This is a genomic window from Pseudomonas sp. Irchel s3h9 (genome assembly GCF_900187475.1).
Taxonomy (GTDB): Bacteria; Pseudomonadota; Gammaproteobacteria; order Pseudomonadales; family Pseudomonadaceae; genus Aquipseudomonas; species Aquipseudomonas neuropathica.
The window spans coordinates 56,627-170,104 of the sequence record NZ_FYDH01000008.1 but is presented as its reverse complement, the minus strand read 5'-3'; the positions used below and the strand labels follow the sequence as shown (position 1 = coordinate 170,104).

Here is a 113,478-nt window from a genome sequence, read left to right as displayed (position 1 = left end):
GGCGAAGAAGGCAAAGAATGGGAACGCAACACCGAGATCAAATATGTAGTACAAAGCGGCGCCTTGAAGGATGTCGCCGTGCGTTTGCGTAATGCCACTTACCGCTCCAACTACTCGGCTCGCGATGCTGACGAAGTGCGTTTGCTGGTGAGCTACAGCGTTGCCCTTTGGTAAATGCCCGTAAGTGAAAAACACGTCGAATAACAACAATGCCCGTGGAGAATCGAATGAACCTGTCACTGCGTAAAGTTGCACTGGCCGCCAGTTGCATCCTGTTTGCCGGCCAACTGATGGCCGAACCGAAACGTCCGGAATGTATCGCCCCGGCCTCCCCCGGCGGTGGTTTCGACCTGACCTGCAAACTGGTGCAGAGCGCACTGGTCAACCAGAAACTGCTGAGCAAACCGATGCGTGTGACCTACATGCCCGGCGGTGTCGGCGCGGTGGCCTACAACGCCGTGGTCGCGCAACGTCCGGCCGATGCCGGCACGCTGGTCGCGTGGTCGAGCGGTTCGCTGTTGAACCTGGCCCAGGGCAAGTTCGGTCGTTTCGATGAGACCAACGTGCGTTGGCTGGCAGCGGTCGGCACCAGCTACGGTGCCATTGCGGTGAAAAGCGATTCGCCCTACAAGACCCTCGACGATCTCGTTCAGGCTCTGAAGAAAGATCCAAGCTCAGTGGTGATCGGCTCCGGCGGCACCGTCGGCAGCCAGGACTGGATGCAAACTGCACTGATCGCCAAGGCTGCCGGGATCAACCCGCGCGACCTGCGTTACGTCGCGCTTGAAGGTGGCGGCGAAATCGCCACGGCCCTGCTCGGTGGTCACATCCAGGTCGGCAGTACCGACATCTCCGACTCCATGCCGCACATCCAGAGCGGTGACATGCGCCTGCTCGCGGTGTTCGCCGACAAGCGTCTCGACGAGCCGGAAATGAAAGACATTCCGACCGCTCGCGAACAAGGCTACGACATCGTCTGGCCAGTGGTGCGCGGCTTCTACCTAGGGCCAAAAGTCAGCGATGAAGACTACGCCTGGTGGAAAGACTCGTTCGACAAACTGCTGGCCTCCGACGAATTCGCCAAGCTGCGCGACCAGCGTGAACTGTTCCCGTTCGCCATGACCGGCCCGGAACTCGACACCTACGTGAAGAAGCAGGTTGCGGACTACAAAGTGCTGGCCAAAGAGTTCGGCCTGATTCAGTGATCGCCTCTGTCTAGCGGCCATGCCCTCGCGCCTTGAGGTCATGGCCCAGGAGTTCCTCATGCTCGTTCAACGCATTTTTGCGTCGTTACTGTTGCTGGCCTGCGTCAGCCTGATAGCGATGGCCTGGCCTTACCAGGCACCGTTTTCCTACGAACCGATCGGCCCGCGCGCCTTCCCGTTGCTGATGCTCGGGCTGATGGCGATCGGGCTGGTGTACATGATCTACCGCCCCTCCCCGATCAAACACAGCGACGAAGACCCGCCACTGGATCGCGGCACCCTGAAAAAAATCGGTGTCTGCGTGCTGTTGCTACTGGTGTTCGCCGGCCTGTTCGAACCGCTGGGTTTCATCCTCAGCAGCATTCTGATCGGTATCCCGATGGCCCGTTTGTACGGCGGCCGCTGGTTGCCCGGCGCAATAATCATCAGTTTGCTGAGCATCGGTCTGTACCTGCTGTTCGACAAAGTCATGGACGTGCCACTGCCTCTGGGCCTGCTCGACGTTCTGGAGAACTGATATGGATACGCTGGGTTATTTGAGTCACGGTTTCGGGGTCGCGCTGACCCCCTACAACCTCGTCACCGCGTTGAGCGGCACCTTGATCGGCACCATCGTCGGCCTGCTTCCGGGTCTTGGGCCGATCAACGGTGTCGCGTTGCTGATCCCGATTGCATTCGCGCTCGGCCTGCCGCCGGAGTCGGCGCTGATCCTCTTGGCGGCGGTATATCTGGGCTGCGAATACGGCGGACGGATCAGTTCGATTCTGCTGAACATTCCGGGTGAAGCTTCTACCGTCATGACCACCCTCGACGGCTATCCGATGGCCCGTCAGGGTCTGGCCGGTGTCGCGCTGTCGCTGTCGGCATGGAGTTCGTTCATTGGCGCGTTTATCGCGACCTGCGGCATGGTGATTTTTGCGCCGATTCTGGCGAAGTGGGCCATTGCGTTCGGGCCCGCCGAATACTTCGTGCTGATGGTGTTTGCGATTGTCTGTCTCGGCGGCATGGCCGGTGATCGACCGTTGAAAACGTTCATTGCGGCGTTGATCGGTTTGTTTCTGTCGACGGTCGGCATTGATGCCAACAGCGGCGTGTATCGCTTCACCGGCGATAACATCCACCTCACCGACGGTATTCAGTTTGTGGTGTTGGTGTTGGGTCTGTTCTCGATCAGCGAAATTCTTCTGCTGCTGGAAAAAACCCACCGGGGCCAGGAAGCGTTCAAAGCCACCGGGCGCATGATGTTCAATTTCAAGGAAGCGGCGTCAGTGTTCGCGGTGAATTTGCGTTGCGGCGTGCTGGGTTTCATCATGGGTGTGCTGCCAGGCGCCGGCGCGACACTGGCCAGTGCCGTGGCCTACATGACCGAGAAAAAAATCGCCGGCCCCAACGGCAAATTCGGTCAGGGTGACAAACGCGGCCTGGCGGCACCGGAAACCGCCATCGGTGCCGAAGCCTGTGGCGCGCTGGTGCCGATGCTTACCCTCGGCGTACCGGGTTCGGGTACCACGGCGGTGATGATCGGCGCCCTGTCGCTGTACAACATCACCCCCGGACCGCTGCTGTTCCAGCAACAACCGGACATCGTCTGGGGCCTGATCGCTTCGCTGTTCATCGCCAACATTATGCTGGTGATCCTGAACATCCCGATGATCCGTATCTTCACCCGCATCCTCGCCGTGCCGAATTGGGCACTCGTACCGATGATCGCGATCATTACCGCGATCGGCGTGTACGCCGTGCATGCGACCACGTTCGACCTGTTCCTGATGATTGGTATCGGCATCTTCGGCTACATCCTGCGTAAGCTCGACTTCCCGCTATCGCCGGTGCTGCTGGGCTTCATCCTCGGTGGTCTGATGGAGCAGAACCTGCGGCGCGCGCTGTCGATCTCCAACGGTTCGCTGGAGATCCTCTGGTCGAGCGGCATCACCCTCGCCGTCTGGGGCCTGATTGTGATGATGTTGCTGGTGCCGATCCTGCGCATCTGGCGCAAACGCTCGGTCGCGCGTCGCGCCATCGCCGATGTTTGATCGCGCCTCACTGAAATCCTGGTGGGGAACCCCGCTGGTCGGTCTGCTCGGCGGTTACCTCGCCAGTCAGATCGGCTGGCCACTGCCGTGGATGGTCGGCTCGTTGCTGGCGATCATCCTCGTGCGCTGCCTGACCCCGTGGCAACTCACGGAAATCCCTGGCGGCCGCAAGTGCGGCCAGTGGATTGTCGGCATCGGCATCGGCCTGCACTTCACCCCAGTGGTGATGGAGCAGGTGCTCAGTCATTTCGGTTTGATCTTCTTCGGTGCGCTGGTCACCAGTGTCTCGGCGGTGGTCGGCGTGTGGTTGATGCGCCGTACCGGTGAAGATCGCGCCACAGCGTTTTTCTCGAGCATGCCCGGCGGTTCCGGGGAGATGGTCAACCTCGGCGCCCGTAATGGTGCGATGCTCAGCCACGTCGCGGCGGGGCAGAGTTTACGGGTGTTGGTGGTGGTCTTGTGTGTGCCGGCGGCGTTCAAATATCTGCTCGGCGACGGCAATCCGATTTCTCATGCCGGCAGCGTCGATTGGCGCTGGCTGGCGCTTCTGTTTCCGGCGGGTGGTCTGCTCGCCTGGCTCTGGCAGCGTTTGCGCCAACCCAATCCGTGGCTGTTCGGACCGTTGCTGGTGAGTGCGGCGGTGAGCATTGGCTGGGATTTGCACATTGGTTTACCCAATGGCGGCAGTCAGATTGGTCAGTGGCTGATTGGCAGCGGTCTGGGTTGTCACTTCAATCGGCAGTTCTTCCGCCGCGCGCCTTCGTTTATGGGGCGGACATTGATCGGCACGGCGCTGACCATGTTGATCGCGACGTTGGCGGCGTTGGGCTTGAGTGCGCTGACCCATCTGGATTTGCGTTCGCTGACACTGGGCATGATGCCCGGCGGGATTGCCGAGATGAGTCTGACGGCAGAGACGCTGCGATTGTCGGTGCCGTTGGTGACGGCGATGCAGGTGATGCGGTTGTTGTTTGTGCTGTTTCTGGCGGAGCCGTTGTTCAAGTACTGGAATCGTAATCCCGAGTAAGTCTGGAAGCTGACCGTTCCCACGCTCTGCGTGGGAATGCAGCCCGGGACGCTCTGCGTCCCTTTCAGAGCCGAACGCGGAGCGTCCGTTGAGGCATTCCCACGCAGAGCGTGGGAACGAGATTACGCGATGGGCGGCAAACGCCACTCGATCGGTGTTTCGCCATTCTGCTCGAGAAACTTGTTGGTCCGGCTGAAGTGTCCGCAACCCAAGAACCCGCGATATGCCGACAATGGTGACGGATGCACCGACGTCAGCACCAGATGCTTGGTCGCGTCGATCAGCTTCTGCTTGCTCTGAGCGTGCGCGCCCCAGAGCATGAACACCAGATGCGGCTGGCGCTCGCTGACCACCTCAATGATCCGATCAGTGAAGAACTGCCAGCCCTTGTCTTTATGCGCATTGGCGTTGGCGCGCTCGACGGTCATGGTGGTGTTGATCATCAACACGCCCTGATCGGCCCAGCTCTGCAGGTAGCCGTGATTGGGAATATCGATGTTCAGGTCGCGCTTCAACTCTTTATAGATGTTGACCAGCGACGGCGGCGCCGGCACGCCCGGTTGCACCGAAAAGCACAAGCCGTGGGCCTGGCCCGGGCCGTGATACGGGTCCTGGCCGAGGATCACCACCTTCACTTTATCCAGCGGCGTCGAGTTCAGCGCGTTGAAAATCATCGGTCCCGGCGGATAGATTTCCTTGCCGGCAGCCCGCTCCTGCTGCAGAAACTGGCGCAACTCTGCCATGTAAGGCTGGTCGAACTCAGCACGCAGTGCCTCCTTCCAGCTCGGTTCGAGTTTGATACGGTCGTCAGCAGTCATGGTCATACCCGGCAAAAACAATGGGGCGAACCCTAGGAAAGCCGACCACGCTTGTCAATTGATCTGATGCAGATCCGGCACTTTCCCACACAACGATCATACTGATCGTTCAAATTCCCGATCGAGGTCACGATGAATCTGCACTTCGAAGAACTCACCGGCACCGACGGCGCCCGCATCGGTATCGCCAGCCTGGATGCTGAAAAGTCGCTAAATGCGCTGTCCCTGCCGATGATCAATGCCCTCAGCGACAAGTTGAACGCCTGGGCCAAGGATCCACAAATCGTCTGTGTGCTGCTGCGCGGTAACGGCGCCAAGGCCTTCTGCGCCGGCGGCGAGGTGCGCAGCCTGGTCGAGGCCTGTCGCGCCCATCCCGGCGAAGTCCCGCCGCTGGCCGCGCAGTTTTTCGGCGCGGAATACCGCCTGGATTACAGCCTGCACACCTATCCAAAACCGCTGATCTGCTGGGGCCATGGCTACGTGCTCGGCGGCGGTATGGGCCTGTTGCAAGGCGCGAGTACACGGATCGTCACACCGAGCAGCCGTTTGGCCATGCCGGAAATCACCATTGGTCTGTATCCCGACGTCGGCGCCAGTTGGTTTCTCGCGCGGCTGCCGGGCAAACTCGGCTTGTTTCTTGGCCTGACCGGTGCGCACATGAACGGTCGTGATGCGATCGATCTGGACCTGGCCGACCGCTTCCTGCTCGACGAACAGCAGCCGCAACTGATCGAAGGCCTGTTGCAGCTCAATTGGCAGGAACAGACCGACGTGCAACTCAACAGCCTGCTCAAGGCGTTGCAGCAGGAAGCCGTGGCGCAGATGCCCGAAGCGCAGTGGCTGCCACGTCGTCAGCAGATCGACGAACTGCTCGACGTCAGCGACGTTACCTGTGCGTGGAAAGCCATCAGCCTGCAGCGCGACAGCAGCGATCCGTTGATCGCGCGGGCGGCGAAAACCATGAGCGAAGGCTCGCCACTGACCGCGCATCTGGTCTGGAAACAGATCATCCGTGCCCGCCATATGTCGCTGGCCGAGGTCTTTCAGATGGAATACACCCTGAGCCTCAATTGCTGCCGGCATCCGGAGTTCAGCGAAGGGGTTCGCGCGCGGTTGATCGACAAGGATCAGAAGCCGCACTGGCACTGGCCGGATATCAACAATGTGCCGGATGCGGTGGTTGAGGCGCACTTTCACAAGGTCTGGGAGGGCCGACATCCGTTGGCGGATTTGACGCAGTATTGAACTGACGCGATGACGACTGGATTCCGATCGCGAGCTGGCTCAATCGGTCGCCATACGACTCAGACATTCAGCTCGTAAAACAGAATGATCTCCGTCATCGCCCGCTGCGCTTCTTCGTCGCCCTTTATCAGAATGTCTTCGACATCCCTCAATGGCGGAAGAGGGTGCAGACGTTCAGCAATCTGCATCGCGCTGTAGTCTTGAGTCGCTGTTCCTTCGTTGTTTGAGTCGGCGGGCCGCCATCTTCCCCTTGCGAATCACCAGCAGAGATCAATCTCCAGGTTTCATAGGGCGGCGCTCCACCCAACAGGCTGAATCCGACTGTCCCTGACCAGCCGGCGTTATGGCTCACGGCTGTATCCTTCTCTCCGCAAGCCTCACTAAACAGTGCCTTGCCGATCGCACTGGCATCAATCTCTGCAATCTGGCTGATGGATGGAACCGTCCAGGGTGCCAGCCGACCCGCGAGGGATCCGTCGATCAAGGTATTGATGAAATTGGCGGCGACCTGATTCGATGACAGCTGCATCAGGTTTTCACTGAAAATTTTATTCAATCTCAGTTCACCTTGCCGCGAGGTGTAGCCGCGAATCAGGGCGGAGTAGGCACCGTTTCCACCGTTGGCATCAATGGCCACGGCAAGCCAGAGCCTGGCGCTTTTCAGAATTGTTCCCGCTTCATTATCGACAACGATAACCTCAGAAACTCTTCCGCCAATAATATCGAATAGTTTTTGATACAGGGGAGCGCAGCTAGCCCCTGCTATTCCCAGTGCCTCGTACTCAATTTTTTTTGAGAGAAGCCTCATACCTTTGCAAATATTGGCTGCGTTAAAGATCGCTGTTTTTTCAATATCGCTAAAAACATAAGTCATCGTTACTTCCTTGTAATAACTGAGCGTGAAAGATAATCACTGAGAAACTTGAGCATCTCAGGTGTTTCGCGTAATGACGATAGACCTAGGTCTACGCTGCCGTGCCCCCCAGCAAAGTCAAAGCTATCCAGATTGACAGTGCAGAAAAAGTTCAACTTGCCAAAATCCAGATTTTCCAATTCTGATCTGCTGAACCTTGCCAATTTCTCGTCAGTCAGTTGTTCCTCGGAAGCCGGGCGAATCAAACCGTCACAGCCTATCAACCGAGGGGTGCCATCACGCCGCGGCCAGCCAGTAATGACAAACGTTCTGACGGAATCCACATTCTTGAAATGCGGCGGCGGAGCATCCAGCCAAATCTCTAACCCCGGATAATTAGTCAACTTCACAATCAACTCATCGGGCCAGTTGACGTGTCGATAGCCCCGCTCATGGGGCTCGGTAGTCTCTTTTTTTGTATAAAGCCCAGCGTTCAGTTTATAAAGACGCCAACTTTCAGGAGTCGGCTTTACACTCTGATCGTGGTACGACCGTATCTCCGTCCCGGTCCACCAGAAATGCCCCTTGAGCGTATTGGCCAGACACGCTTTCTTATTCGCCAGTTCAGGCATGCCCACATAAAACTCCGGGACCAGAGTCTTATCCACATAGCTACCGCCCAGTATGGGCACCTGCTTCATGCTCGCCAGCTTCTTTTGGCAGGCCTCCTGATCCGCGTAATAGATTGCCATCGCCGCGGCGACTTCTTCTTCACGGATATAAAAATCCACCACGCAATAACAGGCATAAATAAACAAGCCGTACTTCAACAACTTCTTAAACCATTTAATCAATTGCTTATACGACATCCGGAGCATTTCAAACCTCCCTGCCAAACTGAGGAGCAGGCTGTTTCTTGAGATACCCGGATGTCGCGTTCTCAAACACCTCAAAGTATTGTTTCGTGCCGTACTCCACATTAAATCTGCTCGCCGTCAACTTCGCAGCGCTGCGAAGGCGGTCGTACTCACCAGCGGATTCAAGAACCCTGGCAATACGTTTGGCAATAGCGTGATGATCGAAGAAGTCCACCAGCAACCCATTGTGACCATCAACGATCACCTCCCTTACCGGAGCCGTATCCGACGCTACTACCACACACTCAGACGCCATCGCCTCCAGTAACGACCACGACAAAACAAACGGATACGTCAAATAAACATGGACTTTCGAACATTCCAGAACTGCCCGGTAAGTCTGGTAAGGAAGCTTCCCTGTGAAATGCACCCTGGAGTCATCGAAACTTACCTCTGCCTCCATCCTGCTGCGCCAATTTGCAAAGCCAACCGGCTTACACCCGTAACTGACGTCATCACCGCCTACTATGATTATCTGTGCATCGGGACACTCAGCCTGAATATGCGGGATCGCTCGCATAAAACTGTGAAACCCGCGATAAGGCTCAAGATTCCTCGCGACATAAGTAACGATCGGCTGCCCGGTTCTCAGTTCGACGCCATTGGGCAACCTGACGGCCCCCGCTTTCGCCAAGCAAGAACTTTGAATGACGCCCTCGTGAATAACCCGAATGGCCGGCTGATAAGCTGCAGGAAACAGACTGCGCTGCCACCGCGTGGGCGCAATGGCAATGTCACATTGCTCAAGATTCAAAAGATGCAGCGAATTGAGCACTCGCAGCCTTGATGACTCTCTTGTTGCTCGCGGGAATTCAGGGTCGAACCCGGAATCTGCGCCCTGCGCCCGATAGTAATATTCGCAATAGTGAATAAGCGGCGCGTCAGGATAGACATCCTTGACGAAGAGCGTTTCCCCCCATCCGGGATGAGCGAGAATTACGTCCGGCCGATAACCCGAATGTTTCAGCCGGCTCAGAATTTCAAAAACCTTCTGTCCATCAGTCACCGCTTGTTCGTAACGGGTCAGGTAGGGGTGAATACCGCCCGGTGCTCGGCTGGCAGCGCGGTATCGATATATTTTCACCCCTGCGATACCCGGCGCCGTATCCCGACCTATCGCCAAAACCTCATAACGCCTGTCAATCGCCGCCAGCACCACATGACGGAACTGGCCCGGAAAGTTTTGGTGAATCACAAGAAGCTTCATAGCGGCATCGTCCTTTTATTCGCCGCTGTTGAACTGAGTTTTGCTCACCTCGATCGGCACGAACAGACGCTAACAAATGCAAGGAAATGAAACTGTAGGAAGCGTCTGGGAATGCCCTAGGAGATGGCTAACGGGGCGACTTTTTCGACGGGCATAAAAAGCGGCGCAGGGCTCATCTGACCTGTACGCAAAGACTCATACTTGGTTTATGGCGTTTATTCACGGAGTGTTTTTACACTCGTGAACGCTGGAAGCGCCAACCTGCGCGCTTCCAAGGATGACTCTTTGACTATGGACAGTCTCATGATGGCCAACACCCTCGTACTCACACCTTCGCAGACTCGACGGCTCTCCCCTGACGATCAATCCACGCCAGGACCTGATGACATCGACTCCCCGGCTACTCCCCTGGCTAACTTGGGTGGAGCGTTGTCCTGGCCCATTCCCCTGAGTGCGGACGAACAACGCCGCTTGCGTCTGATCACCATGAGCCATGCACACCATTTGGGCGACCAGCCGCTGGTGATGCAGATCAAGGGCGGTGTGCTGGAGTTCTTGCGTTATGACCACCCTATTCCCGAGAACGTGACAGACGACCCTGCAAAGATGCTCGACGCGCTGCTCCGCTCCCCGCAAGGGCAACTGATGGGCAAAACGCTGCAACAGAGAATGCAAGGCATCGACAGCGATAGCAGCGTTATGGATTACCTGCTGGCGGGGATCGCACTGCAGATGGATCCTGAGTCGATCACCGCCCCCCTTCGCAACAAGACAGCTGGCTTCGATCTGGCCAGCAATCGACATTGCGGCCGGCATGCATCTGCAGTCATCGATGACCTCGCCGAACACTTAAGTCGTGAAGGCAGAACCAGCGCTGCCCTGGCGAAAACCGGCGCATACCTTTTGCTAGGCAGGTCGGCACCGCAGTTTCTGATTGCAGACATTCCCCGAAATGTGAAAGTTGGCAGTCTGGCCTGGGCCAACCTGACCATGGCGGCAATGGCCATCGAGGCACAAACACCTGGCAAAGTCCCCGGCCTGACGTTTGCCCAAGTCATGAGCAAGGCTGAAAGTGCTCGCCGGGCTGACCCGGCATCGACTCAACGCATTCAGACAGCCGTATTACGCGATTGGGCTGTCACCAACGAAATCATCCTGAAAAGAAACGATGACGCCTACACCGAAGGACAACTTGAAACGATAAGAGCGACATTTAACCAAGAGCTTGAAGAGCGGCTTGCTGCCGCCAGGATTCTGGACAAAGCATTACCGACACGAAAAGACATTGCCCTGGCCCTGCTGATAGAGCGGTTTAGCGATCTGGGCACGCTTTTCGAAGTCAAGGCTCTCCACACGGATACGTATCGTGGCGAGAGTGGACAGACGGGTTTCAGTGGCACCCATTCGCTTCTGGATTACGCAATGATGGACTTGCCGAATCCGCGTCCACTTGCATCAAGTGATACCCGCCTCCCACTCGAGGCATTGAATAACAACCCGACGTTCGGTGTGCAGGAAGCCTTCGACCGGCAGTTCGCCCGCTCAATTCTGGATAAAAAGGCCGCCGTCAATACAACGATCAGGCACATGATCTCCCTGCTCCCACTAGAAGACAAAAAGAATTTCGAGTTTGGAAAAGTCAGCTTTTTCCAACAAGGTTCATTTGTCTCGGATGGATTTTTCAATCATACCCCTTGCCCCAACGAGCCCGGGCTGCTCATCAGGACGGAGCTGAGCGGCACGTTCCAGGCGTACGAAATCAACATCAATAAAGACACGATTGAACGGACGGCCCTGCACAAGGCAAAGCAACAGGAATCAAGGGAGGCCAACAAATACTTCACGACCAAAGAGCTTGTCCCCCGTGAAGCGGCAAATGAACTGGGTCGCGAGCTCGCTTTAAGCGAATCACTGGTGAGCAGTTTCAGCAGCGCGCGGTCCCGTGCGATTGCCGACACCTTTGTGCAACATCTGGATCTGGATGACCCCGCAATCAAAGAGCTCGCACGCGGGCAAACCCCAATGGACGAATATTACCGGCCCAAACCGCTGGGTGAGTTTTTGTTGAACCTGATCCCCTTCAGATCCGCCATTGTCAATTTTCAGAAGGGCAACTACGGCGAGGCGGTGTTTGATCTCACTGTGGATGTATTCGGTTTTCTCACGGCGGGCGTCGCCACGGCAGGAAAACTGATCAGAATCGGCAGGACTGCTCTGTCCACCGGCGCCAAGGCATTGAAGACCGCCCATGTCATCGGTGTCGCCACCATTGATGTGCTCAACCCGGTGGGTGGCTTGAGTGATCTGGCCAGACTCGTGGGCACCGGTGGCCTTTATCTGCTGTCCAGAGGCGCCAAAGCCGTCAACCGGCTCAGGGGGACCGCCAACAGTTACGATGTCTTGAAAGCGCTCAGCAAACAGTACGACGCGGCGGCAACGGGCACCGTAAAAGTAACCGGCCAGACTGTGGAAGGTGCGGCCGTGCTGAAGAGCGGTCAATGGTATTCATTTGATGCCGACACGATGCGACCTTACGGCAGCCCGCTCGAGGAATTCGCTGTCGCCACCCAGGCGGTCGCCGGAGAAGTGCTCGCTGCACACATCGATGATTGGGACGAACTGAGCCATACCTTGTTCAGCCGCTACAGTGTGCCCGATTCCAGAATCGCCGGGCTCTCTCGCAACAGCCAAGGGGTGTATGTTGCCGCCGACGGACACCTCTCCCACATACGCCATACCGATGGCAGCGGTACCACGGCGGTGTACGAGGTCAGGCAAGTCACTCGCACGGAAGACGGCGTCGTGCGTGCGCGGGTGTATCACGACAACCGGCAAACCAGTCTGCTGGTCCAGCATCTCCAGGGTGATCAGTGGCAACGACTGGGATTGTTTGGTGGGGGGCAGATCACGGCGGATCACTTGCGGGCCTGGGAGGCGTTGCCGCAAGCGGAACAGAAGAGGCTGACCATTCGGGGCTTTGCGCTACAGAACGGAGTGTCGGCCAAAACCTTTGCGTACTACGTAGAACCCGAGGGTCAGTTGAGCGCTGCCGGCTTGCTCATGCGTAACCGACCTGCCAACACCCCTTTCAACAAGGTGACTCATGTACATGTCCGTGACTGGCAAACCATGACACAGCCGGCGCGTGACGCAATGACCATGGAAGGATTTGCCGGCCACCACCACCTTAATCCGATCTCGTTCAAAACTTATGTGCGAGCCGACGGGCTCGGGCCCGCGGGTGAAACGCTGCTGAACAGGGCGGCCGGCAGCTCTTACAACGCGCTTACCGATGACCATTTACGCACGTGGAAAGGATTGTTCGAGAAACCGGACAACTCGGTCACACCGCAAGAGTTCATACGTGAACACGGGCTCAGCCCGAACTCTTGGAGACTTCACGTTAAAGTTGATGGCACCCTGAAAGATGAGACTGTGCAGCGTCTTGATCAAGCTCGGCAGACGTCCGCCGTGCCGCTCGCTGCGACGCCAGCCCGTTTACCGACGCGGGTTCCGGGGGGACCGGAGGAGAAGATCACTGCCGAGCATCTACTGAATTGGGAGGCGGTGTCGCGTAACGAACAGGGGAACACGAGTCGTGCAGACTTTGCCCGGCAACATAACCTGTCCCAGACAACTTTTGAATACTACGTGCAACCTGACGGCCAACTGAGTGCTACGGGCGCCATTGTGCGCAACCGCCCCGCCAATATCCCCTTCGACAAGGTGACCCAAACGCATATCGATCATTGGCAAAACATGACGCAACGAGCGCGTGACGCAATGACCATGGAGGGATTTGCCGGTCATCATCACCTTCATCCGGGGACGTTCAAAAGCTTTGTGCGGCGCAATGGAAGCTTGGGGCCCGCCGGTAAAGCGCTATTGAACAGAGCAACCGGCACCGCCTATAACGCGATTACCGATGATCATCTACGCGAGTGGAGCCGGCAATTCGGGCAACCGGATAATTTGGTCACGGCAGCGGAGTTCGTCAGTCAACACGGATTTAGCCCAACCTCTTGGCATGCGCAAGTAAGAGCTAATGGATCTTTACGAGATGCGACTGCGCAGCGTCTCTATCCAGCAGGGCGCGACGTCGCACTACTCCCCTCCGCGCCCCAAAAAACTGATGCAATTGCGAGCCTGCCGGCTCATGTGCCAGGCCGGCGTAGTGAGTTAATCACTGCTGAGCACTTATTGGCTTGGGAAGCATTACCGCGAGCAGAACAGCTGTCGCTTACCCGCGAGGGTTTTACCCGCCAGAAAGGGCTATCCGGCAAAACCTTTGCGTACTATGTGGAGCCTGACGGACAGTTGAGCGCCGCGGGCATGATCGTGCGTGAACGCCCCGCCGGCACACCCGTCAATCAGGTGACCGGTGCGCATATTCGTGATTGGCAAGCCATGACACAACCGTTGCGTGATGCAATGACCATGGAGGGATTTGCCGGTCTTCATCACCTTCATCCGGGTCTGTTTAAAAGTATTGTCCGGCAAAATGGAAGCCTGGCACCTGCCGGTGAAGCGATGTTGAACAGGGCGGCAGGCGTTGCTTACAACTCGATTAGAGATGAGCATCTAAGCCAGTGGAAAATGCTCTTCGAGAAGTCGGGCAACACAGTCACAGTAGAAGAATTCGTACGCCAGCACGGATTAAGCCCCAACTCTTGGCGACGACTTGTCAGAGCTAATGGACTCTTAAAAGATACCGCTGTGCGGCGTCTCGAACAGGCAGGGAGAAACACCACATTGTCTCCCGCGCCTCAACAAATCGAGACAAGTTCGGGACAAAAGCGGCCTGCACAGGAATCTGTCGACCCGACCCAGCCGAAGAAGTCTGCCGACACACCACAAAACTCAGAACAGGCTCCCGGCCCCTCCTCGGACATCCTGCCTGTCGCAATCAAGGTTGAAACCGGAACGTCCTCGTCATTGCCTCATCAGGTCGACAACACATTGCCAATCCTGCAGGACCCAAAAAACCCCAGGCTCAGTTTGACCCATGCATTAGAGGGGCCGATAGATGACATCCGTATCGCCCACTGGAATGGCTTGCTTGACGGTCTCGATAACGCAAGCAAAAAAAACGTTTCAAGCCAGATCAAGGAATCGATCAAAGACTGGTTGCGTACCGAAGGACAGCATCAATCGCGGTTTGATCAAACTCTGGAAGTGTTCACGGCACTGGATGACGGACCCAATCGCGGCGCGTCAGTGTGGGCACGACGCGATATTGCCAAATTTGAAGTGCTAGGACCGTACGCAGGCAAGTTTCATGAATCAGATGCGTCGTTGTTTCAGGAGATACGCAAACAAGGTTCACGGGCTGTACTGACTTACTTGTTCGGCACACGCTCGGGCAATCGCTCGGTGAGTGGGCTGCACACGGGCAATACCCTGAGCCTGATCAATACCTCACAACTGGGCAATGAGCCGGCATGGAAGTCGAACAACGTCATTTCCATTGCCGCGGGAAAAAACCTGACGTTCTACGTGGCGCTAGAGGACATCAGCAAGGGTGATGAATTACTGATGGATTACGGCCTGCTCTATCAGCCCGTGCCTGATATAGCGGTCAAACAGGACCCTGGTCGCTGACTGCCCGTTGAGGCGTCAAAGCGACGACGGCCATTGATCCTTGGGTGCGCTGTACAGTGGCGCCTTAATCCTGACGATATTCCCGGGCACAAAAAAGCGGCGCTAATTGCGCCGCTTTCATTTGCGTGAATCTACCAGCGGTTGCCACGCCCGTTATGGTCGCCGCGTCCACTGTGTCGGTCGTAGTTACCGCGACCGCGGTGATCGTTATCCCAACCGCCGCGACGATGACCATCCCAATGCCCGCGATCGTTGCCGTGCCAGCGACGGCTTTCGTAATAACGTGGAGCCGGTTGGTAGTAACGCGGCGCCGATTGGTAATAGCGCGGTTGCTGGTAGTACCGCGGGGCTGGCTGGTAGTAGCGTGGCTGCGCGTAATACCTGCTGCCACCGTTGTAATACGTGCCACCCGTGTTGTAGTAGGCCGGTGCAGGTGATGTGTAGACCTCTGAGCTGTAATACGAGTCCGCGTAAGAGTACGGGACGCAACCGGCAACGGAAAACATCATCGCAGCAAGTAGAAGAATTCGTCTATACATGGCGGCCTCCTGGACCGCGGGTTGGCCACACCAGCGACGCTGGCAGGCGACAGTCATTTAATCGGTGACTGTCGAAAAATCAGACAGCGTTTTCGGCATCTGGTGCGTTGCTGCAACAAGTTGAAACAAGTGATCTATGAAACCTTGTTCATCCGCAAAAACGCTGTCATTCAGCCGCTGATTAATGGTGCCCACCGTGATATCCGCCGCCGTGATAACTCCGTCCGTAACCGCCTCGATACCCGTAGCCACCGTAGTAATAACGCGCGCCGCCGTAGTAGCGGGGGCCGTAATAATTGCCGTACGGATAAGGTGAGTAATAGCCGGGATAGTAATAAGTGGCTGGGTAACCGCCGTAGGGTCCGGCGTAGTAGTAACAACCGGACAGACCCAAACCGAGCACCGCTCCCAGCAGCACCCTTCGCAATGTTTTTTGAATAAGCATGGCGGCCTCCTGAAAGACCCGCGACAGCAGTCGGCACAGACCGGCTGACATCTGTTTTGACTGGCAAAGCCATGCCGAGTGCCGACACCCCGAAACCATCGGATCAGCGGCAAACACGCTGCATGACGGTGCAGTCGCGCACCAACTCAAAGCGCCTCAGCAGCCTCGCCACCAACCCTAGGCAACCCGCGCGCCCGTGCCAGAGCGCCTGACGCGACTTGGCACGCGTCTCGCTTTAGCAAACCCGTGCAGGAGTCATCACAGGTTCGCGGCACCACAATTTGCAATGGCTGACTAGGGTTCCGGCTCGCAATCGCGAGTGGCTGGTCCGAGAGTTGGCGACCTCCAGTTGAGGTTACACGGCGGGACAAAAGCCCGGGAGACAAGCCACCGTTCGCGGTGCCGCGTTGCCTTCCTGTCCGCCCTTGATCAACTGGAGAATCCACCATGACTCGACTAAGTTTTCCCGCCCTGCTCGCCGCTGCGTTCGCCGCGCTCATCAGCACGCAATCCCCCGCCGCCCAGAAAGACCACTTCAGCGTGTGCTGGACGATTTACGCTGGCTGGATGCCCTGGGAATACGCCGGCAGCCAAGGCATCGTCGACAAATGGGCGAAGAAGTACGGGATCAAGATCGACGTCGTGCAGCTCAACGACTACGTCGAATCGATCAACCAGTACACCGCCGGCCAGTTCGACGGCTGCACCATGACCAACATGGACGCGCTGACCATTCCGGCCGCCGGCGGCGTCGACAGCACCGCGCTGATCGTCAGCGATTTCTCCAACGGCAACGACGGCATCGTCCTCAAGGGCGAGGGCAAGACAGTCGCCGACCTCAAGGGCATGGACGTCAATCTGGTCGAACTGTCGGTCTCGCACTACCTGCTGGCCCGCGCGCTGGACTCGGTCGACCTGACCGAAAAAGACCTGAAAGTGGTCAACACCTCCGACGCCGACATTTCCGCTGCATTCAACACCGATCAGGTCAACGCCGTGACCACCTGGAACCCGATGCTCTCGGACATTAAGGCCAAGCCGGGCGTGACCGAAGTATTCAACTCCAGCCAGATTCCCGGCGAGATAATGGACATGATGGTGGTCAACAGCGCCACCCTCAAAGACAACCCGGCGCTGGGCAAAGCGCTGACTGGCGCGTGGTTCGAAGTGGTCGAGCTGATGAACGCCAAGAACGCCGCGAGCAAAGCTGCGCTGGAGCACATGGCCAAGGCCTCGGGCACGGATCTGGCCGGATTCCAGGCGCAACTCGACACCACCAGACTGTTCGCCACGCCAAGCGAAGCGCTGAGTTTCGCCACCAGCAAGCAACTGCCGGAAACCATGCGCAAGGTCGCCGAATTCTCCTTCCTGCACGGCTTGCTCGGTGAAGGCGCGAAAGACACCAGCGCGGTCGGCATGGCCTTCGCCAACGGCGTGACCAGTGGCGATACCGGCAACCTCAAGCTGCGTTTCGATCCGACCTACGTGCAGATGGCCGCCGACGCCAAGCTGTAAGCCACGGAGGATTTGGCCATGCGCCTGATCAATCGCCACCCGGATCGCCCCAGTCGCCTGTTGTTGGTGATCCTGCCGTTCGCTCTGCTGCTGTTCGCCTATTTCATGGGCTCGGCCGAGCGCCTGGCGGAAAACCCCAACGACAAACTGCTGCCCAGCGCCGTGCAGATGAGCGACGCGGTAAAACGCCTGGCCTTCAATGCCGACAGCCGCACCGGTGACTACCTGTTGTGGCAGGACACCGCGTCGAGTCTGCGGCGCCTGGCCATCGGCCTCGGCATCGCTGCATTGGCCGGGCTGTGCCTGGGCATCGCCGCCGGCACGCTGCCGTTGTTCGGCGCGCCGTTGTCGCCGCTGCTGACAGTGCTATCGATGGTGCCGCCGCTGGCGATCCTGCCGATTCTGTTCATCGTGTTCGGTCTGGGCGAGTTGTCGAAGGTCATGCTGATCGTGATCGGCATCACCCCGGCGCTCGCTCGCGACCTTGAACAGCGTGCGCGGGAAATCCCCGTCGAACTGCTGATCAAAGCGCAGACCCTCGGTGCCTCGACCTGGACGTTGATGCTGCGCGTAGTGCTGCCGCAACTGTTGCCGCGTTTGTTGATCTCGTTGCGGCTGATGCTCGGTTCGGCATGGCTGTTCCTGATTGCCGCCGAAGCGATCGCCTCCACCGACGGCCTCGGCTACCGGATTTTTCTGGTCCGGCGTTATCTGGCGATGGACGTGATTCTGCCGTATGTGGTGTGGATCACCCTCCTCGCCTGGCTGATGGATTGGGGCCTGAAATACCTGACCCGTCGCGCATTCCCTTGGTATGAGGGGGCGGCCAAATGAGCTTCATCACCGTGAAAAACGTCTGGCAGCAATACGCCGATCAGGTGGTGCTGGAAGGCCTGAACCTAAGCGTCAACGAGGGCGAGTTCTGCACCTTGGTCGGCGCGTCCGGTTGCGGCAAATCGACCTTCCTGCGTCTGCTGCTCGGCCAGGAAACGGCGAGTCGCGGCGAGATCCTGCTCGACGGTCAGCCGCTGGCCAGCGAACCGGATGCCAGCCGTGGCGTGGTGTTCCAGCGCTACTCGGTGTTCCCGCATTTGAGCGTGCTCGACAACGTCGCCCTCGGCCTCGAACTGCCGCGTGCGCCATTGCTCGGTCGGCTGTTCGGCAGCGCCAAACGTGAAGCTCGCGAACAAGCGGCAGCATTGCTGAATAAAGTTGGCCTCGGCCATGCACTGGACAAGTACCCGGCGCAGCTGTCCGGCGGCATGCAGCAACGGCTGGCGATTGCCCAGGCACTGATCATGAAACCGCGCGTGTTGCTGCTCGACGAACCGTTCGGCGCGCTCGATCCGGGCATCCGCAAAGACATGCACGCCTTGCTGCTGGAACTGTGGCGCGAAACCAAACTGACGGTGTTCATGGTCACCCATGACCTGTCCGAAGGCTTCAGCCTCGGCACGCGTCTGCTGGTGTTCGACAAGGTTCGCCTCGACCCGCACGCCCCCGGCGCCTATGGCGCGCGCATCACCTACGACATCCCTTTGAACAGCGACCGCCGCGCCCAACGCGCCGCCGTCGACGCCCTGCCGTTGCCACTGGCAGGCGCCCTTCGCACCGCTTGAGAGGACTTCTTCAATGAATAAGCCGATGACCGATTCGACTCAACTGTTTCCACCGTTTGCCGAAGAAATGCTCCCCGGCGGCGGCCACCGTTCCTTCGTGTTGAAGCGCGGCCAATTGCTGCGCCTGACCGATCTGCGCGGCGGCGCCAACGTCAGCCTGACCTTGCTCAACGCCAATGAAAAAACCGAGCGGCTGAACCTGCCCGACAGCCTCAAATGCCAACACACCGCCAAGCTCACCAGTGGCCATTGCCTGTACTCGGACATGGGCCGCGTGCTGGCTGCAATCACCGCCGACACCTGCGGCTGGAGCGACAGCCTCGGCGGCGTGCTCTGCGCCGAAGAAGTCGCGCAGAAGTACGGTCAGGGCCGCTATCAGGAACTGCGCAACGGCTTCTTCCGCAACGGTACCGACAACCTGCTGGTGGAACTCGGCAAGTGGGGCCTGGGCCTCTCCGACCTGTTGATGACGCTCAATCTGTTCAGTCGCGTCAACGTCGACGAGGCCGGGCGTTTCCACTTCGTCGAAGGCAATTCCAAGGCTGGCGATTACATCGAACTGTACGCACCGATGGACACGCTGGTGGTGCTCACTGCGCTGCAGCACCCGATGGATCCGGCGCCGGAATACGCACCGAAACCGCTAAAGCTGAGCTGGATGAACGCCGACGCCAGCGTCGCCGAACACTGCCGCACCTCGCGCCCGGAAAATGAGCGCGGCTTTATCAACACCGACCGTTTGTTCGCCTGAGGATCGCTGCCATGTCAGTTGCTATCGCCACTTCGCAAAACCAACCCGACACAGCGGTGTACCGCGCCACGATCCCGGCCGGTGAACCCTGGCTGATGGAGGTCAAGGCCGGCCAGACCCTGCGCATCCTCGATCTAGAAGGTAATCAGGCCATCGATACGTTGTTCTACAGCCTCGCCAATCCCAAGGAACGCTACGACGTGCAGCGCACCTTGCGTCGGCAGAACAGCGTCTACCTGAGCACCGGCAGCGTGCTGTATTCCAACCTCGGCCACGCGATGCTGACCATCGTCGCCGACACTTGCGGACGCCACGACACCCTCGGCGGTGCCTGTGCACAAGAGAGCAACACCGTGCGCTACGCCCTGGAAAAACGCTACATGCACAGCTGCCGCGACAACTACCTGCGCGCTTGTGTCCATGATGGGCGACTGGGCAAAAGCGACATCGGGCCGAACATCAATTTCTTCATGAATGTGCCGGTGACGGCGGATGGCGGGCTGACCTTCGAGGACGGGATTTCGGCGCCGGGCAAGTACGTCGATTTGCGCGCGGAGATGGATGTGATCGTGCTGATTTCCAACTGCCCGCAGTTGAACAACCCGTGCAACGCCTATAACCCGACACCTGCGGAGCTGCTGGTATGGAACTGAAAATCAGCCGTTTGCGCCGTTGGCTATTCGCCCTGTGCCAGGCCCGTTCCGGCCAGTGCCTTAAAAAGTGAAACCACCACAAATCCCATTGTAGGAGTGAGCCTGCTCGCGATCGCGGTGTGTCAGGTACATGAGTTTTGACTGATCCGACGCTATCGCGAGCGGGCTCACTCCTACAGGGGCTCGGTGGTGATCTGAAGTGTTTTTTTCATCCGGGACGACCCGGATGTCTGTCGAAAAACGGCGGGACGGCCCGCTTCCCCTTCAGGGGTTATGCCATGTTCGAAAAAATCCTCATCGCCAACCGTGGCGCCATCGCCTGCCGCATCCTGCGCACCCTTGCTTCACTGCAGGTCAAAGGCGTGGCCGTGTATTCCGAAGCCGACGCCGCCAGCCTGCACATTCTGCACGCCGATGAAGCGCACAGCCTCGGTGAAGGCGCCGCTGCCGGTACCTATCTGGCAGTGGATAAAATCCTCGCCATCGCCCGACAAAGCGGCGCCACGGCGATCCATCCCGGCTACGGATTTCTCTCGGAAAACGCCGCGTTCGCCGAAGCCTGCGCAGCGCACAACATCGCTTTCATCGGCCCGACGCCGGAACAACTGCGCGTATTCGGCCTCAAGCACACCGCCCGTGCGCTGGCCAAACAGCACGGCGTGCCCATGCTCGAAGGCACCGAACTGCTCGACAGCCTCGACGCCGCGCTGATTGCCGGCGAACAGGTCGGCTACCCGGTGATGCTGAAAAGCACCGCCGGCGGTGGCGGCATCGGCATGCGCGTGTGCCGCAGCGCCAGCGAATTGAGCGAATCCTTCGAAGCGGTAAAACGTCTCGGCCAGAACAACTTTAGCGACGCTGGCGTGTTCATCGAGAAGTACATTCAGCGCGCCCGCCATCTGGAAGTTCAGGTGTTCGGTGACGGTCGCGGTGAGGTCATCGCCCTCGGCGTGCGCGACTGCTCGGTGCAGCGGCGCAATCAGAAAGTCCTCGAAGAAACCCCGGCGCCGAACCTGCCGCACGGCATGGCCGAAGAGTTGTGCGCAGCGGCGATCAAGCTGGCGAAAGCGGTGAACTATCGCAGCGCCGGCACGGTGGAATTCGTCTTCGACAGCGAGGCGCAGCGCTTCTACTTTCTCGAAGTGAACACACGGTTGCAGGTGGAACACGGCGTCACTGAACAAGTCTGGGGCGTCGATCTGGTGCGCTGGATGGTTGAGCTGGCGGCGGGTGATCTGCCGCCGCTGAGCGAGTTGTATCGCCAGTTGAAACCTGACGGCCATGCGATTCAGGCGCGGCTGTATGCGGAGGATCCGGGCCGCGATTTCCAGCCAAGCCCGGGCTTGCTGACGGCGGTGGAGTTTCCGCCGGCCAACGGCATTCAACTGCGCATCGATACCTGGGTCGAGGCTGGCTGCGAGATTCCGCCGTACTTCGATCCAATGATCGCCAAAGTCATCACCTGGGCGCCGAGCCGCGAACAGGCGCGTGCCGAGTTGCATCAAGCATTGGGCGATAGTTTGTTGTACGGCGTGGAAACCAACCGTGATTATCTGCGGCAGATTCTCCGCGACACTCCATTCGCCAGCGGCGAGCCGTGGACCCGTTGTCTGGAGAATCTGGTCTATCGCGCCAACACCTTCGAAGTGCTCAGCGCCGGCACGCAAACCAGCGTGCAGGACTATCCCGGTCGCCTCGGTTACTGGGCGGTCGGTGTGCCGCCATCGGGGCCGATGGACAGCCGTGCATTGCGTCTGGGCAACCGCTTGCTCGGCAATGCTGACGGGGCAGCGGCGCTGGAAATCACCATGAGCGGGCCGCTGTTGCGCTTCAATTGTGAAGCGGTTATCGCAGTGACCGGCGCGCCGATCGGCGTGACGCTCGAGGGCGAAAGCGTACCGATGAACACCGCCCTGCTGATCCCGGCGGGCGCAACGTTGCATCTGGGCAGCATCAGTGGCGCCGGGGCACGCAGTTATCTGTGCCTGCGCGGTGGCTTGCAGGTGCCGGATTATCTGGGCAGTAAAAGCACCTTCACCCTTGGCCAGTTTGGTGGGCATGGTGGTCGGGCGTTGCGTGCCGGGGACGTGTTGCATATCGCTGCGCTGAAGGATCGCAGTGCTGGTGAGCAACTGGCCGAGCAGCACATCACCGCGTTGCCGGCGGTGCGGCAGATTCGGGTGATTTACGGCCCGCACGGCGCACCGGAATACTTCACGGAAAACTATATCGGCACGTTCTTTGAAACCCAATGGGAAGTGCATTTCAACTCCAGCCGCACCGGTGTTCGTCTGATCGGGCCGAAACCGGAATGGGTGCGGGCCGACGGTGGCGAGGCCGGATTGCATCCGTCGAACATTCACGACAATCCGTATGCCATTGGCGCGGTGGATTTCACCGGGGATATGCCGGTGATCCTCGGCCCGGATGGCCCAAGCCTTGGCGGGTTTGTCTGCCCGGTGACGGTGATCGAGGCGGATCTGTGGCAACTGGGGCAGCTCAAGGCGGGCGATAGAATCCAGTTCATTCCGGTCAATCTAAAAACCGCTCGCGATCTCGCCTGTCAATGGGATAACTGTGGGAGCTGGCTTGCCAGCGATGGGGCCCGGCCAGACACCGCATTAACTTCATCGCTGGCAAGCCAGCTCCCACAGGATCTTGTGTCACCTGTGGTATTGGAGTTGGGTCAGGGGGATGTGCGGCTTGTTGCGCGGGTTTCCGGGGATACGCATTTGTTGTTGGAAATCGGCGAGCCTGAACTCAATCTTGTTCTGCGTTTCCGCGCCCACGCCCTCATGCAAGCGCTGGAACTCAAATCCCTGCACGGCGTGATCGATCTCACCCCCGGCATTCGCTCGCTGCAAATCCACTACCAGCCCGAGCAACTGCCGCTGGCCGATCTGCTCGGCATCGTCGCCGGTGAATGGGACGCGGTGTGCGCCGCCAACGACCTGCAAGTGCCGTCACGTATTGTGCATTTACCGCTGTCGTGGGACGACCCGGCTTGCCAGTTGGCCATCGAGAAATACATGACCACCGTGCGTAAGGACGCGCCGTGGTGCCCGAGCAATCTGGAGTTCATCCGCCGCATCAACGACCTGCCGAATCTCGACGAAGTACAGCGCACGGTGTTCGATGCGAGCTATCTGGTGATGGGCCTTGGCGACGTTTACCTCGGAGCGCCAGTCGCCACGCCGCTGGATCCGCGCCATCGCCTGGTCACGACCAAATACAACCCGGCGCGCACCTGGACCGCCGAAAATTCGGTGGGCATCGGCGGCGCCTACATGTGCGTGTACGGAATGGAAGGCCCCGGCGGTTATCAGTTTGTCGGGCGCACCTTGCAGATGTGGAATCGCTACCGCGAAGTCGCCGCGTTCGATGGCAAACCATGGCTGCTGCGCTTCTTCGATCAGATTCGTTTCTACCCGGTCAGCGCCGAAGAACTGCTGCGCATCCGCCGCGATTTTCCGCTGGGGCGTTTCGATCTCAACATCGAACACAGCCAGCTCAACCTTGCCGATTATCAGGCTTTTCTCAATCGCGAAGCCGAAGGCATCAGTGCCTTTCGTGCCCAGCAACAGGGCGCCTTCAACGCCGAACGCGAACGCTGGATCGCCAGCGGTCAGGCGCATTTCGACAGCGAAGAAGCCGTGCCGGAATCGACCGAGGATGCGCCACTGGCCGACGGTGAACAAAGCGTCGACAGCCACATCGCTGGCAATCTCTGGCAGGTGCAGGTCGAGGCCGGCAGCCGTGTCGCGGCGGGCGATGTGCTGGTGATTCTCGAGTCGATGAAGATGGAGATCCCGGTACTCGCGCCGCTGGCCGGGGTGGTGCGCGAGATTCGCGTGCAACCCGGTTCGGCGGTGCGCGCCGGACAACGGATCGTGGTGCTGGCACTCGACTGAAGCCAATTGGATAAGGATCTACTCATGAATTTGCAACTCGATGTTCTGCGCCAGGCCTATCGCAATGGCGACACCACACCGCGCCAACTGCTGCTGAAATTGCGCGAGAAAGCCGCCGCGCTGAACCCGGATTATCACTTGTTCATTCATCTGCTCAGCGCCGCCGAACTGGAGCCGTATCTCGCCGCCCTCGACGGTCGTGACCTCGACAACCTGCCGCTGTACGGCGTGCCGTTTGCAATCAAGGACAACATTGATCTGGCGGGGATTGCGACCACCGCCGCGTGTCCGGACTTTGCTTCTGTGCCGGAACGCTCTGCGACCATCGTCGAGCAGTTGATCGCCTTGGGAGCGATTCCGCTGGGCAAGACCAATCTTGATCAATTTGCCACGGGCCTCAACGGCAGCCGCTCGCCTTATGGCGCATGCCCGAACAGTGTGCTGACGGAATATCCGTCCGGCGGTTCCAGCGCCGGTTCGTCGCTGGCGGTGGCATTGGGCGTGGCGAGTTTTGCCTTGGGCACCGACACCGCAGGCTCCGGTCGGGTGCCCGCGGCGCTGAACAATCTGGTCGGGTTGAAGGCGAGCAAAGGGCTGATCTCCACGGCCGGCGTGCTGCCGGCTTGTCGCACGCTGGATTGCGTGACCACGTTCACCGCCACAGCGCGTGAGGCCAGTCAGTTGCTGGCGCTGACCGCCAAACTAGATCCGCGTGATGAGTACAGCCGTCGCAATCCATCGTGGAATGACGGCTCGGCGTTTGGAGCACCACGCGCATTTCGTTTCGGTGTGCCGCGCGCGCAGGATCTTGAGTTTTTCGGTTGCGTCGAAGGGCCGCTGTTGTTCGGCGATGCCATCGACCGGCTCAAGGCTTTGGGTGGCGAAGCGGTCGAACTGGACCTGTCGCCCTTCCTTGAAGCCGCGCGCCTGCTTTACGAAGGGCCCTGGGTTGCCGAGCGCTATAGCGTGGCGGGTGAGTTGATGGAGCAGAATCCCGAAGCGGTGTTACCGGTGATTCGAGCCGTGCTGGCGAAAGCCCCGGCGGTGACCGGCGTGCAGACCTTCCGTGCGCAGTATCGGCTGCAAGCCCTGAAAGCCCTGTGCGATCAGGCCCTCGAAGGCCTCGACTGCGTGCTGAGCCCGACCATCGGTCGTGCGGTGACGCTGGCCGAACTGCACGCCGAACCGGTGCTGCGCAACTCCGAACTGGGTTACTACACCAACTTCATGAACCTGCTCGACTACGCCGCCGTCGCCGTGCCGAGCGCGTTCATGGCCAACGGTTTGCCGTGGGGCGTGACGCTGTTTGGCCGGGCGTTCACCGATCAATACCTGTTGAGCGTGGCCGATGCGCTTCAGCGTCAGCTGGATTCCGACCTGCCGACACCGGCGAACGCAGCTCGCCATGATCGCGCACGCATTGTGGTGTGTGGTGCGCATCTGCAGGGGTTGGCGTTGAACTGGCAACTGACCCAGCGGGGTGGGCGCTTGCTGGAGACGACGTTGAGCTCACCTGATTATCAACTGTATGCGTTGGCTGGCGGCCCACCATTGCGGCCGGGAATGGTGCGGGTAAAGGATGGCGGCGTGACGATTGCGGTGGAAGTGTGGGAGTTGCCGAGCAGTGAATTGGGCTCGTTCCTCACCGGGATTCCGGCACCGCTGGGACTGGGCAAGGTGCAACTGGCGGATGGACGTTGGGAGAGCGGGTTTATTTGTGAGCCGTATGGACTGGAGGGTGCGCTGGACATCAGCCATTTGGGGGGCTGGCGGGCGTATCTTGAGACTCGGAACTGATCCAGAAACCAACCCTCACCCTAGCCCTCTCCCGGAGGGAGAGGGGACTGACCGGGGTGTTTGTCAGGTGGTTGTCATTCGGTGATACCGAGCCGAACACAATTTTTGAAATCACCACAATTTAGCTCCCTCTACCTCCGGGAGAGGGGACTGACCGGGGTGTTTGTCAGGTGGTTGTCATTCGGTGATACCGAGCCGAACACAATTTTTGAAATCACCACAATCTAGCTCCCTCTCCCTCCGGGAGAGGGCTGGGGTGAGGGAGCTATCCTTCTGACACACCCTCTACGTCATATCCCCCGCCATTTCAGGCATAAATCCCGCAGTCTTTTCCCGGCCATCCCACTAGAATGCATGCCATCGGGCCACTGCCAACGGAACCGCCATGCCGCTTCGTTCTCCCCTGTACTCGCAACGCTCGCTGGTCCTGACGCTGATCGCCCTGCTCGGCGCCGGGTTCCTCGCCACGTCGTTGCTCAGCTACTACGCCTCCCGCGAGTCGATCCGCGACAACATCGTCAACACCGAGCTGCCGCTGACGTCCGACACGGTCTACTCGGAAATCCAGAAAGACCTGGTCCGGCCGATCCTGATTTCCTCGATGATGTCCCGCGACACCTTCATGCGCGACTGGGTGGTCAACGGCGAACAAAACCCCGAGCAGATGACCCGTTACCTCGACGAGGTCATGACCCATTACGGCGCCTACACGGCGTTCTTCGTCTCCAACAGCACCCACACCTACTACCACGCCAAAGGCGTGCTCAAGCAGGTCAAGGTCGATGAACCGCGCGACGCCTGGTACTTCCGCGTGCGTGACATGAAGGATCCGTACGAGATCAACGTCGACCCGGATCTGGCCAACAAGGACAACCTGACCTTCTTCATCAACTACAAGGTTTACGACTATCACAACCGCTTCATCGGCGCGGCCGGGGTCGGTCTGACCGTGGACGCGGTGATCAAGCTGATCGACAAGTATCAACAGCGCTATCAACGCAGCGTGTACTTCGTCGACACCTTTGGCCGGTTGGTCCTGACCGGCGCCGAAGGCGGACCTGAAGACGCACACATCGGCCAGAGCCTGAGTGAACTCGAGAGCATGAAAAGCCTGGTCAGCCAGTTGCCGAAACCGCACAGCGGCAGCTACGAATACTCCGCCCACGGTCAGGGGCACTTCCTCAACGTGCGGTTTATTCCTGAGCTGAACTGGTACCTGTTTGTCGATAAACGCGAAGACGGCGCCCTGAGTGAAATCCGTCAGTCGCTGTATCTGAATCTACTGATCTGCCTGCTGGTGACGCTGATTGTGCTGGCGCTGCTCAACCGCGTGATCAAGCGCTACCAAAGCAAAATCCAGGCGCAGGCCATACTCGACAGCCTCACCGAACTGCCCAATCGCCGTGGCTTCGACATTCTCGCCGCACAGGCCCTGCACGAAGCCCGACGCGAGACCAAACCGTTAACCGCGCTGCTGCTCGACCTCGATCACTTCAAAGTGTTGAACGACACCTACGGGCACATGGCCGGCGATCAGGTGCTGATCGGTTTTGCCCGCGACCTGCAAAGTTGCCTGCGCCAAGTCGACATTGTTTGCCGCTGGGGTGGTGAGGAATTTATCGTTTTACTGAAGGACACCGACGGCGATACCGGTCAGAAAATTGCCGAAAAGATCCGCCAACACGTCGAACAACACGAATATGCCTACGACGGCCACAGCCTCAATCTGACGGTGAGCATCGGCGCCACCACCCTGCAACGCGATGACACCTTGCACAGCCTGCTGTCGCGGGCCGATCATGCGATGTACCGAGCCAAACAAACCGGCCGCAACCGCACCTGCGTGGAAATGCCTCACTCGACTTATGCCTGATTCCGACGTTAAACCCGATCATTGCCCGGCCTGCGGCGCCCGCAACGACTGCAGCTTGGCCGACCCGCGCACCGCCGACCGCGAATGCTGGTGCTATGGCGTCAGCATCGACCCGGCCGTGCTTGAAGCGCTGCCGCCAGAACTGCGCAACCAATCCTGCCTGTGCCCGCGTTGCGCGCAGGTCGAGGCGCAACTGCAAGCGGCCAAGCGGCCGATCCCGTAAGATGCGCGGCCCTTCATTGATCGAACTCTGAACATGCGTGTCGACCGTTTCCTCAGCAACCTGCCCCGCTACAACCGTCAGCAGGTTCGTCTGTTGCTGGTGGAAAAGCGCGTGCGGGTTGACGGAAAAGTCGTCAGCGATCCGCACAGCGAAGTGCTGGAATTCAGCCGTGTCGAAGTCGATGACGAAGTCCTGCAAAGCGGCAAACCGGCACGCTATTTCATGCTGCACAAACCGCCGGGCTGCGTCAGCGCCACCCGCGATCCGCAACATCCCACCGTGCTCGACCTGATCGATGAGCCGGACAAGGACGACCTGCACATCGCCGGACGCCTGGACTTCAACACCACCGGCCTGATGCTGATCACCAACGACGGCGCGTGGTCGCGCCGCTTGACCCAGCCGCAGACCAAACTGCCAAAGGTCTACTACGTCGAGACCGAGCAGGAGATTGGCGCGCAATATGCGAGCACCTTTGCCGAGGGGATCTACTTCGCCTTCGAAGACCTGACCACGCAGCCGGCGCACCTAGAGCTGCTCGGCCCACGCTCGGCGCGGCTGAGCATCGTCGAGGGCCGCTATCATCAGGTGAAGCGCATGTTTGGTTTCTTCAACAACAAAGTCCTGCGCCTGCACCGCGAATCCATGGGGCTTCTGCACCTCGATAACGCGCTAAAACCGGGCGAGTACCGCGCTTTGCGCACCGAAGAGATCCATTTGTTCTAAGCTCGCGACCGCTCAGCAGAAGTTGTCGAACAATTTACCAACGGCACTTGCGCGATCCCTACTCCCCTGCTTGAATCAGGACGTCGGCCAGATTGTGACCGATGAGTCACAACATACATCCAAGAAACTTTTTGCCGGTAGAGAGCCTTCAAGGCTCCGCCTCAGCCGGCAGACTGCCCGCCAATAACAATACCCGTCGACCGCAGTCATGGATCGACATGGGCCAAGCAAATTCCAGGCGTATGCCTACCTGTCACAAAGCTCGTGCAATCTCTATTTGCGCGCATACCCGCTTGCTTGCCAGGAGTCTTATGACATGAGGCCAGAAATCGCTGTGCTGGATATACAGGGTCAGTATCGGGTTTACACGGAGTTCTATCGCGCAGACGCCGCAGAAAAGACCATCATCCTGGTCAACGGCTCGATGGCCACGACTGCGTCGTTTGCACAGACTGTGAAAAACCTGCACCCGCAATTCAACGTGGTTTGCTACGACCAGCCCTACGCGGGCCGGTCAAAAGCCCACAACCGCCACGAGAAACATCTGACCAAGGACGTCGAAGGGCAGATTCTGCTCGAGCTGATTGACCACTTCGCCGCCGAACACGTGCTGTCGTTCTCCTGGGGCGGCGCCGCGACCCTGGTCGCCCTCGCCCAGCAGCCACGGCGCATCGAACGGGCGGTGATCAGCTCGTTCTCGCCAGTGATCAACGCGCACATGCTCGATTACCTCGAACGCGGCGTCGACTACCTCGGCCAGCGCGACGGCGACCGCGTCGGCCATCTGGTCAACAGCACCATCGGTAAACACCTGCCGTCACTGTTCAAACGCTTCAACTATCGCCACGTCAGCAGCCTCGCCGAGCACGAATACGGGCAGATGCACTTCCACATCAGCGACGTGTTGCACAGCGATCGGCAGTGCTATCTGAACGCAGCGAAAAAGATCAACGTGCCGGTGCTGTTTCTAAACGGCGAATGGGACGAATACACCGCAGCCGAGGACGCACGCCTGTTCGGCAACCACGTGGCGCAGAGCACGTTTACCACGCTACAAGCCACCGGGCACTTCCTCGACATGGAACACAAGGCCGCGTGCCGCGACAGCCAGAACGCCCTGCTCGGCTTTCTGAAACCGGCACAGCAAGCCAGCCGAACGCGTTACTCGTTTGTTCAGGATCAACATGCATTGGCTATTTGAAAGAGTGTCATCGCGCGCGAGGCTGCGGGGCTGGGATTTTGCTTTACGCACCGCAGTGCTCGCCCGTGATTGACCGTTTGCAGTGATTTAAAGCGTTCATGAGTAAAAGAAAAACTTCAAATCCGTGGCCGAGTCTGGTACAAAGTCAGCCGCTCTGAGCGGGTATAGTTTAATGGTAGAACAGTAGCTTCCCAAGCTTCCGACGAGGGTTCGATTCCCTCTACCCGCTCCACTCAACTTTTGTCTCACGTTGTGTTTTTTTGACGGGGGATGCAGGAACAGCAAAAACCGGCCTACAGGGCCGGTTTTTTTGTGTCTGAGATTTGAGGTTGGTCATTTGGGCAGCGCCGAACCATTCAGAAACACACTGCAGGTTGAAGATGCACCCTCCACCTGTACGCTTTTGTTCTCTCTAACGACAATCCTCGAGAAGTATGCGAGGCACGAAATGATGCCCATGGCTGGGATCAATGGCGGAGCAATCCCATGACAATCGGATTCAAACAGGAGTACGCAAGCCCATTCGCAGACTTCATCCGTAATGCGAAATCGCACGAAAAAAAGCGCGTTTACTGTGAAGTGCTGACCGAATCTACCAAGAAGCAAAATGAGGTGATGCTGGCTGCATGTAACAAGCATTCGGTGGTTGGCGCAGTTTCAATGCGCAGGCTGAGCGAAGTGATGACTTCAGGGGATTTCTCCCGTTGTGATCAGATTCAAGAATTGCTCTGAGTTGATGATAAAAGCCCCAGCCTCAAGTGCCTTGGAAACTTTGGTTGGCCCCGCATTTTCGCCATAACAAAGAAACGTCAGCGTCTTGCCTGCCGTACTCATGACCTTCAACCCATATTCCACTGCTTTTTGCTCAAGCTCAGCCCGTTGTGCAGCTGCGAACCCAGTGAAAAGAATTTGATTGATCCTACCCGGTGACATTTTCGGATGAGGCATTTGCGAAGCGGCTTCTGAAGCAACGAGCGCCGGTGGCTTTCGATCGTGCTGAAGCCTCGGAGAAGGAGGAGCGGCCTCGTTTAAGAGCAGCTCAGCCCCAAGCAATACTTCGATGATGCGATCCTTGCGATAGGTTTTAGGAAAGGTATCGCTGGCAGATCGTCCTTGAATGTAAGCCGAATTTTCTGACCATTGAATCAACTCTCGCTGACTTAAATCGCCCTTTGCATCTCTATAGCTGAATTTTAGAGTCGACATCCGTTTCACTCCCTTCTGACGATCACATGGCCAAATTCCATGCATTACTACGCGGCTTTATCGAGAGGTGACTTCCTTTCAACAGGCTCGTTGAATGTCCATGACCTTCGCCCATTAGAGTCAACGTTAGCAGCCCGAGAGTGACGTCAGAAAAAGATGTGTTCCATTATTTTGCAGCGAAAGATCGCCACATGAACATGAGCAAAACCCGGTAACACACCCACCTCACCATCGCGTCTGCCTTACCTAGACTGCGGTAAGCAACCCCGCCCGTCAGCGGAAGACGACCGACCGGTGGTTATAGTGTTGATCATATTAATTCAATGGGTATAGTACCCACCAAGCACACCACAGGGAGGTGTTGTGAATAGCCGTTTTTTAATCGGCCAACTCGTCGCAGACGGTTGGTATCTGGTACGGATCAAAGGAAGTCACCACCACTTCAAGCATCCGACCAAACCAGGACTGGTCACCGTGCCACATCCGAAAAAGGATCTGCTGAAGAAAACGGCCATCAGTATTTTGCAGCAGGCGCTGCTTTGACTCTCTGAGTCAGTTGCGCCATGGAGGACAACGAATATGCTCTACCCGATTGCGATTTCAATTGGCGATGACCATCACGCCTGGGGTGTAGAAGTCCCGGACATTCCTGGATGCTTTTCCGCAGGAGAGGATCTGGACGATGCCGTCGCCATGGCTCGCGAAGCCATCGAAGGTCATTTCGAGATTCTGGCGGACGACGACGCCCCCATTCCAGCGGCAAGCAAACTGAGCCTGCACGTGGCCAACCCGAAATACGCCGGTTGTGCATGGGCCGTGGTGGATATCGATGTGCTCAAGTATTTGGGCAAAGCCCAGAAGCTCAACATCACCCTGCCGGGCCACCTGCTCAATCGCATTGATGAGTATGTGTTGCATCACCCGGAAGAGAAAAGCCGTTCCGGGTTTCTGGCTTCGGCAGCGTTGAAGGTGTTGCAGCAGGGTTAAATCCTGAACTTTGGAAACCGGCCTAACGGCCGGTTTATTTATGTCTGTCAGATATCGACTCTACGCGGCAACTCAGCCGGCACAACCTTATCCAGGGCCTGATTCACCGCCAATTCGCCCAACATGACAACCTGCGCGATGCCGAGTGCAGTCTTGCGGTGCGAGGTGTCGAGCAGCGCGGCGAAGTTGTTGAGCATGGTGGTGGCCGAGCCGAGGGTTTCGCTGGCGTTGGCCAACAGGGATTCGGTGTCGTATTTCGGGTTGGCGAGGTACATCGGTTCGGGTTCGTGGGTGGAACCCATGATTCTGGCCGTGGGGCTGAGATAGTGGTCGAGGGCGCGTTCGGCGGCTTCGTGGAATTTCTTTGAATTGGGTGATTCGTAGGGGGATGCCGGATCGGCTTCCGGCGGATTTGGCGTTACTTTGAACATTTGGTGTATTCCAAAATAGGGCTACGACCATTCCGCTGCTACACGAAAGGGTGGCGGCTGTACGCAAGTTAGCAGACCGGGCGAATCCACCAAAATCCCGGCGCACCCGAGGGTGCCATGCGCACAGCCACCATTAAGCACAGGAGAACCTGGCTAAATGACGCTTGTACGATTTGGTGGAAACGCGTGGCTGCTAAACCCGATCACTGGAAATCAGTGACGCGAACCAAGTTACCGACCGCCTCCCAAGCGCACAAGCCGGCGGATTCTGGCGTAGCGGTAGGCAACGGCGCAAGGATTTGTAGGCTTCAGGACGTAACACCGAACACTTATAAACACTGACCACCGAATGCGTTTACGCAGCCAAAAATCTTGCAGAATTTTCCGATATTACAGATCCATAACACTCCACCGATTCTCACCTTCTTCTCGACCGACTAGCATTTCCCCATCAGCCACCACCCTCCCCCTGCGCGGCCATCGACGAATACGCGCCATCACCTTCGAGGGATTCCAATCGCGGCCACTTTGCCGCTGACGACCGAACTCAAAAGAGCCTTCACCATGACGCAAAACATTTACGACGATCCCGAATTCTTTCAAGGCTACAGCCAGATGAACCGCTCCATCGGCGGCCTCGACGCGGCGCCGGAGTGGCCGGCGCTCAAGGCGCTGTTGCCATCCATGCACGGCCTGAACGTGGTGGATCTGGGCTGCGGTTATGGCTGGTTCAGTCGCTGGGCGATCGAGCATGGCGCGGCCAGTGTCTTGGGCCTTGATGTCTCGGAAAAGATGCTGGAGCGGGCGCGGGAGACCACGACGGCGGCGAACATTCGTTATGAGCGCGCCGATCTGGAACAGCTCGATCTGTCCGGCTGTAGTTTTGATTTGGCCTACAGCTCACTGGCGCTGCATTACATCAAGGATTTGCCGGGGCTGTTTGCGCACCTGTACGCGGCGCTGAAACCGGGTTCGCACTTTGTGTTTTCCATTGAGCATCCGATCTTTATGGCACCGCGTAATCCGGGTTGGCTGGTGGATAATGAAGGCAACAAGCGTTGGCCGCTGGACAGTTATCAGTTGGAGGGTGAGCGGGTGACGAACTGGCTGGCTGAAGGCGTGATCAAGCAGCATCGTACGGTCGGGACATTGCTCAATTCGCTGATCGATGCGGGATTCACGATTCGACATGTCAATGAATGGGGGCCGAGCGAAGCGGAGGTCGCGGAGCAACCGGCGCTGGCGGAAGAGCGGGAGCGGCCGATGATGATGTTGGTGGCGGTGCAGCGTTGAGCGGGTTTGCAGCTTGATAAGCCCTCACCCTAACCCTCTCCCAGAGGGAGAGGGGACTGACCGAGTTGTTCTCTAGGGGTACGCCGACCTGAAATATCGAGCCGAACTCAGGTTTTGGAAGCGACACCAATCGGCTCCCTCTCCCTCGGGAGAGGGCTGGGCGGGCGGCGTTCCGATGAGGGGAGTCCGCAACCGCACCCAAAATCTTAAGCCGAACAATGGTCCAATTTATTTCAGCGAGTCGCGACAATGAATAACCGTGGAAATGGCAACAGCACCGAACCATCCGCCAGCGCCGGATAAGCCTTCTCAACCTCCGCCAGATACTGCTCCAGGTACTGCGCCTTTTCCGCCTCGGTCAGCGGATTCAAAAACGGAATCAACCCGCTCCCCTTGAACCACTCCACCACCCCCGCTGCCCCGCCAGACAGCTGATGGTGATAGGTGGTGCGCCACACATCGACCCGCGCACAGTGCGGCCGCAGCATCGAGAAATAATCGCTGGCACTCGCCATGTCGGTACGTTGCCCCGCTGCGCCCTCGAGTTTGCTGGCCCAAGGGCCATTCGCGGCGACTTCACGCATCAAGCGGTGGGAAGGTTCATTGAGGTTGTCCGGCATCTGGATCGCCAGACTGCCACCGGCCGACAACTTGCTGGCCAACGCCGGCAACAACGTCGCGTGATCCGGCACCCACTGCAACACGGCGTTGGCGAAGATCACATCGAACGGGCCTGCATCGGCCCACTTATCAATCTCGGCCACCTCGAACTGCAACTCTGGCAAGCGCTTGCGTGCGGCATCGATCATGTCCGCCGAGCTGTCCAGCCCGCTGACTTTCGCCCCGGGATAACGCTGTACCAGCAGCTCCGTCGAGTTGCCGGGACCGCAACCGATATCGACCACTGTTCGCGCTTCAGCCGCGGGAATCGCCGCCAGCAGATCGCGGGCCGGGCGGGTGCGTTCATCTTCGAAAGCGACGTATTGTTTGGCGGACCAACTCATTGCGTTCTCCTGTCGGGGCATTTCAGCGGTTCGACACGATACCGCGATCCAGCGCGCCTGCCTCTCCTACCAACGTCCGGTGACGTGGGTGGATTTGTAATTAGAATTTTCCACCAGCCGCCAATGTCTGAATTTCAAGACTCTTCCCAATAAGGAACACGGCTATGAAATTCGCAAAAATCTCCCAGAAGCTCGCGATGGTGGCCGGTAGTCCCAAGACCTTCATGGGCGCATTGATCCTGATCGGGCTGTGGGGACTGAGCGGGCCGATCTTTGATTACAACGACACCTGGCAACTGATCATCAACACCTCGACCACCATCATCACCTTCCTGATGGTGTTCCTGATCCAGAACACGCAGAACCGCGATACCGACATTCTCCATTTGAAGATCGATGAGTTGTTGTTGGTGACCAAAGAAGCGCAAAACGCGATGCTTGGGCTGGAGGCGCTGGATTTGAAGCAACTTGAGGCGTTGCGCAGGCACTACCGCTCGTTGGGCGAAGGGGAAGTGTTCAATCTAGAGGGGCTGGGCGAGAAGAGTAAGTCGAAGCAGGACTTGAATGAGTGCTAAAAAGCAAAAGATCGCAGCCTTCGGCAGCTCCTACGAAGTTTGGTGTAGGAGCTGCCGCAGGCTGCGATCTTTTAACCTTGATTAGCGGCTAGCCTGTAAGGCGCGAGCCTTCTCCAGATGGCTTTGCAGTTTCGGCAATGTCTCGTCGGCAAACGCCTTGATCTCCGGCACGTCGGTGGTCTGCGCTTGCTGCTGAATCTGCTCGATGGCCTCTTCAGTGGCTTTGACCTGACTGGCGGCGTAGGCCTGATCGAAGGAGGCGCCGTCGGTCACTGGCGGCATCAGTTCTTTAGCCTTGTCGGCCAGTTCTTCACGGGGCGCGACGGGCAGGTCGAGCTTCTTGGCGATCTTCGCCAGATGCTGGTTGGCCGTGGTGCGGTCGTTGATGACGACGATGGTGTAGTCCTTGACCTCTTTCGATTCGGCCTTGCTGTGGGCCAGACGACTGGCCTCGATGTCGGCCATGCCTTTGGCCGAGGCATCGTTGATGAAATCGGCGGGCGACTGGGCAAAGGCACTGCTGGCGCACAGACCCAACAGCGATGCAAAACTCACGGTGCGTATACGGGTGGCCATTCGGCTCATGGTCGCGCCCTCCTTACTTGCAAAATTCAAGCGGGAGCTTACGCCCCCGCCTCTCAATCAAAACTACCTTCACCGACTACTTCGATTTCTGAGCGGGCTTGCGGCCCATATCTGGTTTTGGCTCTTTGTCGACGGTCGTTGTGGTGGTTTTCCCACCTTTGCGACCTGCTTCAGAGGCCTTCGTTCGATCGTTGGCGAAGTTTCCCGAGTTCGAGTTTCTTGAATTAGGCATGATTCTCTACCTCTTGGTAATGATCGTGGCGAGCAGGTGCCCGCCTAGATTGAGAATTTTCTGGCCGGCAAAGGTTTAGAAAAATTGCAGTCGCTGCGACGAACGGCGGCCCCGGATCAACTATTCAACGCGTGATGGTTCAAGCGTTTGGCGGCGTACATCGCCTGATCGGCATGGCGAAAAAGTTGCTGTTCCTCACTGCCGTGCTCTGGATAGCGGGCGACGCCAATGCTCGGTTCGATGTGAAGGTTGTGGCCATCGAGGCGCATTGGTTGCACCAGGACCTGGCGGATTTTTTCCGCCACGCCGTCAGCATCTTCCGAAACCTGCACGCTGTGCAGCAGCACGATAAATTCATCGCCGCCAATTCTGGCCACGGTGTCGGTTTCCCGCACGCAGCCTTTTAGGCGGTTGGCCACGGTTTGCAGGAGCATGTCGCCGACCGCGTGACCGAAGGTGTCGTTGACCTGTTTGAAGCGATCCAGGTCGACATACAACAAGGCCATGTGCCCGGATTGCGCGCGCGCGCCGGCCAACGCGGCGTTCAAGCGATCGCGCAGCAATTCACGATTGGGCAGCTGCGTGAGTTGATCGTACTGCGCCATGCGCCGCAGGCGGGCGTGCAATTGCTGACGCTCGATGGCCGTGGCGACCTGAGCGCAAACGTATTGCAGCAATTCCTTGTCTTGCTCGGTGTAGCGCTCGCCGCCGGGCAGGCTTTTGACGATCAAGGCGCCGATGGTGCCGTTTTTCGAATTCAACGGCACGCCGAGCCAGCACGGCGCGTTCTGCCCCGCCACCAACTCGGCGAAATCGGCTGGGGAATCCGGGCTGTCCGGCGTCAGAAGAATCGGCTGGCCGCTACGGATAACTTCCGTGCACAGCCGCCCGGTGACGGTGCCCGGTTGCTCGGGCTGCAATTCGTGATCGTCGACGTGATAGGGGAAATTCAGTTGTGCGCAGTGCTCGTCGTACAGCGCCACGGAAAAATTCATCGCCGGCAGCCATTCGCCGATGATCAGATGAATACGCTTGAACAGCGCCAGCAGATCCTCAGCCGCATGGGCCGCTTCGGATATCGCATAGAGCGCAGCCTGGCGCGACTCGGCCTGCTTGCGCTCGGTGATGTCGCGCGCCACGGCGATGCGCAACTGATCGACTTCCGACCAGCGCGCCGACCAGAGGATATGCACGACGCTGCCGTCCTTGCGCAGGTAACGGTTTTCAAAGTTGAGTTTGGGTTCGCCACCCATGATTTCGTTGGCGGCAGCCAGAGTGCGCTGACGATCCGCCGGGTGCACCAGCTCGATCATTTGCCGGCCGATCAACTCTTCAGGCGAATAACCGAAAACACGCTCACAAGCGGCACTGACAAAAACGAAGCGACCCTGCTTGTCGACCGCGCAAACGGCGTCCAGCAACAGATCAATAAAACTCGCCAACGGCGCGGAATTTCGGCTTTCCATGGTTCAGCGTGGGTGTCCGGACAATGCAGCACTGATCAACCATCCCTGACCTTTTTATTGCGCCTCCCTGCACACATTTTCAAGCCTTGTTCGGCATCAGCCCCGGCAGTGCATGCACCAGCGCGTTGATGGCAAAACCGATAAACATCACGCCGCACAAGCGGGTGATAAGCAACTCATGACGCTGATACAGCGTGCGTACCCGTTGCGCGCCGACCACGCCAATCAGAATAGCGTAGGCCAGCAAGCCACCGAGGAAACTCAGGGCAATCAACGCCGGCAGCATCGACCAGTTGAGCAGTTCGGCGCGGCTCGACAACAGCGCGGTGAAGGTCGCGACCGCCACCGGATAAGCCTTGGGATTGGTCAAGCCGAACAGAATGCCGTGCCAGAACGGATTGCGCGCCGCGCCCTGGGGCTCGTCACCGTTGCGACGCTGGGCGCGCACCGCGCGCCAGCCGAGCCAGAACAGGTACACACCGCTGAGCACACCGAGCACATCAAACGCGGTGCTGCCGATTTCCCGGGCGCCGACAATCGCGATCAGCGCGGTGCTGCACCAGACCACATCGCCGAGCAGATGCCCGCAAAGAAACCCCGCCCCGGCCCGCCGCCCGTGGGCTGCACCGATGCCGAACACCGCCAGCACACCCGGCCCGGGCGTAATGCCGTAAATGAAACCCGAGGCCAGCACGGCCATTAGCAACGATGGAGTCATGGAAAACCTGCAAGCGCCAGAACACGTGGCCGCCAGTCTATAACAGACAAATGAGTCTGATCATGACTCGTCGTAAAAACGCATGCCGGCGTACGGTTTTTGCCGACACGCCGACAGCCGTGAAGCGAGATCGCCGACATGCGCTTCGAGCTTGTGGCCATCGGGATCGAGAAAGTAGAACGACGCACCTTCGCTGCGGTTATCCCGCCACTCTTGCACGTTTGCCGCTTGTAGCTTATGCACAAACGTTGAGAAATCGGCTGCATCGAGGCTGAAAGCGTAATGGGTGTAATCGGCGCACGGTTGACTCGAACGCAGCGGATCAAGCGACAGGCACAACCACAGCCCCGGCAGCGACAGGTAGGCGCCGGCATCCCACGTGGCTTCGACGCGCAACTGCAGCAGATCACGGTAGAAGGCGAGGCTGCGATTCAAATCGCTGACCGCGAGGGTCAGGTGGTTGAGGCCGGTGAGCATCGGGTCAGTAACCTCTGAGGTCTTCGGGGACGATGTATTGTTGGCCGTCGTAGGTCAGGGTGATCTGTTTTTGCTTCAGGCGAGTGGTATTGGAAACGCACTCTTTACCCGATTGAGTATTTTTCATTTTGCTGCCGCTGGTGGTGACGATCAAATCGGCTAGACCATGATGGCTGGAAGGGCCGATCTCGACGGTTCGGCGAATCGTCTTTGTGTAGCCTTCGCAATCATTCATGAACTCACCGTTGCTCTTGGCGACCACCAAGCCCTCCAGCACCGGACGCAACTCATTGCCTTCGCGAACATACAGCGCCAGATCGGTTTTTTCGTAGGGAATGGCGTGGGAACTGTGCACGAACTTTGAACGCAAGCCGAAAGCCCGAACCTCCGGCGCCAGTCGATAACGGGCGGTGTCGATGCGCAGATCCTCAAAGCGCACGGCATCGGAGTTGTAAGCCCCCGGTTTACGGTAAGTGACGATGGGGTTGTAAGTGCTCGCATTGACGATCGACAGATCCAGATCGAACACCCCGGCCTCATCGTCGCCGGCGTCGGCAAGGTAAGTGGATTTAACCGAAATCGCCTGGTTCTGCACGGCCGGCCAGACTTTGCAGCGCGACAGGGATTTGCCGTCGAAGTCTTTGGTCTGGCAGGCGGCCTGGGCTTGAGTTGCGAGGGCCAGAATACTAAGGGCTATAAGGAGTCTGGTGGGCGTGAGCATTGTTCTTCCTTGATAAGAGTCGTGTTAGGCAGGCCGCTTAAAGGCCTTTGAAGCCTTGCGGCAAGACGTAAGACTTTCCGTCATAACGCAATGTTGTGAGAACGGGTGGGTAATGGGTGATTTTATCTTCACAAGTCTCTGCGTCGCCCACGCTGCTTGTGCCGGTTTGCTGAGTCTTGACGATCAGGTCCGCGTAACCATGGGAGCTTGTTTTGGCGACTTCCACCGTTCTGATAGTTTCGCTGCGTTCACCTTCGCAAACATCATTCCATTCGCCGCTGTATTGGGAGACCAGCAACTGGCTCAGGACTGGACGCAACGTTGCGCCCTCTCTCACGTAAAGCGAGAGTTGAACCTCTTCCAAAGGATTAAGACGGGATCCATTGGTGACACGGGCACGCACACCGAAGGCACGGAAATCGGCAGCAACTTTGTAGCGTGCAGTATCGAGTGCCAGTTCCACCAAGGCTACGCCGTCAGTTTCAAAAGCAGCGGCTTGATGATAAGTGGCGACAGGAACTGATCGTCCATCCTGTAATACAGACAAATCAACATCGTAAAAGCCGTGCGAGTTTCCCTCGACATAATCGGAAGCTCGCTCGAACCTGGCGGTGGCGCTGAGGGTCTGCCCGGGATAGGCCGGCCAATCCTTACAAACCGAAAAATCCAGATCCCCCGACACTACCGGCGGCGTGCAATCGGCCAATGCCTGCCCCGCCAGCAACCACCCGCACAATGCCGCACATCCGATCCAGCCAGACTTCATTGTCAATTCCCGCTCCTTGATTACTTTTTCAGCCGCGCACTATCCCTTGCTATATCGGCCCTTTCAACCGAATCATCGGTAGACCAAAGCGCATTTCCCGTTTGGTAGCGAGAAGCAGTTGACGGCGTCGCGGGTGGCGGGGCGATGTTGGTGATCGCGGGGGGTGTTGTTGATTCGGATGCTTGAGAGGAGCGGACTGGCTGTTAGCTGATGTCATGAATCCATGATTTTTCTGCGTCTGGAAGTCAGTCTTCGCGAGCAAGCTCGCTCCCACAGGGGAATGCATTTCAACTGGGAAATGCGATCAACTGTGGGAGCGAGCTTGCTCGCGAAGAGGCCAGCCCCTTCAGCGAAGGCTTGTCAGCCCTCCCCGTCAGTCCGCTACCGTCAACAATCGCACCAGATGAGCGGCTTCATTTCTCTGCCCCAGTACCAACACTGACGACTCCTGCAGACAGGCATCCTGCGCAATCCATTCGATACCGGCGGCGCCTTCGACATCAAATGCAGGATCCACGGCGCCATCGACCAAAAAGCCTCCGGTGAGTAAGCGTCGTTCGCCGTCCGAGGTCTGCCCGACCGTGACGATTCGCGGACCGGGGAAGTCATCCAGCGCAAACCCTGCGCTCCAGCTTTTAAGATCCAGTGGCCGCGTTGCGGCAGTAATGACTGGCGCACCGCCGTTGAATGCTGGATCAAACTCACCGTCGCGGGTGATCCCGCTGATGAAGCCATGCTGACGCTTTTCCCCGGCAGACGACTCGACGGCCGATCCGATCAACAACAGGCGCTGCGCCGATTGCCCAACGATGCGATTCACCGAGCTTTCGAGCGGTGCACCCGCATTTTGCAGTTCCAGCAGCAGCGTACCGTCCTTGCCGAACGACGTGGCAACCTGCCCGGAACGCTCGTAAGCCATGACTAAACCTTGGTTGGTCACTTCAGTCTTGCCATGGACCAGAATCTGCCCATCGTCCAACTGCGTAACCCCGTGCAACGTGATCGCCACACCGGAAAGCGTCAGGTGAATCCAGCCTTTGCCTGCAAACTCCGGGTCATCCTTGCCATCCAGAAAAAAACGCGTCAACAACCCGCTGCCCCCTTGAGAGGTGACGAAAAGCAATCTGTCCGGCAGCGCTTTCGCTGGAGTGGAGTGCGCCAGTATCAAGCGGCCGCCCGTGGCATTGTTCAGCACGGGAATACGCGTCGGCACGACTCGGTAGCCAGTCTGTCCATCACCAAACTCGGGATCGAGCGTACCGTCCGGTTTGAATCGAGCGATGATTTGCTCAAGCTTGCCTGCTGCATCTGCAAGCACTGCGCACAACCAGAATACGCCGCTCTCACCGACGGCCAGGTGCCCGCCTTGTGAAAATCGCCCCCTGACAAACTGACCGTGAAGGTACCCGCCCTCGCCGAAGCTGGTATCGAGATGACCGTCCGCGAGCAGTCGCGTCAGGCCGTAATGCGAGGCTCCCGATTCATCGATGACGGTCGTACTGACCATGATGTGTCCCGAAGGCAGCAGTGCGACACTTTTCCCGATGGTTTTGCGCGCGGCTGGAAACTGCAGTGTTTGCAGGCCCGAATGGGCAAAGGTCTGATCCAGCTCACCGGCTGATCGTGCTTTACGTGCATTGGCTTTCGGCATGTTCGTGTGCTCCTCAAGGCGATCGGAGTCGACCCCCGTTGTCAGAGCATTCGATCCGAAGCAGCCACAGCAGACAACTGACAGAAATGACAGTTTTTTAGAAGAAAACGAAATTACCGATCAAGTAAAAAAAGCTAAAAAACTGGTAGTTCTTACAGGTTCTAAACGGGACACACCGTGCCAGTGTTTCGTTTCAAATTCAGCCTGAAACGAGAAGCACAATGAGCACTCCCGACAAGCCCAATACGCAACCTGTCCCGCCCCCGACCATCACCTACCCCGAAGAGGACAAGAACACGGGGGTTGCAACACTGTTTCTCGGCAGCGGTATACCGGGGGCTCTGGTGCAGGTCTGGAACGTTGAAGAGACACATTCGCTGGGTGGAGGACAGGTCAGCGCAAAGGGACGATGGGCGTTTAGCTTCAGCGGTGCCCAGTTTCCGGGAGAGCATAGGATCAAGGCCCGCCAGGAGGTGGATGGCGTCATGTCAGGTTGGAGTGAAGTGCGCAAATACAAGGCGCTCTTGGTGCCCCCCGTCAACATTCCGATAGTGATGGGACCGGAGGAAGAAGCGGAGGTAGATGCCGTTCCGGTCTTTTATGGCAATGTCACCAAGCCCATTGGCATCGTTAGCATTATCGATTTGGACACCGACCTGGAGATTGCCAGAGCCAGCGTCGACAGCGAAATGCAATGGCATACTCAAGCTACACCCCCCCCTAACGAAAGGCAGGTATCGAATATCCGCCATTCACAACATCAACGGAGAATTGTCAGACTGGGGCCGTGTTCGAACATTTACGGTGATCACTGAGGACAAAGACAAGGGCAAAACCTAGCAGTCAAGCCCGTTGCCCCCGTCATGACCGCTCAAAACGCGTTGCGAAAAATCTCCTCGATCTGGCGCTGATCCGCCGCCCGAGGATTGGTCAAACCGCAGGCGTCTTTCAGCGCATTGGTGGCGAGCAGCGGAATATCACTGAGCTTGGCGCCGAGTTCACGCAAGCCACCGGGAATTTCGACATCCCTGGCCAGGCAGCGGATCGCATTGATCGCCGCCTGCGCGCCCTCTTCCGCGCTGAAACCGCGAATATCTGCACCCATGGCGTGGGCAACATCGGTCAGCCGCTCGGCACACACCAGCGCGTTGAACGTCTGCACATGAGGCAGCAGCACGGCGTTACACACGCCATGAGGCAAGTCGTAGAAACCGCCCAACTGATGCGCCATCGCATGCACGTAACCGAGCGAGGCATTGTTGAAGGCCATGCCGGCGAGGAACTGCGCGTACGCCATGTTTTCCCGCGCGGCAAGGTCGCTGCCGTCACGCACAGCCAAGCGCAGATTGTTGCTGATCAGGGTCATGGCTTTCAGCGCACAGGCGTCGGTGATCGGATTCGCGGCAGTCGAAACATACGCCTCGATGGCGTGAGTCAGCGCATCCATGCCGGTGGCGGCGGTCAGGCTTTTCGGCATGGCGACCATCAGCGCCGGGTCGTTGACCGACAGCAGCGGCGTGACGTTGCGGTCGACGATGGCCATTTTCACGTGGCGCGATTCGTCGGTGATGATACAGAACCGGGTCATCTCACTGGCGGTGCCGGCGGTGGTGTTGATCGCGATCAGTGGCAGTTGCGGTTTGCTCGATTGATCGATGCCTTCGTAATCACGGATCTGTCCGCCATTGGTCGCGCACAGGGCAATGCCTTTGGCGCAGTCGTGCGGCGAACCGCCGCCCAGCGACACGACGAAATCGCAGCGACTTTCCTTGAGCAGGCCCAGCCCCGACTCGACATTGGCAATGCTCGGGTTCGGTTTGGCGCCGTCGAAAATCACCGAATCGATGTCCTGCATCGCCAGTTTCTCGGCGACCATCGTGGCCACGCCAGCCTTGGCCAGCCCCACGTCAGTGACGATCAGCGCTTTGCGAAAACCGTAATTGCGAATGGCGACCATGGCTTCGTCGAGGCAGCCGTTGCCCATGATGTTTACCGCCGGAATGAAAAAGGTGCTGGTCATGCGCGCATCTCCTGACTGAGGCCGAATCGACTGCGCCGATCCGGCGGATGCACACAGGATCGACCGATCGGTCACGACCGATGTTGATCTGGCTCAATGCCCGCTCGTGATAAAGTCGCCGCCCATCAGCCCCTTTGTTTTGAGACCGCCTACGCAATGACCGATTTTCTCGATGTCGACGCCAGCCTCGAAGACTGGAACACCGTGCGCGCCGCGACCGATTTCAGCGGTTTGCTGGTGGGCAATGGCGCCAGCCGTGCGGTGTGGGACGACTTCGGCTACGACTCGCTGTTCGAAAACGCCCGCACCGTCGAAGAAAAACCGCTGAGCCCATCGGAACTGGCAGTGTTCGACGCGCTGCAAACACGCAGCTTCGAGCAGGTGCTCGGTGCGCTGAAAACCACCAGCCGGGTCAACAAGGCCCTGGCCGTCAGTTCGGCGGCGCCGCGCAACCGCTACTACGCGATCAAGGAAGCGCTGATCAACACAGTGCACGCGGTGCACATTCCGTGGCGACTGGTGAAGCCTTCGACGCTGGCGACGGTGAACGAAGAACTGGCGCGCTATCGCACCGTGTTCACCACCAATTACGACCTGCTCAACTACTGGGCGCTGCAACACAACAGCGCGGCCATTGACGATCTGTTCAACGGCGCCAGCGCGAGTTTTGATCTGAGCGAAACTGCCACCGACAAACCGCGCTTGTTGTACCTGCACGGCGGTCTGCATCTGGTGCGCAATCAGGACGGCACGGCGCGCAAGCTGACTTCAACCGAAGGCACGTTGCTTGGTAGTTTTGCGATCAACAACACGCTCAAGACGCTGGATGACGTGCCGCTGTTCGTCACCGAAGGGCCGAGCGCGGACAAGCTCAAGACCATTCGCAGTTCGGATTACCTGTCGTTCTGTTATGAGCAGTTGCTCGGGCATGGCGGCAGTTTGTGCATCTTTGGTCATGCCTTGGGTGAGCAGGATGCGCATATCGTTCGGGCGCTGCGGTTGGCGAAACCGAAGACTGTGGCGATCTCGATTTATCCGCGCAGTGCGGCGTTTGTGCAGCATCAGAAGCGGCATTACGCGCAGGTGTTTGAGGGGACCGGGGTTGAGTTGCGGTTTTTTGATGCCAAGAGCCATGCGCTCGGCAATCCGAAGTTGTCGGTGCCCGTCGAGGTTTGATGCAAGCCTGACTGACGCCTTCGCGAGCAGGCTCGCTCCCACATTTGGATCGCATTCCCCTGTGGGAGCGAGCCTGCTCGCGAAGCTTTTGGGGGCGCCTCAATCTTCGGCGCTGTGCACCACCACCAGCAACTGCGCCTGCACCTCCCCCACCGAGCGGATCCGGTGCGGCTTCTGCGCATTGAAGTGCAACGCATCGCCACGTTCCAGCAGCACCTTCTCGTTCATGAAATCCACTTCGACCTGCCCTTCGTGGACGAACAGAAACTCTTCGCCCAAATGCTCTTTGAACGTTTTGTCAGTGAACTCGCTCGGCGGATAGATGATGAACGGCAGCAGACTGCGCTCGCTGACCTGATGGGCCAACACGGCGTACCCGGGACTCTGGTCATTCGCCGCCAGTGACTGGCGCTCATGGCTGCGCACCAGGCTGTAGCTGTCGAGGCTGACGTTGTCTTCGGAGAACAATTCCTCGACTTTCACATTCAGCGCTTTCGCCAGTTTCAACGCAGCAGCAATCGACGGCGTGTTCAGCCCGCGCTCGACTTTGGACAGATAACTCTTGGTCATGCCGGATTTTTCGGCCAATGCCTCAAGGGTTACGCCAAGTTTTTTTCTCAATAATTTCAAACGGATAGACATGCGCAGCAGTTATTCCATGGAGGAAGCGACGATTTGTGCTTGCTAATGACACTTTGTGTCATATAGCCTCTTTCGTGTCATTTGCTCTCACCCAAAGGACACAGACATGGCCAAGACATTAGCACTACCCAAAGACCAACTGGTCAAGCAAGCGCTGACCCAGATGCAAAAAAGCCTGGCGGATAATACGTGGACGGACCGGCAAAAGCTGGCCCTGACCTGCCGGATCCTCTTCGAGAACGGTCACGACTCCGGTCTGGCCGGACAAATTACCGCCCGTGGGCCGCAGCCCGGCACCTATTACACGCAGCAACTGGGGCTGGGTTTCGACGAAATCACCGCGAGCAATCTGCTGCTGGTCAACGAGGATCTGGAAGTCCTCGAAGGTCACGGCATGGCCAACCCGGCCAATCGTTTCCACAGCTGGGTGTACCGCGCCCGGCCGGATGTGAACTGCATCATCCACACCCACCCGACCCACGTCGCGGCGCTGTCGATGCTGGAGGTGCCGCTGCAGATTTCCCACATGGACCTGTGCCCACTGTACGACGACTGCGCGTTTCTCGAAGGCTGGCCGGGTGTGCCGGTGGGCAATGAAGAAGGTGAGCTGATTGCCGGCGCGCTGGGCGACAAACGCGCGATTGTGCTTTCGCACCACGGTCAACTGTCGACCGGTACGACGATTGAAGAAGCCTGTGTCATCGCCCAACTGATCGAGCGCGCGGCCAAGCTGCAACTGCTGGCGATGGCGGCCGGTACGATCAAGCCGATCATTCCCGAACTGGGTCGCGAAGCCCATGACTGGATCGCCAAGCCGAAACGCCACGCCGCTGCCTTCAACTATTACGCCCGGCAGAACCTGCGCCAACACGCCGATTGCCTGAACTGAAACCTGTTACGGAGAGATTCCCATGTCCACTATTCACGGCATCATCGGCTACACCATCACCCCGTTCGGCGCCAACGGCGAAGGGCTGGACATGCCAGCGCTCGGGCAATCGATCGATCGCCTGATCGACAGCGGCGTCCACGCCATCGCGCCGTTGGGCAGCACTGGCGAAGGCGCTTACCTGAGCGATGCGGAGTGGGATCAGGTTGCCGAGTTCAGCATCAAGCACGTCGCCAAACGGGTGCCAACCATCGTCAGCGTCTCTGACCTGACCACCGTCAAAGCCGTGCGCCGCGCACGTTTCGCCGAAGCCCACGGTGCCGATGTGGTGATGGTGCTGCCGGCTTCGTACTGGAAGCTCACCGAGGCGGAAATCTTCGCTCACTACCGCGCTATTGGCGAGCGCATCGGCGTGCCGATCATGCTCTACAACAACCCGGCCACCAGCGGCACTGACATGTCGGTGGAGCTGATTTTGCGCATCGTCAAAGGCGTGGAAAACGTGACCATGGTCAAGGAGAGCACCGGCGATATTCAGCGCATGCACAAGCTGCAATTGCTCGGCGAAGGTCAGGTGCCGTTCTACAACGGCTGCAATCCGCTGGCACTGGAAGCGTTTGCGGCCGGGGCGAAAGGCTGGTGCACAGCGGCGCCGAACCTGATCCCGCAGTTGAATCTGGACTTGTACGAGGCCGCCATGGCCGGTGATCTGGATCGCGCGCGGGATTTGTTTTACCGCCAGTTGCCGCTGCTGGATTTCATCTTGAAGGGTGGCTTGCCGGCGACGATCAAGGCAGGGTTGCGGCAGACCGGGCTTGAAGTGGGCGATCCGCGCTTGCCGGTCTTCCCGCTGAGTGAAGCGGGCCAGACCCAGCTGCAGACAATCCTGAAAACCCTGCGCTGATCCACTGACAACGCAAAAACCTGTGGGAGCTGGCTTGCCAGCGATGGCGGTGAATCATTCAACATCGATGCTGAATGAAATGGCCTCATCGCTGGCAAGCCAGCTCCCACAGGAATGGTGGTGGATTTGAAAGCGGGTTTAGAGAACCGGCAAAGTCTTGTCCTTGATCACTTTGCTCGGCCCGTTCGTTTTAACGCTGGCAATGCCTTTATCGCACGCAGCATCCGATGAATACGCCTCGCTGTTACCGATGATCTGGTGATTGGCCGCTTTCAGATTGAAGTACGGATGGCCGTCCTTCGTTGACTTCTTCTCGTAGCGTTCATCCAGCGGGCTGTTGGTTTGCACCGCCGCGATGCCGCCGTCGGCCGCAGCGCGAGTGGTGTACAGCTCGCTGGTCAGAATCGTTTCGGCATTCGCCGCTTTCAACACGAACCTGAACTGACCGTTGCTGCTTTTACTGATTTCGTACCATCCGGACATGCTCGTTTCTCCTTGGCGATTGAGAGATTTCGCGCTTCAGAGTAAAGACCAGTCCTGATTATCTGTCGCCTGTACCGGCCCTATCGCTGGCAAGCCAGCTCCCACAGAGGTCTGTTGTGTGCCCTATAACTGTGCCGCATCACAATACCTGTGGGAGCTGGCTTGCCAGCGATGGGGTCAACCCGGTCTGGCCTATTTCACCACCGCCCGCACCACCGACAACTCCGGCGCACCCACCCGCCGCTGACTCAGATAGCGCGTACAACTCACCCGCAGGAACGAGGCAAAATTCACCACTTCCCCGCGATAATCCATCACCTCTTCATACAGCTTGGTGATCAGCTGGTTGGTGGTCATGCCGTCGACCTCGGCGATTTCACTGAGGATGTCCCAGAACTGATTCTCCAGGCGCAACGTCGTCACCACGCCGCAGATGCGCAACGAGCGCGAGCGTGATTCGTAGAGAATAGGGTCAGCCTTGACGTAGAGCTCGCACATCGGCGGATCCTCGTTACAGGGTGATTTTGGTGCCGAGCAAACCAAGGAAACCGGCCAGCCAGTTCGGATGCGCCGGCCATGCCGGGGCTGTGGCCAGATTGCCTTGAACGTGGCCGTCCGTCACCGGGATATCGATGTACGTACCACCCGCCAGTCGCACTTCCGGCGCGCAGGCCGGATAGGCACTGCATTCGCGCCCTTCAAGCACGCCCGCCGCTGCCAGCAATTGCGCGCCGTGGCAGACCGCAGCAATCGGTTTGCCGGCCTTGTCGAAGGCGCGCACCAGGTCGAGGACTTTTTCGTTCAGACGCAGGTATTCCGGCGCCCGACCGCCGGGGATCAGCAGCGCGTCATAATCGGCCTCGCTGACCTTGGCAAAGTCGAAGTTGAGGGCGAACAGGTGACCGGGCTTTTCGCTGTAAGTCTGATCGCCTTCGAAGTCATGGATCGCGGTGCGCACGGTTTTGCCGGCAGCCTTGTCCGGGCACACGGCGTGGACGGTGTGACCAACCATTTGCAGGGCCTGGAACGGCACCATCACTTCGTAATCTTCGACGTAATCGCCGACCAGCATCAGGATCTTTTTCGCGGCCATGGGGAGGACTCCTCTGGGGGAATGCTTGGGAGTATTCAAGGTAGACCTTATCCGCGAGGTCGGGTAACAACCGGCTACTACCGAGTTGACTCATCGCTGGCAAGCCAGCTCCCACAGGTTCTGAGGCGACCACCGATGTTGTGTTCAACTCGGACACTGTGGGAGCTGGCTTGCCAGCGATGCGATCTCAAACTGTACGGATAAGTCTGTGCCTAGCTGTAACAGCCCGAACTGCAAGGTTTATGGCTTTATGAAGGTCATTCCCTGCCACCTTCAATTCCGGTCCCCCATCATGTCCTCGCGCGAAAACACCGGCATGGCCCTCGGCCTGCTCGGCGTGGTGATCTTCAGCCTCACCCTGCCCTTCACCCGCATCGTAGTGCAGGAACTGCATCCGCTGCTCAACGGTTTGGGCCGCGCATTGTTCGCGGCGATTCCGGCGGCGCTGTTGCTTTTGTGGCGGCGCGAGAAATGGCCGACGTGGCAGCAAGTCAAAGGCCTGAGCCTGGTGATCGCCGGGGTGATTCTGGGTTTTCCGGTGTTGTCGGCGTGGGCCATGCAAACGTTGCCGGCGTCCCACGGTGCCTTGGTCAACGGACTGCAACCGCTGTGCGTGGCGCTGTATGCCGCGTGGTTGTCCCATGAGCGGCCGTCAAAAGCCTTCTGGGCCTGCGCAGCGTTGGGCAGTGCGTTGGTGCTCGGTTATGCGCTATACACCGGGGCCGGCAGCATTCAGGCGGGTGATCTGTTGATGCTCGGCGCGATTGCCGTCGGAGGACTGGGCTACGCCGAAGGCGGTCGACTGGCCAAGGAGATGGGCGGCTGGCAGGTGATCTGCTGGGCGCTGGTGCTGTCGACGCCGTTGTTGATCGGGCCGGTGCTGTATCTGGCGCTGCAACATCACGGTGCCGTGTCGGCGAAGGCCTGGTGGGCGTTTGGTTATGTGGCGTTGTTTTCGCAGTTTCTTGGGTTTTTCGCGTGGTACGCCGGGCTGGCCATGGGCGGGATCGCCCGGGTCAGTCAGATCCAATTGCTGCAGATCTTCTTCACCATCGCGTTTTCGGCGCTGTTCTTTGGCGAACATGTCGAGCCGATTACCTGGGTGTTTGCCTGCGGTGTGATTGCAACGGTCACGCTCGGGCGCAAAACCGCCGTGCGCCCTGCCCAACCTGCCACAGCCTGAACACATTCCCTTGTAGGAGCTGCCGCAGGCTGCGATCTTTTGATCTTGTTTTTTAAGATCAAAAGATCGCAGCCTGCGGCAGCTCCTACAGTGGTTGTATTTCAGATCTTGTCAGGTCAGGTAGCCGTCGGCGCGCAGCAGGGTTTCCAGGCAGTGTTCGCTGATGTGGTAGAAGGCCTTCAACTCTTCGATCTTCACCAACAACTGCGCCGGGTCCACCGGCTCGGCGCGTTTCACCGCCAGAATCATCTTGTTCTTGTTGGTGTGCTCCAGCGAGATGAACTCGAACACCTTGGTCTCGTAACCGCAGGCCTCGAGGAACAATGCGCGCAGGCTGTCGGTGACCATTTCGGCCTGCTGGCCCAAGTGCAAACCGTATTGCAGCATCGGTTTGAGCAGCGCCGGGCTCTGGATCTGCAGGCGGATCTGTTTGTGGCAGCACGGCGAGCACATGATGATCGACGCGCCCGAGCGGATGCCGGTGTGGATCGCGTAGTCGGTGGCGATATCGCAGGCATGCAGGGCGATCATCACGTCCAGCTCGCTCGGCGCCACGCTGCGCACATCACCGCACTTGAACACCAGCCCAGGATGATCGAGCTTCGCTGCCGCGGCGTTGCACAGGTTGACCATTTCTTCACGCAGCTCGACGCCGGTGACCTCGCCCTCGGCCTTCAAGGTGTTGCGCAGGTAATCGTGAATCGCAAAGGTCAGGTAACCCTTGCCCGAACCGAAATCCGCCACGCGCACCGGTTTGTCCAGGGCCAGCGGCGACGAGGTCAGGGCATGGCTGAACACTTCGATGAACTTGTTGATCTGCTTCCACTTGCGTGACATCGCCGGGATCAGCTCATGCTGCGCGTTGGTCACGCCCAGGTCCTTGAGGAACGGTCGGCTCAGTTCGAGGAAGCGATTTTTCTCGCGGTTGTGCTCGGCAGACGGCGCTTCGCGCAATTGCTGAGGTTTGCTCTTGAACAGCGAACTCTTGCCCTTTTTGCTGTATTCGAGCTGGGCTTCATCAGTCACCGCGAGTAAATGGGCATTTTTGAACGAGGCCGGCAACAACTCGGCAATCGCCGTCACACCGTCAGCCAATGGCAGGTTTTTGGTGATGTCGCGGGTTTTGTAGCGATAGACGAACGACAGATTCGGCTGCGCCTTGACCGTCACCGGTTTGATGATGACTCGCTGCAGATCCACTTCTTCGCCGACGTATTTGGCCAGCACCAGTTTGATGAAGCCGTTCTGTTCGAGGCTGGTTTGCAGCAGCTCGATGAACTGGGCGTGGTGATCGGGCGCAGGCTTGATGGACGGGGCAGTAACGGACATGAAAAAGCGGCCTCGGACGGGCGAAATCGGGAATGGCGGGTATTTTAGGGGGGATGGGGGTTGGGGACACGCTCTTATTTACCGAACGGTTGGTTAAAGCGGCCCTCACCCTAGCCCTCTCCCAGAGGTAGAGGGGACTGATTGGGGGATATTGACGAGATACACCGACTTGAACGATTTGCCTTGAATCCATAATCGACACGGTTTTTCAGGTCGATGTCGAGCGCAAGACACCTCGGTCGGCCCCCTCTCCCTCCGGGAGAGGGCTGGGGTGAGGGTTTGTCTCACCCCAGCACAATCAACCGATTCGGCAACTCATTCCTCACCTGCGTCACCGGCACATGCACCTTCAGCAATTCCCCACACGCCTCGATACACGTCACAAATCCCTCCAGCGTGCGCCCCTGCCTGACCTGCTCGGTAAACGCCGCGACAATCACATCCCAACTCTTGTTATCCAACCGCTTGGAAATCCCCTCATCCACCAGAATCTCCACATACCGCTCCGCCTCGCAGACAAAAATCAGCATGCCGGTACTGCCCACGGTGTGGTGCAGGTTCTGCTCTAGAAACTGCCGCCGCGCCAGATTCGAGGCGCGCCAGTGGCGCACGCGACGCGGGATCAAATGAGTGGTGATTTTCGGCAAACGAAACAGCAGACACAGCACGATAAACGCGCCCCACTGCACCAACAGCAGACTGCGCAGGGTCAGCCAGCCGGTCAGATAGTGCACGACGCCCGGCACCACCAGTGCCAAGAGGCTCGCCCACAGCAGCGGGATGTACGCGTAGTCATCGGCGCGCGCGGCTAGCACCGTCACCAGTTCGGCGTCGGTGTCGCGCTCGACCCGGGCAATCGCCTCGGCGACTTTGCGTTGTTCGTGTTCGGTCAGTAGTGCCATGTTGAAAAGTGCCTGCTCATTATTCTTCTGATATCACCAGCCGCCGGACGAACCACCGCCGCCGAAACTGCCCCCGCCGCCGCTGAAGCCTCCACCTCCACCGCCGCCAAATCCGCCACCACCGCCGAAGCCGCCCCCTCCTCCAGAGCCACCCCGGCCGGCAGGCAGGATACCGAGCATCTGGCAGACAAACACCGTCAGGATGAACAACATCACCAAAAACACAAACAATGCCGGATGCCGCGAGATGAAATCATCGGACGGATCACCGGTGGATTCATACACCGTCGACGGTTCATCGAGCGGATTGCCACCCAGCACCACCAGCATCGCCGCCACGCCGTCGCTGATGCCTTTGCTGAAATTGCCGCTCTTGAACGCGGGCGTGATGACTTGATGGATGATCACTGAAGTCTGCGCATCGGTCAGCCGATCCTCCAGGCCATAACCGACTTCGATGCGCAGTTTGCGCTCGTCACGGGCAACGATCAGCAGCGCGCCGTTGTTCTTGTCCTTTTGACCAATTGCCCAGTGACGCCCGAGTTGAACGCCAAAGTCCTCGATGGTCGTACCTTGCAGATCCGGCAGCGTGACCACGACCAACTGCTCGCCGGTCGCCTGTTCGTGGGCCTGCAACTGCTGGGTCAGTTGCGTGCGCACCGACGGCTCGAGCATCTGCGCTTCGTCCACCACCCGCCCGCTCAGCGCCGGGAACGTCAACTCGGCCTGGGCGCTGACGGCGAACAGCCACAGCATCAGCACCAGACCCATTTTCAACACGCGCATGGACAACCTCGAATCAGAATTTCACTTCCGGGGCCTTTTCCGCGCCGGGCGTGGTGGCTTCGAAGGTTTCGCGGATCGGCAGATCGCTGTACATCACGCTGTGCCAGAGGCGACCGGGGAAGGTGCGGATCTCGGTGTTGTATTTCTGCACCGCCAGAATGAAATCGCGGCGAGCCACCGCAATGCGGTTTTCCGTGCCTTCCAGCTGCGATTGCAGGGCGAGGAAGTTCTGGTTGGCTTTCAGATCCGGATAGCGCTCGGACACCACCATCAGGCGGCTCAATGCACCGGTCAGTTGATCCTGCGCCTGCTGGAATTGCTTAAGTTTCTCGGGATTGTCGAGGGTGCTGGCGTCGACCTGAATCGAGGTCGCTTTCGCCCGCGCCTCAATCACTGCCGTGAGGGTTTCCTCTTCATGCTTGGCATAACCCTTCACCGTTTCCACCAGGTTGGGGATCAGGTCGGCGCGGCGCTGGTACTGGTTCTGCACCTGGCCCCACGCAGCTTTGGCCTGTTCGTCGAGGGTCGGGATATTGTTGATTCCGCACGCGGTCAACAGCGTGACCAGCACCAGCAGTGTGGCGACCTGCAAACGCGAGCGATTGGTTGGGCTTACATTCATCGCAGTGATGCTCCTTGGCACATATCATTATAAAAACCGAGCGCGAAACATTCTCAGCGGGCTGTTGGGGCATAATCGGCCGCGTCGCTGGATTACGACGGGGCAATGGGCTAAAAAGTGCCCTGCGTGATCATGCGGCCAAGTGTCGGCTGCCGTTTTTTGGCTCTGTTTCTTTGAGCCTGTACCCGAACAACAATAGTCGCTCCCTAAATTTTGGCTGGCCGGCGTTGCATTGCCGCATGGGCCCTTGAGAAAACTATTCATGAAGAAGCTGTGTTTGCTGGGTCTGTTCGTCAGCCTGGCCAGTTATCAAGTATTGGCCGCCACGACCCCGGTACCTCTGGAAAACAAGGACGCGTTCATCAGCAACCTGATGAAGCAAATGACCCTCGACGAGAAGATCGGCCAGTTGCGCCTGATCAGCATCGGCCCGGAAATGCCCCGTGAGCTGATCCGCAAGGAGATTGCCGGTGGCAACATCGGCGGCACGTTCAACTCGATCACCCGCGCGGAAAACCGTCCGATGCAGGACGCCGCCATGCGCAGCCGCCTGAAGATTCCGATGTTTTTCGCGTACGACGTGATCCACGGTCACCGTACGATTTTCCCGATTCCACTGGCCCTCGCTTCGAGCTGGGACATGGACGCCATCGGTCAGTCCGGGCGCGTTGCTGCTAAAGAAGCCGCTGCCGACAGCCTCGACATCACCTTCGCGCCGATGGTCGACATCTCCCGCGACCCGCGCTGGGGCCGCAGCTCCGAAGGCTTCGGTGAAGACACCTACCTGACTTCACGCATTGCCGGCGTCATGGTGCGCGCCTATCAGGGGGCCACCCCGAGCGCGGCCGACAGCATCATGGCCAGCGTCAAGCACTTCGCCCTGTACGGCGCGGTCGAGGGCGGTCGCGACTACAATACTGTCGACATGAGCCCGGTGAAGATGTACCAGGACTACCTGCCACCGTACCGCGCCGCGATCGATGCCGGCGCTGGCGGTGTGATGGTCGCGTTGAACTCGATCAACGGCATTCCGGCCACCGCCAACACCTGGCTGATGAATGATCTGCTGCGCAAAGACTGGGGCTTCAAGGGCCTGGCGGTCAGCGACCACGGCGCGATTTTCGAACTGATCAAGCACGGCGTGGCCCGCGACGGTCGTGAAGCGGCGAAGCTGGCGATCAAGGCCGGTATCGACATGAGCATGAACGACACCCTGTACGGCAAAGAACTGCCGGGACTGCTCAAGTCCGGCGAGATCGAACAGAAAGACATCGACAACGCCGTACGCGAAGTGCTCGCGGCCAAGTACGACATGGGCCTGTTCAAAGACCCGTACCTGCGCATCGGCAAGGCTGAAGATGATCCGGCCGACACCTACGCCGAAAGCCGCCTGCACCGCGCCGAGGCCCGTGAAGTGGCGCGTCGCAGTCTGGTGCTGCTGAAGAACCAGAACGAAACCCTGCCGCTGAAGAAAGACGCAAAAGTCATGCTGGTCGGCCCATTGGCCAAAGCACCGATCGACATGATGGGCAGCTGGGCCGCCGCCGGGCGCCCTGCGCAATCGGTCACGCTGTTCGATGGCATGAGTTCGGTGATCGACAACAAGTCAAACCTGATCTACGCCCGTGGCGCCAACATCACCAGCGACAAGAAGGTGCTCGACTACCTGAACTTCCTCAACTTCGATGCGCCGGAAGTGGTCGATGACCCGCGCCCGGCCAACGTGCTGATCGACGAAGCGGTAAAAGCCGCCAAGGACGCTGACGTGATCGTTGCGGCTGTGGGCGAATCCCGTGGCATGTCTCATGAATCCTCCAGCCGCACCGACCTGAACATCCCGGAAAACCAACGTGAGCTGATCCGCGCGCTGAAAGCCACCGGCAAACCGCTGGTGCTGGTGCTGATGAACGGCCGCCCACTGACCATTCTCGAAGAGAACCAGTCTGCTGACGCGATTCTGGAAACCTGGTTCAGCGGCACCGAGGGCGGCAACGCCATCGCCGACGTGCTGTTCGGCGACTACAACCCGTCGGGCAAACTGCCGGTGACCTTCCCGCGCTCCGTGGGCCAGATCCCGACTTACTACAACCACCTGAGCATTGGCCGGCCGTTCACGCCGGGCAAACCGGGCAACTACACCTCGCAGTATTTCGATGACACGACCGGGCCGCTGTTCCCGTTCGGTTATGGCCTGAGCTACACCCAATTCGCCCTCAGTGACATGGCGCTGTCGTCGACCACCCTGAACGCCACCGGCAAACTCGACGCCAGCGTCATGGTCAAGAACACCGGCAAGCGTGACGGCGAAACCGTGGTGCAGTTGTACATTCAGGACGTCACCGGCTCGATGATTCGTCCGGTGAAAGAACTGAAGAACTTCCAGAAAATCATGCTCAAGGCCGGTGAACAGAAAGTCGTGCACTTCACCATCTGCGAGGATGACCTGAAGTTCTACAACGCCCAGCTCAAATACGCGGCGGAGCCTGGCAAGTTCAACGTGCAGATCGGCCTGGATTCCCAGGACGTGACGCAGCAGAGCTTTGAATTGCTGTAACCGGTTTTTGCTCGGCTGATCGTTCCCACGCTCCGCGTGGGAATGCCTCAAGGGACGCTCCGCGTCCAGTGACGCGGAGCGTCACGGGCTGCATTCCCACGCAGAGCGTGGGAACGATCATCAGGTGAGCGGTTATCCGCGGCGGTCGAGGATGTTGACCACCACCCGATCCACCCAGCCCCACACCCGCTGCTTCACCCGCCGCCACAACGGCCGGCGCTTCCATTCCTCCAGGCTCACCTGCTGACTCAGCCCGAAGTCCTTCACAAAACTCGCCTGCACCGCTGCCGTCAACGACGGATCCAGCGCCTCCAGATTCGCCTCCAGATTGAAGCGCAGGTTCCAGTGATCGAAGTTGCACGAACCGATGCTCACCCAATCGTCCACCAGCACCATTTTCAAATGCAGAAAGCACGGCTGATATTCGAAGATCTGCACCCCGGCCTTAAGCAGTCGCGGGTAATAACGATGCCCGGCGTAACGCACTGACGGATGATCAGTGCGCGGCCCGGTCAACAGCAAACGCACATCGACACCGCGCGCCGCAGCCTTGCGCAGGGAGCGGCGGATTTTCCAGGTCGGCAGGAAGTACGGCGTGGCCATCCAGATGCGTTTGTGCCCGCTGTTCAGCGCACGGAACAGCGACTGCAGAATGTCGCGATGCTGGCGGGCGTCGGCATACGCCACTCGGCCCATGCCCTCGCCCTTGTCCGGCACCCGTGGTAATCGCGGCAAGCCGAAATGCGCGGCCGGGCGCCAGGCGCGGCGATAGCGGTTGGCGATCCACTGACGATCAAACAGCAATTGCCAGTCGATCACCAGTGGGCCGCTGATCTCGACCATCACTTCGTGCCACTCGCTGGTGTCGTGCCCCGGTGTCCAGAACTCATCAGTGACTCCGGTGCCGCCGACCACTGCCAGACGCTGATCGACCAACAGCAACTTGCGATGATCACGATAGAAATTGCCGACCCAGCGCCGCCAATTCAGCCGATTGTAGAAACGCAGTTCAACCCCGGCATGGGTCAGGCGCTGACGCAGATTGAGGGTGAACGCCAGGCTGCCGTAATCATCGAACAGGCAACGCACGCGCACACCACGCTCGGCGGCCAGCACCAACGCTTGCACGATGGTTTCGGCACAGGCGCCGGCCTCGACCAGATACAACTCCAGTTCGATCTGCTCCTGCGCGCCAGCAATCTGCTCAAGCATGCGCGGAAAGAATTGCGGGCCATCGATCAACAGCTCGAAGCGGTTGCCATCGCGCCACGGGAACACCGCGCCGCGCATGTCAGCGCGCCGTGAAAATCAGCACCGCACCCACCGGCACCGACAGACTGATCGCCGACAGGTCGGCGAGTTTGCGCAGGCTTTCCAGCCCCGGCACCAGATCGAAATCCTCGGCGTTGATCACCAGCGGCTCCAGGGTGACCACTTGAAAACGCCGGTCATCGAGGCGCGTCGCCAGCAGCTCAGCGGGGTATTCGTGTTGCTTGCCGTGCAGGTTGACGGTCAGCGGCAGACGCAATTCCAGCTGCGCACCGGGGGCCAGATCGTTGATTGGGCGCAGGTCGATCTGGGTGGTGATGGTCGCTTCGGGGAATTGCTCGATCTGGAACAGCTCCTTGCGCATGCGCTCGTCACGCAGCGGGATGCCACTGTTGATCGAATCCAGCTCGACTTCGACTTCGGCGCGACCGTTGGGGTCGACCTTGCCGTGCAACACCAGAAAGCGCTGCACCTCGGAAATATGGGTGTTTTTCGTGCTGACAAAAGACAGCCGCGACGACTCGCCGTCCAGATACCAATTGGCCTGCGCCGGCAACGCGACGGTGGCGAGCAGCAGACTGGACAGGGTTGCACAGAGAGAGCGGTTGAACATTGAACACTCGTAGGGCCGATAAACCTGCACGAACCTTAACCGCCCACGCTGTTATTGCAAACTGAAGATCACACCCGGTGGGAGCGAGCCTGCTCGCGAAGACGTCATCTGCCTCAACAGAGAAGGTGCGCCTGCTATTGCATTCGCGAGCAGGCTCGCTCCCACAAAAAACAATCGGGTGTTTCAGGGATTCAGGCGACAGCCTTGCCGTTCGCTTTGCCACTGGGCGCGGTTGCTGCGGCCCATGCCGCTGACCGTGATGGTTTTGTTCGCGCTGTCATCCGTGAATTGGCTGGTCGGCAGCCATTGTTTTACATAGCCACGGCAGTACTCGGCATCATTGTTCATCACATAACGACAGGAACAATATTCCTTGGCGGTGTAGGCGCTGATGATGTCGGGGAAGGCCCACAGATTTTCGCGCTCGTAGACGATCCAGCCGAGCAACAGGACCAGCATTAACAGGAATAAGCGCTTCATGGGCGCACCGCCTTCAGCACACGCTTAAGCAACTCGTTGTGACGGTAGCTGCCGTCGCGATCATCGCCATATCGCACGATCACCAGTTTCTCGCTGGGGATCACGTAAAGCGCCTGGCCCCAGTGGCCGAGGGCCGCGAAGGTGTCGAGCGGTGCATCGGGCCACGGTGACAAGGCGCCATCGGCCGGGCGATTGAGCCACCATTGACCGCCGGGCACCGCTTCGTCCTGATGAGCCTTGTAGCCGGCGAAGGGCTGCCGATTGAAGTCGACCCACTCCTTGGGCAGCAATTGCCGATCGTTCCAGCGCCCGTCACGGGCCATCAACAGACCGACGCGCGCCAGATCCCTCGCCGTCAGGTAAGCATAAGACGACGCGACAAACGTGCCGTTGGCATCAGTCTCCCAAACGGCGTGGCGGATGCCCAACGGTTCGAACAACGCCGTCCACGGATAATCAGGATAACGCTGCGGGCCGACGATATTTTTCAACGCCGCCGCGAGCAGGTTGCTGTCGCCGCTGGAATAACGGAAGGCCTGCCCCGGTTCGGCGTAAGCATCGTGATCGGCGGTGAACGCGGCCATGTCGCGATGGCCCCGGGTGTAGAGCATCGCCACCACCGAGGATTTCAGTGGCGCGTATTCGTAGTCTTCCTGCCAGTCGATACCGGAGGCCCAGTGCAACAGATCGGCGATTTTGATGGCCGGGTGTTGTTCCAGCGGCGGGTAAAACTGCACGACCGGGGCTTCGAGTTTGAACAGGCCTTCGCCATACGCCATACCGAGGACGGTGGCCATCAGACTTTTGCTGATTGACCAAGTCAGATGCGGGGTTTGTTCGGTGGTCGGGCCGGCGTAACGTTCGTAGAGGATCTGGCCGTCGTGGATGATCAGCAGGGCATCGGTGCGGATGCCTTTGCGGGTTGTGTCGTCGCGGGGTGGGAAGGCGTAATTATCCAGCGCTCCGGTATCGGTGATCGTCGTGCCGATTGGCCATTCTTCACCCGGCCATTGTTCGGCGTGAACGGTGAAGCTGATCAGTAGCAGAAACAGCGACAGGCCTTTGCGCATGGTGAGGGCTCTTGGGGAGAACCTGCTGAGATTAGTCGGGACTCATGACAAATTTGAGATTTTGCTTTTCCATGAAATCGCCATCGCTGGCAAGCCAGCTCCCACAGGGTTCTTGAGTGGATACAAATTTTGTGAACACCTGTGAAACCTGTGGGAGCTGGCTTGCCAGCGATGGGGCCAGTCAGGACACCACCAGTGCCTTGGCCAACCGCTTGGCCCGAGCGCCGGAGGCCAACTGCATCACCCCCCGATCCCGCTGCCACATCTGCGCCCATTCTGCCGGTCCGTCAGACAACGCCTGACTCACCTCCCCCTCCAGCGCTTCAAACTGCGCAAACAACCCGCCCAACAACACATGCCCGGCCGGATTGTTCGGCGGTTGCCGACTCGCCTCCGCACACCCGGCCAACAGCGCCAGCAAGCGCAATTGCAGCGCCTGCGGCCAGTCACTGTCCTGGCCGACGCCATATAGCCACGCGGTCATCGCGCTCAGCACATAAACGTCCTCCAGGGTGCGGAACGGTTTGACGTAAGCGTCCCAACCATCGCCGGCCAACAACTCGCACAACGCGTTATCAAGCTGCAGCCGACCATGGCTGATGTCAGGCATCAACGGCAGCGCCGGCAGCTTCTCCACGGTCACGCCGGGTTCGCCGGGATACACCACCGCCAGACTCAGGCGCGGCGTTTCACCGGATTCTTCACTGCGCGCGGCGATCAGCAACCAGTCCGCCGCATCGCCGGCGGTGACAAAATCCTTGCGTCCGCTCAGACGTAAATCGGCAAGCCGCGTGTGCATGTCCGCCGGACGCAAACTGCGCTGTTCGGTCGCACACAACGCACCGAGGCTCAGCGGTGCACTCGGCCACAACATGCGCAATGCCGCCTGGTAACCGACCAGAAACGCCAGCCCCGGCGTCGCCATCCGCCGCCCGCCCGCGACCGCCAATTCGAACGGGGTGACGTTGCCCAGTTGCTGCAACAACGTCGCAAAACCCTCGGCCAGGTCAGCAACGGCGGGCAATCGTTCACGGCAGTGCAGCAAATCTGGCCAGGGCATAAGAGGCTCCTTGTGGGCTGTCATATAAGCATCACCGAACGTTCATGGCGATGACACCGGGGCTACATAGCCTGACTTTGCACAACACGGCTGCATAAAGAAAGTCGATCGGCTGCAACCCACGACGGGTTAACGGCCCGTACGGAGATTCACATGACTCAGATCGCCCGCATCAGCGACACCGGCAATGAACGCCGCCTGCAAGCCGAACGCCTGATCGGCGCCGAGGCCTTGCAGCAAGCCCAGGCCTTACGCTTCAACGTCTTCAGCGGCGAGTTCAACGCCAAACTGAAAGGCGCGGAACTGGGTCTGGACATGGATGATTATGATGTTCACTGCAGCCACATCGGTGTGCGTGACTTGAACACCGGCCGTTTGGTGGCGACCACGCGTCTGCTCGATCACACCGCCGCCAGCAGCCTCGGCAAGTTTTACAGCGAAGAAGAATTCAGCCTGCACGGCCTGACGCATCTGCAAGGCCCGATCCTCGAAATCGGTCGCACCTGCGTCGACCCGGCCTATCGCAACGGCGGCACCATTGCGGTGTTGTGGGGCGAATTGGCCGAAGTGTTGAATCAGGGCGGTTACAGCTACTTGATGGGTTGCGCGAGCATTCCTATGCAAGACGGCGGCATCCAGGCCCACGCGATCATGCAGCGTTTGCGTGAACGCTATCTGTGCACCGAACACCTGCGCGCCGAACCGAAAAATCCGCTGCCGACGCTGGATATTCCTTCCAACGTGATCGCCGAAATGCCGCCGCTGCTCAAGGCCTACATGCGCCTGGGCGCGAAGATCTGCGGCGAGCCGTGCTGGGACGAAGACTTCCAGGTCGCCGATGTGTTTATCCTGCTCAAGCGCGACGAACTCTGCCCGCGCTACGCCAAGCACTTCAAGGCGGCCGTGTGATGAGCCGGCTGCGGGTGTACGCGCGGATCGCGCGGGTGCTGCTGGTGGTGGCGCTGGGGTTGACCATGGCCACTGTCTTTGGCGTATTTGAACGAATTGGCCTGGCGCATTCGATGGAACGGCGTCAGCGCTGGTCGCGCTTCTTCATGGCGCGCCTGAGCAATGCCCTGCCCTTTCGCGTGACCGTGCACGGTGAGCTGCCGAAACAGCCGATGCTGTGGGTCAGCAATCATGTGTCGTGGACTGATATTCCGCTGCTCGGCATGCTCACGCCGTTGTCGTTTCTGTCCAAGGCCGAAGTGCGTACCTGGCCGGTGGCTGGTTGGCTGGCGGCGAAGGCTGGCAGCCTGTTCATCCGTCGCGGTTCGGGCGACAGCCAGTTGATCCGCAAGCAGATGACCCGTCACCTGCAAACCGACCACGCCCTGCTGATGTTCCCGGAAGGCACCACCACCGATGGCCGCTCGCTGCGTACCTTTCATGGTCGCTTGCTGGCGGCGGCGATTGATTCCGAGGTGATGCTGCAACCGGTGGCGATCCGTTATCTGCGTGATGGCGAGATCGATGCGCTGGCGCCGTTCATTGGTGATGATGATCTGCTCTCGCACCTGATGCGTCTGTTCAGCAATGATTGCGGCGATGTCGAAGTCCATCTGCTCAAGCCGCTTGCCTGTCAGGGTCGTGAGCGTGCGGCGTTGGCATTTGAAGCACAGCAGGCGGTGCAGAAGGCGTTGTTTGGTGAGGTGGCGAAACCGGCCGAACCGCGTCGTGCAGGCGAACTGATCGCCGCCTGAAAACACACATCCCCTGTAGGAGTGAGCCTGCTCGCGAAAGCGGTGTCTCAGCCAATGTAGATGCTGAATGACACGCCGCCTTCGCGAGCAGGCTCGCTCCCACATTTAGATCTTCAGTGATTCGGGGTTTTGGGCGAAGTCCTGGAGTTGCGGGTAGAACAAGCGGAAGTCTTCACTGAGCGGCTCATACAACCGCCGCAATTCCTCCATCGCCCCCCCCAACTCTTCCGGCCGGGTCAGTCGCCGTGAGATGCCGCGCAACACCTGCTCCAGCACTTCAAATTCCTGATACGAGCCCAACCAGTCATTAGCGACCATGTGCGGGGCAATCTTCGCCAGACGTTCGGGTAATTGCGGTTCTCGGGACAGCACTCGATAGACATCAGCGGTGAAGTGTTCCAGAGGCTGATCGGCATACAGCGTCCAGTCCCGGGCCAGGCAATGATCGAAAAACACGTCGAGGACGATCCCGGCATAACGCCGCCTCGTATCGGAAAACCGCCCCAACGCAACGTCCACCAACGGATGGCGATCGGTAAACACGTCAATCCGCCGATGCAGTTGAATGGCCGCCTCGACCTCCGGGGCAAACTGCCCTTGCAGCCGACCTTTGACGAAATCGCCATACAGACTGCCGAGCAGTTGCCCGGGGCGCTGGCCACCGAGGTGTAAATGTGCGAGATAGTTCATGGGCGCAGCTTAGCACTGCGACCCACAAGCCATACACCCACGTATCGTTATAACGCGATATACCAATTTATGCTGATGTCAGATCAAAATCATATTGGTGTATCGCGATCTAACGATTTATATTTCGCCACATCGCGATATAGCGTTGTACACATTGTGAGCACCCTGCCATGAACCTCGACCTCGACGAAATAATAAAAGCCCTGGCGCACCCAGTACGGCGAGACATCCTCAACTGGCTGAAAGACCCGAAGAACGAATTTCCGGAACAGTTGCACAACCACGAGTACGGCATCTGCGCCGGGCAGATCGATCAACGCTGCGGCTTGTCGCAATCGACCGTTTCGGCACACCTCGCAACGTTGCAGCGCGCCGGCCTGATCAGCAGCCAGAAGGCCGGGCAATGGCACTTTTTCAAACGTAACGAGGACGTGATCCAGGCGTTCCTCAGCACCCTCAGTAAAGAGCTCTGACCCTTAACGTCAGCCAGCCGACAAGGAAACCCGCATGCCCCTCTCGCTCCTCATTCTCGCCTTGAGCGCCTTCGCCATCGGCACCACCGAGTTCGTCATCATGGGCCTGCTGCCCAATGTGGCGGCCGACCTCGGTGTGTCGATACCCGGCGCCGGTTGGCTGGTGACCGGATACGCCCTCGGCGTGGCCATCGGTGCGCCGTTCATGGCCATGGCCACCGCCAGACTGCCGCGTAAAGCGGCGCTGGTGGCGTTGATGGGCATCTTTATTGTCGGCAACCTGCTCTGCGCCATTGCCAGTGATTACAACGTGCTGATGTTCGCCCGGGTGATCACCGCGCTGTGCCACGGTGCGTTCTTCGGCATCGGTTCGGTGGTGGCGGCCAATCTGGTGCCGGCCAACAAACGTGCTTCGGCGGTGGCGTTGATGTTCACCGGCCTGACCCTGGCCAACGTCCTCGGTGTGCCGCTGGGCACTGCGCTGGGTCAGCAATACGGCTGGCGCTCGACCTTCTGGGCGGTGACCGTTATCGGCGTGATCGCGCTGATCGGCCTGATCCGCTTCCTGCCGGCCAAGCGTGACGAAGAAAAACTCGACATGCGCGCCGAACTCGCCGCCCTCAAAGGTGCCGGGATCTGGCTGTCGCTGAGCATGACCGCGCTGTTCGCCGCCTCCGTCTTCACCCTGTTCACCTACGTCGCCCCGCTGCTCGGCGAAGTCACCGGCGTGTCACCGCGTGGCGTGACCTGGACGCTGATGCTGATCGGCCTGGGCCTGACCGTCGGCAACATCATCGGCGGCAAACTCGCCGACAAGGGCATGGCCGCGACGTTGATCGGCGTGTTCATCGCCATGGCCGTGGTCTCCACCGTACTGACCTGGACCAGCGTTGCGCTGATCCCGACTGAAATCACTCTGTTCCTCTGGGCCACCGCGTGTTTCGCCGCCGTGCCGGCGCTGCAAGTCAACGTGGTGACCTTCGGCAAAGCCGCACCGAACCTGGTTTCGACCCTGAACATCGGCGCCTTCAACGTCGGCAACGCCCTCGGCGCCTGGGTCGGCGGCAGCGTCATCGCCCACGGCTATGGCCTGACCAGCGTGCCACTCGCGGCGGCGGCTCTGGCCGTGCTCGCCCTGCTGGTGACCCTGATTACTTTCCGTCAGAACGGCAATGCCGATCTGGCCCCGGCAACCAACTGATTAACTTTTACTTACGAGGGTTGTAGACATGGCAACTATTTTTGATCCGATCAAACTCGGCGACGTCGAGCTGGCCAACCGCATCATCATGGCCCCGCTGACCCGCTGCCGCGCCGACGAAGGCCGCGTACCGAACGCGCTGATGGCTGAATACTACGTACAGCGCGCGTCCGCTGGCCTGATCCTCAGTGAGGCCACTTCGGTGACGCCAATGGGCGTTGGCTACCCGGACACCCCGGGAATCTGGTCCAACGATCAAGTGCGCGGCTGGGCCAACGTGACCAAAGCGATTCACGGCGCTGGCGGCAAGATCTTCCTGCAACTGTGGCACGTGGGCCGTATCTCCCACGAGTCGTACCTCAACGGTGAAACGCCGGTGGCACCAAGCGCGATCCAGCCTAAAGGTCACGTCAGCCTGGTGCGCCCACTGGCCGACTACCCAACCCCGCGGGCACTGGAAACCGCTGAAATCGCCGACATCGTCGACGCTTACCGCACTGGTGCCGAGAACGCCAAAGCCGCCGGTTTCGACGGCGTGGAAATCCACGGCGCCAACGGTTACCTGCTCGACCAGTTCCTGCAAAGCAGCACCAACCAGCGCACCGACAACTACGGTGGCTCGCTGGAAAACCGTGCGCGCCTGCTGCTGGAAGTGACTGACGCCGCGATCGAAGTCTGGGGCGCTGGTCGCGTTGGTGTGCACTTGGCACCGCGCGCTGACTCCCATGACATGGGCGATGACAACCTGGCGGAAACCTTCACCTACGTCGCACGTGAACTGGGCAAGCGCGGCATCGCGTTCATCTGCTCCCGTGAGAAAGAAGGCGCCGACAGCCTCGGCCCGCAATTGAAAGAGGCGTTCGGTGGCCCGTACATTGCCAACGAAAAATTCACCAAGGACAGCGCCAATGAATGGCTGGCCAGCGGCAAGGCTGATGCCGTGGCATTTGGTGTGCCGTTCATTGCCAACCCGGATCTGCCGGCTCGTTTGCAGGCGGATGCGCCGTTGAATGATGCGCGTCCGGAGTTGTTCTACGGCAAAGGCCCGGTCGGTTACATCGACTATCCAGCGCTATAAGCAGTAGGAACACAAAGCCCCCGACTTTTGAGAGTCGGGGGCTTTTTTGTGCTCGCCTGGAGAATGATTGCGCGTCTGAGTACGTAGCCCCTCACCCCAGCCCTCTCCCAGGGGATAGGGAGCCGATCGGGGAACGTTCGAAATCGGAGCTCAACCGGATATTTCAGGTCGGCGTAACTCGCAAGAACACCTCGGTCAGTCCCTCTCCTTCTGGGAGAGGGGGCCGATCGGGGAATGTTCGGGACGTGAGTTCAACCGGACATTTCAGGTCTGCGTAACTCGAAAGAACACCTCGGTCAGTCCCCTCTACCTCTGGGAGAGGGTTAGGGTGAGGGCAAGCGGCTTACACTCATTCACACAGAAGACACAAATCCCCTACAAAATGCGTAGCTCGCTACGTTTAAACTCCCCCCGCTGCGAAGCTATATAAAGGCAGGCCAATTGACATAAGCGGTGTCAATTACGCATTTTGTTTCATTTGCGCAGGCTGGGGCTCAGGCGCAGCATATCCAACCCTGTATCGACCCAACGCTCGGCCTCGGCATGCAGCTCAAAGCTGTCCGGCGCCAGAAGCCATCCATACAGAAGGCCATCGATATAGCTGTGAATACTGATGGCCGCGCGGGCGGTGTCGAGATCTTCTGGCAACTGGCCGCGATTGACCGCATTACGCAACGTCAGAGCGATGCGCTCGTTGCAATCGAGACTGACGTCCCGGCGCTGCTGGCGCAAATCGCACATTTCATCGGTGAACTCGCACTTATGAAACAGAATTTCGTTGATACGCCGGGTTTTCGGGTCCAGCGCAACTTGATGAAACAAATGAATCAGCAGTTGGCGCATGCAGCCCAACGGATCGAGTTCATCTTCACTTTCGCTGGCCCTGGCCAATTCATCCAGCGGCTCACGCAGCGAATCCAGCATGGCCTGGACCAGATCGGCCTTGTTACTGAAATGCCAGTAAATAGCACCACGTGTGACGCCGGCCATTGTCGCGATATCGGCCAGCGTCGTACGAGCGACACCCCTTTCATAAAAGGCTTTCTCCGCCGCTTCCAGGATCTGGCTACGGGTTTCTTGAGCTTCCTCTTTGGTACGACGGACCATGACAGTAAAACCTCAAACAGGATGTTTCAGGGATGGCTGAATATCCGCTGAATAAAGAGGGGGCGATCTCTCACGGATCTGCTCCCCGGCCTACAATTTCAAACCTTGCGACGAGTTTTGTAACAGGGTGGATACGACGCCAAGGTATTTACAAACAACCATGAACGTAAGTATATTCCTTAGCAAGCTACTTATCCACCCGATACCCATTTTTTACCCTTCCACACTTCTTGTGCGCTTTTTGCGCGCCTGACCCGAGGATCTTCATGCAATTCAAGCCAGCTGTTACCGCTCTGGTCACTGCCGTCGCCCTGGCATCGCTGCTCAGCGGATGTAAAAAGGAAGAAGCGGCACCGGCCGCTCCACCGCCTCAGGTCGGCGTCGTCACCCTGCAACCACAAGCCTTTACCCTCACCTCCGAACTGCCGGGGCGCACCAGTGCGTACCGCATCGCGGAAGTTCGACCACAGGTCAACGGCATCATTCTCAAGCGCCTGTTCAAGGAAGGCGGCGATGTCAAAGCCGGTCAGCAGCTGTATCAGATCGATCCGGCGGTTTATGAAGCAACCCTGAAAAGCGCCGAAGCCAGCCTGCGTTCGACCAAGTCGATCTCCGACCGCTACAAGCAACTGGTCGATGAACAGGCCGTGAGCCGCCAGGAATACGACACCGCCGTGGCCAACCGCATGGAATCGGAAGCGTCGCTGCAGAGCGCGCAGATCAACGTGCGTTACACCAAGGTGTACGCGCCGATCTCCGGGCGTATCGGCCGCTCTTCGGTCACCGAAGGTGCCTTGGTGAGCAATGGTCAAACCGACGCCATGGCCGTGATCCAGCAACTGGACCCGATCTACGTTGATGTCACCCAGTCCTCGGTGGAACTGCTGGAGCTGCGCCGCGAACTGGAAAGCGGTCGTCTGCAGAAAGCGGGTGACAACGCCGCCGCAGTCAAGCTGACTCTGGAAGACGGCAGCCAATACAAGCTCGACGGTAAGCTGGAATTCTCCGAAGTGTCGGTCGACCAGACCACCGGTTCGGTAACCCTGCGCGCCGTGTTCCCGAACCCGGATCACACCCTGTTGCCAGGCATGTTCGTCCACGCGCAGCTGCAGGCCGGTGTCAACAGCGCCGCGATCCTCGCCCCGCAGCAAGGCGTGACCCGTGACCTCAAAGGCACGCCGACCGCACTGGTCGTCGGCCCGGACAACAAAGTCGAGTTGCGTCAGTTGAAGGCCAGCCGCACCGTCGGCAGCCAATGGCTGATCGAAGACGGCTTGAAGGCCGGCGATCGCCTGATCACCGAAGGGCTGCAATTCGTCAAACCGGGCGTCGAGGTCAAACCGACTGAAGCGACCAACGTCGGCACCAAGAACCCGGCCCCCGCTCAGGCAGCTGACAAAGCCGCCGGCGGCAAAGGGGAGTAATCCATGTCAAAATTCTTCATCGACCGTCCGATTTTCGCCTGGGTAATTGCCCTGGTGATCATGCTGGTCGGGGCACTTTCGATCCTGAAATTGCCGATCAACCAGTACCCAAGCATTGCGCCACCGGCCATTGCGATCTCCGTGACCTACCCGGGCGCTTCGGCGCAAACCGTGCAGGACACCGTGGTCCAGGTGATCGAGCAGCAGCTCAACGGTATCGACAACTTGCGTTATGTGTCCTCGGAAAGTAACTCCGACGGCAGCATGACCATCACCGCGACCTTCGAGCAAGGCACCAACTCCGACACCGCGCAGGTGCAGGTTCAGAACAAGCTGAACCTCGCCACTCCGCTGTTGCCGCAGGAAGTGCAGCAACAAGGTATACGCGTGACCAAGGCAGTGAAAAACTTCCTGCTGGTCATCGGCGTGGTCTCGCGTGACGGCAGCATGACCAAGGACGACTTGTCCAACTACATCGTGTCGAACATGCAGGATCCGATTTCGCGGACTGCTGGCGTCGGTGACTTCCAGGTCTTCGGTGCCCAGTATGCGATGCGCATCTGGCTCGACCCGGCCAAGCTGAACAATTTCAACCTGACCCCGATCGACGTGAAGACTGCCATCGCGGCGCAAAACGTCCAGGTCTCGTCCGGCCAGCTCGGCGGCTTGCCGGCCGTACAGGGCCAGCAGCTGAACGCGACGATCATCGGCAAGACCCGTCTGCAGACGGCCGAGCAGTTCAAGGAAATCCTGCTCAAGGTCAACAAGGACGGTTCGCAGGTTCGCCTCAAAGACGTGGCTGATGTTGGCCTGGGTGGCGAAAACTACGCCATCAGTGCCCAGTTCAACGGCAGCCCGGCATCCGGTCTGGCAGTGAAACTGGCCAACGGCGCCAACGCCCTCGATACGGCCAAAGCCTTGCGCACCACTATCGACAGCCTCAAGCCGTTCTTCCCGCCAGGCATGGAAGTGGTGTTCCCGTACGACACGACCCCCGTAGTGACCGAGTCGATCAAAGGTGTGGTTCACACGCTGGTCGAAGCGATCGCGCTGGTGTTCCTGGTGATGTTCCTGTTCCTGCAGAACTTCCGCGCCACCGTCATCACCACGATGACCGTGCCGGTGGTATTGCTCGGTACGTTCGGCATCCTCGCCGCCGCCGGTTTCAGCATCAACACCCTGACCATGTTCGGCATGGTACTGGCCATCGGTTTGCTGGTGGACGATGCCATCGTCGTGGTGGAAAACGTCGAGCGAGTCATGGCTGAGGAGGGCCTGTCTCCGAAGGAAGCGACCAAGAAATCCATGGGCCAGATCCAGGGCGCACTGGTTGGTATCGCGTTGGTACTGTCGGCGGTTCTGCTGCCAATGGCGTTCTTCGGTGGCTCGACCGGTGTGATCTACAAGCAGTTCTCGATCACCATTGTCTCGGCCATGGCCCTGTCGGTGCTGGTCGCGCTGATCTTCACCCCGGCACTCTGCGCGACCATGCTCAAGCCTATTCCCCATGGTGAGCACGGCGTTCCGAAAAAAGGCTTCTTCGGCTGGTTCAACCGCAACTTCGATCGCAGCGTCAAAAGCTACGAGCGTGGCGTCGGCAATATCCTGCGCCAGAAGGTGCCTTACCTGCTGGCCTACGCGCTGATTCTGATCGGCATGATCTGGTTGTTCATGCGCATCCCCTCCTCCTTCCTGCCGGAAGAAGACCAGGGCGTACTGTTCGCTCAAGTGCAGACCCCGGCCGGTTCCAGCGCCCAGCGCACCCAGGTAGTCGTGGATGAAATGCGTGAATACCTGCTGCGTCCGACCAAGGATGGCGGTGAAGGTGACACCGTCGCCTCGGTGTTCACCGTGACCGGTTTCAACTTCGCCGGCCGTGGTCAGAGCTCGGGTATGGCATTCATCATGCTCAAGCCATGGGATGAGCGTAACGCCGACAACAGCGTGTTCAAGCTGGCGGCTCGCGCCCAGCAGCACTTCTTTACCTTCCGCGACGCGATGGTGTTCGCCTTCGCCCCGCCGGCAGTGCTGGAGTTGGGTAACGCCACCGGTTTCGACGTGTTCCTGCAGGACCGCGCCGGTATCGGTCATGAAAAACTGATGGAGGCACGCAACCAGTTCCTCGGCATGGCGGCGCAAAGCAAAGTGTTGTCGCAGGTACGTCCGAACGGTCTGAATGACGAGCCGCAATTCCAGCTCGAAATCGATGACGAGAAGGCCAGCGCCCTGGGCGTTACCATCAGCGACATCAACAACACCTTGTCGATTGCTTTGGGTAGTAGCTACGTCAACGACTTCATCGACCGTGGTCGGGTGAAGAAGGTGTACGTGCAAGGCCAGCCGGATTCGCGCATGAAACCGGAAGACTTGAAGAAGTGGTACGTACGCAACGCCAGCGGCACCATGGTTCCGTTCTCGGCATTCGCCAAGGGCGAGTGGATCTACGGTTCGCCGAAGCTCTCGCGCTACAACGGTGTGGAAGCGGTGGAAATCCTCGGTGCCCCGGCTCCAGGTTACTCCACGGGTGAAGCCATGGCCGAGGTCGAAGCCATTGCCGCGAAACTGCCGAAAGGCGTAGGCATCTCCTGGACGGGGCTGTCCTATGAAGAACGTCTGGCGGGTTCGCAGGCGCCGGCACTGTTTGCGCTGTCGCTGCTGATGGTATTCCTGTGTCTGGCGGCTCTCTATGAGAGCTGGTCGATTCCGATTGCGGTGGTGCTCGTGGTGCCGCTGGGGATCATCGGTGCCTTGCTGGCGACCAGTCTGCGCGGGCTGTCCAACGACGTGTACTTCCTGGTGGGGCTGTTGACGACCATCGGTCTGGCAGCGAAAAACGCCATTCTGATCGTCGAGTTCGCCAAGGAATTGCATGAACAGGGCGCCAGTCTGCGCGACGCAGCCATCGAAGCTTGCCGCATGCGTCTGCGTCCGATCATCATGACGTCCCTGGCGTTCATCCTCGGCGTAGTGCCTCTGGCAATTTCCACAGGCGCCGGCTCAGGCAGCCAGCACGCCATTGGCACCGTGGTAATTGGCGGTATGATCACCGCCACCGTACTCGCGATTTTCTGGGTACCCCTGTTCTTCGTTACGGTTTCGTCCATGGGCCAGCGTAAAATCACCGACCCGGATGAAACTAAAGAAACTCCTAAAGAGGCTGGCCAATGAGCAAGTCGCTACTCTCCATCGCAGTCGCCGCCTTCGTGCTGAGCGGTTGCTCGCTGATACCTGATTATCAGCAGCCTGAGGCTCCGGTCGCAGGTCAGTACCCGCAGGGGCCGGCCTATTCGCCGGCCCAGGCACCGGCGCAAGCCGCTGCCGAGCAAGGCTGGAAGCAGTTTTTCCATGACCCGGCGCTGCAACAGCTGATCCAGGTGTCCCTGGAAAATAACCGCGACCTGCGTGTCGCGGCGCTGAACATCGACGCCTATGCGGCTCAATACCGCATCCAGCGCGCCGACCTGTTCCCGGCGGTATCGGCCAATGCCAGCGGCAGCCGTCAGCGGGTTCCGGCCCGTGCATCGCAGACCGGCGAGTCGAGCATCACCAGCTCCTACTCCGCCACTGTCGGCATCAGCGCCTACGAACTCGACCTGTTCGGTCGCGTTCGCAGCCTGAGCGAACAAGCGCTGCAACAATACTTCGCCACCGAAGAAGCACGCCGCAGCACCCAGATCAGTCTGGTCGCCAGCGTCGCCAACGCTTACCTGACCTGGCAAGCGGACAAGGAACTGCTCAAGCTGACGCAAGACACCCTCGGTGCCTTCGAAGAAAGCTACAAGCTGACCAGCCGCAGCAACGAAGTCGGTGTGGCTTCGGCACTGGACCTGGCGCAGTCGCGCACCTCGGTCGAGAACGCCCGCGCACAACTGGCGCGTTACACCCGCCAGGTGGCGCAGGACGAAAACAGCCTGACCCTGCTGCTCGGCACTGGTATCCCGGCTAATCTGCAAACGGCCAAACCGCTGTCCGATGACCTGCTCAGCGACGTCCCGGCCGGTCTGCCTTCGGATCTGCTGCAACGTCGTCCGGACATTCTGCAAGCCGAGTACAACCTGAAAGCGGCCAACGCCAACATTGGCGCAGCCCGTGCCGCGTTCTTCCCGAGCATCAGCCTGACCGCCAACGCGGGCAGCCTGAGCCCGGACCTGTCCGGCCTGTTCAAGGGTGGTTCGGGGACGTGGTTGTTCCAGCCGCAGATCAACCTGCCGATCTTCAACGCCGGCAGCCTGCGCGCCAGCCTCGACTACGCCAAGATCCAGAAGGACATTGGCGTGGCGAACTACGAGAAGTCCATTCAAACGGCCTTCCAGGAAGTCGCCGACGGCCTCGCCGCCCGCCAGACCTACACCGAGCAGTTGCAAGCGCAGCGTGACTTCGTCGCGGCCAACCAGGATTACTACCGCCTGGCCGAACGTCGCTACCGCATCGGCGTCGACAGCAACCTGACCTTCCTCGATGCCCAGCGTCAGCTGTTCAGCGCGCAACAAGCGCTGATCACCGACCGCCTCGCGCAGCTGACCAGTGCGGTCAACCTGTACAAGGCCTTGGGCGGTGGCTGGAATGCGCAGACCGCGCAGAACGAACCGCTGAAAGAAGAAGCGCCGAAGATGAAGTTGTTCTGATCATCGGCTGAATACAAGGAGCCCACCGATTGGTGGGCTTTTTGTTGCCTGTCGGAAAGTTGTGGTGTCTGGGCTGGCCCCATCGCTGGCAAGCCAGCTCCCACAATGTTCTGTGGTGTACCCAACATTGTGAACGACACAAAAACCTGTGGGAGCTGGCTTGCCAGCGATGAGGCCCTCCCATTCACCCAAAACCCCGAGCAAATCTTGCGTTCGATAATCGCCCAAAAACCGCTTCCGCCGATTGAATCCCCACCACCGCCCCCCGCACCATTCGCTCCACAAAACCAATAACAACAGGTTCGACACCATGCTCCCGCGCCCTGCCCCGTCCGGCTGATTGCCGTCGTTTCACCTCTGAACACTTTTCATGTTTGCACTCCGAAAACCGGTGTCAGCGCACCTGTTCGCCTTAAAAAAACAAGAGAGACCCGAGCCCATGACAACCTCCCCTGCGCCTTACGCAATTCCCGGCCTGATCGCCCTGGCCCTGGCCGGCGCGGCGCTGCCCGCAGCGGCTGAAGAAGCCGGCTTCATCGAGGGCGCCAAGGTCAATCTCAACCTGCGCAACTTCTATATCAACCGTAACTTCACCAACCCGACCAAGGCTCAGGGCAAGGCTGAAGAGTGGACGCAGAGCTTCATCCTCGACGCCAAATCCGGCTTCACCCAAGGCACCGTCGGCTTCGGCATGGACGTGCTGGGCCTGTATTCGGTAAAGCTTGATGGCGGCAAAGGCACGGGCGGCACCCAATTGTTGCCGCTGGACCATGACGGTCGTCCGGCGGACAACTTCGGTCGCACCAACGTCGCTTTCAAAGCCAAGCTTTCGCAGACCGAAGTGAAGGTCGGCGAGTGGATGCCGGTGCTGCCGATCCTGCGTTCGGACGATGGCCGCTCATTGCCACAGACCTTCCGTGGCGGGCAGATCACGTCCAAAGAAATCGACGGCCTGACCCTCTACGGCGGCCAGTTCCGCGCCAACAGCCCGCGCGATGACAGCAGCATGAGCGACATGTCGATGACCGGCAAAGCGGCGTTCACCTCTGATCGCTTCAACTTTCAGGGCGGCGAATACGTTTTCAACGAAAAACGCACACAGATCGGCCTGTGGAACGCCGAACTCAAGGACATCTACAGCCAGCAATACGTCAACCTGATCCACAGCCAGCCGCTGGGCGACTGGACGCTGGGCGCCAACCTCGGCTTCTTCTACGGCAAGGACGATGGCAGCGCCCGCGCCGGCGACCTCGACAACAAAACCTGGTCGGGGATGTTCTCGGCGAAGTACGGCGGCAACACCTTCTACGTCGGCCTGCAGAAACTCACCGGCGACAGCGCCTGGATGCGCGTCAACGGCACCAGCGGCGGCACGCTGGCCAACGACAGCTACAACGCCAGCTACGACAATGCGCAGGAACGTTCCTGGCAAGTACGCCATGACTACAACTTCGTCGCGCTGGGCATCCCCGGCCTGACCCTGATGAACCGCTACATCAGCGGCGACAACGTGCACACCGGGACCATCACCGACGGCAAGGAATGGGGCCGCGAATCAGAACTGGGCTACACCGTGCAGAGCGGCGCGCTGAAGGATCTGAACCTTAGATGGCGCAACTCGACCATGCGTCGAGATTTCAGCAATAACGAGTTCGACGAGAACCGTTTGATCGTCAGCTACCCGATCAGCCTCCTCTAAACACCGATCCAACCCTGTAGGAGCTGCCGCAGGCTGCGATCTTTTGATCTTAAAAACAAGATCAAAAGATCGCAGCCTTCGGCAGCTCCTACATTGGAATTCTCGCCATTGGTCAGGAGAAGTGGCACTTTGCCGGCCGGCAGGTAAAGTGACAAAACCTGAAGGAGTCAGGTGCTTCACCTTTCCGCTTCCGTCGTCGTAGTCGGTCCTCAAGCTGGGAGCCAGGTTGTCATCGGAAGACACCATCGATCACTGGAGGACCACCTCAATGATCTCTCGTCTTGCAACACCCGACTGGGACGCCAAGGCGTACCAGCAGTTTTCCCGTCTCAGGCAACGCCCGGTCAATGAATTGCTCGACCGTGTTGACCTGCCAAATCCTCAACGCATTTACGACATTGGCTGCGGCACCGGCATTGCCACGCAGTTGTTGGCCAAACGCTGGCCGCGCGCGCAGTTGCAGGGGATCGACAGCTCGGCACAGATGCTCGCAGAAGCGCGCTGTCTGCCGCTCAGGGCATCGTGGAAACACTGCGATCTGCTCGATTGGCAACCGGAGCAGCCGGCGGACCTGCTGCTCGCAGCCGCCGTGCTGCACTTTATCGAGGGCCATGAAACGCTGCTGCCGCATCTGCTCGGTTATCTGAATCCCGACGGTTGTCTGGCGGCGCACATGCCGGACTGGCGCGATGCGCTGTGGTATCGGCTGATGCTCGACACTCTCGAAAATGGCGGCCCCGGTGGCACGCCAATGGGCACACCTGAACTGCGCCAGCGCATGGCCGCGCGGCCGTTGTTGGCACTGGAGGATTACTACCGCTTGCTCGCGCCGCTGACCTCATCCCTGGATATCTGGGAGACCGAGCAGTTGCAGGTGGTTGACGGCAAATCGCCAATTTATGACTGGGTGAAGGTCTCGGCGCTGCGGCCGGTGATGCAGGCGCTGGATTCAGCGGAACAGGCGCGGTTTATCTATCACTACCTGATGCGGGTGCATAAGCATTATCCGCAGGAGGGGGATGGGCATACGTTGTTTGCGTTCAAGCGGATATTTATTGTTGCAACCGTCTGATTCGTCGCGGCCACTATCGCTATCGCGAGCAGGCTCACTCCTACAGGGGAACGCATTCCAAATGTGGGAGCGAGCCTGCTCGCGAAGACGTCAGCTCAGGCACCATCAATCCCTGGATTCAACACCCAGCTCATCCCAAACCGATTCAGCCAGATGAAACGTCGCATTCGCCGCTGGAATCCCGCAATAGATCGCGCTCTGCATGATCACTTCCTTGATCTCACCCCGGCTCACGCCGTTATTGGCCGCCGCGCGCAAGTGCAGTTTCAGTTCGCCTTCGCGGTTCATGCCGATCAGCATGGCGATGGTGATCAGACTGCGCGTATGACGTGGCAAGCCCGGTCGCGTCCAGATATCGCCCCACGCATGCCGGGTGATCATTTCCTGAAACTCCGAGTTGAACTCGGTCAGCGTGGTCAGGCTGCGATCGACATGGGCATCGCCCAGCACCGCGCGACGCACTTGCATGCCGTCGTCGTAACGTTGTTTCTCGTCCACAAAAACTTCCTCACTTAGCCCGCAAAAACGCCAACACACGATCACTGAAGTCCACGCCAGCCTGCACGTTGGACAGGTGCGCCGCATAGAACTCGGCGTATTCGGCGCCGCGTACATGTTCCTGAATAAAGTGCCCACCGGCCGGCGGCGTCACCGCATCTTCAGTGCCGGCAATCACTAGCAACGGCACGTTGATCGAAACCAGTTGCTCGCGGAAATCCGCATCACGCACCGCTGCGCAGTTAGCCGCATAACCTTGCGGCGAGGTGGCCGCGAGCATGTCGGTAATCTGCTTGGCCGCTGCCGGATGAGCAGCCGAAAAGTCCGGGGTGAACCAGCGGGCAATCGATGCATCACGCAGGGCCACCATCGCTGCCGCACCGTCACGCAGCACGGTTTCGATGCGTGGATTCCACACCGACGGATCACCGATTTTTGCCGCGGTATTGCAGACGATCAGCTTATGCAGCCGATGCCCGGCATTGATCCCCAGCCACTGGCCGATCAGGCCTCCCATCGACAGCCCACAAAAATGCGCACGCTCAATGTGCAGTGCATCCAGCAAACCGAGCACGTCATGACCGAGTTGCTCGATGCTGTAAGGACCCGGCGTCACCAGCGATTCGCCGTGGCCACGGGTATCGAAACGCAGCACGCGAAAGTGCTCGGTAAACGCCGGCATCTGCGCGTCCCACATGTGCAGATCAGTGCCTAGCGAGTTGGAGAGCACCAGCACCGGCGCATCGACCGGGCCCTCGATTTGATAATGCAGTTCGCCATCGGCGAGTTGAACGAAAGCCACAGCCCTCTCCTTTCAGACAGACAATGCGTTGTGTTCGGCCACCGCGCGCTCGACCCAGGTTTTTGCCTGGCCGAGGTAATGAGCGGGGTTCAAAAGTTGATCAAGTTCAGCGCTGCTCAACTCGGCGGTGACTTGCGGTTCGTCACCGAGCACGGCGCGCAAATGGCGCTGCTCGGCCACCGCGCGTTTGCAGCATTGTTCGAGCAGGTGATGCGCGGCGTCGCGGCCGACACGCTGGGCAAGGACGATGCTGACGGCTTCGGCCAACACCAGCCCCTGAGTCAATTCGAGGTTGCGGGCCATGCGTGCGGCGTCGACTTCCAGACCGTCGGCGAGCAAGCGTGCCTGTTGCAGCGAACCGGAAACGAGGCAGCAAATCTCCGGCAGGGTTTCCCATTCGGCATGCCACAGACCGAGGCTGCGCTCGTGCTCCTGGGGCATCGCGCTGAACAGCGTCGAGACCAGACCCGGCACCCGCGTCGCTGCGCCGATCAACACCGCCGCGCCCACCGGGTTGCGTTTGTGCGGCATGGTCGACGAACCACCCTTGCCCGGTGCCGATGGCTCGAACACCTCAGCCGCTTCAGTCTGCATCAACAGGCTGATGTCGCGGCCGAATTTGCCCAGGCTGCCGGCGATCAAACCCAGCACCGCGCCGAACTCGACCACGCGATCACGCTGGGTGTGCCACGGCTGTTCCGGCAAGGTCAGTTGCAGTTCTTCAGCCAGCGCTTCGGCAATCGGCAAGGCCTGTTCGCCCAACGCGGCGAGGGTCCCGGAAGCGCCACCGAATTGCAGCACCAGCAAACGCGGCTTGAGTTCACGCAAGCGCTGACGGCTGCGATTCACCGCGCCCAGCCATCCGGCGATTTTCATGCCGAGGGTTACCGGCGTCGCGTGTTGCAGCCACGTGCGCCCGGCCAACGGCGTTGCAGCATGACGTTGCGCCTGGATCGCGAGGGAATCAGCGAGTTGCGAGAGATCGTTCTCGATCAACGCCAGCGCCTGACGCAATTGCAACACCAGCCCGGAATCCATCACGTCCTGACTGGTCGCGCCCAAATGCACATAACGTTCGGCTTCAGCGTCGCTGGCAGCAATCTGCTTGCCCAATGCCTTGACCAGCGGAATCGCCGAATTGCCGGCCGTGGCAATCGCTTCGCCCAGAACCGCGAAGTCATACAGACCAGCGCTGCATGCCGCCGCAATCGGTGCCACAGCGGAAGCTGGAATCAACCCGACCCGCGCCTCGGCCCGGGCCAGCGCCGCTTCGAAGTCGAGCATGGCCTGCACGCGGCCCTGATCGCAGAACACCTCACGCATATCGCGGGCAGTGAAATAGGCATCGAACAATTGATTGCCCGGTCGCTGAGTCATAAACAGTCCTTGCCGGCGCGGGCCCTGACGACCCGCGCACTTCGGGTTAGAGATCGTGGTGCAAATACGCCGCCTGTTTCGGCAAGCGCAGACTGAACAGGAAGGCGATCGCCATCATGGCCGTAACGTACCAGTAGAAGGAGTTTTCCATGCCGATGTTCTTCAGGCTCAGGGCGACGAATTCCGCCGAACCGCCGAAGATCGCGTTCGCCACCGCATAGGCCAGACCAACGCCAAGGGCACGGACCTCCGGCGGGAACATTTCTGCTTTCACCAAGCCGCTGATCGAGGTGTAGAAACTGACAATCGCCAGCGCCACGGTGATCAGCACAAACGCGAGGAACGGGCTGCTGACGCTTTTCAGGCTGAGCAGGATCGGCACGGTGAACAGCGTGCCGAGTGCGCCGAACCAGAGCATCGAATTACGTCGGCCAATCTTGTCGGCGAGCATGCCGAACAGCGGCTGCATGCACATATACAGGAACAGCGCGCCGGTCATGATGTAGCTGGCGGTCTTGGCGTGCATGCCGGCGGTGTTCACCAGGTACTTCTGCATGTAGGTGGTGAAAGTGTAGAAAATCAGCGAGCCACCGGCGGTGTAACCGAGCACGGTAATGAACGCGGCTTTGTGATCGCGGAACAGTGCGCTGATGCTGCCAGCGTCTTTGTGCGCGCGGGTTTCCTTGTTGGTGGTTTCTTTCAGCGAACGACGCAGGAACAGCGAAATCAGCGCCGCCACCGCACCGACCACAAACGGAATCCGCCAGCCGTAGGCACGCAGGTCTTCTTCGGTGAGGAATTGCTGCAGGACCACCACCAGCGACACCGCCAACAGTTGCCCGCCGATCAGGGTCACGTACTGGAACGAGGCGAAAAATCCACGCTGGCCCTTGAGGGCAACTTCGCTCATATAGGTCGCGGTGGTGCCGTACTCGCCGCCGACCGACAAGCCTTGCAGCAAGCGTGCGAACAACAGCAGGACCGGTGCCCAGACGCCGATGTCCTTATAGGTCGGCAGGCAGGCAATCAGCAACGAGCCGAAGCACATCATCAGAATCGAGATGAGCATCGAATTCTTGCGCCCGTGCTTGTCGGCGACCCGGCCGAAAATCCAGCCACCAATCGGACGCATCAGGAAGCCGGCGGCGAACACGCCAGCGGTATTGACCAGTTGCACCGTCGGGTTGTCGGAGGGGAAGAACGCCGGGGCGAAATAGATCGCGCAGAAGGCGTAGACGTAGAAGTCGAACCATTCGACGAGGTTGCCAGACGAGGCGCCGACAATGGCAAAGATGCGCTTGCTGCGCTCTTCACCGGTGTAATGGGAGGTGGTCGTTGTCATTGTTTTTCACTCGATAGGGACAGTGAGAGTCTAGACATACTTTGCAACAGTCCCGTTCCACATCCTACATCGGTCGTTCCCACGCTCCGCGTGGTAACGCATCCGGTGACGCTCCGCGTCACAGTGGACGCGGAGCGTCCATGGCGGCATTCCCACGCAGAGCGTGGGAACGATCATGTAGAAGCTGCCGCAGGCGGTGATCTTTTGATTTTAATAATCGAAGAACACCGTCTCGGCGTCAGTGCCCTGCAGAATCACATTCCACTGGTAAACACCCGAGGCGTCCTGCTTGGCCAGCAACGTGCTGCGACGCTCGGCCGGCACACAATCGAGTAACGGATCATCAACGTTGGCCGGCTCGCCTTCAAAGTAGATCCGCGTCAGCAAGTGTTTGACCAAGCCACGGGCAAACACCAGCACCACCAGATGCGGCGCCTGGGTCGAGCCCTTCAGCCCCTCAACCGTGCCCGGTTTGATGGTGGTGAAACGGAAGCGCCCTTCAGCATCCACCGGCACCCGGCCAAAACCTTCAAAGTGCGGATCAAGCGGTTTGTCCTGCTCGTCTTCCGGGTGGTCGTATTTGCCGGCAGCGTTGGCCTGCCAGACTTCGAGCATGGCGTCGTTAACGACATCGCCGTTGCCATCCACCACTTGCCCGGTGATTGCCACGCGCTCACCGAGGGTTTGCTCAACGGTGAGGTCTTCACGGTTCAGCCAGGTCAGGCCGATGTGGTAGTACGGCCCGACGGTGTGGGACGTGGTCGCAGTCAGCGTCATCTTATTTCTCCATCGGCGTGGCTTCACGCCCGCGCAGCACGATGTCCCAGCGATAACCGAGGGCGTAGGACGGAATGGTTTTTTCCAGATCGAAACTGGCGATCAGGCGTTCCTTGGCCGAGGTGTCCGGCACGCAGTTGTAGATCGGGTCGTAGGCCAGCAGCGGATCGCCCGGGAAATACATTTGCGTGACCAGACGCGTGAGGATGCTCGGCCCGAACAGCGAGAAGTGGATATGCGCCGGGCGCCAGGCGTTGTGATGGTTACCCCAAGGGTAGGCGCCGGGCTTGATGGTCTGGAACTGATACCAGCCATCGGCGTCGGTGACGGTGCGGCCAGTACCGGTGAAGTTCGGGTCCAGCGGCGCGTCGTGCAGGTCGCGCTTGTGGTTATAGCGGCCGGCGGCGTTGGCCTGCCAGATCTCCACCAGAATCCCCGGCACCGGCAGACCGTTTTCGTCGAGCACGCGGCCGTGAATGATGATGCGTTCGCCCTGCGGCTCGCCTTCATGCTGGGCGGTCAGGTCGTTATCGGTGTCGCCCACGCGCTCGGCCCCGATGGTCGGCCCGGTGATTTCCGACAGCGAGTGCGGCAGAAACACCAATGGTTTGGACGGCGAGCGCAGGTTGGTGGATTGATACGTCGGGTGCAGGTACTCAGGCTGAGTGCCTTCCTGCGGACGACGGTAACCAGGCTTGTCAGACATGTCGCTTTCCTCTGTTCTATTTCGTCACGGCTTGCGTCAGACGCGTTCGATGGCCAGGGCCAGACCTTGGCCGACACCGACGCACATGGTCGCCAGACCTTTCTTGCCACCGGTCTTTTCCAGCTGATGCAGGGCAGTCAGCACCAATCGTGCGCCGCTCATGCCCAGCGGGTGACCCAAGGCAATGGCGCCACCATTCGGGTTGACCTGCGCGGCATCGTCCGCCAGACCCAGTTCACGCAGCACCGCCAAGCCTTGGCTGGCAAACGCTTCGTTGAGTTCGATAACGTCGAAATCGCTGACCGCTACGCCGAGGCGCTCGATCAATTTGCGCACCGCTGGCACCGGGCCGATTCCCATCACCCGCGGCGCAACACCGGCGCTGGCCATGCCGAGCACTTTGGCGCGGGCGGTCAGGCCGTGTTTTTTCACGGCTTCGGCGGAAGCCAGAATTAGTGCAGCGGCACCGTCGTTGACGCCGGAGGCATTGCCGGCGGTGACGGTTTTGTCCGGGCCGTTGACCGGTTTCAGCTTGGTCAGCGCTTCAATCGTGGTGTCGGCGCGCGGATGTTCATCCTGGCTGACCACCGTTTCGCCCTTCTTGTGGGCAATCCGTACTTCAACAATTTCTTCGGCGAAGTAACCGGCGGCCTGCGCGGCGGCGGTACGTTGCTGGCTACGCAGGGCGAAAGCGTCTTGATCGGCGCGCGAGACTTTATAGTCATCGGCGACGTTATCGGCGGTCTGCGGCATCGCGTCGACGCCGTACTGCGCCTTCATCAACGGGTTGATGAAACGCCAGCCGATGGTGGTGTCTTCCAGCTTCATGTTGCGCGAAAACGCTGCGTCAGCCTTGCCCATCACGAATGGTGCGCGGGACATTGACTCGACGCCGCCGGCAATCGCCAGTTCCATCTCGCCGCTGGCGATGGCACGGAACGCCGTGCCGATCGCGTCCATGCCCGAAGCGCAAAGACGATTGAGGGTCACGCCCGGCACGCTGTCCGGCAGGCCCGCCAACAGCAGCGCCATGCGCGCGACGTTGCGGTTGTCTTCGCCGGCCTGGTTGGCGCAACCGAGGAACACTTCATCAATGGCGGTCCAGTCCACCGAGGGATTGCGTTCCATCAGGGCTTTGATCGGCACGGCGGCCAGGTCATCGGCACGCACGGCGGACAAACCGCCGCCGAACCGGCCGATCGGGGTGCGAATCGCATCGCAGATATAAACCTCACGCATCATGCTTCTCCCGGTGCCTGACCGTGGGCGGCCGCCGTGCGCGCTTCGAGATCGCGCAGCGCGGTCAGTTCGACTTCAGTCGGTTGCGCAGTGCTCTCGACGTTGTCGGCAAAACGGATCGCCCAACCGGTAGCCGCGACCACTTGCTCGCGGGTCACGCCCGGGTGCAGTGCGGTGACCACAAATTCGTGGGTACCCTCTTCCGGCTCCATGATGCACAGATCGGTGATGATCCCGACCGGCCCGGCGCCCGGCAGGCCCAGACGTTTGCGCGAATCACCGCCCTCGCCGTGACCGACTGAGGTGATGAAATCGAGCTTGTCGACAAACGAGCGCGCCGACTGTTTAAGGATGATCAACACGCTTTTCGCCGAACCGGCAATCTCCGGCGCACCACCGGCACCCGGCAGGCGCACTTTTGGCGAGAAGTAATCGCCGACCACGGTGGTGTTGATGTTGCCGAAACGGTCGACCTGCGCGGCGCCGAGAAAACCGACGTCGATGCGCCCGCCCTGTAACCAGTAGCGAAAAATCTCACCGGTCGGTACGACGGTGTCAGCGGTTTCAGCGAGTTCGCCGTCACCGATCGACAGCGGCAGCACGCTTGGCTTGGCGCCAATCGGGCCCGACTCGTAAATCAGCACCACGTCCGGCGACGAGGTCAGGCGCGCAAGGTTGGCGGCTTTCGACGGCAGGCCGATGCCGACGAAGCACACCGAGCCGTTCTTCAGGCGACGGGCCGCAGCGACGGTCATCATTTCATTGGTGGTGTAAGTCATTACTTGGCCTCCGAAGCAGCGGCCAACTTGGCCTGGAACGCGCTGAAGTCAGCGCAGCCATGGATGTATTCGTTGATCCACGCAGTAAACGTTTCACGGTCACGGGCAATCGGGTCCCACGCCTGATAGAAACGATTGTCGCGCTCGGTGTAACCGTGGGCGTAGGACGGGTGCGCGCCGCCGGGCACGTGGCAGACTGCGCTCAAGGCCCAGGTCGGCAGCACGCAGGCATTCATCGGCGCGTTGAGGTTGTCGACAATCTCTTCCACGGTGACGATGCAGCGTTTGGCCGCCAGTGCCGCTTCTTTCTGCACACCGAGGATGCCCCACAGCAGCACGTTGCCCTGACGGTCGGCTTTCTGTGCGTGGATCACGGTCACGTCCGGGCGCACCGACGGCACCGCCGCCAGCACTTCACCGGTGAACGGGCAGGTCACGGTTTTGATCAGTGGATTGACCTTCGGCAGGTCGGAGCCGGCGTAGCCGCGCAGCACCGCGAACGGCAGGCCGGATGCGCCAGCGACGTAGGCATTGGCCAGGTCGGCATGGCTGTGCTCTTCGATTTCGAGAGCATGCGGCCATTGTTTCTCGACCGCGTCACGCAGGCGGTGCAGCGAACCGACGCCCGGGTTGCCGCCCCAGGAGAAAATCAGTTTTCGTGCGCAACCGGCGCCGATCAGTTGGTCGTAGATCAGGTCAGGTGTCATCCGCACCAGCGTCAGATCTTTCTTGCCCTGACGAATGATTTCATGACCCGCTGCTGTAGGGATCAGGTGAGTGAAGCCTTCGAGTGCGACGGTGTCACCGTCGTTGACGAATTGCTTCACCGCGTCGTGCAGCGAAAGGATCTCAGCCATGGAGCGGGCTCCTGTTTTTGTAATGAATCGCCAGTGATAAAAAGGCGCGAGGTTCAGCGCCGGAGTCACTGCAGATTAAGCCTGGGAAAATCGCCAAACAATCCGATAATCGACTGAGTGTTCGTTTATCGAACAGATTGTTGTCAGCCTATCGGTTCGTGTTTTGATTGATCGTTCCCACGCTCCGCGTGGGAATGCAGCCCGGGACGCTCCGCCTCCCAAAGCAGACGCAGAGCGTCTATTGAGGCGTTCCCACGCAGAGCGTGGGAACGATCATGCGCTGATACTCAGGTCGCATCCGCATGACTGACCATGCCTTTGATCACCACCGCAGTAGTCGCCAATGCCGCCGGAATCACCAACGCCGTCAACACCTGCTCGAAATTCCAGCCCAGGCCCAACAATGTCGCGCCCATCCATGCCCCGAGAATCGCGCCAAAGCGGCCAATCCCCAGCATCCATGAGACCCCGGTCGCCCGCCCTTGGGTGGGATAAAACCGCGCCGCCAGTGACGGCATCGCCGATTGCGCACCGTTCACGCACATCCCCGCCACCAGCACCAAAGTCGCCAGCAACGTGATGTTGCCCAGGCTCTGCCCCACCGCGTAGGCAAACACCCCGGCCAGCAGGTAGAAAATGCCGATGACCTTGTGCGGATTGAAGCGGTCCATCGCCCATCCCACAGCGACCGCGCTCAACACCCCGCCGAACTGGAACAACGCGCCAATAAATGCGGCTTGCTCCATGCTCGCGCCGCTGTCACGCATCAGTGTCGGCAACCAACTGGTCAGCAGATAAACAATCACCAGGCCCATGAAGTAGGTTAGCCACAGCAGCAAGGTGCCAGTGCTGTAAGTGCCGGAGAAGATCACCGCGAACACGTTGCGCGCCTTGACGGTTTTCTGTTCCGGTACGCTGAAGCTCGAGGCCTGAGCGACGGTGACCGGGTCGATCGGCGCCAGGGTCTTGCGCACTTTGTCCGTGCCACGATTGCGCACCACCAGATAACGCGCCGATTCCGGCAGCCAGAACAGCAGCACCACGGCGAGGATCAGCGGCAGGATCCCGCCGATCAGCAGCAGGCTGTGCCAGCCGAACGCCGGAATCAGCTTGGCGGAAATGAACCCGCCACCGGCCATGCCCAGGTTGAAACCGCAGAACATGCTGGTCACCAGCAGCGATTTCTTGCGCTCCGGGGTGTATTCCGAGAGCAGAGTTGTGGCATTCGGCATCCCCGCGCCCAAGCCAAGGCCAGTGAGGAAGCGCAGCACCAGCAGCTGTTCAACGTTGCTGCTGTACGCCGACGCCAGGCTGAAGGCACCGAACAGAACCACCGCGCCAACGAGTACCACTTTGCGCCCGAAGCGGTCAGCCAAAGGCCCGGAACCCAGTGCGCCGAAGACCATGCCAATCAGCGCGGCACTCATCACCGGGCCAAGGCTGGCCCGGTCGATGCCCCAATCCTGCGACAGCGCCGGGGCAATAAACCCCATCGCGGCGGTGTCGAGGCCATCGAGAAAGACAATCAGGAAACACAGGATCACTACGCGCCACTGATAGCGCGAGATCGGTTGGGCATTGATGAAGGTCTGCACGTCGAGGCAGTTACCCACAGCGGACTGAGGCTGGTTCATTATTTTTATTCCACGCAAAAAACGCAGTCGAACGGCGGCCGGCCAGAGAGCGGCACGGTCACAAGAATAGAAGGTCTGGATCAGGCGTTGCGGTGAACCCGGCAACAGCGGATGGGGCGGAGACAGTCGGAGAGCATGCGCATGGTGAGTTGCCTCTTGTCATTATTATGGGAGTCGGCAGTCCGGCGGGTTCATTCACATCAGCGCCGGATGACGCTGCCGCGACATTAATGATCCGAGGGTTTTAGCGTCAATTCGATAAACGCAACACTGTGCGTTTATCGAACAGCTTCATCAGGCGAACAGCTGCGCACTGAGGTCACGACTGGCACTGAGCAGTCCCGGCAGGAAGCGCTGCTCCAGCTCGGTACGACTGACGCGACCGGCGTGGGTGCTGACGTTGAGCGCTGCCACCACCTGGCCGGAAGCGTCGTAGACCGGCACGGCAATCGAACGCAGACCTTGTTCCAGTTCCTGATCGACGATGCACCAGCCTTGCTGCCGCACTTCCTGCAGGCATTCGAGCAAAGCATCGGGCGTGTGAATCGTGCGGCTGGTCTTGGCGACCAGTTCGGCGTGATCGAGGTATTCACGCAGCGAGGTGTCATCAAGGGCTGCCAGCAGAATCCGGCCCATTGATGTGCAATACGCCGGCAGACGGCCGCCCACCGACAGGTCCACCGAAATCAGTCGCTGGGTGGTCGCCGAGCGGGCGATGTAGAGAATGTCGTCGCCCTCGAGCGTTGCCATGTTGCAGGCTTCGTGCAGTTGTTCGCTCATGCGGTCGAGGTACGGCTGAGCGGACACTGCCAACGGCGTCGACGACAGATAGGCGTGGCCGAGGGTCAGCACTTTGGGCAGCAATGAATATGTGCGACCGTCCGTGGTGGCGTAGCCGAGTTTGATCAGCGTATGCAGGCAACGGCGCACGGCGGCGCGGGGAATCTCGGTGCGGTGGCTGATCTGGGCGATAGTCAGATGGCGCTTGCGCTCCTGAAACGCCTGCACCACCGCCAGACCACGAGCCAGCGAAGTCATGAAGTCCGGATCACCGGTCAGCGCCTGGATGCGTTTGGCCGGCGAGGCGACGATCGGCGGCGCCACGGAGGTGAAGGAGTTGCGCATTTGATCGTTCATTTCTTGTCCTTTTATCCGGCACGGATCAATGGGCTATACAAGCGGCTCGCCGACAAATGCACAAGCGTCGGGCTGCAAGATTGGGCGATTATCGAACCGTCGACCGATAATCGCAATCAGCTGATGGGCTAGCCTCTAGCCATTTATGGGGCAAGCCAAACTTTGCGATTATCAGAATCACAGCCTTAGTTGTCCGACTAAATGGCGCCAAAAACAGATCACCCACGCAATAAGCGCCAACACGCACTTCAACTAGTAACAAAAGTTGCGAGTCACAAAACAATCACACATCCGGAACCGTTTTTAACTTGGCAAAGATAGTCATTCCTGAATCGACCGCTATAATGCAGCTCAGTGGCACCTCGTTTTCAATCGCGAGGTCGTCACCCGCTGCGGCGATGCCCATCGCCAACAGCCCGGCCAGCGCCTGACGCGCATTACTCATGCAACGCCTGCGCTCGCTGAAACAGGAAACTGATGCTGCGTCAGTTTTTATCTGGTGCCGTAGCCGCCTGTAACACGGAAGTCTTGATCGCCCCACCGTTCACACCAATGCCTGTCCGGGCGTTGAACTCGCGGTGGCTCCGTTCAATCGATTCGTTGCAGTGCGTTTCACCAGACACTTAACTCAACTCATACAGGTAGCACTGTGACGAAAGACGAACTGCGCGCGGAACTTGAGCGCCAGGAACAACGTTACAAGGAAGTTTACGGCGGGGAAGTCACCACCTACGCCGCTCAGCCCGAACCGGAACGCAAAGCATGGCGTAAACGCCCTACCGTTCAGGATCAGGTCTTCAAGCAGGAAATCGAAAAAATCGAAAAGGAACTCAAAGCCGAAGAGCCTTGAGCCACGGTTTTCGGATCTTTTGAAGGTTTGCGTCCACACCGGTTACAAACGCGGTGGAACGACGATGCCTTGCGCGCCCGCTACCCGCGGGCAGCGGCCATCATCCGGTCTGACTGACTGAGAACGGGCGTCCTACAGGTTTCACATATATTTCAGACAAGCGTTTGAGACGTCTGCGCATCGGTAAATTCGCTTGCAAAACAAGCTTTTTATTAAGCAAATCAAACACTTGAAAAACCCTGCAGCACGCTTGGTTTTCATGCGTTGCAACAAATTAAATCGAAGAAGTGTGTAACCGATGAGCAGGGAGGGGATCGATTTCCAGTCTTTTCTGGCATAATCGCGCCCCCTTACGACCGGGTCAGAAAACCTTCATGATCGATTTATTCAGCGGACTGGATGCTTGGGTGCTTGTGAGCCTCTTGCTCGCCCTGACGTTTGTCCTCGCCTTCGAGTTCATCAATGGATTTCATGACACCGCTAACGCGGTAGCCACTGTTATCTACACCAAAGCCATGCCGCCCCACCTGGCGGTGTTCTTCTCCGGTGTGTTCAATTTCCTCGGCGTGCTGCTGGGCGGCGTTGGCGTGGCGTATGCCATTGTCCATTTGCTGCCGGTTGAGCTGCTGATCAATGTGAACACCGGCCATGGCCTGGCGATGGTGTTCTCGTTGCTCGCCGCGGCAATCGCCTGGAACCTGGGCACCTGGTACTTCGGTATCCCGGCTTCCAGCTCGCACACCCTGATCGGCTCGATCCTCGGTGTCGGCCTCGCCAACGCCCTGATCAACGACATTCCGTTGGCCGACGGCGTGAACTGGCAGAAAGCGATCGACATCGGTGCCTCGCTGGTGTTCTCGCCAATGGCCGGCTTCCTGATCGCCGCGCTGATCCTGATCGGCCTGAAGTGGTGGCGTCCGCTGTCGAAGATGCACAAGACACCGGAACAACGCCGCAAGATCGACGACAAGAAGCACCCACCGTTCTGGAACCGTCTCGTTCTGGTGATCTCGGCCATGGCCGTGAGCTTCGTGCACGGTTCCAACGATGGCCAGAAAGGCATCGGCCTGATCATGTTGGTGTTGATCGGTATCGTCCCGGCGCAGTTCGTCCTTGATCTGAACAGCACCACGTACCAGATCGAACGCACTCGCGATGCGACCCTGCACCTGAGCCAGTTCTACCAGCGCAACGCCGATTCGCTGGGTGAATTCCTGGCCTTGGGCAAAAGCGTGGAAGGCGACCTGCCGGAGAAATTCCGCTGCAACCCGCAGCAGACCGAACCGACCATCAGCGCCCTGCTGCACACGCTTAAAGGCGTAGCGGACTATCACTCGCTATCGTCGGAAAGCCGCATTGAAGTGCGCCGTTACCTGCTCTGCCTGGACGACACCGCGAAGAAGGTTGGCAAGCTGCCTGGCCTGGAAGCCCGTGAAAAGGCTGACCTCGACAAGCTGCGCAAAGACCTGACCACCACCACCGAATACGCCCCGTTCTGGGTGATTCTGGCGGTTGCACTGGCCCTGGGCCTGGGCACCATGGTTGGCTGGAAACGCGTGGTACTGACCATCGGTGAGAAGATCGGCAAGCAGGGCATGACCTATTCCCAGGGCATGTCGGCGCAGATCACTACTGCCAGTTTGATCGGTATGGCCAATATCTTCAGCCTGCCGGTGTCGACCACTCACGTGCTGTCTTCGGGCGTGGCGGGCACCATGGTTGCTAACAAGAGCGGCCTGCAGGGTGGCACGGTGCGTACCATTCTGTTGGCGTGGGTGTTGACCCTGCCGGCGACTGTGGCGCTGTCGGCCGGGTTGTTCTGGCTGGCGTCGAAGGCGCTGGGTAGTTGATAGATAGCGGTACTTGAGAAAGGCGCGATTCGAGAGGATCGCGCCTTTTTTTGTGTTTGGGGTTTTGGGATTGGGATTGGGATTGGGGGCATATCCGTTGCTGCGGGTGCTGCCGCTGGCGGTTTCGCTCTTACAGCGAGTCCCTTTTTCAAACGCCAAAAAGGAACCAAAAGGCTTTGCCCCTGGCGTACGGCACTTCGCTGAGGCTCAGTGTTCCCTCGCTACGGTGTCCATCCGGGGGCATCGCCTACGGTTTGCTTCGCTGCACCTCCTCTCGATGTATGCGGCTACGCCGCACGGCGCTACGCGCCTACCCCCGGATGAACACCTTCGCTCGGCCTGCCGATGGGGCAAAAGATCAAAAACCAAAGCAAGATCAAAAGCCAGATCAAAAGCCAGATCAAAAGCCAGATCAAAAGCCAGATCAAAAGCCAGATCAAAAGCCCCTCACCCTAGCCCTCTCCCGGAGGGAGAGGGGACTGACCGAGGTGTTTGGTAGAGTTACGCCGACGTGAAAGTCCGAGTTGAACGCAAATTTTCACAGGCCCACCATCGGCTCTCTCTCCCTCGGGAGAGGGCTGGGGTGAGTGGCAAGAGCACCAAAAACCCAAAGCCGAACACCCGCTTTTCACCACTCAATAGGCCGAGTGTCAGCTCGCCTGCTTTTGATCTTGATCTGTAAGGCGACGTCGGAAGGCTGAGTGGAGGGATTGATCCGGGGGTGGGAGCGCAGCGACCGTTTGGCGAAGCCAAACACAGCGGAAGGAGGTGCAGCGAAGCAAACCGGAGCCGCTGCGCCCGGATCGATCCCGGAGCGAAGGAACCCGAGCCTGCGAGGGCCGAACGCAGGAGCAAGCCTTTTGGGTTACCTTTTTGGCGTTTGAAAAAGGTGACCCGCCGTAAGGGCGGAACCGTAATCAGCAACACCCGCAAAAACGGATATTCACCCAGAACCCCAGGAGCATGGTCGGCCCAAAGGCCGCCAAGACACAAAAAAAAAGGGGCAACCGAAGTCGCCCCAAAATGCCTTGCGTGCTCATCAATCCAGAAGAATCACTTCTTGCGCTTATTCGCATCCTTCCAGATAAAAAATCCAAACCCTGCAAAAAACAGAACCATCAGCCCTACAGTCAGGACCCCGGCAAACACCACGTTATCGAAAAACATGACTGGCCTCCTGGCCCCTGCTCTGCTGCGATGGGACTAAGTTACCAAACACACAGGCGCACAAATTGACCGGGATCAATACCAGCAACGAAGGGGGATAAAGGAGGGAAAATAACTGACCTGCATCAACGGATGCAGGGGGAGATCAACGCTTTTTCGGCTTGTTTTTCGACTTTTTCTTGGCTTTTCCCAGCGGCATAGCCTGCTCGAACGCTTGGCGCACCTCGTTCAGGCGCTTTTCTTTAATGTCATGCACACGCTTGGCGCGCTCAGTGCTGAGGTCAATCAATTTGTCGTCTTGGCTCATGGCGTCAGTACATCACTTGAAAGAATCACAACTGCCACATCACCGGCAGGACTGCGCCAATAATGCAGCCTCAGACGCGCGCTGACCAGCCGGCGCGCCCCACGCGGTACAGCGACTCAAATCTCGATATCGACCCACAAGCCCTGACGCGGCTGATCTTCCATCAGCGGCACCACCGGCACGGTGTTGTCGGCATTCAGTTCGGTACCGGGCACCGCCAGGTGTTCTTCCGGGTCTTCGTCGGCTTCGCGACGACGGCGATCACGTTCTTGCTGACGGCGCTGCTCTTCACGCGCCAGCAGTCGATCCTCTTCCGGGTCGCGCTTTTGCAGATCGATCGTGCTTTCGTTGGAGCTTTCCTGCACCGGCACCACCGGAGGAATGTCCGGCCGCTGGCGGATCGGATCCTGCTGGGAAGTGATCGGCACAGCGCTCAGGGGGAGCATCGGTGGCAACATATATGGGGTCTCCTGTCAGCAGGCTATCGGCTGCGGCAAAGGCGCCTTGAGCCACTGGTCGAAAATCTGTGACGCACTTGGCACGTGTAGGAGCTGCCGAAGGCTGCGATCTTCATCAGACAGCTCAAACCTCAAGGGTTCTCAAAGATCAAAAGATCGCAGCCTACGGCAGCTCCTACGCCAGTAATCTTTGGCCCTGAAGCCTGCATTCCGTTAAGATAGCCCGCTTTTTCAAGGTGGGAGTCAGGCAGCATGGCGCAGCAGTATCAACCGGGGCAACGCTGGATCAGTGACAGCGAAGCAGAGCTTGGTTTAGGCACCGTTCTGGCACAGGACGGCCGCTTGTTGACCGTGCTTTACCCGGCCACTGGCGAAACCCGCCAGTACGCGCTACGGAATGCGCCCCTGACCCGCGTGCGATTCTCGCCGGGCGACAGCATCACCCACTTCGAAGGCTGGAAGATGACCGTGCAGCAAGTCGACGACGTCGACGGGCTGATGGTCTATCACGGTCTCAACGGGCAGAACGAAGCCGTCACCCTGCCGGAAACCCAGCTGTCGAACTTCATTCAGTTCCGTCTGGCCAGCGACCGTCTGTTCGCCGGGCAGATCGACCCGCTGGCGTGGTTCTCGCTGCGTTACAACACCCTCGAACACACCAGCCGCCAATTGCAATCGTCGCTCTGGGGCCTGGGTGGCGTACGCGCTCAGCCAATCGCGCACCAATTGCACATTGCTCGCGAAGTCGCCGACCGCATCGCGCCGCGCGTTCTGCTGGCGGACGAAGTGGGTCTGGGTAAAACCATCGAAGCCGGTCTGGTGATCCATCGCCAACTGCTCTCGGGCCGCGCCAACCGCGTGCTGATCCTCGTCCCGGAAAACCTCCAGCACCAGTGGCTGGTCGAAATGCGCCGCCGCTTCAACCTGCAAGTTGCGCTGTTCGACGAAGAACGTTTCATCGAAAGCGATGCCACCAACCCGTTCGAAGACACCCAACTGGCGCTGGTCGCGCTGGAATGGCTGGTCGACGACGAAAAGGCGCAAGACGCACTGTTTGCTGCCGGTTGGGATTTGCTGGTGGTCGACGAAGCCCACCACCTGGTCTGGCACGAAGAGAAAGCCAGCGCGGAATATTCGCTGGTCGAGCAACTCGCCGAAGTCATTCCGGGCGTGCTGCTGCTCACCGCCACCCCGGAACAACTCGGCCAGGACAGCCACTTCGCCCGTCTGCGCCTGCTCGACCCGAACCGTTTCCATGACCTGGCTGCCTTCCGCGCCGAGAGCGAGAACTATCGCCCGGTGGCCGAAGCCGTTCAGGAACTGCTCGACAAGGGCCGTCTCTCGGCCAAAGCGCACAAAACCATTCAGGGTTTCCTCGGCAACGAAGGCGAAGCCTTGCTGACCGCTGTCAACGATGGCGACACCGAAGCCAGCGCGCGCCTCGTGCGTGAACTGCTCGATCGTCACGGCACCGGCCGCGTGCTGTTCCGTAATACCCGCGCCGCCGTGCAGGGTTTCCCGGAGCGCAAACTGCATCCGTACCCGCTGCCATGCCCGGACGAATACCTCGAACTGCCGCTGGGCGAACACGCCGAGCTGTACCCGGAGGTCAGCTTCCAGGCCCAGCCGGACGCCAGCGAAGAAGAGCGCTGGTGGAAATTCGACCCGCGTGTCGAGTGGCTGATCGATCAGCTGAAAATGCTCAAGCGCACCAAGGTGCTGGTGATCTGCGCCCACGCCGAAACCGCGATGGACCTGGAAGACGCCCTGCGCGTGCGTTCCGGCATCCCGGCCACGGTGTTCCACGAAGGCATGAACATCCTTGAGCGTGACCGCGCCGCCGCCTACTTCGCCGACGAAGAGTTTGGCGCGCAAGTGCTGATCTGCTCGGAAATCGGCAGTGAAGGTCGCAACTTCCAGTTCGCGCACCACCTGGTGCTGTTCGATCTGCCGTCGCACCCGGACCTGCTCGAGCAGCGTATCGGTCGTCTCGACCGGATCGGCCAGAAACACATCATCGAACTGCACGTGCCGTACCTGGAAACCAGCCCGCAAGAGCGCCTGTTCCAGTGGTACCACGAAGCGCTGAACGCGTTCCTCAACACCTGCCCGACCGGCAACGCCTTGCAGCATCAGTTCGGCCCGCGCCTGCTGCCGTTGCTCGAAGAAGCCGACGACAGCGAGTGGCAAGCGCTGATCGACGAAGCGCGCACCGAGCGTGAGCGTCTGGAAGCCGAGCTGCACACCGGTCGTGACCGTCTGCTGGAACTCAACTCCGGCGGCGCCGGCGAAGGTGAAGCGCTGGTCGAGGACATCCTTGAGCAAGACGATCAGTTCGCCCTGCCGATCTACATGGAAACCCTGTTCGACGCGTTCGGCATCGACAGCGAAGACCATTCGGAAAACGCCCTGATCCTCAAGCCGAGCGAGAAGATGCTCGACGCCAGTTTCCCGCTGGGCGACGACGAAGGCGTGACCATCACCTACGACCGCAATCAGGCGCTGTCGCGCGAAGACATGCAGTTCATCACCTGGGAACACCCGATGGTGCAGGGCGGCATGGACCTGGTGCTGTCCGGTTCGATGGGCAACACCGCCGTCGCGCTGATCAAGAACAAGGCGTTGAAGCCGGGCACCGTGCTGCTGGAACTGCTCTACGTCAGCGAAGTGGTCGCGCCGCGTTCGCTGCAACTGGGCCGTTACCTGCCGCCGGCCGCCCTGCGCTGCCTGCTCGATGCCAACGGCAACGACCTGTCTCCACGAGTCTCGTTCGAAACCCTGAACGATCAGCTGGAAAGCGTGCCGCGTGCCAGCGCCAACAAGTTCATCCAGGCCCAGCGCGATCAGCTGACGCCACGGATCAACGCCGGTGAAGACAAGATCGCCCCGCGTCACGCCGAGCGCGTGGCCGAGGCCCGTCGCCGTCTGGCGGCCGACACCGACGAAGAACTGGCGCGTCTGACCGCGTTGCAAGCGGTCAACCCGACCGTGCGTGACAGCGAACTGGATGCGTTGCGCCAACAGCGTGAGCAGGGTCTGGCGATGCTGGATAAAGCGGCGTTGCGCCTGGAAGCGATTCGGGTGTTGGTGGCGGGTTAATCGCCCTGCTCCAGCGCTGAAAACAGAAAGGCCCGCAGCGATGCGGGCCTTTTTGTTTGCCTGTTATTTACTTGCCGATGCTAAGGGCCCTATCGCGAGCAGGCTCACTCCTACAGTTGGAATGCGTCCCCCTGTAGGAGTGAGCCTGCTCGCGATAGCGGCTATGCAGTCGCCGCAGCCACTTCTGGCTCAACCACCGCAACCAACCCCTCCTTCATCCGCTGCGCATCGCGCACAAAACACCGCGCCGCCAGAAACAGAAAGACCATGGTCAAAAACAGCGCCACCGGAATCAGGTACATCGCATCATGCAGCCCGACTGCCTTGAACGCTTCGGTCATCTGCTCCGCCCCCGCCGCCAGCATCGCCGTGTGCGCAAAATGATCCGACAAGCCCCCCACCACCACCGGCCCCAGACCACCGCCCAGCAGATACAACCCGGCAAAGAACAACGCCATCGCCGTCGCTCGCAGGCGCGGTTCGACCACGTCCTGAATCGCCGTATAAACGCAGGTGTAGAAGTTGTAGGCGAACAGCCAGCCGACGCTGAACACCGCCACGAATACACCGATCTCGATACGCCCGGCGTGCAGCGCCCACGCCGTGCACAGCGTTGAAATGATCAGGCTGAACGCGGCAAACAACAGTCTCCCGTTGGCCACACGCTGGTGAATTTTGTCGGCAATCCAGCCGCCCAGGGTCAAGCCGACCAGCCCGGTCACGCCAACGATAACTCCGGTGGCCACCGCCGCTTCCTGCAACGGCATGAGGAAATAGCGTTGCAGCATCGGCACCAAAAACGAGTTACAGGCATACGTCGCAAAGTTGAAGCACAACCCGGCCATCACCAGCCAGAGAAAAGTCGGCACCGCCAGAATCCGCCGGATCGGCTTGTCGACCTTTTCTTGCGAAACCTGCACGGTTTCCGCCGCCCCGCGCTTCGGCTCTTTAATGAAGAACATGAAAATCGCTAGGATCAGCCCTGGTACTGCGGCAATAAAGAACGGCGCACGCCAGCTGTCGAACGCCTTGACCATCGCCCCGATGGTGAAAAACGCCAACAACAGCCCTAACGGCAAACCGAGCATGAATATGCCCATCGCCCGCGCCCGACGATGGGCAGGAAACAAATCACCGATCAGCGAGTTGGCCGCCGGCGCATAACTGGCTTCACCGATGCCGATGCCCATGCGCACGATCAGGAAGCTCCAGAAACTGCCGACCAGGCCATTGACTGCCGTCAGCGCACTCCACGTCGCCAGGCCCCAGCCCATCAGCTTGCTGCGCGAACCGGTATCGGCCATCCGCCCCAGCGGCAGTCCGGCAATCGCGTAAACAATGGTGAATGCGGTACCGACGATGCCCAGTTGAAAGTCACTGAGGTGCCATTCCATGCGGATCGGCTCGATGATGATCGCCGGAATGGTGCGGTCGAAAAAGTTGAACAGGTTGGCGAGGAACAGCAGGAACAGAATGCGCCAGGCATTCGCCGCTTGGGTCGAGTTCTGCATGGGTCCGTCTCTTTATTGTTATAGGGCTTCACTGCCACCGCATCCGAGCCCGGAACCTGCAATCTAGTCAGCCGCGCAAAGGCTGTCTGTGATCATTCGTCTGCCTGATATCGACCCATGGCACTGTAACGAAACGTAAGCCCTTGATAAGCCTGAAATCCCCCGAAAACCGGGGCTTTTGCGGCAAAACCTTGCCACAAAAAAATAGTTTCCTGCCCCCCTTCCCAAGTCTGCGGCAAAGCCTAGAATGGCCGCCGGATCCGTCCGGATCTCCCGATCAATCCCTTTGATACCCTCGCCCATGTCTGAAGTCAGTCCGTGTCTGAATTGCGGTGCCTGCTGTTCCCATTTTCGCGTGTCTTTCTTTTGGGGTGAGTGCGCATCTTCCGGCGGCACGGTGCCTGATGAACTGGTCACACAGATCAGCCCCAGCCGGGTGGCGATGAACGGCACCGACTGCAAATCGCCGCGCTGCACGGCGTTGGTCGGCGAAGTCGGCAGCGAGGTGAAGTGTTCGATTTATGAACTGCGTTCCAGCCCCTGCCGCGAATTCGAGTCGTCGTGGGAAAACGGCGAGCAGAATGTCGATTGCGATAAGGCCCGCGCGCGTTTCGGCTTGCCGCCCCTGCAACCCGATTGGGCGCAAATCCCTTTCGAACAGATCGCTTAAGCTTTTAGCGCCAATCGCTATGACGCTAATGCCAAAATCATTAGCGCCAATGTGCCACTACCGCTTGCACGCCGAAATCGGCCTCTATACTCCTGACATTCAACTGCGTTCAACGCGCACTCGGGACGACTTCAGAGACGGGGCATGCTATGGAGTGGCTTGGTTTGCAGTTTGTTGCCGAGCTGCCGGAGAGCGGGCAGGTCATCCTCGATTGCAGTCACAACCCTCTCCTGGTGATGGTTGCGTATCTGGTCGCCTGCGCAGCCAGTTTCGCCACCCTGGATATGGCTGAGCGCGTTGTAAATGCCGAAGATCCGGGATCGCGGCGGATCTGGCGCTGGATCGGCGCGACCTGCCTGGCTGGCGGCATCTGGGCCATGCATTTTATCGGCATGCTGGCTTTCCAGACACCGATCGACATTCAGTACGACCTTGGTATCACCCTTTTCTCGTTGCTGATCGCCCTGCTCGCCTCTTGGCTGGCCATGCAAACTTTGAGCGAAGCGCAGCCGAGTGCGTTGCATTGCTTGAAAACCGCGTTTGTCATCGGCCTGGGCATCGCCGGCATGCATTACGTTGGCATGGCGGCGATGAAGTCGAGCGCCACCGCCTACTATCAGCCAGGACTGTTCGCACTGTCTGTGGCGATCGCCATCGGCGCCAGTTTCGCCGCGCTGTGTGTGGCCCGCTATCTGAGCGAAGGCAGCGGCGTGGCGCATCAGTTGCTCAAGTACGGCGCTGCGCTGATTCTCGGCGCTGGCATCATCAGCATGCATTTCACCGGCATGGCTGCGCTGGATCTGGTTCTTCCCGAGGGAGGCCTGACAGCGAGCGGCGGCGATAACGGGCATCTGCAACTGGGCCTGACCGTGGCGCTGATCATCCTGCTGATCCTTGGCAGTGCGATCAGTGCGGCGCTGGCCGACAAGAAACTGCAGAACAAAGAAGAGGACCTGCGCCGCGTCAACGCCCTGCTCAGCCAGCTCGATCAGGCGCGCATGTCGCTGCAACAAGCGGCCAACTACGACGCCCTGACCAACCTGATCAACCGCCGCGGGTTCAACCAGATCTTCGCCGAGAAACTCTGCCAGAAAGCCACCGAGGGCGGCATGCTCGCGGTGATGTTTCTCGACATCGACCACTTCAAGCGGATCAACGACAGCCTCGGCCATGACGCCGGTGACGAACTGCTCAAAGTCATCGCCCAGCACATCAAAGGCTCGGTGCGCAGCCATGAAGACGTGGTCGCGCGTTTCGGCGGCGACGAGTTCTGCATCCTCATCAATCTGCGTGACCGCGAAGAAGCCCGCAACATGGCCCAGCGCATCATGCTCAAGATGAAGGAGCCGATCGAACTGGCCGGACGCCGCATGGTGATGACCACCAGCATCGGCATCAGTCTGTTTCCGGAGGATGGCAGCACCTGCGAAGAATTGCTCAAACACGCGGATCTGGCGCTGTATCAATCCAAAGGCGCGGGGCGCAACGGCCTGCATTTTTTCAGTTCCAACCTCAAGACCCGCGCCAGCTTCGAGCTGCAACTGGAAGAAGAATTGCGCCACGCTTTGCGCGAAGAAAACGGCCTGACGCTGTATTACCAACCAATCTTCGAACTGAAGACCGGCCGCGTCACCAAGCTTGAAGCACTGATCCGCTGGCAGCATCCACTGCACGGGTTGCTGACCCCGGATCGCTTTATCTCTATCGCCGAAAATAATGGCCTGATTGCCGAACTGGATAATTGGGTGCTGCGCCGGGCCTGCAAGGATCTGGGCGAACTCTCGCGGCATGGCTGCGAAGAACTGAGAATTGCCTGGAACTGCTCTCCGCTCAACCTCACCCGGGAAGAACTGGCCACGGAAATCGAAAGCGCATTACGCACCGCCGGGGTGGCGCCGGGACGGCTGGAACTGGAAGTCACCGAAAACGCGTTGATGGGCAACATTGCCAACACCCTGGTGCTGCTGCGTCAGATTCGTGCGCTCGGTGTGTCGTTGTCGATCGACGACTTCGGCACCGGTTATTCCTCGCTGGCCTACCTCAAACGCCTGCCGCTCAACACCCTGAAAATCGACCGCTCGTTTATCCTCGACATTCCCACGGCGACCGCCGACATGGAGATCGTCCAGGCGATCATCGTTATGGCGCACACCCTGCATTTACAGGTGGTGACCGAAGGCGTGGAAAGTCTGGAGCAGTACGAATTCCTTGAACGCTCGGGCTGCGATTTCATCCAGGGTTACCTGCTCAGTCGCCCCGTGCCGCTGGACGAGTTGCGCCCGGTGCTGGAAGAAATCAATCAGCGCAAGCATTCACACACGGTCAATCCGCTGATTCTGGCGCGCGGTACATTTGCACCAGTGTCGCTGGATCCTGCGCCAAATAGCCTTGCGCCCCATGCAGGCGCATCAGTTGTGCGGCCAATCCGCTGATCGGCGTCGCCGAACCCTGTTCGCGGGAGAATTTGACGGCGGTGTCGAGATCCTTGAGCAATGTGCGCACGTGCCATTTGATCGGTTCGAAACGGCTGTCAGCCATTTGCGGGGCGAGGATCTGCAACGGTTTGGAGTCGGCAAAACCACCGGCCAGCGCTTCGGCGATCAGGCTCGCATCGACCCCCGCTTGCTCGGCGAGCGCCACCACCTCGGCAATCACCAGCGCGTTGCAGGCGACGATCATCTGATTGCAGGCCTTGGTCACCTGCCCCGCACCGATGCCGCCCATGTGCGTGACGCGCTGACCGAGATTGAGCAACACCGGGCGCACCCGCTCAAGATCCGCAGCGTCACCACCGACCATGATTGCCAGACTGCCCGCCTCGGCACCCACCACGCCACCGGACACCGGTGAGTCCAACCAGGCCATGCCGGTTTTCTCCGCCAGTTCTGTGGCCATCTCGCGCGTGGCGGTCGGCTCAAGACTGGAAAAATCCACCAGCAACTGGCCTCTCTTCGCGCCTTCGGCAACACCAACAGGGCCAAACACCACCTCGCGAACCACCGCCGTATCGGCCAGACACAGCATCACCACGTCAGCGTGTTCGCACAGTTCAGCGGGGCTCGCTACCTGTCGCGCGCCGGCCTCGACCAATGGCGCGCACTTGGCCGGGTTGCGGTTCCACACGGTCAGCGGATAACCCGCCGCCAACAAACGCCGGCACATGGGCAGGCCCATCAGACCGATTCCGGCGAACCCCAACGAAGGTAGCGTTGACATCATTTTGCCTCTTTTCGATTAAAGATCGCCGAATAATGGCCGATTCATCAACGATCAGGAAAGGATTCCCCCCAGCGACAGTCAGGCCAAAAACCTGATGCTCGGGCTCAATTCGCGCACAAAGACGCGAGATCTTATTCCGTGAGGTTCGCAGGCAAAAGCCCACGAGCCAACCCAGTCCAGGTATATGGCGCACAATGACTTCTAAAAACAATCCCGCCACTGCGGTATCCGATCTGACTTTGAGCCCCGCCGCCAACAGCCCGTCACCGTCGAAGCCATTGCTGCCGTCGCGCCCGCTGTCGACTCAGCAATACCTGTACTTCACCGAAACCAATACCGACCGCATCCTCGACAACCTCGACGGTTTGCGTGATCTGGTGTTCCCGCGCCCACCGCACCTGGAAGGCGACAACGAACAGCACAACGACCAGGAATTCCCGTCTGTGTGCCTGATCGGCCTCGGTCGCTGCGGCTCCAACATCGCGCTCGATGTCGCGGAGCTGGTGTACAACGCGCGCAAGTTTTACCTCAACGAATTCAACAACGAAGACCGCGCGGCAGATCGGCGTCTGGCCGACAAGGGCTACAGCCCGGCCCAGTGGATCAAGAACAACCTGCGCATCGGCCCGAACAAATCGACCAAACCGGTGTTCCTGGTCGAACCGCTGGTGATGCTCGGCGACCTCGACAAGGACATCGCCGGGCGCATCCGTTTCTCGCGTAAGGGCGAGAAAAGCGGCTTCCTGCGCGACTACAGCAAAATGAAGATCATGGACTTGTCCGAAGTCCACGCCGGTGGCGCCGGTAACGCGCCGATCCTCGGCCAGTACCTGGCGAAGATCATCCTCAACAAGGACACCCAGCGCTTCTCTAGCCCTGACTGGAAAATGATCCATTCGTACCTGATCGACAGCTGCGGCATCAAGGCCAACCAGTCGCGCCTGTATTTCTCGATCTTCAGTGCCGGCGGCGGTACCGGTTCCGGCATGGCTTCGGAGTTCGGTCTGGCCCAACAGCACTCGTACATGAACAAGACGTTCGACACCAAGCCGATGGATGAGCATGACGGCAAGAGCGGGCATTCGTTCGTGTTCGAACCGATCTTCACCAGCGGCATCTGCGTGCTGCCGAACATCTCCGATCACCGCAGCGAAATGTCCGAGGCGCTGCACATCAACGCCGGTCGCCTGCTGTGCAAATATCTTTCGGAAGAGTGGGATTTCTCCTACAACTTCGCCAATGAAGACAGCAGCGAAGCCAGCGTCATGGGCCGTATCCGCCCTTGGAACGCAATGATGCTGATCTCCAACGACATCATGCGTTACGCCGAAGAAAGCGATGACGGCAACATCCAGAACATTGATGTCAATGCGATGGAGAAGCACGCCAATCAATACATCTCGCAGCAGATCTTCAACATTCTGACAGCGCAGGCCGTCACCACCGACTACGACCAGAACTACTTCCGCCGCGCCGGCATCGACATCGGCGAAACCATTCGCCTCGACGCCAACGACCTGTTCATGAGTCTGGCCGGCCCGGTGGCAATTGCCTACGCCGAATCGGTGGTGCCGGAAACCCCGCCACCGAGCAGCGACAAGTTCAAGGTGTTCGACAAAGAGCCGCAGCGCCTGAACATCGACGACCTGTTCTTCCGCTCGATCGACCTGCCGCACTTCAACAAAGTCACCCAGGCGATTGAAGGCATCAGTCTGTTGCCGATTGAGTCCAAGCGTTATCGCGCTTCGCTGGAGCAGTACAAGAATTCCGGCTACGACGCTGCCGCGCTTCACGACCTGCACTTCTTCAAGAACTGCTCGTCGGTGGTCTCGATTGTCTCGTTGCCGAAAGACTACAAGCTGTCGTACATGGACCTGAACCGGTTGAAGACTCACCTCAACAGCCTGTTCCCCAACACCACGCTCAAGCGTTACGCGCTGGTGATCGGCGCCTCGGCCAACCTCTCGCTGACCACCCTGATCGCGAAGAGCCCGTGCCTGTCGGATGACTTCCTGACCTTGATCGTGGCGTTTATCAAGCGCTGCTTCGCGAAGAACCCGTACCGTTTCGACGAGACCCTGGACAACTCGATCCTCGATTTCATCATCAACGAAGAGTTCGACGAAGACCGCATCGACGACCTGCTCAACGAATTCGAGAACCCGGCGAAGATCCTCGACACTAACTGGTATGCAATAAAACCGATGTACGAGAAGAAGTACCGCGAGTTGATCAACGACAAAGAGAAGTTTGTCTCGATCAACGACATTCGTTTGTCGCGTGATTGCGTGAAGAAGTCGATCAAGTACCTGCGCGAGATTTACCGTCACCGGATTGGCAAGACCAAGGTTATTTCCCTCAATAACCATACCGGCAAGTCGTTCTCGGTCTGATCTGATCTGAGAACGAGTCGCCCCATTCGCGAGCAGGCTCGCTCCCACAGGGGAATACATTCCAAATGTGGGAGCGAGCCTGCTCGCGAAGAGGCCTTCAAATTCACTGAAGATTTCGGCCTTTCCAATATCCAGAAACAATTAAGCAGCCGTTAGGCTGCTTACTAAACTGTTCCCGTTACGTTTACGTCACCGTGAGCCCGCCTGCGCTTGTGGTGTTTCTCTACGGCAACGTGCCATCACGCTACTCCGCTACACACTTTTCGCTGATGGCTGGTCGCACTATCACGGTGCGACGTCAGCAGCGACTGCCCTTTCCTGGATCATAATCCACGGCGAAACCACCACCGCCCACAACGACGGATCGCGCTCGAAAAGATCCAGCGCCCGCGTTTCAGACAGCTTGGCGACTCTGTCTTCGGCCAGCCAGGCAGCCACTTTCTCGCCATCATCCGACGCCACGGCCTCGGCAGCGGCGATCAAATCCAGCGCAGGGTCGACCCACAATAGGGCACCCTTGGCGAAGAACGGCTCCAACTCTTTCCAGGTAATAGATGCGGTTTCACCAAGCAGCTTGGCATAGAGGGTGCTAGGTTCTTGATTCATGGGTGCTGTCCGGAAAAGAAATCGACGCGAATAATAACGTCGGTGGTCCGCCAGCAAAACCCGGTTGCAAATGGCTGCACCGAACGAAAAGAGCAGGAACGCCAGGGAATGCTGCTGATTGGGATATATGCCCACGAACGCCCCGCCGCAATTCTGTCTTTTTCATTCAAAAATGCGACACCCCGAAGTTTTGCCCCTCGGCGCCCGCTTCCCAGGCTGACAACCGGCGCTCTACACTGTACCGGTACAGTTGCCGGGGGCATTTCCGGAGGGTATCGCAAAGATATCTGACCCGGTTCTGCTGCTACGGCGCCAGAACTCAAAAAAATTACAACAGTAAGAGTGGAGCACTATGACTAAGGCTACTAAGCAGATTTCCAAACTGTTTGCCGCTATGGTTCTGGCCGGGGTTGCCAGCCATTCGTTCGCAGCTGACACCATCAAAATCGGTATCGCCGGTCCTAAAACCGGTCCTGTAGCCCAGTACGGCGACATGCAGTTCAGTGGCGCGAAAATGGCCATCGAGCAAATCAACGCCAAGGGCGGTGTCGACGGCAAGAAGCTCGAAGCCGTTGAATACGACGATGCCTGCGATCCGAAACAAGCGGTAGCGGTCGCGAACAAGGTCGTCAACGACGGCGTCAAGTTCGTGGTTGGTCACCTGTGCTCCAGCTCCACTCAACCGGCTTCGGACATCTACGAAGACGAAGGCGTGATCATGATCACCCCGGCTGCCACCAGCCCGGACATCACCGCCCGTGGTTACAAAATGATCTTCCGCACCATCGGTCTGGACAGCGCCCAGGGCCCTGCCGCCGGTAACTACATTGCCGATCACGTCAAACCGAAAATCGTTGGCGTGCTGCACGACAAACAGCAGTACGGTGAAGGCATCGCCACCGCTGTGAAATCGACCCTCGAGAAGAAAGGCACCAAGGTTGCCGTGTTCGAAGGCGTCAACGCCGGCGACAAAGACTTCTCGGCGATCATCGCCAAACTCAAACAAGCCAACGTCGACTTCGTTTACTACGGCGGCTACCACCCGGAGCTGGGTCTGATCCTGCGTCAAGCCCAGGAAAAAGGCCTGAAAGCCAAGTTCATGGGTCCGGAAGGCGTGGGTAACGACTCGATCACCCAGATCGCCAAAGACGCGGCCGAAGGCCTGCTGGTGACCCTGCCGAAATCCTTCGACCAGGATCCAGCCAACATTGCCCTGGCTGATGCTTTCAAGGCGAAGAAAGAAGATCCGAGCGGCCCGTTCGTGTTCCCTTCCTACTCGGCGGTTGAAGTGATTGCCGAAGGCATCAAGGCAGCCAAGTCCGAAGACGCGACCAAAGTGGCTGAAGCCATTCATGCCGGTACCTTCAAGACGCCTACTGGCGATCTGAGCTTCGACGCCAAGGGCGACTTGAAAGACTTCAAATTCGTAGTCTACGAGTGGCACAACGGCAAGCCGAAAACCGAAGTGTCACCTCAGTAAGGCGCTGCCTGACTGACTGCCAATAAAGCCCACGGCGTGCCGTGGGCTTTGTTTTACGAATGTATTGGGCCGCGCTGGCGTGATCCGCCAGTCTCCCCACCTGAAAATCTCAAAACCGTCATCAGCGGTTCGCTGGCAAAACCCGGATTCGAAGTGGATAAAGATCCACGGGGCCGGGCGGGAAAATGACTCCACCAGTGAAATGCGTATCAGGTTTTTAGGAGCGCTGTAATGCCTGACATCTATCACTTCTTCCAACAGCTGGTTAACGGCCTGAACGTTGGCAGCATGTATGCCCTGATCGCCATCGGCTACACGATGGTCTACGGCATCATTGGAATGATCAACTTCGCCCACGGCGAGGTGTACATGATCGGTTCCTACGTGGCGTTCATCGCCATCGCCGGGCTGACCATGATGGGACTCGACAGTGTCCCGCTGTTGATGACCGCAGCGTTTATCGCCAGCATCGTCGTCACCAGTTCCTACGGTTACAGCATCGAACGCATTGCCTACCGCCCGTTGCGCGGCAGCAACCGTCTGATCCCGCTGATTTCCGCAATCGGTATGTCGATCTTCCTGCAGAACACCGTTCTGCTGGCGCAAGACTCCAAGGACAAAGCTATCCCCAACCTGATTCCGGGCAACATTGCCTTCGGCCCAGGTGGCGCACAAGAAGTGCTGATTTCCTACATGCAGATCGTGGTGTTCGTGGTGACCCTGATCGCCATGCTCGGCCTGACCCTGTTCATCTCCCGCTCTCGCCTGGGTCGCGCCTGCCGCGCCTGCGCCGAAGACATCAAGATGGCCAACCTGCTCGGCATCAACACCAACAACATCATTGCCCTGACCTTCGTCATCGGTGCCGCGCTGGCGGCCGTTGCGGCTGTGCTGCTGAGCATGCAGTACGGCGTAATAAACCCGAACGCCGGTTTCCTCGTCGGCCTCAAAGCCTTCACCGCAGCGGTACTGGGCGGTATCGGCAGCATCCCCGGCGCCATGCTCGGCGGGCTGGTGCTTGGGGTGGCGGAAGCCTTTGGTGCCGATATCTTCGGCGACCAGTACAAGGACGTCGTGGCTTTCGGCCTGTTGGTTCTGGTGCTGTTGTTCCGTCCGACCGGCATTCTGGGCCGTCCGGAGGTTGAGAAAGTATGACTAGGAATCTTAAACAGGCGCTGTTCAGCGCTTTGCTGGTGTGGGCCGTGGCCTACCCGGTACTCGGTCTGAAACTGACCATCGTCGGCATCAACCTGGAAGTGCACAACACCAGCCCGGCCGTGCTGGCGACCATCGCCATCTGCTCGGTACTGATGTTCCTGCGCGTGCTGTTCAATCAGCAGATCAGCAAGGCCTGGCGATCCTCGCCGGGCTTGCCGCTGATTCCGGCCAAGGCCAGCAACTTCCTGACCCTGCCGACCACCCAGCGCTATTTCATCATTGCGCTGATCCTGGTGGCGCTGGTGTGGCCGTTCTTCGGCTCGCGTGGCGCGGTGGACATCGCGACGCTGATCCTGATCTACGTGATGCTCGGCCTCGGCCTGAACATCGTCGTCGGTCTGGCCGGTCTGCTTGACCTCGGTTACGTCGGCTTCTACGCCGTCGGCGCCTACAGCTACGCGCTGCTGTCGCACTACTACGGCCTGAGCTTCTGGATCTGCCTGCCGATTGCCGGCCTGATGGCGGCGACGTTCGGTTTCCTGCTGGGCTTCCCGGTGCTGCGTTTGCGCGGTGACTATCTAGCGATCGTAACCCTCGGCTTCGGCGAGATCATCCGTCTGTTCCTGCGTAACCTGACCGACATCACCGGTGGCCCGAACGGCATCAGCAACATCGAGAAACCGACGTTCTTCGGCCTGACCTTCGAACGTAAGGCCGCGGAAGGCATGCAAACCTTCCACGAGTATTTCGGTCTGCAATACAACTCGATCAACAAGGTGATCTTCCTGTACCTCGTTGCCCTGTTGCTGGCGCTGGCCGCACTGTTCGTCATCAACCGCCTGCTGCGCATGCCGATCGGCCGTGCCTGGGAAGCGCTGCGTGAAGACGAAATCGCTTGCCGTGCGCTGGGGCTGAATCCGACGATCATCAAGCTGTCCGCCTTCACCCTCGGCGCTGCGTTCGCCGGTTTCGCCGGTAGCTTCTTCGCTGCACGTCAGGGTCTGGTGACGCCGGAGTCGTTCACCTTCATCGAGTCGGCGATCATCCTCGCCATCGTCGTGCTGGGTGGCATGGGCTCGCAACTGGGCGTGATTCTCGCGGCCGTGGTGATGATCCTGTTGCCGGAAATGATGCGTGAGTTCAGTGAGTACCGCATGCTGATGTTCGGTGCCCTGATGGTGTTGATGATGATCTGGCGTCCACAAGGTCTGCTGCCGATGCAACGCCCACACATGGAGTTGCGAAAATGAGCCGCGAGATCCTTAAAGTCGAAAACCTGAGCATGCGCTTCGGCGGCTTGCTGGCGGTCAACGGTGTGGCCCTGACCGTCAAAGAAAAACAAGTGGTTGCATTGATCGGGCCGAACGGCGCGGGCAAGACCACTGTGTTCAACTGCCTGACCGGTTTCTATCAGCCCACCGGCGGCAGCATCCTGCTGGACGGCGAGCCGATCCAAGGCCTGCCGGGCCACAAGATCGCCCTCAAAGGCGTGGTGCGCACCTTCCAGAACGTGCGCTTGTTCAAGGACATGACGGCGGTCGAAAACTTGTTGATCGCCCAGCACCGTCACCTCAACACCAACTTCCTGGCCGGTCTGTTCAAGACCCCGGCGTTCCGCAAAAGCGAGCGCGAGGCCATGGAATTTGCCGAGTACTGGCTGGAAAAGGTCAACCTCAAAGAGTTCGCCAACCGTACCGCCGGCACCCTGGCCTACGGTCAGCAACGGCGTCTGGAAATCGCTCGCTGCATGATGACCCGTCCACGGATCCTCATGCTCGACGAACCGGCGGCCGGTCTGAACCCGAAGGAAACCGAAGACCTCAAGGCGCTGATCGGCGTGCTGCGTGAAGAGCACAACGTCACCGTGCTGCTGATCGAACACGACATGAAACTGGTCATGAGCATTTCCGACCACATCGTCGTGATCAACCAGGGCACGCCTCTGGCCGACGGCACACCGGAACAGATCCGCGACAATCCTGAAGTGATCAAAGCCTACCTGGGGGAAGCGTAAATGCTGCAGTTCGAAAACGTTTCCACCTTCTACGGCAAGATCCAGGCCCTGCACAGCGTCAACGTCGAAGTCCGTCAGGGCGAGATCGTGACCCTGATCGGCGCCAACGGTGCCGGCAAGTCCACGCTGCTGATGACGCTCTGCGGTTCGCCGCAAGCGCATAGCGGCAGCATCCGCTACATGGGTGAGGAACTGGTCGGCCAGGACTCGTCGCAGATCATGCGCAAGAGCATCGCGGTGGTGCCGGAAGGTCGTCGGGTATTCGCCCGTCTGACCGTTGAAGAAAACCTCTCCATGGGCGGCTTCTTCACCGACAAGGGCGACTATCAGGAACAAATGGACAAGGTCCTCGGCCTGTTCCCGCGCCTGAAAGAACGCTTCAACCAGCGCGGCGGCACCATGTCCGGCGGCGAACAGCAAATGCTCGCCATCGGCCGTGCGCTGATGAGCAAGCCGAAACTGCTGCTGCTCGACGAGCCGTCACTGGGCCTGGCACCGATCATCATCCAGCAGATTTTCGACATCATCGAAATGCTGCGCAAGGACGGTGTGACCGTGTTCCTGGTCGAGCAGAACGCCAACCAGGCGCTGAAAATCGCTGACCGCGCCTACGTTCTGGAGAACGGCCGTGTGGTCATGCAAGGCACCGGTGAAGCGCTGCTGACCGACCCGAAAGTACGCGAGGCGTACCTCGGCGGTTGATGTGTTTCGCCCAACAAAAAAACGGCCTTCGGGCCGTTTTTTTTGTGCCTGGCATTCCTCCCTTGGGGACCGGACTTTGGCGGTTCATAACAGGCTGCCATGTTTTACTGATCATTGACGTTTTCTTCGCGTAGATAATTGATCACGTCCTGCACCGTTGTAAAAGCCATGGATTCATACTCCGGGATCTCCATACCAAACTCATTCACAATCACCATCATCAAATAAAGCTTGTCCACGTCGTCCAACCCCAGATCACCGACGAAGCTGCTTTCATTTTTGACTTGGTCTTCATTGATTTCAAAATAATCAGCGACAAACTTTCTCACTTGTTGCTCTACATCGTCCATTTCCAACACCTCACTTTTCATTGAAGGTTCCTGCCGCGAGGAAACGTCCCGAATCAGGGGGCAACTCTTGATCCCAGCGTCTGATTCGCAGAAATAACACCCGTCGCCTGCAGCAAATCACTCACCGCGTGCAAGACACCAAAATATTCAAGAGTGGCTTTTTTATTCAGAATGCGACGCAGGCAAAAATAGATCTGCAGTTCACCAAATGCAGCGCCGTCATTAACAACCTTTTCATCCAGGATGATATTGGCCTTCTCGTCGATCCTGGCTTGCACGAGCTTTTTCAATTCGGACAAATTCATGGTCTTTCTCCCTGATGTGTACCGCCACAAGCCCAATATACTCAGTCGAAAAACCCTGCCAACTGTCAGAAATGACAGTTTTTAATAACCGTTCACGATAACCATTATTCAATTCCCTCGGGCTATCTCTGCTCCCACCGGCGACGTGCGTTGGTTCTTTTGGAAAAGATTTGAGCGTTGCTGTAACGCATCGCAGTGAGCGTTCTCTAGTGGGGTAAGCAAGCACAAACCGCTTGTAAAAACCCTGAACAAGACTGGAGAAACATCATGACTGCTACCACTCGCACCCTGTCCGCCACTGCCCTGGTTCTGGCCCTCGGTTCTGCCCTGAGCATGGCTGCTGTATCGACCGTCCACGCCGCTGACGCCGACATGGAAAAATGCTTCGGCGTGGCCATGAAAGGTCACAACGATTGCGCCGCAGGCGCAGGCACCACTTGTGCCGGCACGTCGAAAACGGACTACCAGGCCAACGCCTGGAAACTCGTTCCGAAAGGCACCTGCGCCACCACCGAGAGCAAGACCTCGCCGACCGGTTTCGGTCAGATGGAAGCGTTCAAAGCCAAGTCCTGATCCGCGAACTGCCTGAGTGACGATCATGCTCACCCTCAATGACCATGCCCAACCCCGCACTCAGGCAGCCCTCACCGGGCTCCCGCCCCGTGCCGGGCTGGGACTCAAGACCGGGCACTTTCGTGAAGTGCTCGGCTCACAACCGGACATCGGCTTCTTCGAAGTCCACGCCGAAAACTACATGGTGGCCGGCGGTCCGTTTCATCATTTTCTCGGTTTGATCCGCGAGCAGTATCCGCTGTCGCTGCACGGTGTCGGCTTGTCCATCGGTGCTGAAGAGCCGCTGGATGAACAGCACCTCAAGCGCCTCGCCGAACTGATTCGGCGCTATCAACCGCAATCCTTTTCCGAGCATCTGGCCTGGTCGAGCCACGGCCCGGTGTTTCTCAATGACCTGCTGCCACTGGCCTATGACACGCCGACGCTGAACCGCGTCTGCGAACATATCGATCAGGTGCAGAACACCCTCCAACGACCCATGCTGCTGGAGAATCCGGCAACCTATCTGGCGTTCGAGCGCTCGACGATCGATGAGGCAGACTTCATCGCAGAGGTCATTCGCCGCTGCGGCTGTGGCCTGTTGCTGGACGTCAACAATGTCTACGTTTCCTGCGTGAACCATCAGCGTGATCCGCTGGCGTATCTCGATGCCCTGCCCCTGCACAGGGTTGGCGAGATTCATCTGGCCGGTTTTGCCGAAGATAGCGACAGCCTCGGCGACCGTTTGCTGATCGATGATCACGGCGCGCCGATCGATCAAGCCGTCTGGGGTTTGTACCGGCAAGTGCTGCAGCGCACCGGCCCGGTGGCGACATTGATCGAACGCGACAATCAAGTGCCGGCGTTCACGGTGCTGCTGTCCGAGGCGCAACAGGCTGATGCGCTTTTGCGCGATGCCGGAGGCCGCACATGAGCACTCAACGCGCTTTCGCGGCTGCGCTCATCGACACGCGGCTGCCCTGCCCCGAAGGTCTGTGCAGTGCCAACGGCGCTGATCCGGCGAGCCGTTTCGCGGTGTATCGCAACAACGTGCAGGGCTCGCTGAGCAATGCGTTGGGCGACAGCTATCCGGTGGTTGCGCAATTGGTGGGCGAAGAATTCTTCCGCGCCATGGCGGCCGTTTTCGTACAACAGCAACCGCCGCAAAGTCGGTTGATGAGCCGCTACGGCGAACAATTGGCGGACTTCATTGCAGCGTTTGAACCGGCCGGCAGCGTGCCTTATCTGGCCGACGTGGCGCGCCTTGAGCACCTGCGCACCCTCGCCTATCACGCCGCCGACGCCCTGCCCGTCCGGCCAGAAGAAATCACGGCAGCACTGACTGATGCGCAAACGCTGAGTGAGCTGCGCCTCGACCTTCATCCCTCCCTGCACCTGCTCGACTCAACCTATGCCGTGGTGGCGATCTGGGGCGCACATCAACACGACGCGACACTGGAGGGCATCGACATCAACCAAAGGCAACACGCGCTGGTATTGCGCAATGGCCTGGACGTCGAAGTGTTTGCCGTTGACCCCGGCGCCAGTACGTTTATCCGCAACCTGATCGATGGCCAGCCACTGCTGAAAGCGGCGGAAAACAGCCCTGAGTTCGACCTCGCGCAAACCCTTGGCTTGCTGATCGCGCACAACGCCATTACCCACTTGAATAACAAGGAACTGCCATGAAAACGCTCATCACCCGCGCCATTGCGCTGCTGGAAAAAATCCCCCACAGCCTGATCGCGTTCATTGCGCGTTTCTCGATTGCCGCGGTGTTCTGGAAGTCAGGGCAGACCAAGGTTGAAGGTTTGGCCATTGATTTGATTGACGGCACTTTTCAACCCGGCTGGCCACGTCTGGCCGACTCGACGATTCCGTTGTTCAAGAGCGAATACCACGTGCCGTTGTTGTCGCCAGAGATTGCCGCGCACATGGCCGCGTTCGCCGAGCACTTTTTTCCGCTGTTGATCCTGATCGGCTTCGCTACGCGTTTTTCGGCGTTGGCGCTGTTGGGGATGACCCTGACCATTCAACTGTTTGTGTATCCCGATGCCTATCCGACCCACGGCACCTGGGCGGCGGTGTTGCTGTACCTGATGGCGACGGGGCCGGGCAAGTTGTCGATTGATCATCTGATCGCCCGCCATTTCGCCAACTGAACGCCGACCTGTAGGAGCTGCCGAAGGCTGCGATCCTTTGATCTTGCTTTGAAAAAAACAAAATCAAAAGATCGCAGCCTTCGGCAGCTCCTACATTGGGTTTACGTTCATATGATCAGCGCTGAAGGCGATCCAGCGCCTCACCGCTGCGTCTGAACCAGCCGATCAGATAGTCAGCGAGTACTTGCGTGCGCTTCGGCAGTCCGCCCTGATACGGATGCACCAGGTACATCGGCATGCGCCGGGTCTGAAAATCGCGCAGGAGCCAGCGCAATCGACCGTCAGCCAATTCCGCTTGCAGCAAGTAGGAAGGCAGTCGCGCGATACCGGCGCCGCTAAGCGCGGCTTTCTTCAGCAAGTTGTAATGGTTGCTGGCAAACGGTCCCGACACCCGCACCCGCAGCAATTCGTGTTGCTGGTGATAAAGCCATTCCTCACGCCCGCTGTAGTGGCTGTTGAGCAAACATCGATGCTCGGCCAGTGCCTGCGGGGTCAACGGTTCACCGAAGCGTTCGAGGTAAGCCGGGCTCGCGCAGGTCATTTCCTGCCATGCCAGTAACGGTTTGGCGACCAGTCGCTCGTCGTTGGCCACTTCGCTACGGATCGCCAGATCAAACCCGTCCCGAGACAAATCGCGGTAACTGTTATTCAACTCAAGCTCGATCTGCACCTCGGGGTATTTGTGCGAGAACTCCAACAGCAGACCATCAAAGAAGGTTTCGCCCAGCGACACCGGCACGGTCATACGCACCGGTCCGGCCATATCGTCCTTCAATCGCGCCAATGCCTGACGCGCTTTTTCGACCTGGACTACAAGCGCCTGCGCCTGCGGCAGTAACGCAGCGCCCGCCGCAGTCAGGCTCAAGCGCCGGGTGGTGCGTTGCAGCAACACAACGGAAAACTGCGCTTCGAGCTGGCTGATGCGTTTGGACAACTGGCCCTTGCTGCAACCCAACTGCTGCGCCGCCAAAGTGAAACTGCCCGCTTCGATCAACACCGCGAACGCCGCCAGATCATCCATTTCGCTCATGGATTGTTTCCATTTGAAAACCAAAGGTT

At 59.2% G+C, this 113,478-nt stretch carries 108 protein-coding genes, 1 tRNA gene and 1 riboswitch (1 of these 110 running past the window's edge); of the genes, 55 read left to right on the top strand and 54 right to left on the bottom strand.

What is annotated here, in order from left to right; translation table 11 throughout:
• The 5 genes in view from CKW26_RS15255 to CKW26_RS15235 are tightly spaced (at most 58 nt apart) and all read left to right on the top strand, a layout consistent with a single transcriptional unit that may run on beyond the window.
• Positions 1–174, top strand: partial view of an OprD family porin gene (locus tag CKW26_RS15255; protein ID WP_038358338.1) — the 3' end only. 1,119 nt of this gene lie to the left of the window's left edge; 174 of the gene's 1,293 nt are visible here — the last part of the coding sequence; its start codon lies off the left edge, out of view; its stop codon occupies positions 172–174.
• Positions 175–227: 53 nt separating this feature from the next.
• A complete protein-coding gene (locus CKW26_RS15250) occupies positions 228–1,205 on the top strand; it encodes a tripartite tricarboxylate transporter substrate binding protein (RefSeq protein ID WP_034153137.1) in 978 nt (325 codons plus the stop codon).
• 58 nt (positions 1,206–1,263) lie between these two features.
• On the top strand, positions 1,264–1,722 hold the full coding sequence (locus CKW26_RS15245) for a tripartite tricarboxylate transporter TctB family protein (RefSeq protein WP_095049213.1): 459 nt from the start codon (positions 1,264–1,266) through the stop codon (positions 1,720–1,722).
• Between the two features lies 1 nt (position 1,723).
• The gene (locus tag CKW26_RS15240; protein WP_095049212.1) at positions 1,724–3,238 is read left to right on the top strand and encodes a tripartite tricarboxylate transporter permease; all 1,515 of its coding nucleotides are present in this window, start codon (positions 1,724–1,726) and stop codon (positions 3,236–3,238) included.
• Positions 3,231–4,265, top strand: a complete 1,035-nt coding sequence (locus CKW26_RS15235; RefSeq protein WP_095049211.1) for an AbrB family transcriptional regulator — start codon at positions 3,231–3,233, stop codon at positions 4,263–4,265. Before CKW26_RS15240 ends, CKW26_RS15235 begins: the two co-directional genes overlap by 8 nt.
• A 122-nt stretch (positions 4,266–4,387) precedes the next feature.
• Here CKW26_RS15235 and ung read toward each other — a convergent pair whose 3' ends face one another.
• Positions 4,388–5,083: a uracil-DNA glycosylase gene (gene ung, locus CKW26_RS15230; RefSeq protein ID WP_095049315.1), complete on the bottom strand. Its 696-nt coding sequence runs from the start codon at positions 5,081–5,083 to the stop codon at positions 4,388–4,390.
• 132 nt (positions 5,084–5,215) lie between these two features.
• Here ung and CKW26_RS15225 point away from each other — a divergent pair, with 132 nt between their 5' ends.
• On the top strand, positions 5,216–6,328 hold the full coding sequence (locus tag CKW26_RS15225) for an enoyl-CoA hydratase/isomerase family protein (RefSeq protein WP_095049210.1): 1,113 nt from the start codon (positions 5,216–5,218) through the stop codon (positions 6,326–6,328).
• A 148-nt stretch (positions 6,329–6,476) separates the two neighbouring features.
• Here CKW26_RS15225 and CKW26_RS15220 read toward each other — a convergent pair whose 3' ends face one another.
• Genes CKW26_RS15220 through CKW26_RS15210 form a run of 3 tightly spaced genes read right to left on the bottom strand, consistent with a single transcriptional unit; the run spans position 6,477 to position 9,305 of the window.
• On the bottom strand, positions 6,477–7,202 hold the full coding sequence (locus tag CKW26_RS15220; RefSeq protein WP_256579903.1) for a hypothetical protein: 726 nt from the start codon (positions 7,200–7,202) through the stop codon (positions 6,477–6,479).
• A 2-nt stretch (positions 7,203–7,204) separates the two neighbouring features.
• The gene (locus tag CKW26_RS15215) at positions 7,205–8,059 is read right to left on the bottom strand and encodes a hypothetical protein (protein ID WP_095049209.1); all 855 of its coding nucleotides are present in this window, start codon (positions 8,057–8,059) and stop codon (positions 7,205–7,207) included.
• A gap of 1 nt (position 8,060) precedes the next feature.
• A complete protein-coding gene (locus CKW26_RS15210) occupies positions 8,061–9,305 on the bottom strand; it encodes a glycosyltransferase family 4 protein (RefSeq protein WP_095049208.1) in 1,245 nt (414 codons plus the stop codon).
• Between the two features lie 303 nt (positions 9,306–9,608).
• Between CKW26_RS15210 and CKW26_RS15205 the strand changes: the two genes are divergently transcribed.
• A complete protein-coding gene (locus CKW26_RS15205) occupies positions 9,609–14,906 on the top strand; it encodes an SET domain-containing protein-lysine N-methyltransferase (RefSeq protein ID WP_095049314.1) in 5,298 nt (1,765 codons plus the stop codon).
• Positions 14,907–15,037: 131 nt separating this feature from the next.
• Here the strand turns inward: CKW26_RS15205 and CKW26_RS15200 are convergent, their stop codons facing one another.
• Both CKW26_RS15200 and CKW26_RS15195 read right to left on the bottom strand, forming a co-directional pair.
• Positions 15,038–15,445 (bottom strand): hypothetical protein, encoded by a 408-nt coding sequence (locus CKW26_RS15200; RefSeq protein WP_095049207.1) that lies wholly within the window; start codon positions 15,443–15,445, stop codon positions 15,038–15,040.
• Positions 15,446–15,626: 181 nt separating this feature from the next.
• On the bottom strand, positions 15,627–15,890 hold the full coding sequence (locus CKW26_RS15195; RefSeq protein ID WP_095049206.1) for a hypothetical protein: 264 nt from the start codon (positions 15,888–15,890) through the stop codon (positions 15,627–15,629).
• 283 nt (positions 15,891–16,173) lie between these two features.
• Positions 16,174–16,274: riboswitch (guanidine-I (ykkC/yxkD leader) on the top strand.
• 63 nt (positions 16,275–16,337) lie between these two features.
• On the opposite strand from CKW26_RS15195, the gene CKW26_RS15190 reads away from it, so the two are divergent.
• The 13 genes from CKW26_RS15190 (at position 16,338) to CKW26_RS15130 (ending at position 30,891) form a co-directional block, all read left to right on the top strand.
• Entirely contained in the window at positions 16,338–17,405 is a 1,068-nt protein-coding gene (locus CKW26_RS15190; RefSeq protein ID WP_095049205.1) for a putative urea ABC transporter substrate-binding protein, read from the top strand.
• 18 nt (positions 17,406–17,423) lie between these two features.
• Positions 17,424–18,239, top strand: coding sequence for an ABC transporter permease (locus tag CKW26_RS15185; RefSeq protein ID WP_095049204.1), 816 nt, complete (start codon positions 17,424–17,426; stop codon positions 18,237–18,239).
• Positions 18,236–19,024 carry an ABC transporter ATP-binding protein gene (locus tag CKW26_RS15180; RefSeq protein WP_095049203.1) on the top strand — a complete coding sequence of 263 codons (789 nt, stop codon included), beginning with the start codon at positions 18,236–18,238 and terminating at the stop codon, positions 19,022–19,024. Before CKW26_RS15185 ends, CKW26_RS15180 begins: the two co-directional genes overlap by 4 nt.
• Positions 19,025–19,049: 25 nt before the next feature.
• On the top strand, positions 19,050–19,775 hold the full coding sequence (locus CKW26_RS15175; RefSeq protein WP_095049202.1) for an urea amidolyase associated protein UAAP1: 726 nt from the start codon (positions 19,050–19,052) through the stop codon (positions 19,773–19,775).
• Positions 19,776–19,786: 11 nt separating this feature from the next.
• Positions 19,787–20,428 (top strand): urea amidolyase associated protein UAAP2, encoded by a 642-nt coding sequence (locus tag CKW26_RS15170; RefSeq protein WP_095049201.1) that lies wholly within the window; start codon positions 19,787–19,789, stop codon positions 20,426–20,428.
• Between the two features lie 278 nt (positions 20,429–20,706).
• Positions 20,707–24,339, top strand: a complete 3,633-nt coding sequence (gene uca / locus CKW26_RS15165; RefSeq protein WP_095049200.1) for an urea carboxylase — start codon at positions 20,707–20,709, stop codon at positions 24,337–24,339.
• A gap of 24 nt (positions 24,340–24,363) precedes the next feature.
• The gene (gene atzF / locus CKW26_RS15160) at positions 24,364–26,136 is read left to right on the top strand and encodes an allophanate hydrolase (RefSeq protein WP_095049199.1); all 1,773 of its coding nucleotides are present in this window, start codon (positions 24,364–24,366) and stop codon (positions 26,134–26,136) included.
• Positions 26,137–26,521: 385 nt separating this feature from the next.
• Positions 26,522–28,009 (top strand): sensor domain-containing diguanylate cyclase, encoded by a 1,488-nt coding sequence (locus CKW26_RS15155; protein ID WP_095049198.1) that lies wholly within the window; start codon positions 26,522–26,524, stop codon positions 28,007–28,009.
• Positions 28,002–28,232: a cysteine-rich CWC family protein gene (locus tag CKW26_RS15150; protein WP_064119704.1), complete on the top strand. Its 231-nt coding sequence runs from the start codon at positions 28,002–28,004 to the stop codon at positions 28,230–28,232. The genes CKW26_RS15155 and CKW26_RS15150 overlap by 8 nt, the downstream gene beginning before the upstream one ends.
• A 33-nt stretch (positions 28,233–28,265) precedes the next feature.
• The gene (locus CKW26_RS15145; RefSeq protein ID WP_095049197.1) at positions 28,266–28,958 is read left to right on the top strand and encodes a pseudouridine synthase; all 693 of its coding nucleotides are present in this window, start codon (positions 28,266–28,268) and stop codon (positions 28,956–28,958) included.
• Between the two features lie 316 nt (positions 28,959–29,274).
• Positions 29,275–30,159, top strand: a complete 885-nt coding sequence (locus CKW26_RS15140) for an alpha/beta fold hydrolase (protein ID WP_095049196.1) — start codon at positions 29,275–29,277, stop codon at positions 30,157–30,159.
• Positions 30,160–30,317: 158 nt separating this feature from the next.
• Positions 30,318–30,391 (top strand) — tRNA-Gly (locus CKW26_RS15135).
• A 254-nt stretch (positions 30,392–30,645) separates the two neighbouring features.
• Positions 30,646–30,891 (top strand): hypothetical protein, encoded by a 246-nt coding sequence (locus CKW26_RS15130; RefSeq protein ID WP_095049195.1) that lies wholly within the window; start codon positions 30,646–30,648, stop codon positions 30,889–30,891.
• Here the strand turns inward: CKW26_RS15130 and CKW26_RS15125 are convergent.
• Positions 30,847–31,365: a BRCT domain-containing protein gene (locus CKW26_RS15125; protein WP_095049194.1), complete on the bottom strand. Its 519-nt coding sequence runs from the start codon at positions 31,363–31,365 to the stop codon at positions 30,847–30,849. The genes CKW26_RS15130 and CKW26_RS15125 overlap by 45 nt on opposite strands.
• A 363-nt stretch (positions 31,366–31,728) precedes the next feature.
• Here CKW26_RS15125 and CKW26_RS15120 point away from each other — a divergent pair, with 363 nt between their 5' ends.
• Together CKW26_RS15120 and CKW26_RS15115 are read left to right on the top strand one after the other, a co-directional pair.
• On the top strand, positions 31,729–31,908 hold the full coding sequence (locus CKW26_RS15120) for a type II toxin-antitoxin system HicA family toxin (protein WP_095049193.1): 180 nt from the start codon (positions 31,729–31,731) through the stop codon (positions 31,906–31,908).
• A 36-nt stretch (positions 31,909–31,944) separates the two neighbouring features.
• A complete protein-coding gene (locus tag CKW26_RS15115; RefSeq protein ID WP_007911473.1) occupies positions 31,945–32,352 on the top strand; it encodes a type II toxin-antitoxin system HicB family antitoxin in 408 nt (135 codons plus the stop codon).
• Positions 32,353–32,399: 47 nt separating this feature from the next.
• Here CKW26_RS15115 and CKW26_RS15110 read toward each other — a convergent pair whose 3' ends face one another.
• Positions 32,400–32,783 carry a DUF6124 family protein gene (locus CKW26_RS15110; protein ID WP_095049192.1) on the bottom strand — a complete coding sequence of 128 codons (384 nt, stop codon included), beginning with the start codon at positions 32,781–32,783 and terminating at the stop codon, positions 32,400–32,402.
• A gap of 564 nt (positions 32,784–33,347) precedes the next feature.
• Between CKW26_RS15110 and CKW26_RS15105 the strand changes: the two genes are divergently transcribed.
• Complete coding sequence (locus CKW26_RS15105) at positions 33,348–34,076, top strand: bifunctional 2-polyprenyl-6-hydroxyphenol methylase/3-demethylubiquinol 3-O-methyltransferase UbiG (protein ID WP_095049191.1); 729 nt, start codon at positions 33,348–33,350, stop codon at positions 34,074–34,076.
• 233 nt (positions 34,077–34,309) lie between these two features.
• Here the strand turns inward: CKW26_RS15105 and tam are convergent, their stop codons facing one another.
• A complete protein-coding gene (gene tam / locus CKW26_RS15100) occupies positions 34,310–35,080 on the bottom strand; it encodes a trans-aconitate 2-methyltransferase (RefSeq protein ID WP_095049190.1) in 771 nt (256 codons plus the stop codon).
• 164 nt (positions 35,081–35,244) lie between these two features.
• On the opposite strand from tam, the gene CKW26_RS15095 reads away from it, so the two are divergent.
• Positions 35,245–35,655: a low affinity iron permease family protein gene (locus tag CKW26_RS15095; RefSeq protein WP_007911483.1), complete on the top strand. Its 411-nt coding sequence runs from the start codon at positions 35,245–35,247 to the stop codon at positions 35,653–35,655.
• A gap of 81 nt (positions 35,656–35,736) precedes the next feature.
• Here the strand turns inward: CKW26_RS15095 and CKW26_RS15090 are convergent, their stop codons facing one another.
• The 8 genes from CKW26_RS15090 to CKW26_RS15055 form a co-directional block, all read right to left on the bottom strand.
• Positions 35,737–36,240 (bottom strand): DUF4142 domain-containing protein, encoded by a 504-nt coding sequence (locus CKW26_RS15090; RefSeq protein ID WP_095049189.1) that lies wholly within the window; start codon positions 36,238–36,240, stop codon positions 35,737–35,739.
• A gap of 76 nt (positions 36,241–36,316) precedes the next feature.
• The gene (locus CKW26_RS15085; RefSeq protein WP_007911485.1) at positions 36,317–36,472 is read right to left on the bottom strand and encodes a KGG domain-containing protein; all 156 of its coding nucleotides are present in this window, start codon (positions 36,470–36,472) and stop codon (positions 36,317–36,319) included.
• A 116-nt stretch (positions 36,473–36,588) separates the two neighbouring features.
• Positions 36,589–37,938, bottom strand: coding sequence for a bifunctional diguanylate cyclase/phosphodiesterase (locus CKW26_RS15080; RefSeq protein WP_095049188.1), 1,350 nt, complete (start codon positions 37,936–37,938; stop codon positions 36,589–36,591).
• Between the two features lie 79 nt (positions 37,939–38,017).
• Positions 38,018–38,656 carry a LysE family translocator gene (locus CKW26_RS15075; protein WP_095049187.1) on the bottom strand — a complete coding sequence of 213 codons (639 nt, stop codon included), beginning with the start codon at positions 38,654–38,656 and terminating at the stop codon, positions 38,018–38,020.
• Between the two features lie 60 nt (positions 38,657–38,716).
• Positions 38,717–39,133, bottom strand: coding sequence for a fosfomycin resistance glutathione transferase (gene fos, locus CKW26_RS15070; protein WP_095049186.1), 417 nt, complete (start codon positions 39,131–39,133; stop codon positions 38,717–38,719).
• Positions 39,134–39,137: 4 nt separating this feature from the next.
• Positions 39,138–39,854 carry a hypothetical protein gene (locus CKW26_RS15065; RefSeq protein ID WP_095049185.1) on the bottom strand — a complete coding sequence of 239 codons (717 nt, stop codon included), beginning with the start codon at positions 39,852–39,854 and terminating at the stop codon, positions 39,138–39,140.
• A 37-nt stretch (positions 39,855–39,891) separates the two neighbouring features.
• Positions 39,892–40,620: a hypothetical protein gene (locus tag CKW26_RS15060; protein WP_342593400.1), complete on the bottom strand. Its 729-nt coding sequence runs from the start codon at positions 40,618–40,620 to the stop codon at positions 39,892–39,894.
• Between the two features lie 373 nt (positions 40,621–40,993).
• Positions 40,994–42,271: a hypothetical protein gene (locus CKW26_RS15055; protein ID WP_095049183.1), complete on the bottom strand. Its 1,278-nt coding sequence runs from the start codon at positions 42,269–42,271 to the stop codon at positions 40,994–40,996.
• A gap of 221 nt (positions 42,272–42,492) precedes the next feature.
• Between CKW26_RS15055 and CKW26_RS15050 the strand changes: the two genes are divergently transcribed.
• A complete protein-coding gene (locus CKW26_RS15050) occupies positions 42,493–43,086 on the top strand; it encodes a hypothetical protein (protein ID WP_177409256.1) in 594 nt (197 codons plus the stop codon).
• A gap of 56 nt (positions 43,087–43,142) precedes the next feature.
• Here the strand turns inward: CKW26_RS15050 and yiaY are convergent, their stop codons facing one another.
• On the bottom strand, positions 43,143–44,291 hold the full coding sequence (yiaY, locus tag CKW26_RS15045) for an L-threonine dehydrogenase (RefSeq protein WP_095049182.1): 1,149 nt from the start codon (positions 44,289–44,291) through the stop codon (positions 43,143–43,145).
• 156 nt (positions 44,292–44,447) lie between these two features.
• Between yiaY and CKW26_RS15040 the strand changes: the two genes are divergently transcribed.
• Positions 44,448–45,467, top strand: coding sequence for a DUF4917 family protein (locus tag CKW26_RS15040; protein WP_095049181.1), 1,020 nt, complete (start codon positions 44,448–44,450; stop codon positions 45,465–45,467).
• A 99-nt stretch (positions 45,468–45,566) separates the two neighbouring features.
• On the opposite strand, the gene CKW26_RS15035 is transcribed toward CKW26_RS15040, so the two are convergent.
• Complete coding sequence (locus CKW26_RS15035) at positions 45,567–46,109, bottom strand: helix-turn-helix domain-containing protein (protein ID WP_095049180.1); 543 nt, start codon at positions 46,107–46,109, stop codon at positions 45,567–45,569.
• Positions 46,110–46,215: 106 nt separating this feature from the next.
• On the opposite strand from CKW26_RS15035, the gene CKW26_RS15030 reads away from it, so the two are divergent.
• Entirely contained in the window at positions 46,216–46,998 is a 783-nt protein-coding gene (locus CKW26_RS15030) for an aldolase (protein ID WP_077571483.1), read from the top strand.
• Between the two features lie 22 nt (positions 46,999–47,020).
• Positions 47,021–47,902 (top strand): dihydrodipicolinate synthase family protein, encoded by an 882-nt coding sequence (locus CKW26_RS15025; protein WP_095049179.1) that lies wholly within the window; start codon positions 47,021–47,023, stop codon positions 47,900–47,902.
• Between the two features lie 138 nt (positions 47,903–48,040).
• Here CKW26_RS15025 and CKW26_RS15020 read toward each other — a convergent pair whose 3' ends face one another.
• From CKW26_RS15020 to CKW26_RS15010, 3 genes are all read right to left on the bottom strand, one after another.
• Positions 48,041–48,385: a YegP family protein gene (locus CKW26_RS15020; protein WP_095049178.1), complete on the bottom strand. Its 345-nt coding sequence runs from the start codon at positions 48,383–48,385 to the stop codon at positions 48,041–48,043.
• 192 nt (positions 48,386–48,577) lie between these two features.
• Entirely contained in the window at positions 48,578–48,883 is a 306-nt protein-coding gene (locus tag CKW26_RS15015) for a ribbon-helix-helix domain-containing protein (protein ID WP_095049177.1), read from the bottom strand.
• Between the two features lie 13 nt (positions 48,884–48,896).
• Entirely contained in the window at positions 48,897–49,478 is a 582-nt protein-coding gene (locus tag CKW26_RS15010) for a DJ-1/PfpI family protein (RefSeq protein WP_095049176.1), read from the bottom strand.
• 292 nt (positions 49,479–49,770) lie between these two features.
• Between CKW26_RS15010 and CKW26_RS15005 the strand changes: the two genes are divergently transcribed.
• Positions 49,771–50,661 carry a DMT family transporter gene (locus CKW26_RS15005; protein WP_095049175.1) on the top strand — a complete coding sequence of 297 codons (891 nt, stop codon included), beginning with the start codon at positions 49,771–49,773 and terminating at the stop codon, positions 50,659–50,661.
• Positions 50,662–50,772: 111 nt separating this feature from the next.
• Here CKW26_RS15005 and CKW26_RS15000 read toward each other — a convergent pair whose 3' ends face one another.
• The 4 genes from CKW26_RS15000 to CKW26_RS14985 form a co-directional block, all read right to left on the bottom strand.
• Complete coding sequence (locus CKW26_RS15000; RefSeq protein ID WP_095049174.1) at positions 50,773–51,990, bottom strand: SAM-dependent methyltransferase; 1,218 nt, start codon at positions 51,988–51,990, stop codon at positions 50,773–50,775.
• A gap of 284 nt (positions 51,991–52,274) precedes the next feature.
• A complete protein-coding gene (locus tag CKW26_RS14995; protein WP_095049173.1) occupies positions 52,275–52,892 on the bottom strand; it encodes a TPM domain-containing protein in 618 nt (205 codons plus the stop codon).
• Positions 52,893–52,925: 33 nt separating this feature from the next.
• Positions 52,926–53,678, bottom strand: a complete 753-nt coding sequence (locus tag CKW26_RS14990) for a YgcG family protein (RefSeq protein WP_095049172.1) — start codon at positions 53,676–53,678, stop codon at positions 52,926–52,928.
• A 13-nt stretch (positions 53,679–53,691) separates the two neighbouring features.
• Complete coding sequence (locus CKW26_RS14985; protein ID WP_095049171.1) at positions 53,692–54,300, bottom strand: LemA family protein; 609 nt, start codon at positions 54,298–54,300, stop codon at positions 53,692–53,694.
• A gap of 262 nt (positions 54,301–54,562) precedes the next feature.
• Here CKW26_RS14985 and bglX point away from each other — a divergent pair, with 262 nt between their 5' ends.
• On the top strand, positions 54,563–56,854 hold the full coding sequence (bglX, locus tag CKW26_RS14980; RefSeq protein ID WP_095049170.1) for a beta-glucosidase BglX: 2,292 nt from the start codon (positions 54,563–54,565) through the stop codon (positions 56,852–56,854).
• A gap of 132 nt (positions 56,855–56,986) precedes the next feature.
• Here the strand turns inward: bglX and CKW26_RS14975 are convergent, their stop codons facing one another.
• The 5 genes from CKW26_RS14975 to CKW26_RS14955 form a co-directional block, all read right to left on the bottom strand.
• A complete protein-coding gene (locus CKW26_RS14975; protein ID WP_095049169.1) occupies positions 56,987–58,144 on the bottom strand; it encodes a phosphatidylserine/phosphatidylglycerophosphate/cardiolipin synthase family protein in 1,158 nt (385 codons plus the stop codon).
• Between the two features lies 1 nt (position 58,145).
• Positions 58,146–58,736 (bottom strand): YceI family protein, encoded by a 591-nt coding sequence (locus CKW26_RS14970; protein ID WP_095049168.1) that lies wholly within the window; start codon positions 58,734–58,736, stop codon positions 58,146–58,148.
• Between the two features lie 183 nt (positions 58,737–58,919).
• A complete protein-coding gene (locus CKW26_RS14965) occupies positions 58,920–59,216 on the bottom strand; it encodes an amidase (protein WP_095049167.1) in 297 nt (98 codons plus the stop codon).
• A complete protein-coding gene (locus CKW26_RS14960) occupies positions 59,213–60,286 on the bottom strand; it encodes a serine hydrolase (RefSeq protein ID WP_095049166.1) in 1,074 nt (357 codons plus the stop codon). The genes CKW26_RS14965 and CKW26_RS14960 overlap by 4 nt, the downstream gene beginning before the upstream one ends.
• A 181-nt stretch (positions 60,287–60,467) precedes the next feature.
• Positions 60,468–61,346 carry an acyl-CoA dehydrogenase family protein gene (locus tag CKW26_RS14955; RefSeq protein ID WP_095049165.1) on the bottom strand — a complete coding sequence of 293 codons (879 nt, stop codon included), beginning with the start codon at positions 61,344–61,346 and terminating at the stop codon, positions 60,468–60,470.
• A 153-nt stretch (positions 61,347–61,499) separates the two neighbouring features.
• On the opposite strand from CKW26_RS14955, the gene olsB reads away from it, so the two are divergent.
• Together olsB and CKW26_RS14945 are read left to right on the top strand one after the other, a co-directional pair.
• The gene (olsB, locus tag CKW26_RS14950) at positions 61,500–62,255 is read left to right on the top strand and encodes an L-ornithine N(alpha)-acyltransferase (protein WP_093438600.1); all 756 of its coding nucleotides are present in this window, start codon (positions 61,500–61,502) and stop codon (positions 62,253–62,255) included.
• Entirely contained in the window at positions 62,255–63,049 is a 795-nt protein-coding gene (locus CKW26_RS14945) for a 1-acyl-sn-glycerol-3-phosphate acyltransferase (protein WP_095049164.1), read from the top strand. Before olsB ends, CKW26_RS14945 begins: the two co-directional genes overlap by 1 nt.
• A gap of 105 nt (positions 63,050–63,154) precedes the next feature.
• Here CKW26_RS14945 and CKW26_RS14940 read toward each other — a convergent pair whose 3' ends face one another.
• A complete protein-coding gene (locus CKW26_RS14940) occupies positions 63,155–63,739 on the bottom strand; it encodes an ACP phosphodiesterase (RefSeq protein ID WP_095049163.1) in 585 nt (194 codons plus the stop codon).
• Positions 63,740–63,909: 170 nt separating this feature from the next.
• Here CKW26_RS14940 and CKW26_RS14935 point away from each other — a divergent pair, with 170 nt between their 5' ends.
• Genes CKW26_RS14935 through CKW26_RS14925 form a run of 3 tightly spaced genes read left to right on the top strand, consistent with a single transcriptional unit; the run spans position 63,910 to position 66,491 of the window.
• A complete protein-coding gene (locus CKW26_RS14935; RefSeq protein WP_007917068.1) occupies positions 63,910–64,212 on the top strand; it encodes a helix-turn-helix transcriptional regulator in 303 nt (100 codons plus the stop codon).
• A gap of 34 nt (positions 64,213–64,246) precedes the next feature.
• Entirely contained in the window at positions 64,247–65,413 is a 1,167-nt protein-coding gene (locus tag CKW26_RS14930; RefSeq protein ID WP_095049162.1) for an MFS transporter, read from the top strand.
• A gap of 28 nt (positions 65,414–65,441) precedes the next feature.
• A complete protein-coding gene (locus CKW26_RS14925; protein ID WP_095049161.1) occupies positions 65,442–66,491 on the top strand; it encodes an alkene reductase in 1,050 nt (349 codons plus the stop codon).
• Positions 66,492–66,965: 474 nt separating this feature from the next.
• Here the strand turns inward: CKW26_RS14925 and emhR are convergent, their stop codons facing one another.
• Entirely contained in the window at positions 66,966–67,598 is a 633-nt protein-coding gene (gene emhR / locus CKW26_RS14920; RefSeq protein WP_016982806.1) for an efflux system transcriptional repressor EmhR, read from the bottom strand.
• A 266-nt stretch (positions 67,599–67,864) separates the two neighbouring features.
• Between emhR and emhA the strand changes: the two genes are divergently transcribed.
• The 5 genes from emhA (at position 67,865) to CKW26_RS14895 (ending at position 76,418) form a co-directional block, all read left to right on the top strand.
• Positions 67,865–69,022 carry an efflux RND transporter periplasmic adaptor subunit EmhA gene (gene emhA, locus CKW26_RS14915; RefSeq protein WP_095049160.1) on the top strand — a complete coding sequence of 386 codons (1,158 nt, stop codon included), beginning with the start codon at positions 67,865–67,867 and terminating at the stop codon, positions 69,020–69,022.
• A gap of 3 nt (positions 69,023–69,025) precedes the next feature.
• On the top strand, positions 69,026–72,190 hold the full coding sequence (locus CKW26_RS14910; protein WP_095049159.1) for an efflux RND transporter permease subunit: 3,165 nt from the start codon (positions 69,026–69,028) through the stop codon (positions 72,188–72,190).
• On the top strand, positions 72,187–73,647 hold the full coding sequence (gene emhC, locus CKW26_RS14905) for an efflux RND transporter outer membrane subunit EmhC (protein ID WP_093438633.1): 1,461 nt from the start codon (positions 72,187–72,189) through the stop codon (positions 73,645–73,647). The genes CKW26_RS14910 and emhC overlap by 4 nt, the downstream gene beginning before the upstream one ends.
• Before the next feature lie 439 nt (positions 73,648–74,086).
• A complete protein-coding gene (locus tag CKW26_RS14900) occupies positions 74,087–75,346 on the top strand; it encodes an OprD family porin (RefSeq protein WP_095049158.1) in 1,260 nt (419 codons plus the stop codon).
• 268 nt (positions 75,347–75,614) lie between these two features.
• Positions 75,615–76,418: a methyltransferase domain-containing protein gene (locus CKW26_RS14895; RefSeq protein WP_095049157.1), complete on the top strand. Its 804-nt coding sequence runs from the start codon at positions 75,615–75,617 to the stop codon at positions 76,416–76,418.
• Between the two features lie 105 nt (positions 76,419–76,523).
• Here CKW26_RS14895 and pcaC read toward each other — a convergent pair whose 3' ends face one another.
• From pcaC to CKW26_RS29975, 12 genes are all read right to left on the bottom strand, one after another.
• The gene (pcaC, locus tag CKW26_RS14890) at positions 76,524–76,916 is read right to left on the bottom strand and encodes a 4-carboxymuconolactone decarboxylase (RefSeq protein ID WP_007957838.1); all 393 of its coding nucleotides are present in this window, start codon (positions 76,914–76,916) and stop codon (positions 76,524–76,526) included.
• A gap of 10 nt (positions 76,917–76,926) precedes the next feature.
• Positions 76,927–77,718 carry a 3-oxoadipate enol-lactonase gene (gene pcaD, locus CKW26_RS14885; protein WP_095049156.1) on the bottom strand — a complete coding sequence of 264 codons (792 nt, stop codon included), beginning with the start codon at positions 77,716–77,718 and terminating at the stop codon, positions 76,927–76,929.
• A gap of 12 nt (positions 77,719–77,730) precedes the next feature.
• Positions 77,731–79,095 (bottom strand): 3-carboxy-cis,cis-muconate cycloisomerase, encoded by a 1,365-nt coding sequence (locus CKW26_RS14880; RefSeq protein ID WP_095049155.1) that lies wholly within the window; start codon positions 79,093–79,095, stop codon positions 77,731–77,733.
• A gap of 46 nt (positions 79,096–79,141) precedes the next feature.
• Positions 79,142–80,437, bottom strand: a complete 1,296-nt coding sequence (locus CKW26_RS14875; RefSeq protein ID WP_095049154.1) for an MFS family transporter — start codon at positions 80,435–80,437, stop codon at positions 79,142–79,144.
• 210 nt (positions 80,438–80,647) lie between these two features.
• Complete coding sequence (gene pcaG / locus CKW26_RS14870) at positions 80,648–81,214, bottom strand: protocatechuate 3,4-dioxygenase subunit alpha (RefSeq protein WP_095049153.1); 567 nt, start codon at positions 81,212–81,214, stop codon at positions 80,648–80,650.
• A gap of 1 nt (position 81,215) precedes the next feature.
• Positions 81,216–81,920, bottom strand: a complete 705-nt coding sequence (gene pcaH, locus CKW26_RS14865) for a protocatechuate 3,4-dioxygenase subunit beta (RefSeq protein ID WP_008080089.1) — start codon at positions 81,918–81,920, stop codon at positions 81,216–81,218.
• Between the two features lie 36 nt (positions 81,921–81,956).
• Positions 81,957–83,162, bottom strand: a complete 1,206-nt coding sequence (gene pcaF, locus CKW26_RS14860) for a 3-oxoadipyl-CoA thiolase (protein ID WP_177409255.1) — start codon at positions 83,160–83,162, stop codon at positions 81,957–81,959.
• On the bottom strand, positions 83,159–83,938 hold the full coding sequence (locus CKW26_RS14855) for a CoA-transferase subunit beta (protein WP_095049151.1): 780 nt from the start codon (positions 83,936–83,938) through the stop codon (positions 83,159–83,161). Before CKW26_RS14855 ends, pcaF begins: the two co-directional genes overlap by 4 nt.
• Positions 83,938–84,795: a CoA transferase subunit A gene (locus CKW26_RS14850; protein ID WP_095049150.1), complete on the bottom strand. Its 858-nt coding sequence runs from the start codon at positions 84,793–84,795 to the stop codon at positions 83,938–83,940. Before CKW26_RS14850 ends, CKW26_RS14855 begins: the two co-directional genes overlap by 1 nt.
• A 287-nt stretch (positions 84,796–85,082) precedes the next feature.
• Positions 85,083–86,429, bottom strand: a complete 1,347-nt coding sequence (locus CKW26_RS14845) for an MFS transporter (RefSeq protein ID WP_093438668.1) — start codon at positions 86,427–86,429, stop codon at positions 85,083–85,085.
• Between the two features lie 294 nt (positions 86,430–86,723).
• Positions 86,724–87,566: a pca regulon transcriptional regulator PcaR gene (gene pcaR / locus CKW26_RS14840; RefSeq protein WP_007917109.1), complete on the bottom strand. Its 843-nt coding sequence runs from the start codon at positions 87,564–87,566 to the stop codon at positions 86,724–86,726.
• Positions 87,567–87,849: 283 nt separating this feature from the next.
• Positions 87,850–88,011 (bottom strand): hypothetical protein, encoded by a 162-nt coding sequence (locus CKW26_RS29975; RefSeq protein ID WP_156685510.1) that lies wholly within the window; start codon positions 88,009–88,011, stop codon positions 87,850–87,852.
• 204 nt (positions 88,012–88,215) lie between these two features.
• Here CKW26_RS29975 and CKW26_RS14835 point away from each other — a divergent pair, with 204 nt between their 5' ends.
• Both CKW26_RS14835 and CKW26_RS14830 read left to right on the top strand, forming a co-directional pair.
• On the top strand, positions 88,216–88,416 hold the full coding sequence (locus CKW26_RS14835; protein WP_008080067.1) for a hypothetical protein: 201 nt from the start codon (positions 88,216–88,218) through the stop codon (positions 88,414–88,416).
• 374 nt (positions 88,417–88,790) lie between these two features.
• The gene (locus CKW26_RS14830; protein WP_007917114.1) at positions 88,791–90,266 is read left to right on the top strand and encodes an inorganic phosphate transporter; all 1,476 of its coding nucleotides are present in this window, start codon (positions 88,791–88,793) and stop codon (positions 90,264–90,266) included.
• A 1,053-nt stretch (positions 90,267–91,319) separates the two neighbouring features.
• On the opposite strand, the gene ccoM is transcribed toward CKW26_RS14830, so the two are convergent.
• The 3 genes from ccoM to CKW26_RS14820 form a co-directional block, all read right to left on the bottom strand.
• A complete protein-coding gene (ccoM, locus tag CKW26_RS30375) occupies positions 91,320–91,433 on the bottom strand; it encodes a cytochrome c oxidase subunit CcoM (RefSeq protein ID WP_003222396.1) in 114 nt (37 codons plus the stop codon).
• A 145-nt stretch (positions 91,434–91,578) separates the two neighbouring features.
• Positions 91,579–91,740: a hypothetical protein gene (locus CKW26_RS30060; RefSeq protein ID WP_007918490.1), complete on the bottom strand. Its 162-nt coding sequence runs from the start codon at positions 91,738–91,740 to the stop codon at positions 91,579–91,581.
• 116 nt (positions 91,741–91,856) lie between these two features.
• The gene (locus CKW26_RS14820; protein ID WP_003222394.1) at positions 91,857–92,198 is read right to left on the bottom strand and encodes a hypothetical protein; all 342 of its coding nucleotides are present in this window, start codon (positions 92,196–92,198) and stop codon (positions 91,857–91,859) included.
• 252 nt (positions 92,199–92,450) lie between these two features.
• On the opposite strand from CKW26_RS14820, the gene rapA reads away from it, so the two are divergent.
• Entirely contained in the window at positions 92,451–95,297 is a 2,847-nt protein-coding gene (gene rapA / locus CKW26_RS14815) for an RNA polymerase-associated protein RapA (protein WP_095049149.1), read from the top strand.
• Positions 95,298–95,458: 161 nt separating this feature from the next.
• Here the strand turns inward: rapA and CKW26_RS14810 are convergent, their stop codons facing one another.
• The gene (locus CKW26_RS14810; protein WP_095049148.1) at positions 95,459–96,808 is read right to left on the bottom strand and encodes an MFS transporter; all 1,350 of its coding nucleotides are present in this window, start codon (positions 96,806–96,808) and stop codon (positions 95,459–95,461) included.
• A 301-nt stretch (positions 96,809–97,109) separates the two neighbouring features.
• On the opposite strand from CKW26_RS14810, the gene CKW26_RS14805 reads away from it, so the two are divergent.
• Together CKW26_RS14805 and CKW26_RS14800 are read left to right on the top strand one after the other, a co-directional pair.
• Positions 97,110–97,478: a YkgJ family cysteine cluster protein gene (locus tag CKW26_RS14805; protein ID WP_034155003.1), complete on the top strand. Its 369-nt coding sequence runs from the start codon at positions 97,110–97,112 to the stop codon at positions 97,476–97,478.
• Between the two features lie 149 nt (positions 97,479–97,627).
• On the top strand, positions 97,628–99,910 hold the full coding sequence (locus CKW26_RS14800) for a bifunctional diguanylate cyclase/phosphodiesterase (RefSeq protein WP_095049147.1): 2,283 nt from the start codon (positions 97,628–97,630) through the stop codon (positions 99,908–99,910).
• Here CKW26_RS14800 and CKW26_RS14795 read toward each other — a convergent pair.
• Positions 99,801–100,697 (bottom strand): NAD(P)-dependent oxidoreductase, encoded by an 897-nt coding sequence (locus CKW26_RS14795; RefSeq protein WP_176471292.1) that lies wholly within the window; start codon positions 100,695–100,697, stop codon positions 99,801–99,803. The genes CKW26_RS14800 and CKW26_RS14795 overlap by 110 nt on opposite strands.
• Before the next feature lie 194 nt (positions 100,698–100,891).
• On the opposite strand from CKW26_RS14795, the gene CKW26_RS14790 reads away from it, so the two are divergent.
• On the top strand, positions 100,892–103,090 hold the full coding sequence (locus CKW26_RS14790) for a hypothetical protein (RefSeq protein ID WP_095049146.1): 2,199 nt from the start codon (positions 100,892–100,894) through the stop codon (positions 103,088–103,090).
• Positions 103,091–103,375: 285 nt separating this feature from the next.
• Here CKW26_RS14790 and CKW26_RS14785 read toward each other — a convergent pair whose 3' ends face one another.
• Complete coding sequence (locus CKW26_RS14785) at positions 103,376–103,696, bottom strand: DUF2288 domain-containing protein (RefSeq protein WP_095049145.1); 321 nt, start codon at positions 103,694–103,696, stop codon at positions 103,376–103,378.
• A gap of 352 nt (positions 103,697–104,048) precedes the next feature.
• Between CKW26_RS14785 and CKW26_RS14780 the strand changes: the two genes are divergently transcribed.
• From CKW26_RS14780 to CKW26_RS14755, 5 genes are all read left to right on the top strand, one after another.
• Complete coding sequence (locus CKW26_RS14780; protein WP_016986598.1) at positions 104,049–105,176, top strand: branched-chain amino acid ABC transporter substrate-binding protein; 1,128 nt, start codon at positions 104,049–104,051, stop codon at positions 105,174–105,176.
• A 231-nt stretch (positions 105,177–105,407) separates the two neighbouring features.
• Positions 105,408–106,331, top strand: a complete 924-nt coding sequence (gene livH, locus CKW26_RS14770) for a high-affinity branched-chain amino acid ABC transporter permease LivH (RefSeq protein WP_007918526.1) — start codon at positions 105,408–105,410, stop codon at positions 106,329–106,331.
• Positions 106,328–107,584, top strand: coding sequence for a high-affinity branched-chain amino acid ABC transporter permease LivM (locus tag CKW26_RS14765; RefSeq protein WP_093438700.1), 1,257 nt, complete (start codon positions 106,328–106,330; stop codon positions 107,582–107,584). The genes livH and CKW26_RS14765 overlap by 4 nt, the downstream gene beginning before the upstream one ends.
• Positions 107,581–108,348, top strand: coding sequence for a high-affinity branched-chain amino acid ABC transporter ATP-binding protein LivG (gene livG, locus CKW26_RS14760; RefSeq protein WP_041478028.1), 768 nt, complete (start codon positions 107,581–107,583; stop codon positions 108,346–108,348). The genes CKW26_RS14765 and livG overlap by 4 nt, the downstream gene beginning before the upstream one ends.
• A complete protein-coding gene (locus CKW26_RS14755; protein WP_008082262.1) occupies positions 108,349–109,050 on the top strand; it encodes an ABC transporter ATP-binding protein in 702 nt (233 codons plus the stop codon).
• A 104-nt stretch (positions 109,051–109,154) separates the two neighbouring features.
• On the opposite strand, the gene CKW26_RS14750 is transcribed toward CKW26_RS14755, so the two are convergent.
• Positions 109,155–109,421, bottom strand: coding sequence for a phosphopantetheine-binding protein (locus CKW26_RS14750; RefSeq protein WP_256579902.1), 267 nt, complete (start codon positions 109,419–109,421; stop codon positions 109,155–109,157).
• Positions 109,422–109,453: 32 nt separating this feature from the next.
• Positions 109,454–109,705, bottom strand: coding sequence for a hypothetical protein (locus CKW26_RS14745; protein WP_095049144.1), 252 nt, complete (start codon positions 109,703–109,705; stop codon positions 109,454–109,456).
• 267 nt (positions 109,706–109,972) lie between these two features.
• Here CKW26_RS14745 and CKW26_RS14740 point away from each other — a divergent pair, with 267 nt between their 5' ends.
• From CKW26_RS14740 to CKW26_RS14725, 4 genes are read left to right on the top strand one after another with little or no spacing between them, the layout of a single operon-like run.
• Positions 109,973–110,278: a DUF2282 domain-containing protein gene (locus tag CKW26_RS14740; protein ID WP_095049143.1), complete on the top strand. Its 306-nt coding sequence runs from the start codon at positions 109,973–109,975 to the stop codon at positions 110,276–110,278.
• Positions 110,279–110,303: 25 nt separating this feature from the next.
• Entirely contained in the window at positions 110,304–111,191 is an 888-nt protein-coding gene (locus tag CKW26_RS14735) for a DUF692 domain-containing protein (RefSeq protein ID WP_095049142.1), read from the top strand.
• Positions 111,188–111,946, top strand: coding sequence for a DUF2063 domain-containing protein (locus CKW26_RS14730; RefSeq protein ID WP_095049141.1), 759 nt, complete (start codon positions 111,188–111,190; stop codon positions 111,944–111,946). Before CKW26_RS14735 ends, CKW26_RS14730 begins: the two co-directional genes overlap by 4 nt.
• Positions 111,943–112,419: a DoxX family protein gene (locus CKW26_RS14725; RefSeq protein WP_095049140.1), complete on the top strand. Its 477-nt coding sequence runs from the start codon at positions 111,943–111,945 to the stop codon at positions 112,417–112,419. Before CKW26_RS14730 ends, CKW26_RS14725 begins: the two co-directional genes overlap by 4 nt.
• 115 nt (positions 112,420–112,534) lie before the next feature.
• Here the strand turns inward: CKW26_RS14725 and CKW26_RS14720 are convergent, their stop codons facing one another.
• Positions 112,535–113,449, bottom strand: a complete 915-nt coding sequence (locus tag CKW26_RS14720; RefSeq protein WP_095049139.1) for a LysR family transcriptional regulator — start codon at positions 113,447–113,449, stop codon at positions 112,535–112,537.
• Positions 113,450–113,478: the final 29 nt, after the last annotated feature.

Excerpts from the sequence above, each read along its gene's own strand:
- CKW26_RS15250 (WP_034153137.1), top strand. The coding sequence starts at position 228 with ATGAACCTGTCACTGCGTAAAGTTGCACTGGCCGCCAGTTGCATCCTG.
- CKW26_RS15245 (WP_095049213.1), top strand. The coding sequence starts at position 1,264 with ATGCTCGTTCAACGCATTTTTGCGTCGTTACTGTTGCTGGCCTGCGTC.
- CKW26_RS15240 (WP_095049212.1), top strand. The coding sequence starts at position 1,724 with ATGGATACGCTGGGTTATTTGAGTCACGGTTTCGGGGTCGCGCTGACC.
- CKW26_RS15235 (WP_095049211.1), top strand. The coding sequence starts at position 3,231 with ATGTTTGATCGCGCCTCACTGAAATCCTGGTGGGGAACCCCGCTGGTC.
- ung (WP_095049315.1), bottom strand. The coding sequence starts at position 5,083 with ATGACTGCTGACGACCGTATCAAACTCGAACCGAGCTGGAAGGAGGCA.
- CKW26_RS15225 (WP_095049210.1), top strand. The coding sequence starts at position 5,216 with ATGAATCTGCACTTCGAAGAACTCACCGGCACCGACGGCGCCCGCATC.
- CKW26_RS15220 (WP_256579903.1), bottom strand. The coding sequence starts at position 7,202 with ATGACTTATGTTTTTAGCGATATTGAAAAAACAGCGATCTTTAACGCA.
- CKW26_RS15215 (WP_095049209.1), bottom strand. The coding sequence starts at position 8,059 with ATGCTCCGGATGTCGTATAAGCAATTGATTAAATGGTTTAAGAAGTTG.
- CKW26_RS15210 (WP_095049208.1), bottom strand. The coding sequence starts at position 9,305 with ATGAAGCTTCTTGTGATTCACCAAAACTTTCCGGGCCAGTTCCGTCAT.
- CKW26_RS15205 (WP_095049314.1), top strand. The coding sequence starts at position 9,609 with ATGATGGCCAACACCCTCGTACTCACACCTTCGCAGACTCGACGGCTC.
- CKW26_RS15200 (WP_095049207.1), bottom strand. The coding sequence starts at position 15,445 with ATGTATAGACGAATTCTTCTACTTGCTGCGATGATGTTTTCCGTTGCC.
- CKW26_RS15195 (WP_095049206.1), bottom strand. The coding sequence starts at position 15,890 with ATGCTTATTCAAAAAACATTGCGAAGGGTGCTGCTGGGAGCGGTGCTC.
- CKW26_RS15190 (WP_095049205.1), top strand. The coding sequence starts at position 16,338 with ATGACTCGACTAAGTTTTCCCGCCCTGCTCGCCGCTGCGTTCGCCGCG.
- CKW26_RS15185 (WP_095049204.1), top strand. The coding sequence starts at position 17,424 with ATGCGCCTGATCAATCGCCACCCGGATCGCCCCAGTCGCCTGTTGTTG.
- CKW26_RS15180 (WP_095049203.1), top strand. The coding sequence starts at position 18,236 with ATGAGCTTCATCACCGTGAAAAACGTCTGGCAGCAATACGCCGATCAG.
- CKW26_RS15175 (WP_095049202.1), top strand. The coding sequence starts at position 19,050 with ATGACCGATTCGACTCAACTGTTTCCACCGTTTGCCGAAGAAATGCTC.
- CKW26_RS15170 (WP_095049201.1), top strand. The coding sequence starts at position 19,787 with ATGTCAGTTGCTATCGCCACTTCGCAAAACCAACCCGACACAGCGGTG.
- uca (WP_095049200.1), top strand. The coding sequence starts at position 20,707 with ATGTTCGAAAAAATCCTCATCGCCAACCGTGGCGCCATCGCCTGCCGC.
- atzF (WP_095049199.1), top strand. The coding sequence starts at position 24,364 with ATGAATTTGCAACTCGATGTTCTGCGCCAGGCCTATCGCAATGGCGAC.
- CKW26_RS15155 (WP_095049198.1), top strand. The coding sequence starts at position 26,522 with ATGCCGCTTCGTTCTCCCCTGTACTCGCAACGCTCGCTGGTCCTGACG.
- CKW26_RS15150 (WP_064119704.1), top strand. The coding sequence starts at position 28,002 with ATGCCTGATTCCGACGTTAAACCCGATCATTGCCCGGCCTGCGGCGCC.
- CKW26_RS15145 (WP_095049197.1), top strand. The coding sequence starts at position 28,266 with ATGCGTGTCGACCGTTTCCTCAGCAACCTGCCCCGCTACAACCGTCAG.
- CKW26_RS15140 (WP_095049196.1), top strand. The coding sequence starts at position 29,275 with ATGAGGCCAGAAATCGCTGTGCTGGATATACAGGGTCAGTATCGGGTT.
- CKW26_RS15130 (WP_095049195.1), top strand. The coding sequence starts at position 30,646 with ATGACAATCGGATTCAAACAGGAGTACGCAAGCCCATTCGCAGACTTC.
- CKW26_RS15125 (WP_095049194.1), bottom strand. The coding sequence starts at position 31,365 with ATGTCGACTCTAAAATTCAGCTATAGAGATGCAAAGGGCGATTTAAGT.
- CKW26_RS15115 (WP_007911473.1), top strand. The coding sequence starts at position 31,945 with ATGCTCTACCCGATTGCGATTTCAATTGGCGATGACCATCACGCCTGG.
- CKW26_RS15110 (WP_095049192.1), bottom strand. The coding sequence starts at position 32,783 with ATGTTCAAAGTAACGCCAAATCCGCCGGAAGCCGATCCGGCATCCCCC.
- CKW26_RS15105 (WP_095049191.1), top strand. The coding sequence starts at position 33,348 with ATGACGCAAAACATTTACGACGATCCCGAATTCTTTCAAGGCTACAGC.
- tam (WP_095049190.1), bottom strand. The coding sequence starts at position 35,080 with ATGAGTTGGTCCGCCAAACAATACGTCGCTTTCGAAGATGAACGCACC.
- CKW26_RS15095 (WP_007911483.1), top strand. The coding sequence starts at position 35,245 with ATGAAATTCGCAAAAATCTCCCAGAAGCTCGCGATGGTGGCCGGTAGT.
- CKW26_RS15090 (WP_095049189.1), bottom strand. The coding sequence starts at position 36,240 with ATGAGCCGAATGGCCACCCGTATACGCACCGTGAGTTTTGCATCGCTG.
- CKW26_RS15085 (WP_007911485.1), bottom strand. The coding sequence starts at position 36,472 with ATGCCTAATTCAAGAAACTCGAACTCGGGAAACTTCGCCAACGATCGA.
- CKW26_RS15080 (WP_095049188.1), bottom strand. The coding sequence starts at position 37,938 with ATGGAAAGCCGAAATTCCGCGCCGTTGGCGAGTTTTATTGATCTGTTG.
- CKW26_RS15075 (WP_095049187.1), bottom strand. The coding sequence starts at position 38,656 with ATGACTCCATCGTTGCTAATGGCCGTGCTGGCCTCGGGTTTCATTTAC.
- fos (WP_095049186.1), bottom strand. The coding sequence starts at position 39,133 with ATGCTCACCGGCCTCAACCACCTGACCCTCGCGGTCAGCGATTTGAAT.
- CKW26_RS15065 (WP_095049185.1), bottom strand. The coding sequence starts at position 39,854 with ATGCTCACGCCCACCAGACTCCTTATAGCCCTTAGTATTCTGGCCCTC.
- CKW26_RS15060 (WP_342593400.1), bottom strand. The coding sequence starts at position 40,620 with ATGAAGTCTGGCTGGATCGGATGTGCGGCATTGTGCGGGTGGTTGCTG.
- CKW26_RS15055 (WP_095049183.1), bottom strand. The coding sequence starts at position 42,271 with ATGCCGAAAGCCAATGCACGTAAAGCACGATCAGCCGGTGAGCTGGAT.
- CKW26_RS15050 (WP_177409256.1), top strand. The coding sequence starts at position 42,493 with ATGAGCACTCCCGACAAGCCCAATACGCAACCTGTCCCGCCCCCGACC.
- yiaY (WP_095049182.1), bottom strand. The coding sequence starts at position 44,291 with ATGACCAGCACCTTTTTCATTCCGGCGGTAAACATCATGGGCAACGGC.
- CKW26_RS15040 (WP_095049181.1), top strand. The coding sequence starts at position 44,448 with ATGACCGATTTTCTCGATGTCGACGCCAGCCTCGAAGACTGGAACACC.
- CKW26_RS15035 (WP_095049180.1), bottom strand. The coding sequence starts at position 46,109 with ATGTCTATCCGTTTGAAATTATTGAGAAAAAAACTTGGCGTAACCCTT.
- CKW26_RS15030 (WP_077571483.1), top strand. The coding sequence starts at position 46,216 with ATGGCCAAGACATTAGCACTACCCAAAGACCAACTGGTCAAGCAAGCG.
- CKW26_RS15025 (WP_095049179.1), top strand. The coding sequence starts at position 47,021 with ATGTCCACTATTCACGGCATCATCGGCTACACCATCACCCCGTTCGGC.
- CKW26_RS15020 (WP_095049178.1), bottom strand. The coding sequence starts at position 48,385 with ATGTCCGGATGGTACGAAATCAGTAAAAGCAGCAACGGTCAGTTCAGG.
- CKW26_RS15015 (WP_095049177.1), bottom strand. The coding sequence starts at position 48,883 with ATGTGCGAGCTCTACGTCAAGGCTGACCCTATTCTCTACGAATCACGC.
- CKW26_RS15010 (WP_095049176.1), bottom strand. The coding sequence starts at position 49,478 with ATGGCCGCGAAAAAGATCCTGATGCTGGTCGGCGATTACGTCGAAGAT.
- CKW26_RS15005 (WP_095049175.1), top strand. The coding sequence starts at position 49,771 with ATGTCCTCGCGCGAAAACACCGGCATGGCCCTCGGCCTGCTCGGCGTG.
- CKW26_RS15000 (WP_095049174.1), bottom strand. The coding sequence starts at position 51,990 with ATGTCCGTTACTGCCCCGTCCATCAAGCCTGCGCCCGATCACCACGCC.
- CKW26_RS14995 (WP_095049173.1), bottom strand. The coding sequence starts at position 52,892 with ATGGCACTACTGACCGAACACGAACAACGCAAAGTCGCCGAGGCGATT.
- CKW26_RS14990 (WP_095049172.1), bottom strand. The coding sequence starts at position 53,678 with ATGCGCGTGTTGAAAATGGGTCTGGTGCTGATGCTGTGGCTGTTCGCC.
- CKW26_RS14985 (WP_095049171.1), bottom strand. The coding sequence starts at position 54,300 with ATGAATGTAAGCCCAACCAATCGCTCGCGTTTGCAGGTCGCCACACTG.
- bglX (WP_095049170.1), top strand. The coding sequence starts at position 54,563 with ATGAAGAAGCTGTGTTTGCTGGGTCTGTTCGTCAGCCTGGCCAGTTAT.
- CKW26_RS14975 (WP_095049169.1), bottom strand. The coding sequence starts at position 58,144 with ATGCGCGGCGCGGTGTTCCCGTGGCGCGATGGCAACCGCTTCGAGCTG.
- CKW26_RS14970 (WP_095049168.1), bottom strand. The coding sequence starts at position 58,736 with ATGTTCAACCGCTCTCTCTGTGCAACCCTGTCCAGTCTGCTGCTCGCC.
- CKW26_RS14965 (WP_095049167.1), bottom strand. The coding sequence starts at position 59,216 with ATGAAGCGCTTATTCCTGTTAATGCTGGTCCTGTTGCTCGGCTGGATC.
- CKW26_RS14960 (WP_095049166.1), bottom strand. The coding sequence starts at position 60,286 with ATGCGCAAAGGCCTGTCGCTGTTTCTGCTACTGATCAGCTTCACCGTT.
- CKW26_RS14955 (WP_095049165.1), bottom strand. The coding sequence starts at position 61,346 with ATGCCCTGGCCAGATTTGCTGCACTGCCGTGAACGATTGCCCGCCGTT.
- olsB (WP_093438600.1), top strand. The coding sequence starts at position 61,500 with ATGACTCAGATCGCCCGCATCAGCGACACCGGCAATGAACGCCGCCTG.
- CKW26_RS14945 (WP_095049164.1), top strand. The coding sequence starts at position 62,255 with ATGAGCCGGCTGCGGGTGTACGCGCGGATCGCGCGGGTGCTGCTGGTG.
- CKW26_RS14940 (WP_095049163.1), bottom strand. The coding sequence starts at position 63,739 with ATGAACTATCTCGCACATTTACACCTCGGTGGCCAGCGCCCCGGGCAA.
- CKW26_RS14935 (WP_007917068.1), top strand. The coding sequence starts at position 63,910 with ATGAACCTCGACCTCGACGAAATAATAAAAGCCCTGGCGCACCCAGTA.
- CKW26_RS14930 (WP_095049162.1), top strand. The coding sequence starts at position 64,247 with ATGCCCCTCTCGCTCCTCATTCTCGCCTTGAGCGCCTTCGCCATCGGC.
- CKW26_RS14925 (WP_095049161.1), top strand. The coding sequence starts at position 65,442 with ATGGCAACTATTTTTGATCCGATCAAACTCGGCGACGTCGAGCTGGCC.
- emhR (WP_016982806.1), bottom strand. The coding sequence starts at position 67,598 with ATGGTCCGTCGTACCAAAGAGGAAGCTCAAGAAACCCGTAGCCAGATC.
- emhA (WP_095049160.1), top strand. The coding sequence starts at position 67,865 with ATGCAATTCAAGCCAGCTGTTACCGCTCTGGTCACTGCCGTCGCCCTG.
- CKW26_RS14910 (WP_095049159.1), top strand. The coding sequence starts at position 69,026 with ATGTCAAAATTCTTCATCGACCGTCCGATTTTCGCCTGGGTAATTGCC.
- emhC (WP_093438633.1), top strand. The coding sequence starts at position 72,187 with ATGAGCAAGTCGCTACTCTCCATCGCAGTCGCCGCCTTCGTGCTGAGC.
- CKW26_RS14900 (WP_095049158.1), top strand. The coding sequence starts at position 74,087 with ATGACAACCTCCCCTGCGCCTTACGCAATTCCCGGCCTGATCGCCCTG.
- CKW26_RS14895 (WP_095049157.1), top strand. The coding sequence starts at position 75,615 with ATGATCTCTCGTCTTGCAACACCCGACTGGGACGCCAAGGCGTACCAG.
- CKW26_RS14880 (WP_095049155.1), bottom strand. The coding sequence starts at position 79,095 with ATGACTCAGCGACCGGGCAATCAATTGTTCGATGCCTATTTCACTGCC.
- CKW26_RS14875 (WP_095049154.1), bottom strand. The coding sequence starts at position 80,437 with ATGACAACGACCACCTCCCATTACACCGGTGAAGAGCGCAGCAAGCGC.
- pcaG (WP_095049153.1), bottom strand. The coding sequence starts at position 81,214 with ATGACGCTGACTGCGACCACGTCCCACACCGTCGGGCCGTACTACCAC.
- pcaH (WP_008080089.1), bottom strand. The coding sequence starts at position 81,920 with ATGTCTGACAAGCCTGGTTACCGTCGTCCGCAGGAAGGCACTCAGCCT.
- pcaF (WP_177409255.1), bottom strand. The coding sequence starts at position 83,162 with ATGATGCGTGAGGTTTATATCTGCGATGCGATTCGCACCCCGATCGGC.
- CKW26_RS14855 (WP_095049151.1), bottom strand. The coding sequence starts at position 83,938 with ATGACTTACACCACCAATGAAATGATGACCGTCGCTGCGGCCCGTCGC.
- CKW26_RS14850 (WP_095049150.1), bottom strand. The coding sequence starts at position 84,795 with ATGGCTGAGATCCTTTCGCTGCACGACGCGGTGAAGCAATTCGTCAAC.
- CKW26_RS14845 (WP_093438668.1), bottom strand. The coding sequence starts at position 86,429 with ATGAACCAGCCTCAGTCCGCTGTGGGTAACTGCCTCGACGTGCAGACC.
- pcaR (WP_007917109.1), bottom strand. The coding sequence starts at position 87,566 with ATGAACGATCAAATGCGCAACTCCTTCACCTCCGTGGCGCCGCCGATC.
- CKW26_RS29975 (WP_156685510.1), bottom strand. The coding sequence starts at position 88,011 with ATGAGTAATGCGCGTCAGGCGCTGGCCGGGCTGTTGGCGATGGGCATC.
- CKW26_RS14830 (WP_007917114.1), top strand. The coding sequence starts at position 88,791 with ATGATCGATTTATTCAGCGGACTGGATGCTTGGGTGCTTGTGAGCCTC.
- ccoM (WP_003222396.1), bottom strand. The coding sequence starts at position 91,433 with ATGTTTTTCGATAACGTGGTGTTTGCCGGGGTCCTGACTGTAGGGCTG.
- CKW26_RS30060 (WP_007918490.1), bottom strand. The coding sequence starts at position 91,740 with ATGAGCCAAGACGACAAATTGATTGACCTCAGCACTGAGCGCGCCAAG.
- CKW26_RS14820 (WP_003222394.1), bottom strand. The coding sequence starts at position 92,198 with ATGTTGCCACCGATGCTCCCCCTGAGCGCTGTGCCGATCACTTCCCAG.
- rapA (WP_095049149.1), top strand. The coding sequence starts at position 92,451 with ATGGCGCAGCAGTATCAACCGGGGCAACGCTGGATCAGTGACAGCGAA.
- CKW26_RS14810 (WP_095049148.1), bottom strand. The coding sequence starts at position 96,808 with ATGCAGAACTCGACCCAAGCGGCGAATGCCTGGCGCATTCTGTTCCTG.
- CKW26_RS14805 (WP_034155003.1), top strand. The coding sequence starts at position 97,110 with ATGTCTGAAGTCAGTCCGTGTCTGAATTGCGGTGCCTGCTGTTCCCAT.
- CKW26_RS14800 (WP_095049147.1), top strand. The coding sequence starts at position 97,628 with ATGGAGTGGCTTGGTTTGCAGTTTGTTGCCGAGCTGCCGGAGAGCGGG.
- CKW26_RS14795 (WP_176471292.1), bottom strand. The coding sequence starts at position 100,697 with ATGATGTCAACGCTACCTTCGTTGGGGTTCGCCGGAATCGGTCTGATG.
- CKW26_RS14790 (WP_095049146.1), top strand. The coding sequence starts at position 100,892 with ATGACTTCTAAAAACAATCCCGCCACTGCGGTATCCGATCTGACTTTG.
- CKW26_RS14785 (WP_095049145.1), bottom strand. The coding sequence starts at position 103,696 with ATGAATCAAGAACCTAGCACCCTCTATGCCAAGCTGCTTGGTGAAACC.
- CKW26_RS14780 (WP_016986598.1), top strand. The coding sequence starts at position 104,049 with ATGACTAAGGCTACTAAGCAGATTTCCAAACTGTTTGCCGCTATGGTT.
- livH (WP_007918526.1), top strand. The coding sequence starts at position 105,408 with ATGCCTGACATCTATCACTTCTTCCAACAGCTGGTTAACGGCCTGAAC.
- CKW26_RS14765 (WP_093438700.1), top strand. The coding sequence starts at position 106,328 with ATGACTAGGAATCTTAAACAGGCGCTGTTCAGCGCTTTGCTGGTGTGG.
- livG (WP_041478028.1), top strand. The coding sequence starts at position 107,581 with ATGAGCCGCGAGATCCTTAAAGTCGAAAACCTGAGCATGCGCTTCGGC.
- CKW26_RS14755 (WP_008082262.1), top strand. The coding sequence starts at position 108,349 with ATGCTGCAGTTCGAAAACGTTTCCACCTTCTACGGCAAGATCCAGGCC.
- CKW26_RS14750 (WP_256579902.1), bottom strand. The coding sequence starts at position 109,421 with ATGAAAAGTGAGGTGTTGGAAATGGACGATGTAGAGCAACAAGTGAGA.
- CKW26_RS14745 (WP_095049144.1), bottom strand. The coding sequence starts at position 109,705 with ATGAATTTGTCCGAATTGAAAAAGCTCGTGCAAGCCAGGATCGACGAG.
- CKW26_RS14740 (WP_095049143.1), top strand. The coding sequence starts at position 109,973 with ATGACTGCTACCACTCGCACCCTGTCCGCCACTGCCCTGGTTCTGGCC.
- CKW26_RS14735 (WP_095049142.1), top strand. The coding sequence starts at position 110,304 with ATGCTCACCCTCAATGACCATGCCCAACCCCGCACTCAGGCAGCCCTC.
- CKW26_RS14730 (WP_095049141.1), top strand. The coding sequence starts at position 111,188 with ATGAGCACTCAACGCGCTTTCGCGGCTGCGCTCATCGACACGCGGCTG.
- CKW26_RS14725 (WP_095049140.1), top strand. The coding sequence starts at position 111,943 with ATGAAAACGCTCATCACCCGCGCCATTGCGCTGCTGGAAAAAATCCCC.
- CKW26_RS14720 (WP_095049139.1), bottom strand. The coding sequence starts at position 113,449 with ATGAGCGAAATGGATGATCTGGCGGCGTTCGCGGTGTTGATCGAAGCG.